The 113,831-nt window shown below is 56.4% G+C and carries 106 protein-coding genes, 2 tRNA genes, 1 pseudogene and 1 riboswitch (1 of these 110 running past the window's edge); of the genes and pseudogenes, 76 read left to right on the forward strand and 33 right to left on the reverse strand.

Annotation, left to right across the window (positions count from 1 at the left end; translation table 11 throughout):
- Positions 1–130 precede the first annotated feature (130 nt).
- Positions 131–427 carry a DUF1653 domain-containing protein gene (locus tag DFR26_RS06580; RefSeq protein WP_425453358.1) on the forward strand — a complete coding sequence of 99 codons (297 nt, stop codon included), beginning with the start codon at positions 131–133 and terminating at the stop codon, positions 425–427.
- 2 nt (positions 428–429) lie between these two features.
- Here DFR26_RS06580 and nadC read toward each other — a convergent pair whose 3' ends face one another.
- A complete protein-coding gene (gene nadC / locus DFR26_RS06585; RefSeq protein WP_116208183.1) occupies positions 430–1,278 on the reverse strand; it encodes a carboxylating nicotinate-nucleotide diphosphorylase in 849 nt (282 codons plus the stop codon).
- Positions 1,279–1,389: 111 nt separating this feature from the next.
- Between nadC and ampD the strand changes: the two genes are divergently transcribed.
- The 5 genes from ampD (at position 1,390) to DFR26_RS06610 (ending at position 7,774) form a co-directional block, all read left to right on the forward strand.
- Positions 1,390–1,968: a 1,6-anhydro-N-acetylmuramyl-L-alanine amidase AmpD gene (gene ampD, locus DFR26_RS06590; protein WP_116208184.1), complete on the forward strand. Its 579-nt coding sequence runs from the start codon at positions 1,390–1,392 to the stop codon at positions 1,966–1,968.
- Entirely contained in the window at positions 1,965–2,768 is an 804-nt protein-coding gene (locus DFR26_RS06595) for a hypothetical protein (protein ID WP_116208185.1), read from the forward strand. The genes ampD and DFR26_RS06595 overlap by 4 nt, the downstream gene beginning before the upstream one ends.
- Positions 2,769–2,773: 5 nt before the next feature.
- Positions 2,774–3,676 carry an ABC transporter substrate-binding protein gene (locus DFR26_RS06600; RefSeq protein ID WP_147300274.1) on the forward strand — a complete coding sequence of 301 codons (903 nt, stop codon included), beginning with the start codon at positions 2,774–2,776 and terminating at the stop codon, positions 3,674–3,676.
- A 98-nt stretch (positions 3,677–3,774) separates the two neighbouring features.
- Positions 3,775–6,435 carry a pyruvate dehydrogenase (acetyl-transferring), homodimeric type gene (gene aceE, locus DFR26_RS06605; protein WP_116208187.1) on the forward strand — a complete coding sequence of 887 codons (2,661 nt, stop codon included), beginning with the start codon at positions 3,775–3,777 and terminating at the stop codon, positions 6,433–6,435.
- A 10-nt stretch (positions 6,436–6,445) separates the two neighbouring features.
- Positions 6,446–7,774 (forward strand): 2-oxo acid dehydrogenase subunit E2, encoded by a 1,329-nt coding sequence (locus DFR26_RS06610; protein WP_116208188.1) that lies wholly within the window; start codon positions 6,446–6,448, stop codon positions 7,772–7,774.
- 66 nt (positions 7,775–7,840) lie between these two features.
- On the opposite strand, the gene DFR26_RS06615 is transcribed toward DFR26_RS06610, so the two are convergent.
- Together DFR26_RS06615 and DFR26_RS06620 are read right to left on the reverse strand one after the other, a co-directional pair.
- Positions 7,841–8,389: a cob(I)yrinic acid a,c-diamide adenosyltransferase gene (locus tag DFR26_RS06615; protein ID WP_116208189.1), complete on the reverse strand. Its 549-nt coding sequence runs from the start codon at positions 8,387–8,389 to the stop codon at positions 7,841–7,843.
- A 29-nt stretch (positions 8,390–8,418) separates the two neighbouring features.
- On the reverse strand, positions 8,419–10,206 hold the full coding sequence (locus tag DFR26_RS06620) for a TonB-dependent receptor plug domain-containing protein (RefSeq protein ID WP_116208190.1): 1,788 nt from the start codon (positions 10,204–10,206) through the stop codon (positions 8,419–8,421).
- A gap of 116 nt (positions 10,207–10,322) precedes the next feature.
- Positions 10,323–10,513, reverse strand: a riboswitch (cobalamin riboswitch).
- 223 nt (positions 10,514–10,736) lie between these two features.
- On the opposite strand from DFR26_RS06620, the gene DFR26_RS06625 reads away from it, so the two are divergent.
- The 7 genes from DFR26_RS06625 (at position 10,737) to DFR26_RS06655 (ending at position 22,233) form a co-directional block, all read left to right on the forward strand.
- Entirely contained in the window at positions 10,737–12,641 is a 1,905-nt protein-coding gene (locus DFR26_RS06625) for a DUF1302 domain-containing protein (RefSeq protein WP_116208191.1), read from the forward strand.
- A 26-nt stretch (positions 12,642–12,667) separates the two neighbouring features.
- Entirely contained in the window at positions 12,668–14,026 is a 1,359-nt protein-coding gene (locus DFR26_RS06630) for a DUF1329 domain-containing protein (RefSeq protein WP_116208192.1), read from the forward strand.
- Positions 14,027–14,092: 66 nt separating this feature from the next.
- On the forward strand, positions 14,093–15,424 hold the full coding sequence (locus DFR26_RS06635; RefSeq protein WP_116208193.1) for a DUF1329 domain-containing protein: 1,332 nt from the start codon (positions 14,093–14,095) through the stop codon (positions 15,422–15,424).
- A 128-nt stretch (positions 15,425–15,552) separates the two neighbouring features.
- Complete coding sequence (locus DFR26_RS06640; protein ID WP_116208194.1) at positions 15,553–17,514, forward strand: DUF1302 domain-containing protein; 1,962 nt, start codon at positions 15,553–15,555, stop codon at positions 17,512–17,514.
- A 25-nt stretch (positions 17,515–17,539) separates the two neighbouring features.
- Positions 17,540–18,892, forward strand: a complete 1,353-nt coding sequence (locus DFR26_RS06645) for a DUF1329 domain-containing protein (RefSeq protein WP_116208195.1) — start codon at positions 17,540–17,542, stop codon at positions 18,890–18,892.
- Between the two features lie 33 nt (positions 18,893–18,925).
- Positions 18,926–19,873 (forward strand): WD40/YVTN/BNR-like repeat-containing protein, encoded by a 948-nt coding sequence (locus DFR26_RS06650; protein WP_116208196.1) that lies wholly within the window; start codon positions 18,926–18,928, stop codon positions 19,871–19,873.
- A gap of 14 nt (positions 19,874–19,887) precedes the next feature.
- Positions 19,888–22,233, forward strand: a complete 2,346-nt coding sequence (locus DFR26_RS06655; protein WP_220375732.1) for an efflux RND transporter permease subunit — start codon at positions 19,888–19,890, stop codon at positions 22,231–22,233.
- Between the two features lie 63 nt (positions 22,234–22,296).
- Here DFR26_RS06655 and DFR26_RS06660 read toward each other — a convergent pair whose 3' ends face one another.
- From DFR26_RS06660 to DFR26_RS06670, 3 genes are all read right to left on the reverse strand, one after another.
- Positions 22,297–23,925: a 3-(methylthio)propionyl-CoA ligase gene (locus DFR26_RS06660; protein WP_116208198.1), complete on the reverse strand. Its 1,629-nt coding sequence runs from the start codon at positions 23,923–23,925 to the stop codon at positions 22,297–22,299.
- Positions 23,926–24,100: 175 nt separating this feature from the next.
- On the reverse strand, positions 24,101–25,363 hold the full coding sequence (locus DFR26_RS06665; RefSeq protein WP_116208199.1) for an OmpP1/FadL family transporter: 1,263 nt from the start codon (positions 25,361–25,363) through the stop codon (positions 24,101–24,103).
- Between the two features lie 183 nt (positions 25,364–25,546).
- Positions 25,547–26,848, reverse strand: a complete 1,302-nt coding sequence (locus DFR26_RS06670; protein ID WP_220375733.1) for an AmpG family muropeptide MFS transporter — start codon at positions 26,846–26,848, stop codon at positions 25,547–25,549.
- 227 nt (positions 26,849–27,075) lie between these two features.
- On the opposite strand from DFR26_RS06670, the gene DFR26_RS06675 reads away from it, so the two are divergent.
- The 3 genes from DFR26_RS06675 to DFR26_RS06685 all read left to right on the forward strand — a co-directional run bounded on the left by DFR26_RS06675 (position 27,076) and on the right by DFR26_RS06685 (position 29,796).
- Entirely contained in the window at positions 27,076–27,363 is a 288-nt protein-coding gene (locus DFR26_RS06675; protein ID WP_116208200.1) for a co-chaperone GroES, read from the forward strand.
- A 31-nt stretch (positions 27,364–27,394) separates the two neighbouring features.
- Positions 27,395–29,038, forward strand: coding sequence for a chaperonin GroEL (groL, locus tag DFR26_RS06680; RefSeq protein WP_116208201.1), 1,644 nt, complete (start codon positions 27,395–27,397; stop codon positions 29,036–29,038).
- A 71-nt stretch (positions 29,039–29,109) separates the two neighbouring features.
- Complete coding sequence (locus DFR26_RS06685; RefSeq protein ID WP_147300275.1) at positions 29,110–29,796, forward strand: hypothetical protein; 687 nt, start codon at positions 29,110–29,112, stop codon at positions 29,794–29,796.
- A gap of 73 nt (positions 29,797–29,869) precedes the next feature.
- Here DFR26_RS06685 and DFR26_RS06690 read toward each other — a convergent pair whose 3' ends face one another.
- The gene (locus DFR26_RS06690; RefSeq protein WP_116208203.1) at positions 29,870–30,589 is read right to left on the reverse strand and encodes a hypothetical protein; all 720 of its coding nucleotides are present in this window, start codon (positions 30,587–30,589) and stop codon (positions 29,870–29,872) included.
- Between the two features lie 164 nt (positions 30,590–30,753).
- Here DFR26_RS06690 and DFR26_RS06695 point away from each other — a divergent pair, with 164 nt between their 5' ends.
- Genes DFR26_RS06695 through DFR26_RS06720 form a run of 6 tightly spaced genes read left to right on the forward strand, consistent with a single transcriptional unit; the run spans position 30,754 to position 36,738 of the window.
- Positions 30,754–32,298, forward strand: coding sequence for a 2-isopropylmalate synthase (locus DFR26_RS06695; protein ID WP_116208204.1), 1,545 nt, complete (start codon positions 30,754–30,756; stop codon positions 32,296–32,298).
- A gap of 2 nt (positions 32,299–32,300) precedes the next feature.
- Positions 32,301–33,038: a hypothetical protein gene (locus tag DFR26_RS06700; RefSeq protein WP_116208205.1), complete on the forward strand. Its 738-nt coding sequence runs from the start codon at positions 32,301–32,303 to the stop codon at positions 33,036–33,038.
- Positions 33,039–33,052: 14 nt separating this feature from the next.
- The gene (gene rimI, locus DFR26_RS06705) at positions 33,053–33,475 is read left to right on the forward strand and encodes a ribosomal protein S18-alanine N-acetyltransferase (protein WP_116208564.1); all 423 of its coding nucleotides are present in this window, start codon (positions 33,053–33,055) and stop codon (positions 33,473–33,475) included.
- A 27-nt stretch (positions 33,476–33,502) separates the two neighbouring features.
- A complete protein-coding gene (locus DFR26_RS06710) occupies positions 33,503–35,092 on the forward strand; it encodes a peptide chain release factor 3 (protein ID WP_116208206.1) in 1,590 nt (529 codons plus the stop codon).
- Positions 35,092–35,871 carry an RsiV family protein gene (locus DFR26_RS06715; protein ID WP_116208207.1) on the forward strand — a complete coding sequence of 260 codons (780 nt, stop codon included), beginning with the start codon at positions 35,092–35,094 and terminating at the stop codon, positions 35,869–35,871. The genes DFR26_RS06710 and DFR26_RS06715 overlap by 1 nt, the downstream gene beginning before the upstream one ends.
- 3 nt (positions 35,872–35,874) lie before the next feature.
- Positions 35,875–36,738 (forward strand): TatD family hydrolase, encoded by an 864-nt coding sequence (locus tag DFR26_RS06720; RefSeq protein ID WP_116208208.1) that lies wholly within the window; start codon positions 35,875–35,877, stop codon positions 36,736–36,738.
- Here DFR26_RS06720 and DFR26_RS06725 read toward each other — a convergent pair.
- From DFR26_RS06725 to DFR26_RS06750, 6 genes are all read right to left on the reverse strand, one after another.
- A complete protein-coding gene (locus DFR26_RS06725; RefSeq protein ID WP_245953036.1) occupies positions 36,695–38,353 on the reverse strand; it encodes an FMN-binding glutamate synthase family protein in 1,659 nt (552 codons plus the stop codon). The genes DFR26_RS06720 and DFR26_RS06725 overlap by 44 nt on opposite strands.
- A 130-nt stretch (positions 38,354–38,483) precedes the next feature.
- Entirely contained in the window at positions 38,484–39,665 is a 1,182-nt protein-coding gene (locus tag DFR26_RS06730; RefSeq protein WP_116208209.1) for an acetyl-CoA C-acyltransferase, read from the reverse strand.
- Between the two features lie 15 nt (positions 39,666–39,680).
- A complete protein-coding gene (locus DFR26_RS11270; protein ID WP_116208210.1) occupies positions 39,681–40,181 on the reverse strand; it encodes a YchJ family protein in 501 nt (166 codons plus the stop codon).
- A 77-nt stretch (positions 40,182–40,258) separates the two neighbouring features.
- Positions 40,259–40,465, reverse strand: coding sequence for a hypothetical protein (locus tag DFR26_RS06740; protein ID WP_116208211.1), 207 nt, complete (start codon positions 40,463–40,465; stop codon positions 40,259–40,261).
- Positions 40,466–40,623: 158 nt separating this feature from the next.
- On the reverse strand, positions 40,624–41,703 hold the full coding sequence (locus tag DFR26_RS06745; protein WP_116208212.1) for a GGDEF domain-containing protein: 1,080 nt from the start codon (positions 41,701–41,703) through the stop codon (positions 40,624–40,626).
- Positions 41,704–41,715: 12 nt separating this feature from the next.
- Positions 41,716–42,525, reverse strand: a complete 810-nt coding sequence (locus tag DFR26_RS06750) for a sulfite exporter TauE/SafE family protein (protein ID WP_116208213.1) — start codon at positions 42,523–42,525, stop codon at positions 41,716–41,718.
- A 107-nt stretch (positions 42,526–42,632) separates the two neighbouring features.
- On the opposite strand from DFR26_RS06750, the gene DFR26_RS06755 reads away from it, so the two are divergent.
- The 4 genes from DFR26_RS06755 (at position 42,633) to DFR26_RS06770 (ending at position 45,717) form a co-directional block, all read left to right on the forward strand.
- The gene (locus DFR26_RS06755) at positions 42,633–43,454 is read left to right on the forward strand and encodes a GNAT family N-acetyltransferase (protein WP_181899009.1); all 822 of its coding nucleotides are present in this window, start codon (positions 42,633–42,635) and stop codon (positions 43,452–43,454) included.
- Between the two features lie 12 nt (positions 43,455–43,466).
- Positions 43,467–44,309 carry a lysophospholipid acyltransferase family protein gene (locus tag DFR26_RS06760; protein ID WP_147300276.1) on the forward strand — a complete coding sequence of 281 codons (843 nt, stop codon included), beginning with the start codon at positions 43,467–43,469 and terminating at the stop codon, positions 44,307–44,309.
- A 42-nt stretch (positions 44,310–44,351) separates the two neighbouring features.
- On the forward strand, positions 44,352–45,575 hold the full coding sequence (locus DFR26_RS06765; RefSeq protein ID WP_116208216.1) for an NADH:flavin oxidoreductase/NADH oxidase family protein: 1,224 nt from the start codon (positions 44,352–44,354) through the stop codon (positions 45,573–45,575).
- A 57-nt stretch (positions 45,576–45,632) separates the two neighbouring features.
- Positions 45,633–45,717, forward strand: a tRNA-Leu gene (locus DFR26_RS06770).
- Between the two features lie 81 nt (positions 45,718–45,798).
- Here the strand turns inward: DFR26_RS06770 and DFR26_RS06775 are convergent.
- The gene (locus tag DFR26_RS06775; RefSeq protein WP_181899010.1) at positions 45,799–46,269 is read right to left on the reverse strand and encodes a DUF1289 domain-containing protein; all 471 of its coding nucleotides are present in this window, start codon (positions 46,267–46,269) and stop codon (positions 45,799–45,801) included.
- A 125-nt stretch (positions 46,270–46,394) separates the two neighbouring features.
- Between DFR26_RS06775 and DFR26_RS06780 the strand changes: the two genes are divergently transcribed.
- The 4 genes from DFR26_RS06780 to DFR26_RS06795 all read left to right on the forward strand — a co-directional run bounded on the left by DFR26_RS06780 (position 46,395) and on the right by DFR26_RS06795 (position 49,534).
- Positions 46,395–46,772, forward strand: a complete 378-nt coding sequence (locus tag DFR26_RS06780; protein WP_147300277.1) for a SirB2 family protein — start codon at positions 46,395–46,397, stop codon at positions 46,770–46,772.
- Between the two features lie 64 nt (positions 46,773–46,836).
- Positions 46,837–47,499 (forward strand): YiaD family glycine zipper/OmpA-like lipoprotein, encoded by a 663-nt coding sequence (locus DFR26_RS06785; protein ID WP_116208219.1) that lies wholly within the window; start codon positions 46,837–46,839, stop codon positions 47,497–47,499.
- A 129-nt stretch (positions 47,500–47,628) separates the two neighbouring features.
- Positions 47,629–48,888 carry a Tol-Pal system beta propeller repeat protein TolB gene (tolB, locus tag DFR26_RS06790; protein WP_181899011.1) on the forward strand — a complete coding sequence of 420 codons (1,260 nt, stop codon included), beginning with the start codon at positions 47,629–47,631 and terminating at the stop codon, positions 48,886–48,888.
- 31 nt (positions 48,889–48,919) lie between these two features.
- A complete protein-coding gene (locus DFR26_RS06795) occupies positions 48,920–49,534 on the forward strand; it encodes an OmpA family protein (protein WP_220375734.1) in 615 nt (204 codons plus the stop codon).
- Here DFR26_RS06795 and can read toward each other — a convergent pair.
- Entirely contained in the window at positions 49,507–50,160 is a 654-nt protein-coding gene (can, locus tag DFR26_RS06800; RefSeq protein WP_116208221.1) for a carbonate dehydratase, read from the reverse strand. The two genes, DFR26_RS06795 and can, sit on opposite strands and share 28 nt — an antisense overlap.
- 103 nt (positions 50,161–50,263) lie before the next feature.
- Between can and DFR26_RS06805 the strand changes: the two genes are divergently transcribed.
- The 15 genes from DFR26_RS06805 to truD all read left to right on the forward strand — a co-directional run bounded on the left by DFR26_RS06805 (position 50,264) and on the right by truD (position 67,332).
- The gene (locus DFR26_RS06805) at positions 50,264–51,625 is read left to right on the forward strand and encodes a deoxyguanosinetriphosphate triphosphohydrolase (RefSeq protein ID WP_245953037.1); all 1,362 of its coding nucleotides are present in this window, start codon (positions 50,264–50,266) and stop codon (positions 51,623–51,625) included.
- An 80-nt stretch (positions 51,626–51,705) separates the two neighbouring features.
- Positions 51,706–52,473 (forward strand): SDR family NAD(P)-dependent oxidoreductase, encoded by a 768-nt coding sequence (locus DFR26_RS06810; protein WP_116208223.1) that lies wholly within the window; start codon positions 51,706–51,708, stop codon positions 52,471–52,473.
- 150 nt (positions 52,474–52,623) lie between these two features.
- Entirely contained in the window at positions 52,624–53,520 is an 897-nt protein-coding gene (gene cysM / locus DFR26_RS06815; protein WP_116208224.1) for a cysteine synthase CysM, read from the forward strand.
- Between the two features lie 3 nt (positions 53,521–53,523).
- Positions 53,524–54,354 (forward strand): 3'-5' exonuclease, encoded by an 831-nt coding sequence (locus DFR26_RS06820; protein ID WP_116208225.1) that lies wholly within the window; start codon positions 53,524–53,526, stop codon positions 54,352–54,354.
- A gap of 46 nt (positions 54,355–54,400) precedes the next feature.
- Complete coding sequence (gene rlmD, locus DFR26_RS06825; protein ID WP_116208226.1) at positions 54,401–55,768, forward strand: 23S rRNA (uracil(1939)-C(5))-methyltransferase RlmD; 1,368 nt, start codon at positions 54,401–54,403, stop codon at positions 55,766–55,768.
- A gap of 71 nt (positions 55,769–55,839) precedes the next feature.
- Positions 55,840–58,113 (forward strand): GTP diphosphokinase, encoded by a 2,274-nt coding sequence (gene relA / locus DFR26_RS06830; protein ID WP_116208227.1) that lies wholly within the window; start codon positions 55,840–55,842, stop codon positions 58,111–58,113.
- Between the two features lie 36 nt (positions 58,114–58,149).
- Positions 58,150–58,995 (forward strand): nucleoside triphosphate pyrophosphohydrolase, encoded by an 846-nt coding sequence (gene mazG / locus DFR26_RS06835; protein WP_116208228.1) that lies wholly within the window; start codon positions 58,150–58,152, stop codon positions 58,993–58,995.
- A 201-nt stretch (positions 58,996–59,196) separates the two neighbouring features.
- Positions 59,197–60,498, forward strand: a complete 1,302-nt coding sequence (locus DFR26_RS06840) for an OprO/OprP family phosphate-selective porin (RefSeq protein ID WP_116208229.1) — start codon at positions 59,197–59,199, stop codon at positions 60,496–60,498.
- 204 nt (positions 60,499–60,702) lie between these two features.
- The gene (locus DFR26_RS06845; protein ID WP_116208230.1) at positions 60,703–62,337 is read left to right on the forward strand and encodes a CTP synthase; all 1,635 of its coding nucleotides are present in this window, start codon (positions 60,703–60,705) and stop codon (positions 62,335–62,337) included.
- A gap of 33 nt (positions 62,338–62,370) precedes the next feature.
- Positions 62,371–63,216, forward strand: coding sequence for a 3-deoxy-8-phosphooctulonate synthase (kdsA, locus tag DFR26_RS06850; RefSeq protein WP_116208231.1), 846 nt, complete (start codon positions 62,371–62,373; stop codon positions 63,214–63,216).
- Between the two features lie 52 nt (positions 63,217–63,268).
- Positions 63,269–64,564, forward strand: coding sequence for a phosphopyruvate hydratase (eno, locus tag DFR26_RS06855; RefSeq protein WP_116208232.1), 1,296 nt, complete (start codon positions 63,269–63,271; stop codon positions 64,562–64,564).
- Positions 64,565–64,567: 3 nt separating this feature from the next.
- Positions 64,568–64,972 carry a cell division protein FtsB gene (gene ftsB, locus DFR26_RS06860; protein ID WP_116208233.1) on the forward strand — a complete coding sequence of 135 codons (405 nt, stop codon included), beginning with the start codon at positions 64,568–64,570 and terminating at the stop codon, positions 64,970–64,972.
- Entirely contained in the window at positions 64,969–65,694 is a 726-nt protein-coding gene (gene ispD, locus DFR26_RS06865; protein ID WP_116208234.1) for a 2-C-methyl-D-erythritol 4-phosphate cytidylyltransferase, read from the forward strand. Before ftsB ends, ispD begins: the two co-directional genes overlap by 4 nt.
- On the forward strand, positions 65,691–66,182 hold the full coding sequence (ispF, locus tag DFR26_RS06870; protein ID WP_116208235.1) for a 2-C-methyl-D-erythritol 2,4-cyclodiphosphate synthase: 492 nt from the start codon (positions 65,691–65,693) through the stop codon (positions 66,180–66,182). The genes ispD and ispF overlap by 4 nt, the downstream gene beginning before the upstream one ends.
- 40 nt (positions 66,183–66,222) lie before the next feature.
- Positions 66,223–67,332, forward strand: coding sequence for a tRNA pseudouridine(13) synthase TruD (gene truD, locus DFR26_RS06875; RefSeq protein WP_116208236.1), 1,110 nt, complete (start codon positions 66,223–66,225; stop codon positions 67,330–67,332).
- A 21-nt stretch (positions 67,333–67,353) separates the two neighbouring features.
- Here truD and DFR26_RS06880 read toward each other — a convergent pair whose 3' ends face one another.
- Both DFR26_RS06880 and DFR26_RS11345 read right to left on the reverse strand, forming a co-directional pair.
- Positions 67,354–67,680, reverse strand: a complete 327-nt coding sequence (locus DFR26_RS06880) for a HigA family addiction module antitoxin (protein ID WP_116208237.1) — start codon at positions 67,678–67,680, stop codon at positions 67,354–67,356.
- A gap of 20 nt (positions 67,681–67,700) precedes the next feature.
- Complete coding sequence (locus DFR26_RS11345) at positions 67,701–67,988, reverse strand: type II toxin-antitoxin system RelE/ParE family toxin (protein WP_116208238.1); 288 nt, start codon at positions 67,986–67,988, stop codon at positions 67,701–67,703.
- Positions 67,989–68,244: 256 nt separating this feature from the next.
- Here DFR26_RS11345 and surE point away from each other — a divergent pair, with 256 nt between their 5' ends.
- The 4 genes from surE to DFR26_RS06905 all read left to right on the forward strand — a co-directional run bounded on the left by surE (position 68,245) and on the right by DFR26_RS06905 (position 72,061).
- Positions 68,245–69,006 (forward strand): 5'/3'-nucleotidase SurE, encoded by a 762-nt coding sequence (gene surE, locus DFR26_RS06890; protein ID WP_116208239.1) that lies wholly within the window; start codon positions 68,245–68,247, stop codon positions 69,004–69,006.
- The gene (locus tag DFR26_RS06895; RefSeq protein ID WP_116208240.1) at positions 69,003–69,671 is read left to right on the forward strand and encodes a protein-L-isoaspartate(D-aspartate) O-methyltransferase; all 669 of its coding nucleotides are present in this window, start codon (positions 69,003–69,005) and stop codon (positions 69,669–69,671) included. Before surE ends, DFR26_RS06895 begins: the two co-directional genes overlap by 4 nt.
- 67 nt (positions 69,672–69,738) lie before the next feature.
- Positions 69,739–70,596, forward strand: a complete 858-nt coding sequence (locus DFR26_RS06900) for a sterol desaturase family protein (protein ID WP_116208241.1) — start codon at positions 69,739–69,741, stop codon at positions 70,594–70,596.
- Between the two features lie 85 nt (positions 70,597–70,681).
- Entirely contained in the window at positions 70,682–72,061 is a 1,380-nt protein-coding gene (locus DFR26_RS06905) for a DUF5666 domain-containing protein (protein WP_147300279.1), read from the forward strand.
- A gap of 564 nt (positions 72,062–72,625) precedes the next feature.
- Here the strand turns inward: DFR26_RS06905 and DFR26_RS06915 are convergent.
- From DFR26_RS06915 to DFR26_RS11275, 6 genes and pseudogenes are all read right to left on the reverse strand, one after another.
- Positions 72,626–73,178 (reverse strand): annotated as a pseudogene (locus tag DFR26_RS06915) (DUF3034 family protein).
- Positions 73,179–73,232: 54 nt separating this feature from the next.
- Entirely contained in the window at positions 73,233–73,409 is a 177-nt protein-coding gene (locus DFR26_RS11145; RefSeq protein WP_220375735.1) for a DUF3034 family protein, read from the reverse strand.
- Positions 73,410–73,529: 120 nt separating this feature from the next.
- Positions 73,530–73,606: transfer RNA gene (locus DFR26_RS06920), tRNA-Arg, on the reverse strand.
- 34 nt (positions 73,607–73,640) lie between these two features.
- Complete coding sequence (locus tag DFR26_RS06925; protein ID WP_116208243.1) at positions 73,641–74,489, reverse strand: sigma-70 family RNA polymerase sigma factor; 849 nt, start codon at positions 74,487–74,489, stop codon at positions 73,641–73,643.
- A 166-nt stretch (positions 74,490–74,655) separates the two neighbouring features.
- Positions 74,656–75,804 (reverse strand): succinyl-diaminopimelate desuccinylase, encoded by a 1,149-nt coding sequence (gene dapE / locus DFR26_RS06930; protein ID WP_116208244.1) that lies wholly within the window; start codon positions 75,802–75,804, stop codon positions 74,656–74,658.
- 80 nt (positions 75,805–75,884) lie between these two features.
- On the reverse strand, positions 75,885–76,010 hold the full coding sequence (locus DFR26_RS11275; protein ID WP_281269884.1) for a hypothetical protein: 126 nt from the start codon (positions 76,008–76,010) through the stop codon (positions 75,885–75,887).
- Here DFR26_RS11275 and DFR26_RS06935 point away from each other — a divergent pair.
- From DFR26_RS06935 to DFR26_RS06955, 5 genes are read left to right on the forward strand one after another with little or no spacing between them, the layout of a single operon-like run.
- Positions 76,003–77,172 (forward strand): branched-chain amino acid ABC transporter substrate-binding protein, encoded by a 1,170-nt coding sequence (locus tag DFR26_RS06935; RefSeq protein ID WP_116208245.1) that lies wholly within the window; start codon positions 76,003–76,005, stop codon positions 77,170–77,172. The genes DFR26_RS11275 and DFR26_RS06935 overlap by 8 nt on opposite strands.
- Before the next feature lie 3 nt (positions 77,173–77,175).
- Entirely contained in the window at positions 77,176–78,105 is a 930-nt protein-coding gene (locus DFR26_RS06940) for a branched-chain amino acid ABC transporter permease (protein WP_116208246.1), read from the forward strand.
- Positions 78,102–79,196: a branched-chain amino acid ABC transporter permease gene (locus tag DFR26_RS06945; protein WP_245953038.1), complete on the forward strand. Its 1,095-nt coding sequence runs from the start codon at positions 78,102–78,104 to the stop codon at positions 79,194–79,196. Before DFR26_RS06940 ends, DFR26_RS06945 begins: the two co-directional genes overlap by 4 nt.
- Positions 79,189–79,959: an ABC transporter ATP-binding protein gene (locus tag DFR26_RS06950; RefSeq protein ID WP_116208247.1), complete on the forward strand. Its 771-nt coding sequence runs from the start codon at positions 79,189–79,191 to the stop codon at positions 79,957–79,959. Before DFR26_RS06945 ends, DFR26_RS06950 begins: the two co-directional genes overlap by 8 nt.
- Positions 79,956–80,663 carry an ABC transporter ATP-binding protein gene (locus DFR26_RS06955; RefSeq protein WP_116208248.1) on the forward strand — a complete coding sequence of 236 codons (708 nt, stop codon included), beginning with the start codon at positions 79,956–79,958 and terminating at the stop codon, positions 80,661–80,663. The genes DFR26_RS06950 and DFR26_RS06955 overlap by 4 nt, the downstream gene beginning before the upstream one ends.
- A 36-nt stretch (positions 80,664–80,699) precedes the next feature.
- Here DFR26_RS06955 and mltF read toward each other — a convergent pair whose 3' ends face one another.
- Positions 80,700–82,169, reverse strand: a complete 1,470-nt coding sequence (gene mltF, locus DFR26_RS06960; protein WP_181899012.1) for a membrane-bound lytic murein transglycosylase MltF — start codon at positions 82,167–82,169, stop codon at positions 80,700–80,702.
- A gap of 221 nt (positions 82,170–82,390) precedes the next feature.
- Here mltF and purL point away from each other — a divergent pair, with 221 nt between their 5' ends.
- From purL to DFR26_RS06975, 3 genes are all read left to right on the forward strand, one after another.
- Positions 82,391–86,275, forward strand: coding sequence for a phosphoribosylformylglycinamidine synthase (purL, locus tag DFR26_RS06965; protein ID WP_116208568.1), 3,885 nt, complete (start codon positions 82,391–82,393; stop codon positions 86,273–86,275).
- Between the two features lie 90 nt (positions 86,276–86,365).
- Positions 86,366–87,373, forward strand: coding sequence for an AraC family transcriptional regulator (locus DFR26_RS06970; protein ID WP_116208250.1), 1,008 nt, complete (start codon positions 86,366–86,368; stop codon positions 87,371–87,373).
- Positions 87,374–87,497: 124 nt separating this feature from the next.
- The gene (locus DFR26_RS06975) at positions 87,498–87,713 is read left to right on the forward strand and encodes a hypothetical protein (RefSeq protein ID WP_116208251.1); all 216 of its coding nucleotides are present in this window, start codon (positions 87,498–87,500) and stop codon (positions 87,711–87,713) included.
- Between the two features lie 86 nt (positions 87,714–87,799).
- Here DFR26_RS06975 and DFR26_RS06980 read toward each other — a convergent pair whose 3' ends face one another.
- The 6 genes from DFR26_RS06980 to DFR26_RS07005 form a co-directional block, all read right to left on the reverse strand.
- Complete coding sequence (locus DFR26_RS06980) at positions 87,800–91,237, reverse strand: DNA methyltransferase (RefSeq protein ID WP_116208252.1); 3,438 nt, start codon at positions 91,235–91,237, stop codon at positions 87,800–87,802.
- A gap of 36 nt (positions 91,238–91,273) precedes the next feature.
- Positions 91,274–91,432: a YqaE/Pmp3 family membrane protein gene (locus tag DFR26_RS06985; protein ID WP_116208253.1), complete on the reverse strand. Its 159-nt coding sequence runs from the start codon at positions 91,430–91,432 to the stop codon at positions 91,274–91,276.
- A 116-nt stretch (positions 91,433–91,548) separates the two neighbouring features.
- The gene (bfr, locus tag DFR26_RS06990) at positions 91,549–92,028 is read right to left on the reverse strand and encodes a bacterioferritin (protein ID WP_116208254.1); all 480 of its coding nucleotides are present in this window, start codon (positions 92,026–92,028) and stop codon (positions 91,549–91,551) included.
- Positions 92,029–92,095: 67 nt separating this feature from the next.
- Positions 92,096–93,301: an acyl-CoA dehydrogenase family protein gene (locus DFR26_RS06995; RefSeq protein ID WP_116208255.1), complete on the reverse strand. Its 1,206-nt coding sequence runs from the start codon at positions 93,299–93,301 to the stop codon at positions 92,096–92,098.
- A 79-nt stretch (positions 93,302–93,380) separates the two neighbouring features.
- Entirely contained in the window at positions 93,381–94,685 is a 1,305-nt protein-coding gene (locus DFR26_RS07000) for an acyl-CoA dehydrogenase family protein (RefSeq protein ID WP_116208256.1), read from the reverse strand.
- Between the two features lie 155 nt (positions 94,686–94,840).
- On the reverse strand, positions 94,841–95,392 hold the full coding sequence (locus DFR26_RS07005; protein WP_116208257.1) for an NUDIX hydrolase: 552 nt from the start codon (positions 95,390–95,392) through the stop codon (positions 94,841–94,843).
- A gap of 55 nt (positions 95,393–95,447) precedes the next feature.
- Between DFR26_RS07005 and DFR26_RS07010 the strand changes: the two genes are divergently transcribed.
- From DFR26_RS07010 to purT, 4 genes are all read left to right on the forward strand, one after another.
- Positions 95,448–96,080 carry a CoA pyrophosphatase gene (locus DFR26_RS07010; RefSeq protein ID WP_116208258.1) on the forward strand — a complete coding sequence of 211 codons (633 nt, stop codon included), beginning with the start codon at positions 95,448–95,450 and terminating at the stop codon, positions 96,078–96,080.
- A complete protein-coding gene (locus tag DFR26_RS07015; protein ID WP_116208259.1) occupies positions 96,077–96,598 on the forward strand; it encodes a gamma carbonic anhydrase family protein in 522 nt (173 codons plus the stop codon). The genes DFR26_RS07010 and DFR26_RS07015 overlap by 4 nt, the downstream gene beginning before the upstream one ends.
- Before the next feature lie 69 nt (positions 96,599–96,667).
- A complete protein-coding gene (locus tag DFR26_RS07020) occupies positions 96,668–96,892 on the forward strand; it encodes a DUF1289 domain-containing protein (RefSeq protein ID WP_116208569.1) in 225 nt (74 codons plus the stop codon).
- Between the two features lie 31 nt (positions 96,893–96,923).
- A complete protein-coding gene (gene purT / locus DFR26_RS07025) occupies positions 96,924–98,120 on the forward strand; it encodes a formate-dependent phosphoribosylglycinamide formyltransferase (protein ID WP_116208260.1) in 1,197 nt (398 codons plus the stop codon).
- 27 nt (positions 98,121–98,147) lie between these two features.
- Here purT and DFR26_RS07030 read toward each other — a convergent pair whose 3' ends face one another.
- Both DFR26_RS07030 and DFR26_RS07035 read right to left on the reverse strand, forming a co-directional pair.
- Positions 98,148–99,017, reverse strand: coding sequence for a transporter associated domain-containing protein (locus DFR26_RS07030; protein ID WP_116208261.1), 870 nt, complete (start codon positions 99,015–99,017; stop codon positions 98,148–98,150).
- 3 nt (positions 99,018–99,020) lie between these two features.
- Positions 99,021–99,833: a cytochrome C assembly family protein gene (locus DFR26_RS07035; protein WP_116208262.1), complete on the reverse strand. Its 813-nt coding sequence runs from the start codon at positions 99,831–99,833 to the stop codon at positions 99,021–99,023.
- Positions 99,834–99,953: 120 nt separating this feature from the next.
- Between DFR26_RS07035 and ffh the strand changes: the two genes are divergently transcribed.
- Genes ffh through DFR26_RS07075 form a run of 8 tightly spaced genes read left to right on the forward strand, consistent with a single transcriptional unit; the run spans position 99,954 to position 108,711 of the window.
- Positions 99,954–101,438 carry a signal recognition particle protein gene (ffh, locus tag DFR26_RS07040; protein ID WP_116208263.1) on the forward strand — a complete coding sequence of 495 codons (1,485 nt, stop codon included), beginning with the start codon at positions 99,954–99,956 and terminating at the stop codon, positions 101,436–101,438.
- A 2-nt stretch (positions 101,439–101,440) separates the two neighbouring features.
- Positions 101,441–102,754, forward strand: coding sequence for an FAD-binding oxidoreductase (locus tag DFR26_RS07045; protein WP_116208264.1), 1,314 nt, complete (start codon positions 101,441–101,443; stop codon positions 102,752–102,754).
- Entirely contained in the window at positions 102,751–103,488 is a 738-nt protein-coding gene (locus DFR26_RS07050; protein WP_116208265.1) for an SDR family oxidoreductase, read from the forward strand. The genes DFR26_RS07045 and DFR26_RS07050 overlap by 4 nt, the downstream gene beginning before the upstream one ends.
- Positions 103,485–104,096: an HAD-IB family hydrolase gene (locus DFR26_RS07055; RefSeq protein WP_116208266.1), complete on the forward strand. Its 612-nt coding sequence runs from the start codon at positions 103,485–103,487 to the stop codon at positions 104,094–104,096. The genes DFR26_RS07050 and DFR26_RS07055 overlap by 4 nt, the downstream gene beginning before the upstream one ends.
- Complete coding sequence (locus tag DFR26_RS07060) at positions 104,086–105,249, forward strand: hypothetical protein (RefSeq protein WP_116208267.1); 1,164 nt, start codon at positions 104,086–104,088, stop codon at positions 105,247–105,249. The genes DFR26_RS07055 and DFR26_RS07060 overlap by 11 nt, the downstream gene beginning before the upstream one ends.
- A gap of 23 nt (positions 105,250–105,272) precedes the next feature.
- Positions 105,273–106,136 carry a decaprenyl-phosphate phosphoribosyltransferase gene (locus tag DFR26_RS07065; RefSeq protein WP_116208268.1) on the forward strand — a complete coding sequence of 288 codons (864 nt, stop codon included), beginning with the start codon at positions 105,273–105,275 and terminating at the stop codon, positions 106,134–106,136.
- Positions 106,136–107,080 (forward strand): lysylphosphatidylglycerol synthase transmembrane domain-containing protein, encoded by a 945-nt coding sequence (locus DFR26_RS07070; RefSeq protein ID WP_181899013.1) that lies wholly within the window; start codon positions 106,136–106,138, stop codon positions 107,078–107,080. The genes DFR26_RS07065 and DFR26_RS07070 overlap by 1 nt, the downstream gene beginning before the upstream one ends.
- Complete coding sequence (locus DFR26_RS07075) at positions 107,077–108,711, forward strand: ArnT family glycosyltransferase (protein WP_116208270.1); 1,635 nt, start codon at positions 107,077–107,079, stop codon at positions 108,709–108,711. Before DFR26_RS07070 ends, DFR26_RS07075 begins: the two co-directional genes overlap by 4 nt.
- On the opposite strand, the gene DFR26_RS07080 is transcribed toward DFR26_RS07075, so the two are convergent.
- Positions 108,661–109,566: a DMT family transporter gene (locus tag DFR26_RS07080; RefSeq protein WP_116208271.1), complete on the reverse strand. Its 906-nt coding sequence runs from the start codon at positions 109,564–109,566 to the stop codon at positions 108,661–108,663. The genes DFR26_RS07075 and DFR26_RS07080 overlap by 51 nt on opposite strands.
- Positions 109,567–109,735: 169 nt before the next feature.
- Here DFR26_RS07080 and rpsP point away from each other — a divergent pair, with 169 nt between their 5' ends.
- From rpsP to DFR26_RS07115, 7 genes are all read left to right on the forward strand, one after another.
- Positions 109,736–109,984, forward strand: a complete 249-nt coding sequence (gene rpsP / locus DFR26_RS07085) for a 30S ribosomal protein S16 (protein WP_116208272.1) — start codon at positions 109,736–109,738, stop codon at positions 109,982–109,984.
- A 3-nt stretch (positions 109,985–109,987) separates the two neighbouring features.
- Complete coding sequence (rimM, locus tag DFR26_RS07090) at positions 109,988–110,518, forward strand: ribosome maturation factor RimM (protein WP_116208273.1); 531 nt, start codon at positions 109,988–109,990, stop codon at positions 110,516–110,518.
- A gap of 20 nt (positions 110,519–110,538) precedes the next feature.
- On the forward strand, positions 110,539–111,282 hold the full coding sequence (gene trmD / locus DFR26_RS07095) for a tRNA (guanosine(37)-N1)-methyltransferase TrmD (RefSeq protein WP_116208274.1): 744 nt from the start codon (positions 110,539–110,541) through the stop codon (positions 111,280–111,282).
- 148 nt (positions 111,283–111,430) lie between these two features.
- On the forward strand, positions 111,431–111,799 hold the full coding sequence (gene rplS, locus DFR26_RS07100) for a 50S ribosomal protein L19 (RefSeq protein WP_116208275.1): 369 nt from the start codon (positions 111,431–111,433) through the stop codon (positions 111,797–111,799).
- 108 nt (positions 111,800–111,907) lie between these two features.
- Positions 111,908–112,828 carry a site-specific tyrosine recombinase XerD gene (gene xerD, locus DFR26_RS07105; protein WP_116208276.1) on the forward strand — a complete coding sequence of 307 codons (921 nt, stop codon included), beginning with the start codon at positions 111,908–111,910 and terminating at the stop codon, positions 112,826–112,828.
- Between the two features lie 96 nt (positions 112,829–112,924).
- Entirely contained in the window at positions 112,925–113,686 is a 762-nt protein-coding gene (locus DFR26_RS07110; protein WP_116208277.1) for a DsbC family protein, read from the forward strand.
- 115 nt (positions 113,687–113,801) lie between these two features.
- Positions 113,802–113,831, forward strand: partial view of a homoserine dehydrogenase gene (locus tag DFR26_RS07115; protein ID WP_116208570.1) — the 5' end (the start) only. 1,296 nt of this gene lie beyond the right edge of the window; 30 of the gene's 1,326 nt are visible here — the first part of the coding sequence; it begins with the start codon at positions 113,802–113,804; its stop codon lies beyond the right edge, outside the window.

The following is a 113,831-nucleotide window of genomic DNA, read 5'->3' on the forward strand; positions in this document are numbered from 1 at the left end:
GCAGTAGCCATGTGAAAGTAGGTCATTGCCAGGCACCTAATGCAACAGCCCTCGTCAGAAATGACGGGGGCTTTTTGCTGTCTGGGGTTTGGAAATTCGATACGAAAACATATTTGGGAGAGAAGGCATCTTGACTGAAGCAGCTATGCCGCGCACCTCGGATACAACACCTCCTGCATTAGCGCGTGGCGTGTACCGGCATTATAAAGGCGCGCATTACCACGTACTGGACTTGGTGCGCCACTCAGAAACCGAGGAGTGGCTGGTGTATTACCGCACCTGTTACGGCGACTGGAGCCGTTGGGTGCGGCCATATGGCATGTTTATTGAGCAGGTTGTTATTGCGGGTGTTGAGCAGCCACGCTTCGATTACGTGGCCGCTGAACTGGCTGAGCTCAATCTTATCGAGCCAGAAAGCTGCCGCTGATGTTAAGCGGTAGCGTCGACAAGGCGCATCGATAAGTCGATGGCGCGGATATCTTTGGTAATGGTGCCCAATGAAATGAAGTCGACACCGGTCTCCGCGATGGCGCGTATGGTGTCGTGATTTACATTGCCTGATGCTTCCAGCGCAATAGCACCCGCAGCGGTCTCCACGGCACGCCGCATATCATCTAGAGAGAAGTTATCGAGCATAATGCGATCGGCTTTAGCAGCAATGGCCTGATTGAGCTCATCGGCATTTTCAACTTCCACCTCAACCAAACGGTCGCTGGCGTATTCACGCGCGGCTGCCACCGCCGCGGCAATCGAGCCGGCCGCCAAAATATGGTTTTCCTTAATCAGAAACGCATCATAGAGCCCGAGGCGATGATTCATCCCGCCACCAACGCGCACCGCGTATTTTTGCGCAATGCGTAAGCCCGGCAGCGTTTTTCGTGTGTCTAATAAGCGCGCCTTCGTGCCCGCCAACAATTGCACGAGCGCATGTGTATGCGTGGCGGTCGCTGAGAGTGTTTGCAGAAAATTCAGCGCGGATCGTTCGGCGGTCAGCAAGCTGCGCGCGCGCCCTGAAATACGCAATAGCTCCGTGCCGGCGGGCACCACTTGGCCTTCTTTGACCTGCCACTCAAGACGCAGCTCGCGATCGACCGAAAGGAAGGTGGCTTCAACCCAAGGCATGCCCGCCATCACCATGTCATCCCGTGTGATGATGCGTGCCTGCGCCTGCTTATCGTGTGGAATTAAAGCAGCAGTCACATCGCCGGTGCCAATATCTTCGACCAGGGCAGACGCCACGTTTGCGGCAAGGGCGGCATCAATCAGTTCAGCTTTCATAATGACTCATTGGCTAGCAAGAAAGGCGTGAGTATAAAGCCACAGGCGCGGATGGTCAGCACTCGCTTGATTGGGTAGTCTTGCTCAATAGCTGAATGCAAAGAGGGCAGCATGAGTCGAACACTAAGCCTGTGTCGCCAGCATTGGCTGCGCGAAGCGCGGCATTGCCCATCGCCATTTTTTAATGCACGACCGCAGGGCGAGGTGTCGCTGACGGTGATTCATAACATTAGCCTGCCGCCCGGACAGTTTGGTGGACCCCATATTGATGCGCTTTTTACTGGTCGGCTAGATGCCAGCGCTCATCCGTACTTTGCTTCGATAGCTGGCCTTGAGGTCTCAGCACATGTGCTAATTCGCCGCGATGGTGAGCTGGTGCAATACGTGGCGTTTGATCAGCGTGCCTGGCATGCCGGCCAGTCGAGCTACCAAGGTCGTGCCAATTGCAATGACTTCGCGATTGGCATCGAAATGGAAGGCTGTGACACACAGGCATTTACCGATTCGCAGTATGATGTGCTGAATGCGTTATTGATCGTGTTGGCTGAGCATTACCCAGCGACGCAACACGCAGTCACCGGCCACAGCGATATCGCCCCCGGGCGTAAGACAGATCCGGGGCCTTATTTTGACTGGTCACGACTCACACAGGCCGAACCAGTAGGGCATTCTCAAGGAGTGAAGACATGACATTATTACTCGCATTGATGGCGGTAGCGGCGTATCACGCCATGCCCGAGCATTGGCGCCATACCTTGGCTTGCCCCGCGACGCGATGGCTGGCCTGGAGCACCACGCTGACGCTATCTGATGCGTTACGCTTGGCGATCGCTGTGTTGCTTCCCATGGTGCTGTTAGTGGTCGGCTTGGCCTTGCTCGATGAGCTCGCCAGTGTCTTTATGTTTCTATTATGCGCGGTGGTCGTTGTGGCTGTTTTTGCTGACAGCGCGGTTGCTCGTGTGGCCACTGATCAGCGCGCCGAATGGACTGAGGCCGAGTGGCCAAGCGACGATGAGCTGCTAGAAAATGCCTTGAGTTTGTCGCGTCAACAGCATCTGCGCCGTCAGTTAAACGAGCTCTTTGCTCCGCTATTTTGGCTGCTGCTAGCCACGCCGGTGGCGGCGCTCGGTTACTACTTGCTGCGTCGTAGCGCGCTTGGTACATCCGATGACGATAATAATTTAGCCTTGAATTGTTTGCGTTTAGCCGATTGGTTGCCGGCGCGTTTACTCGCCATGAGCTTTGCCTTAGCGGGTAATTTTACGGCCACGTGGGGCGTCATCAGCAGCCAATTATTGCGTGCGGAGTCTGTTGCCTATGAGCTCATCGATCACGCCGCCAATGCCGCAGAGCCCATTGCCATTGACCCGTCATTAACGCCAGCGGTTGGTCTCGCCACCGCGATGCATCAGCTCAATAGTCTGCTGCAACGCGCCTTGGTGGTGTGGATGGTCTTTGTGGCGCTGAAAACGCTCTGGCCCGGCATGTGAGGCTGTTGCGGCGAGGCCTGTGGCTTGGGCTGTTAGCGCTGTTGGCACTGCCCGCTTATGCACTGGAGTCCTGGCAGGATGATCAAGGCCAGGCATGGGCAGTGCCTAAGACATTGCCCTCGCGCTGGATCGTTTTGGGGCCACATTTGGTCGACATGGTTCATGAGCTTGGGGCCGCCGAGCGCATTGTTGGCGTGCAAGATGACCATCCCACGCCGGGCCGACACACACGCAGCCTCAGTGGGCATGCCGTGGTGGGCCAGTCTGGCAGCATCAGTGAAGAGCGCGTGCGCGCCCTAGCGCCTGATCTGGTGGTGTTTTGGCCAACAGGTTTATCGCCAGTGCAGCAGCGCCGACTGCGACGTTTGGGTGTGCCGCTCTTGGCTATTGCGCCTGAAACGCTTGAGGCATTGCCCGAGCGTTTGCGCTGGTTAGGCGCCTTGGCGGGTCGAGCGCCGCAGGCCAACGCATTAGCCGATCAAGAGGCGGCGGCCTTGGTGCAGGCGCGTCAACGGTATACGCCTGGCCCCAGACTGCGCGGCTTTTATCAAGTCTGGCAGCAACCACTATTTAGCTTGTCAAAACAGCACCTGGTAAGCCAAGCTATATCGCTATGCGGGGTCGATAGCATTGTGCCGGACGCGACGATTGAGGCGCCGGTCATCAATGTTGAGGCAGTGTTATTGGCGCGTACTGAGATTATCTTGGTGAGTGCGCCCGAGCACGCGCGGGCCACTGCGTTTTGGCGTCGGTTTAGCCGCTTGCCGGCAGCACAAAGCCAGGCCATTGTGGCGGTTGACGATGCCGCCCTAACGCGCCCCGGTTTGTCCTTGTTGCGCGCAATACCTGCGCTTTGCCAAACAGTTATGCCTTGGCGAAACCGACCAAGCGTGCCAGTATCGCCCTGACCGGGCAGTCATCGCATTGCGCTTACCCGCGCTAGCCGAGAGACTGCTCATACTCAGCCCATAAGGCTGTTACCCGCTAAGCCCACAAGGAGGCATGTATGGCGCGGTCCCGTCAGTACGGTGATTCTGATCCTATCGAAACACAAGAATGGTTTGATGCTCTGGCCTCCGTGGCCGACAACGAGTCGCCCGAGCGCGCTCGGCAATTGCTCGAATGGCTGGTTGGCCAAGCCCCGCAATTTGGCATTCAAATTGATCGCTTAAACACCCCTTATTTAAATACCGTGGCACGCGAGAAAGAGCCGCTGATGCCCGGTGACCCCAATCTTGAGTGGCGGCTGCGCTCATTGATTCGCTGGAATGCGCTGGCGATTGTTATGCGCGCCAACCAAAACGATGACGAGCTCGGCGGCCACATTGCCACCTTTGCTTCGTCGGCGACGCTCTATGACGTGGGCTTTAACCATTTTTTCCGCGCCCCCAATAGCGAGCACCTTGGCGATCTGATTTATTACCAAGGCCATTCGGCGCCTGGTATTTATGCGCGTTCATACATGGAAGGCCGCCTAAGCGAAGAGCAGCTCAGCCGTTTCCGTCGTGAAGTCGGCGGTGGCGGTTTGTCGAGCTATCCGCATCCGTGGCTGATGCCCGATTACTGGCAGTTCCCCACGGTGTCGATGGGCTTAGGGCCGATCATGGCGATCTATCAAGCCCACGTGATGAAGTATTTAATCAATCGCGAGCAGTTACCTGACCAAGGCCGCAAGGTTTGGGCGTTTTTAGGCGATGGCGAGATGGATGAGCCCGAGTCCCTTGGCGCCATTGCGCTAGCTGGGCGCGAGAAGCTCGATAACCTGATCTTTGTCATCAACTGCAACTTGCAGCGCCTCGATGGCCCCGTGCGCGGCAATGGCAAAATCATCCAAGAATTAGAGTCGGTGTTTCGTGGTGCGGGCTGGAAGGTCATCAAAGTGGTGTGGGGTAAGAAGTGGGATCCACTACTCGCACGTGATGAATCCGGCGCGTTAAAGCAGCGCATGTTAGAGGCTGTGGACGGCGAATATCAGGCCTTTAAAAACCACGGCGGCGCTTACACTCGCGAGAAGTTTTTCGGCAAATACCCTGAGCTTGCCGAGCTCGTGAAAGACATGAGCGATGACGAAATCGCCCGTCTTGATCGTGGCGGCCACGACCCGTTCAAGGTCTATGCCGCTTATGCCGAAGCGATGGCAGCGAAAGGTCAGCCTGTGGTGATTTTGGCGAAAACCGTGAAAGGTTACGCCACCGGCGCCGGTGAGGCGGCCAATAAAACCCACCAAATGAAGATGCTCGACATCGACTCGCTGAAGATGTTCCGCGACCGTTTCGACATGCCCTTCAGCGATGAGCAACTCGAAGAGCTGCCATTTTTCCGGCCACCAGAAAATAGCCCGGAGATGAAATACCTGCACGAGCGGCGGCAAAAGCTCGGCGGCTATTTGCCGCAGCGTCGTACGGAAAGTGCGTCATTGCCGGTGCCAACGCTGGATCAGCTGAGCACCATCACCACCGGTTCTGAGCGGCCGATTTCCACCACCATGGCCTTGGTGCGCCTGATGGGCGTGCTGCTCAAACAAGAGGGTTTGGGCGAGCGCATTGTGCCTATCGTGCCGGATGAAGCGCGCACCTTTGGTATGGAGGGCATGTTCCGCCAGCTCGGCATTTACTCCAATGTTGGCCAGCTCTATGAGCCCGAAGACAAGTCGCAGCTCACGTATTACCGCGAGGATGTCAAAGGTCAGATCTTGGAGGAGGGCATTAACGAGGCCGGCGCCATGAGCGCGTGGATTGCTTGCGGCACCGCCTACAGCATCCATAATCAGCCGCTAGTGCCGTTTTACTTGTTCTATTCGATGTTTGGTTTCCAGCGCATTGGCGATTTGGCCTGGGCTGCCGGCGACTCGCGCGCGCGCGGTTTCTTGGTCGGCGCGACATCGGGCCGTACCACGCTCAACGGCGAAGGCTTGCAACACGAAGATGGCCATTCGCACGTGCTTGCGGCCACCGTGCCTAACTGCGTGAGCTACGACCCAACCTACAGCTACGAGGTCGCGGTGATCGTGCAAGATGGCTTGCGCCGCATGTTTGGCGAGCAGGAAGATGTTTATTACTACCTGACTACGCTCAACGAAAACTACCCGCACCCGGCCATGCCAGTGGGTTGCGAGGAGGGCATTCGTCGCGGCTTGTATAAATTCCAGTCGGCGAAGCGCGGCAAAGGCCCTGAAGTTCAGCTGATGGGCGGTGGTGCGATCTTGCGCGAAGTCGAAGCAGTTGTGGCCTTGCTCGCAGAGGTAGGCGTGCGCGCTGCGGTGTGGAGCGCCACCAGCTTTACCGAGTTGCGTCGCGAAGGCTTGGATGTGGAGCGCTGGAATGCGCTGCACCCCGATGAAAAACCGCGCACGGCCTGGGTTACTGAGCAACTAGCGGGCAGCAAGGGCCCGATCATTGCTGCTAGCGATTATATGAAAGTGCATGCCGACCAGATTCGTGCCTTTGTACCGGATGGTCGCGCGTATCGTGTGTTGGGCACCGATGGCTTTGGTCGGTCGGACTCGCGCCAGCAGCTGCGCCGGCACTTTGAGGTCGATGCCGTGCAAGTGGCTTATGCCGCGCTCACCGCCTTGCGTGCTAGCGATGATATTTCGCTAGAAGCACTATTGGCGGCTCGCGAGCAATGGGGCATTGACCCCGAGCAAGCCCATTCGGCCACAGCATAAGGAGGGCGCTATGACAAAATCTGTAAAAGTGCCCGACTTAGGGGTTGATGCTGCCGAGGTGATTGAGCTGTTGGTGACGCCTGGTGAGACGGTGAAAAAAGAGCAGCCGATAGCCGTGCTGGAGTCGGATAAAGCCAGCTTGGAGCTGCCGGCGCCAGAAGATGGCGTGCTGACCTCGTGGTCGGTGTCGGTGGGCACGAGCGTGAAAGAGGGCGATGCGCTGTGCGAGATGGACTCGGCGGATGGCGGGTCGAGTGCTGAAAAGCCGGATGCGGCGTCATCGGACAAACCCATGGAGAAAGCACCTCAGGCTGACAACGCCTCAGAAGACGATTCCGAGGCTAATGAGGCCGCTGAAAAATCGCCTCCTGAGACTAAAGCGCCGGCTAAGCAAGAGGCTTTAAAACAGGCTGAGTTCAGCTCAGGCCCCAGCAAAGCCGTGCATGCCGGCCCCGCTGTGCGGCGTTTGGCGCGCGAGTTGGGGGTGGATTTAGCTGCGCTGCCATCGGGTCAAGGGCCCAATGGCCGCCTGCTCAAAGAAGATGTGCATGCCTGGGTGAAGTCGCGCATTAGCCAAGCGCCAGCCAGTAGCGGTGGCCTTAGCATGGGCGAATTGCCACCCGAGCCCGACTACAGCAAATGGGGCGAGATTGAGCTCACGCCGCGCTCGCGCATTCAGCGAAAAACCGCGGAAAACCTTTCGCGTTCTAGTCTGATGGTGCCGCAGGTCACGCAGTTTGATGTGGCTGACATCACCGAGCTGGAGGCCTTTCGCTTAACTCAGCGCGATCGCTTTAAAGCCGATGGCCTTTCGCTGACCATGACCGCGTTGGTGGCAAAAACGGTGGCCTATGTATTGCGCGAAATGCCGCAGTTCAATGCCTCACTGAGCCGCGATGGCGAAAACCTCGTGCTCAAGCAATACGTGAATCTTGGCATTGCGGTAGATACGCCCAATGGTTTGGTGGTGCCGGTGCTGCATAACGCCGATCGCATGAGCCTGCGCGAGATCGCTGAGCAGCTCGGGCGCATGGCTGAGCAAGCGCGCGCGGGCAAGCTGCCGCCAGCGGCTATGCAGGGCGCGAGTTTCACCATTTCATCACTCGGTGGCATTGGTGGCACGGCATTTACGCCACTGGTGAATTGGCCGGAAGTGGGCATTTTGGGCTTATCGCGTGCGGTCAAAGCGCCGGTATGGAATGGCTCTGCGTTTGAGCCACGCCTGCAGCTGCCGCTGTCATTGAGCTATGACCATCGCGTGATTGATGGTGCTGCTGCTGCACGTTTTACCACGCGCTTAGGGGCATTATTGGCGGATATTCGACAGCTCTTGGTGTAATGAGTGTGGCCATAAAAAAACACCGCGGCCGTTTGAGGTCGCGGTGTTTTTATTTGATCAATGACTTCAATCACGCTTACGCCACAACACCTCGCTGCCGCCGTCAGCGCGCGCGAGCTGCCGGGCCAGCACAAAAAAGTAATCCGATAAGCGATTGAGATACATCAGTGCCTGCGGATTCACGGCTTCCACATCGGCCAAACTCAAGGTGCGCCGCTCGGCACGCCGCGACACCGTGCGTGCCACATGCGCCGCCGCCGCTGCTGGCGAACCGCCGGGCAAAATAAAATCCTTCAGTGCCGGCAGGTCGGCATTGATCGCGTCAATAGCGGCCTCTAGACGCTCCACATATGCCGGCGTGACCAGCTCATAGCCAGGGATGCACAGCTCCCCTCCGACATCAAACAGGTCATGCTGAATATGCTCCAGCATGGCCTGTGCTGCGTGGTCTGCCGCGAGACAGGCGCGTAATACGCCGACCTGCGCATTAGTCTCATCGGTGCAACCATAGGCTTCCACGCGCAGGGCATCTTTGCGTACGCGCGTGCCATCGCCAAGACCGGTGCTGCCGTCATCGCCGGTGCGCGTGTAGATTTTCGATAAACGATTGCCCATGGTGCTGCTCCTGAAAAATTAGTGAAGGCTTAGAAGCGATAGTTAGCTGTCACATAACCACTGCGGTCAGCCATACGATAGCCTTTAGCTAACTCGTAGTCTTTGTCGGTAATGTTGTCTAGGCGCAGGCCAAGATTCAGCTGCTTCAAAATTTGCCACTGTGCATAGGCATTAAAAGTGGCAAAGCCATCATTACGTCCGCCAAAGTCATCTGTTTTATTTCGAGAAAGATGTTGAGCGCCAATCGTTACGGTATCGTTAACGGCGTAATTGATGTGTGCATTGAGCTGCAGGCGAGGGCGGCGAAGCAGGGCCGCACCTGTGTTTTCGTCTTTGCTGCGAGCGCGAGTTACACCAACGCTATAGCTCACGCGACCTTGTTTACCGCTAAGGTCCAGTTCGACGCCTTCTAGTGTTACAGATGTCGTGTTGGCAAGTTTAAAGCCTGGGCCAAAATTGATCAGATCCTGCACATCGGTACGATACATGTTTACGCTAACCTTATGGTTAGGTAGATAGCGCCAAATCGCACCAATGTCGTGCTGGCGGCTGGTTTCTGGCCTCAAGTTTGGGTTATTAGAGGCGAAGCTGTCGTCGAAAAGTTCGGCAGCAGTTGGTGCGCGAAAGTTTGTGCCATAGCCGGCGTAAACATCGACTGCAGTTGACACTGCGTAGCCAATACGCACGGCGCCAGTATTTTGCACGCCCCATTGTTCGTGGTTTTCATAGCGCCCGCTTAGACGGTAGCTGATATCGCCCAAGTAATTTTCATTAATGAGGTAGGCGGCATGATCGTTCAGAGAGCGGTTGATGCTTGATGATTGAGTTTTTTCGTAGCTGGCATTTAAGCCGCCGGTTATGGTGCCGAAAACATGTGTTTTGATGGTATGCAGCCAGTCGATACTGTTGCGCAGGGTGTTAATTTTGTTTGTACCAAAACTATTTTGGTTAGATAGAAGGGTTTTGTTATGACCAAAGCTCAAGCTTTGTTTGTAGTCTTTTGATAACTCGGTTTCGTAAGCAAGATTCACAATAGATAAGTTGCCGTCTGTTTCACCATCGTCATATTCAGAGCGCTGCTCTTTAAAAATAGCAGAAGCATCCAAGGAACTTGAGGCGCTCATTTCATGACTCGCAAATAAACGAGCGGTGCGTTGACGGCCACCATCTTTATCTGGTGAGTTGACAAAGAAGTTTGCGGCTTCGAAATTCTCATTGCCGGCGTTAAAACCTTGAGTATCTAGCTGGCCAAATGATGCGCCAAGCTTAGTGCTCTTGCTGTTGTGATTTAGGTTAACGGTGCTTTCTAATGTGCCGTAGCTGCCTGCACGCACGCTAATACTGTTTTGGTTTCCTCGTCGCGTGAATATGTGAATCACACCTCCCATGGCATCTGAGCCGTATTGGCTACTGTAGCCGCCACGGAGTACCTCAACTCGCTCAATGTCGTCAGCGCGGAGTAATGAAAAGTCGAACTGGCCTACGTTGCTATCATTTGCACGCACGCCATCGATTAAAACCAATACTTGCTTAGCGGCGAAGCCACGTAGAAAAACGCCAGTCGCTGTCAGTGAGCCACCATTTGGCGTTATGGCAATACCGTTAGCGTTTTGGAGGATGTCAGCTAGCGTTGCCGCCTGCTGCTGCTCAATATCGGCACGCGTGATGACGGTGGCGGCATCTAGGCGTGCATTTGATTGTTCTAAAGATCGGCTAGCGGTAATGACGACTTCGTCAAGGCTTGGGGTGCTTGCGGCTAAAGCAGGAAATGCTCCGAAGGCAACGATTGGGGCTAAAAATAACGGTAGGTGTTTCATTGTGTGAATGACTCTCGTGCTGTTTGCATCCCCGCAAACAAAACTTGGGAAATGCCAGCACGAAGGTTGCCTGCACCAAGATGGTGCAAGCGAGCTTCGGATAGAGCGCCCACCGCGCTGGCCGTTGTGCAAAAGCCGGTCTCCGGGCTGACTGGCGGGCTGTAAAAGCCACAAGTGCTCGCCTTCCCATCTTGTTAGACAGTGGCGGTTGAGCACCTTAACCAGGGTCACCGTTGCGGGGGCAGCGTTGGGTTTACACCAACTTCCCGTCCGTTCATCGGAACGGACCAGTGCGAACACTGGACACTTTTGCGGCGTATAGTGTGGTCAAGCGTGCAAACTTTGTCCATTGCTTTCATGTGCTGTGGCGGTTTTGTAGCGATAGTGCTGGCCTGTCCAACCAAAGGTGCTACAGATTGCTTACAAAATTGACCGTTCATCGCCAGTCCCGCAGACAGGCGGCATTGACCCGATGCCCCCAAATGGCGCATATCTGACAGCCGTTGGAAATAACAATAACGAGGCCTTACATGAAACACACTGCTCTCCGCCCAAAACGCCTGCCACTCGTGGCAGCGATTGCCGCCATCGGCATGATGGGCTCCATCCCTGCTCATGCTGTTCAATTTGATGTGACTGATGAAGTCACGGGGTCGTTCGACACAACACTGACTTACGGTGCATTGTGGCGTGTGACTGGGCAAGACAAGCGCCTGTTACTTCCTGCCAATGGTGGTGTTCGTAACAGCGGTAACTACGACAACGGCAACGCTAACTATGAGCGCGGTGACTTAGTATCTTCTTTGTTTAAAATGAACAATGATATTGCACTGAATTATAAAAACTTTGATGCATTTTTCCGTGTTTTATCTTTTTACGATCACGCTATTCAAAACAAGGACTTTGATCCTAACAGAGCCGATCAGCGAACCATTCGTAACCGCCTAGGTCACGACTATGAGATTTACGACGCTTATGTTCGTGGTAATTTCGATATTGGTGAGAGAAATTTAGGTGTTCGTGTTGGTAAGCAAGTAATTAGCTGGGGTGAAAGTACATTTATTCCTAACGGTATCAATACACTAAATCCAGTCGATGTGGCAAAGCTACGAGCGCCAGGTTCTGAGCTCAAGGAAGCATTTCTACCCATTGGCATGGCACAAATGACGCTCGATATAACAGACAACCTGAGTGTAGAGCTTGTTAGTCAATATCAGTGGCGTGCTACGCGTATCGAGCCTAATGGCTCATATTTTAGTACTAATGATTTCGCCTCACCTGGTGGTTCAAAAGTTTTAATTGCTTCAGCAGCAGCCAATGAAAATTCTCCTGGATATATTGATATAAATGAAATTAATCCTGCACTAGCTCCTGGCTTATATACCCCATCAAATGGCGGTGGTGTATTTATTCCGCGAGCTTCTGATAAGTCACCAAGTGACAGTGGGCAATATGGGTTTGCAGCTAGACTACTTGTGCCAGAGTTAAATAATACTGAATTTGGTATTTATTTCGCTAATTACCATAGCAGGACACCGCTTATATCTGGAAACATCTCCAATCAAAGTCCTACAGATGAGGCATTACAAGTAGGCAGTATTGTTGCGGCAACGGCTTCTAATCTAATGCCAGTTGATGCGGCAACCGCTACAAACCTTGTTCGAGCGCAAAACTCAAGATATGTAGTTGAGTATCCTGAGGATATTACGATGTATGGTTTGAGCTTTAACACTCTTGCTCCTATGGGCATTGCATTACAAGGTGAATATTCATATCGTCCCAATCAGCCACTTCAGCTTGCTGCTAATAACTTATTAGCAGAGCTTTTAACTTTTGGTGCCCCTCCACTGAATACTGGTATTGATGGTTTAAGCGAAACTGATCCTACAGTTAGAGGCCGTTTTGTTGAGGGCTACAAGCGTGTCAAAGCTCATCAATTCCAAATGACTGCAACACAAACTTTTGGCCCACAGTTAGGTGCATCACAATTAATTGGTGTTGCTGAAGTGGGTTATGCTTATTTAGACCTACCTAGCGGCATTGACTTTAACGGTACTGGTTTAGATTACACAACTAACATTACTAATAAAGGTATTATGACTCGCAACTCTTATGGTTATCGTGCTGTCATGCGAGCTAACTATAATAATGCCTTCCGGTCAGTAAACATTATTCCACGTATTGCCTTTTCTCATGACCTACGCGGTACCAGCCCAACATTTACACAAGGAAATAAGGCGGTGAGCATTGGTATCGGTGCTGAATATTTGAGTAGCTGGCAGGCAGATATCTCATACACAAACTTTTTTGGTGGAGAGCAAATCACGCAAGCAAACTCTGGAAATGCCGCTTTAGTTCAGCCTGTATCTCAATCAACCACTCAAGCCCTTGGCGACCGCGATTTCATCGCCGCCTCTGTTAGCTACTCCTTCTAATCACAAATAAAAGAGAGAAACCTTTTATGAAAAATATGACGAAACATTTATTGGCCGCTGCCATTGCAGCGACCGTGGCCATGCCAGCGTTTGCGGTGGTTAGCGCCGACGAAGCGGCGAAGCTGGGCAAGTCGCTCACGCCCATGGGTGCTGAGCAGGCGGGCAACGCGGCGGGTACCATTCCGGCGTGGACTGGCGGTATCACCTCGCCAGGTGCTGGTTTCAAAACCGGCAACCACTACAAAGACCCGTACAACGACAAGCCGTTGTTCACAATCACGGCGGCAAATGCCGCTGAGTACAAAGACAACCTCAGCGCCGGCCAAATGGCGATGCTGAAAAAGTATCCTGACTGGAAACTGGTGGTCTACCCAACACGCCGTAGCTCATCGTTCCCGAAAGGTCACTACGATGAAACCATGGCCAACGCCACGCGTGCATCGTTGACCGATGGCGGTAACGGCATCAAAGGCACCGACGGTGGTGTGGCTTTCCCAATCCCGAAAAATGGTCTGGAAGTGATCTGGAACCACCTCACACGCTACCGCGGTGAGGCGTATGCCACGAACTGGAGCCAAGCGGCTGTTACGCGTAGCGGTTCCTACACTCCCGTGCGCTTCGAATATGAGTTTGAATTTCACTATGGCAGCTTGACCAAGCCGAAAGCTGAGCGTGAAGACAACAAGCTCTTCAACTTCCTGCAAAAAGTCACCGCGCCTGCACGTTTGGCTGGTGCCATCTTGCTGGTTCACGAATACGCTGACCAAGTCAAAGATCCACGCCGTGCATGGACCTACAACCCCGGTCAGCGCCGTGTGCGTTTGGCGCCAAACGTGGCCTATGACAACCCCGGTACCGCGGCCGATGGCCTGCGTACCAACGATGACTTCCAAATGTTCAACGGCGCAACTGACCGCTACAACTGGAAACTCGTGGGTAAAAAAGAGATCTACATTCCGTATAACTCGTACAAAATCAGCGGCAACGAGCTGAAAATGGAAGATGTACTGAAGCCTGGCCACATCAACCCCGATGCCGCACGTTATGAGCTGCACCGTGTGTGGGTTGTTGAGGCGACACTGAAGCCCGGCACCAGCCACATCTACTCAAAACGTACGTTTTATGTCGACGAAGACTCCTGGATGAACGTGTTGCAAGATTCCTACGATGGCCGCGGCCAACTCTGGAGAACATCCGAGCAGCACAACGTGAACTACGCCGACGTGCCCATGCAGTACCCCACCGTGGAGGTCCACAACGACCTGCAGTCGGGTCGCTACTTGGCCATGAGCCTGCGTAACGACGAGAAAGAAGTGTATGTGCCAATCAAACGCACAGCCGCCGACTTCTCGCCCAATGGCCTACGCCGTGCCGGTGTTCGCTAAGCGCTAATGTGGTGAATGAAGCCAGCCTTCGGGCTGGCTTTTTTTGTCTAAATATTGAGGTTTATCATGCTAATGCCATCGTTTCGTGTGGTTTGCGGGTTGCTATCTTTTGTGTCGATTAGTGTGGTTGCCGCACCCGCCGCGCTCACGCCCATAGGCGCCGAAAGTGGTGCTAATGCCGCCGCAACTATTCCGGCGTGGGCCGGTGGTTTAACGAAGGTCGCAGCGGGTTTCAAAGAGGGCGATCATTACCGCAACCCATTCCCCGACGATAAACCGCTCTACACCGTGACGGCTGCCAATATGGCCAGTCATGCGGCGAATTTGACGGTCGGCCAGCAGGCTTTGTTGAAGAAATATCCGTCATGGAAAATGACGGTATACCCCACGCGTCGCACCGCGGCGTATCCGCAAGCGGTTTATGACGCAACGGCTGAGAATCCCGCGCGCGTGCAATTAGTCGATGGTGGTAACGGCTTTATTGGTACTTCGGTGGGTGTGCCATTTCCGCAGCCCAAAGTGGGTGTGGAGGTGATCTGGAATCACATCACTGCTTATCGTGGTGATAGCTTTACCACCAGCAGTCGACAAGTGGCAGTAACAGCATCGGGCGATTACACGCCGGTGCGTTTCGAGACAGTCTTTGACTTTCATTACAACAACTTGAAGAAAGCGCCAGAAGACCGCGAGCCCAACAAGCTGGTGAACTTTATGCAATCGACCACGGCGCCGGCACGCCTGGCGGGCCAGGCATTGTTGGTGCATGAGTATATCGATCAAACCAAAAATCCGCGCATGGCCTGGACCTATAATCCGGGTCAGCGCCGCGTGCGTTTGGCGCCTAATGTGGCTTATGACAACCCCGGTGCCGCCTCCGATGGCCTGCGCACCAACGATGACTTCGCGTTATTTAACGGTGCCACTGATCGTTATGACTGGCAGCTAGTGGGCAAAAAAGAATTGTTGGTGCCATACAACAGCTATGCGCTCGGCAGCGATGCCTTGAAGATCGACGACATTGTTCGGCCGGGGCACATCAATCCAGACCACGCGCGCTATGAGCTGCACCGCGTGTGGGTGGTGGAGGCGCGTCTGAAAAAGGGCATCAGCCATCTGTACAGCCGCCGCACGTTTTACGTTGATGAAGACTCGTGGAGCATTGTAGTGGCCGACACTTACGATACGCGCAATCAACTCTGGCGTGTGTCTGAGCTGCATACCCTGCAAGCGCCAAATATCCCGGCATTATTGCCCGCGGCTGAGGTGCATCACGACTTGCTGTCGGGGCGTTATTTGGTGTCGGGCTTGATTAACGAAGAGTCGCAAGTGTATCGGCGCGCCAACTACCGCTCGGGTGATTTTTCGCCAAGTGCCTTGCGCCGTGCGGGTACGCGCTAAGCTGCTGGCGCTTCTTTTGCGGAGTGTCTTTTTTGAACAACTGATGTGGCAGCGCTTGTGAGGTACTTATTACATAGGTATAAGTAGGCAAGCGTTGCCCTATTAGAAAAATAAAAAAGGTACTCACCATGACCCATCGGGTGTTAGGTCGGCCACGACCACTTGCTTTAGCTGTCGCACTGTTGTCTAGCTCTTTTATTTTGCCATCTCATGCGGCTCGCTTCGATTTTGCCGAAGGCGAGGGCACGTTTGTTTTCGACACCACCTTGTCTGTTGGTACGCTGATTCGCGCCGAAGATCGTGATCCGCGCATTGTCGGCATCGTTAATGGCGGCACCTCGCGCAGTGTCAACGAAGACAGCGGCAACCTAAATTACGAAAAAGGCGAAGTGGTTTCGACCGTCTTAAAAGCCAGCCACGACATGGATATTTCCTATGGCCGCACAGGTTTATTCGTGCGCTTTGGTTATGCTGCTGACTTGGCCGCGCAAGATAAAGAAGAGCTGCCGCTCTCGGCAAGAAAGCGCTTAGAGTTCGATTCGCAAGTATTTGACTGGTACTTACGCCACAGCTTCGATATTGCTGGTCGTCGCCTTAATGTGCGTGTTGGTAGCCAAGTGGTGAGCTGGGGCGAGGGCGCGTTGATTCAAGGCGGCATCAACACCATTAACCCGATCGATTTGCAGCGCTTGCGTGTGCCGGGCTCTGAGCTAAAAGAGGCGTTTATTCCGGTGCCCATGGTCTGGGCTTCGCAGCAAATCACCGATGACATCACCCTCGAAGCGTTTTATCAGCTGAAATGGGAGCACTTCGAAATCGACCCCATGGGCACCTTCTTTAGTACTACCGATGTATTCAGTAATGGTGGCGAAGAGGCGTTTACTGGGTTTGGTCGTACGCCGGATCGTAACTCGCCGGGATTTTCACCTGAGGATGCACAAGCAGGTGCTGTGCCGCGCGGGCCAGATCGTGACGCTAAAGACAGCGGTCAGTTTGGTGCGGCGCTACGCTGGCTAGTTGGCGATACTGAGCTAGGCTTTTATGGCATGAATTATCATAGCCGCCTGCCATTGGCGAGCACGGTTGCAGGCACGCCTACAAATGCAGCGCTTCCATTTTTGCGGGACGCGAATACAGCTAGTGTATTTGCCGAATATCCGGAAGATATTCAGCTGTTTGGCATTAGCTTCAATACCCCAGGCCCATTTGGTATTGCCTTGAGCGGTGAGTATTCATATCGCCCTAATTTACCCGTACAGATTAGCACTACCGAGTTAACCTTAGCGGCGCTCGGCCTGCCAAACCAAGCAGGAGCCCCCAATAATCCTGATCCGGGCACGGAAATTCGTGGCTATCGCAGTGTAGAGGCGCATCAGTTCCAAATTTTAGCGATTAAAGCCATTCCGAACATATTGGGTGCTACACAAGCTATCGCCTTGTTCGAGGCGGCCGCTTTCTATCAAGACTTGCCTGATGGCATCTTGTTTAATGGTCCGGGTGTATATTTGCCGGGAGCACAAACTGACGGTCAGGTATCTGTCGCGGGTGTCCCTACGACCTTTCAATATCCTAACCCGATTGTGGCAAATGGCTCGGTACAGCCTGAGGGTGAAGGTTATGCAACAAAAGAGTCTTATGGGATTCGTCTCATTGGTCGCCTAGAGTATGCAGATGTTTTTGCTGGTGTGAACTTACTGCCACGGATTGTTTATGCCAGCGACATTAAGGGTGTGAGTCAATTCTTTAATGAGGGTGCCCAGTCAATTTCAGTGGGGGTAAACGCGATTTACAACCAAGTCTGGAGTGCCGACTTCTCATACACCAACTTTTTTGGTGGGCGAGTCCTCAAGGGTACTGATTGCCAGTCTAGCTTGACTGGCACAGTTGGGCCGCTGTCAACAGGTGTGCTGCAAGCTGTTGGCAATGTAGTCAATGGTGTTATTACCCCGCAAACACAAGGTGACTTAGCGTGCGGGGCGCCCGCTGGCCCAACGGCGTTGCCAAATGGTCAATCACGCAACTTCGAAAGCCATACCAACCCCAATATTGACCGTGATTTCTTTGCGGCCAGCTTGAGCTATTCATTCTAAAAACAACAAAAACACGGAGCGTATTATGCGATTTTCACAACTTACTCTCGCCGCCGCCTTGGGCGTGCTGAGTGCCCCAGTTTGGGCAGTCAGCGCCGATGAGGCCGCTAAGCTAGGCACTGAGCTGACACCCATGGGTGCCGAAAAAGCCGGCAATGCTGAAGGTACGATTCCGGCTTGGAATGGTGGCATCAGCAAGGCGCCAGCAGGCTTTGAAGAGGGTGATCATTACCCCAATCCGTTTGCCGATGAGAAGCCAAAGTTCACCATCAGTGCCGCCAATATGGGCCAGTATGCCGCCAACCTCACGGCAGGCCAGCAGGCGCTATTGAAGAAATACCCCACGTGGAAAATGAATGTTTACCCCACGCATCGCACGGCGGCATTCCCGAAGGCGATTTATGATGCATCGAAGGAAAATGCCACGCGCGTGAAGCTTGCCCCAGGTGGCCTAGGCTTCGATGGTACGTCGGTTGGCGTGCCATTCCCCATTCCGAAAACGGGTGTGGAGCCGATTTTGAACCACATCACTGCGTATCGTGGCGATAGTTTTGCGGTGAGCAACCAGCAAGTGGCGGTGACTTCTGGCGGTAGCTATACACCGGTGCGTTTTGAGTACGAATACGACTTCCACTACAACAACCTGCGCAAGTCGGCGGGTGATCGCGAAGAAAACAAGCTCACCAACTTCTTGCAAACTGTGACAGCGCCGGCGCGATTGGCCGGTCAGGTGCTGTTGATTCACGAATACATCAATCAAATCAAAAACCCACGCCAAGCCTGGAGCTACAACCCCGGTCAGCGTCGCGTGCGATTAGCGCCCAATGTGGCTTACGACAATCCCGGTGTGGCAGCAGACGGTTTACGAACCAACGACGATTTCACGCTGTTTAACGGTGCCACTGATCGCTATAACTGGACTCTTGTCGGAAAGAAAGAGATCTATGTGCCGTACAACTCGTATGATTTAGGCAGTAATAAATTGAAGCTGGATGACTTGATTCAGCCGGGCCACATCAATCCTGACCACGCACGTTATGAGTTGCACCGCGTGTGGGTTGTTGAGTCCACGCTAAAAGAGGGCACTAGCCATATTTACAGCCGCCGCACGTTCTACATTGACGAAGACTCTTGGACTATTTTGGCTGTAGATGCTTACGATGGTCGTGGTCAATTATGGCGTGTTGCCGAGCAACATGTCGTTCAAGCATTTGATATTCCCGGCATCAACCCCAGCGCCGAAGTGCACCACGATTTGCAATCGGGTCGCTACTTAGCCATGGGCTTGGTTAACGAGGAGTCCCGTGTGTATCGGCGCATCAAGCGCAATGCCTCGGACTTCTCGCCATCGGGCTTGCGAAACATGGGTACCCGTTAACCCGAAGCGTTTATTGTTAAAGGAAGCGTGATTATGTCGAAAGCCATTCCGGCGTTATTTTTGGTGTTTGTTGCGGCTACCCTGAGCTATGCCTTCTCGCATCGCTCCGGGCCACCACTACCCGCCACCGAAGTGCAACTCACCACCACCATGATGATGTCGGTCGCGGAGGTGGGCGATTTGCGGGTCGGTGTTGGTGAGCGTGGCCGTATTTTTAGACAAACCGCCAATGACACGGCGTGGCAAACGATTAAGTCACCCACCGAAACAACGCTAACCCGCGTGGTGTTTTTCAACGCCTCACGCGGGCTGGCGGTGGGCCATGACTCGATCATTCTGCTGACTGATGACGGTGGGCTGACATGGGCCGTGGTGCACGACGACCCAGACTACGAAACCCCGCTGCTCGATGCGCAGTTCATTGACGCCGATCACGCGTACGCTATTGGTGCTTATGGCCTCTTTATGGAAACCAAAGACGGCGGCAAAACCTGGGCCACGCGTACGATTTTGCCTGAGGGCGGTGACCGTCACCTCAATGCCATGGCGAAGTTGGGCGATGGCAGCTTGGTGATTGTTGGCGAGCTTGGCACGGTTTTGCGGTCGAGTGATGCAGGCGCTACGTGGCAAAAAATTCCGTCACCTTATGACGGCACCCTGTTTGGTGTGCGTGCCGTGGGCGATACCGATGTGGTGGGCTTTGGCATGCGCGGCAAAATTGTTCGCAGTAATGACAGCGGCATGAGCTTTTCAGAAATTGCCAGCCCGGTAACCACGTCGCTGTTTGGCTCGACGTTATCGGCGACTGGCCAGTTATTACTTGTGGGTCAAAGCGGCGAAGTATTAAGTAGCCGTGATGGCGGCTTAACGTTTAGCCAATCAAAAGTCGATGGCAGTCCCATGCTGACTTCGGTGCTTGAAACCGCCTCCGGTGCGCTTGCTTTTGGCGAGCAAGGCACTCATCCCATTCGTATTAACTGATCAGGACGCTATTTATGAGTATGCAAGGCTTTGTGCAGTCGCTGTCTGATCTACTGTTTGGACGGCGTAAATTTTTCCTCGGTTTGTTTGCGGTAATGACCGTATTGCTGGGTATGTCCGCCTCGCAGCTGCGTGTCGATGCCGGCTTTGCGAAGATGATTCCGCTCGAACATCCCTACATGAAAACCTTTACGGAATATCAAAAAACCTTCGGTGGTGCCAACCGCGTATTGATCGCGCTGCGCACCAAAGATGGCAAAGATATTTACAATCCTGAGTTTTTTGATTCCCTGAAAAAGGTCACTGACGAGGTGTTCTTTTTGCCCGGTATTGACCGTGCCACGGTGACCTCGCTGTTTACACCCAATGTGCGTTTTATTGAGGTGGTTGAAGAAGGTTTTGCCGGCGGTAACGTGATTCCGGCGACTTTCCAAGGCACGCCCGAGGACTTAGAAAAGGTCCGTAGCAATGTGCTGAAGTCTGGTCATGTGGGGCGTTTGGTGTCGAACGATTTCCAAGGCGCGATGATTACCTCATCGTTATTGGAGGTTGATCCGACCACGGGTGAGAAGCTCGACTACCAAGTGGTGGCGAAAAAGCTCGAAGATATTCGCAGCAAATACGCCAACGACAATGTGGATATTCACATCATCGGTTTTGCTAAGGCCGTGGGCGACATCGCCCAAGGTGCCGCCGGCGTGCTGGTATTTTTCGTGGTGGCGTTTTTTATCACCGCCTTGCTGCTGCTGTGGTATTCGGGCTCCGCGAAAATTACTGGCCTAGCGCTGATTTGCGCCATTGTGCCGGTGGTGTGGCTGCTCGGTATTTTGCCGCTGATAGGCTTTGGTATCGACCCGCTGTCTATTCTCGTGCCGTTTTTGATTTTCTCTATTGGCGTCAGTCATGCGGTGCAGATGACCAACGCGTGGAAGCTCGAAGTCGTGGGCGGACATACCCCGTTGGAAGCAGCGCAAGCAGCGTTTTCTAAGCTCTTTGTGCCGGGTGCCATGGCGCTGCTGGCTAATGCCGTTGGCTTTATGGTGATTGTCTTTATTGCTATCGACATTGTGCGTGAGCTGGCGATTACGGCCAGCTTAGGTGTGGCGGTAATGATCATCACCAACAAGATGTTGCTGACGATTTTACTGTCGTACTTGAAGCTTTCGCCGAAAGAAACCGCCAAGCTGCAAGGTCAAGGCGGCGAAGTGCGTGGCGAATGGATGTGGTCGCGCATCAAGGTTTTTGCTACACCGAAAGCCGCAACAGCGGTGCTGGTCGTCACCGCAATTTTGATGGGCGGTGCGGCGCTGAAATCGCGTGATATGAAGACCGGCGACTTAGGCAAGGGCATTCCAGAGTTGTGGGATGACTCGGTCTATAACCAAGACATTGCGGCTATTGTTGATAGCTTCTCGATTGGCGTGGATGTGCTGTCGGTGATCGTGAAAAGTAAAGACATTGATGGCGCTTGCACTGATTTCTCGGTGATGGATTCGATCGATCGCTTCGAGAATTACATGCGCAATGTGCATGGCGTGCAAAGCACGATTTCATTGGCGGGCTTGTCGAAAGTGGTGAATGCCGGCTGGAATGAAGGCAATCCGCGCTGGCGCGTACACTCCCGCAACCAGGCCGTGTTAGCGCAATCGGTGACGCCGATCGACACCGGTACGGGCTTGCTCAACACCGACTGCAGCGTCATGCAGGTGCTTATTTTCACCAAGGATCACCAAGGTGAAACACTGACGCACATCATGCAAGAAGTGAAAGATTACACGGCGGCAAACCCGCATCCAAACATCGACTTCCTGTTGGCTAGCGGTAACGTCGGCATCATGGCGGCGACTAACGAAGCCGTGGATGAAGCCGAAGCCATCATGCTGATGCTGCTGTTCGCGGCGATCTCGTTGCTCTGCTATGCCGAGTTCCGCTCGGTGCCCGCGGTGCTCTGTATTGTGGTGCCCTTGGCGATTGTGGCGGTGCTGTGTAACGCGTTGATGGCTACGCTAGGCATCGGTCTGAAGGTGTCTACGCTGCCAGTGGTCGCACTTGGCGTGGGTGTTGGTGTGGACTATGGCATCTACTTGTTTGAGCGCATGAAACACGCCATGGCCGATGGCGATGACCTGCCGAGCGCCTTCCACAAGGCCTTGCAGCAACGTGGTACAGCGGCTATTTTCACCGCTATTACAATGAGTGTGTCGGTGGGTACTTGGGCATTCTCGGCGCTGAAGTTCCAAGCCGATATGGGTATCTTGCTGGCGTTCTTGTTCTTGGTGAACATGCTCGGTGCCATCTTCGTCTTGCCGGCTTTGGCAGCATTTTTGGTCAAAGATAAGCATGCTAAGAAGGCCTCATAAGCCTTAACTGAGACATAAAAAAGCCGGTCTATATGACCGGCTTTTTTTGGCTCAATAGCTAAATTAGATACTAGGCAAGGTATAGCCAGCGAGCTGTTCGCGCAGCTTCACTTTTTGCATTTTGCCGGTGGCACCGAGCGGGATGGCATCAACAAATACTACGTCATCGGGAATTTGGAACTTACTGATTTTGCCGACAAAGAAGGCCAGTAGCTCGGCGCTAGTCAGTGGGCTATCGGGCTTTTTCACCACCGCAAGCATCGGGCGCTCATCCCACTTTGGATGCGGCATGCCGAGGCAGGCGGCCATCACCACGTCATCGTGCGCCATCGCGAGGTTTTCTACGTCGATGGAGCTGATCCATTCGCCGCCAGATTTGATGACGTCTTTGCTGCGGTCGGTGATTAGCAAATAGCCTTCAGGGTTGATGGTCGCGACATCGCCAGTGGGGAACCAGCCATCGATGAGCGGGTCGCCGCCTTCGCTTTTGAAATAGCTTTGGATGATCCACGGGCCGCGCACCAAGAGCTCGCCTTGGGCTTTGCCATCGTGCGGCAGGGCATTGCCTTCGTCGTCGATAATTTTTAAATCCACGCCATAAACTGGGCGGCCTTGCGTGCAGAGAATTTTCAGCTGCTCATCAGGCGAGAGGCTTAAATGGTGTTTGCGTAGTGAGCAAACCGTGCCCAATGGCGACATTTCGGTCATGCCCCAGGCGTGCAGCACAGTGACATCGTAGACATCGCGGAAGCGCTTGATCATCGCTGGCGGGCAAGCTGAGCCGCCCACTACGGTGCGTTTGAGCGTGCTGAAGTGGAGCTTGGCGTCACTCATGTGCGAGAGCAGCATTTGCCACACGGTGGGCACACCGGCGGCAAAGGTGACTTCTTCGGCTTCCAATAAATCGTGGATGGATTTGCCGTCCATTGCCGGGCCGGGGAAGACCAATTTGCAGCCTACCGCAGCGGCTGAGAAGGGAATTCCCCAAGCATTGACGTGGAACATCGGCACGACCGGCAGCACCACATCGCGCGAGGATAAATTCAGGGCGTCGGGCAGGGCACCAGCATAGGCGTGCAGCACGGTGGAGCGATGGCTGTAGAGCACGCCTTTGGGATTGCCGGTGGTGCCGCTGGTGTAGCACAGGCAGGAGGCGTCGTTTTCGTCGAGTGTTGGCCATGTGTAGGTGGCGGGGTGTTTGGCAATCCAGGCTTCATAGCTGTGCAGATTGTTTAAGCCGGTATCTGTTGGCAGCGCGTCGGCATCGCAGAGTGCAATCCATGCTTTCACGCCGGGGCAGTGTGCGGCAATGCCGTTGATGATGGGCAAGAAGGTCATGTCGAAGCAGACGACTTCATCTTCGGCATGATTGACGATGTAGGCAACTTGCTCAGGATGCAGGCGCGGGTTGATGGTGTGCAGCACGCGGCCACTGCCGGAAACGCCGTAATATAGCTCCATGTGGCGGTAGCCATTCCAGGCGAGAGTACCTACACGGCTGCCTTGGGCGATGCTTAGTTCATCGAGACCGTTGGCGATTTGCCTGGCGCGCTGGGCGCATTCGCCGAAATTGCTGCGATGAATATCGCCTTCCACACGGCGGCTGACAATTTCCACCTCAGGATGGTAGCGCTCGGCGAAGTCGATGAGGCTGGCAATAGACAATGGCGAGTGTTGCATTTGGCCTTGCATAAGGGGGCTCCGGGCAGCGTGAACGCGTGCGCTTGTCGTTATTTTTCAATGGCCTTGGAGTATTGCAAGCCGTATTGCCAATGACTAGTGGCCAAACGCTCAGAATGCAAAAAGCCCGACAAGAGTCGGGCTTTTTTAGACCAACGTCTGTCCGAAGGCAGACGACCGCGGTTTTTTAGAACTGTTGCGTGAATTGCACACCGTAAACGCTAGCGCGGTTGCGATAGTCGGCGGAGTAGCCAGGAAGACCGCCACCAGCTGCTTTTCGTACTTCAGCAGTTTGCTCTTGAACATAGCTGTATGACGCATCAATGGTTTGCGTTGGTGTGAGCTTGTAGCCTGCACCTAAGCTGGCAATATAACGATCAGCACTGGGTAAGCGCACACTACGATCAGCTGGGGCAACAGGCGAGTTGTCGTATGCCAAGCCAGCACGCAGCGTTAAATTGTCATCACATGCATGAGTTAAACCAACGGCATAGCCAACACTGTCTTTCCAGTTGAAAGTTTCTGAGCGAGGGCCAAGTGTCGTATTAGCAACAGGTAGGTCTTTTAGTCGGCTCCAGCGTGTCCATGTAGCGCCTGCGTGAAGTGTGTTTGCATCATTTAGTTTGTGGCTAGCACTTACTTCAACACTTTCTGGCAATGTGATACTTGTTGACGCTGAGCCGCTGAGTGCGTTGCCGCCAGTTAATGTACCGCCTGAGGCTTTAATAGAGCCATCGTCAATTTTGTATTTAACTTTTGAGCGATAAACTAAACCAATCTGTGTGTCTGCAGACAGCTTGGCGTGAACACCGGCGTTGTAACCATAGCCAATATCATCGCCTTCAATTTCTACGATACCTGCACCGCCTGGTGTTGTGTCCTGGCTTAAGTAGGCATCAATCTTATTAATGGTTGGCCCGAAACCAACATTCACTTTGTCATTAATTTGATAACTAACTGCCGGCTGAATAGTCATGACTTCAACAGAGCTTTTATCGCCAAGGTGACGACCAGCAAACGTCGCCTCGTTATTGGTTTTCAAGCCATAGCTACCGTAGGCCGCAATACCCCATGCCCAACCGCCTTGATCACCTGAGGTGAAGTAGCCTGAGGGAATAAAGGCATGCGGTACGATATTGCCATCATTTGTGCCAGCTGAGGCAGGGGCACCAAGTGGCGTGAATGTGCCCGGTAGGCCACCATTGGCATTCTTAATCTTAGTCTTAGCATCAATAAACGCAGTTCCAGCAGTAGCCTGCGCATTTTTGAGCTCACCCATGGCAGCGGGGTTGTTGAACACTACCGAGGCATCGATGGCGCTGGAGGCGCGACCGGCGTTGGCGGTGCCCATAGCGGAAATACTTTGTTCGCTGAGCGTGAAACCGCCGGCGAAAGCGCTGCTGGTGCCAGCGGCGGCCACGATGGCCAGAACTAGAGGTTTGATTTTCATAGGAATATCCTTTTATAGCGACCAAGTGATGGACAAACCGAAGCGTAAACCCCGCACAGCATCTAGGCTGTTGTGCGTCGTGCAACATTTTGTAGCACTTTTGTGATGGTACGCCCACAGTCGGCCAGAGCGATGGCCGTTAATCGCGAATTTCCTACCGTTAAAACCGGAGAAACATCGCCCCTACGGTGCCTTATTAATAGTCAACAGAGCTTTTGGCAGTCGCCGCGAGAGCCATAAATACAGCAGCAGGGCTGGCACACCGGCGGCGGTTGAGAAGATAAAAAAGCCCGAATAGCCCATGCCGGTGACCATAAATCCGGACACGCCACCAATCAGCTTGCCCGGCAATGCCACCAGTGAGCTAAACAACGCGTATTGGCTAGCGGTGTATTCGCGACTCACCAGCATCGAGAGCCAAGCCACCGCGACCGAGCCGAGGAAGCCGCCGGAGAGATTTTCACCCCCTATCACCGCGATAAATACCGACAGGTTGCCGGGGAACCACGCCAGCACCACATAAAGCAAATTGCTGACCGCGCCCAGCAAAATCGCTACCAATAGCATGCGATGGGCGCCGTAGCGCACCACCGCCGCGCCGCCTAAAAACGCCCCAGCAATACCCACCCAAACGCCAAATAATTTCGACACGCCGGCAATTTCGGTTTTGCTGAAGCCAACATCCAAATAAAACGGCAGCGCCATGACGCCGAGCATTTGATCCGAGACTTTAAACAGGCCAATAAACAGCAGCAGGCCCCAGCCCAGGGCGCCGGCATAGCGCGAGAAGAAGTCGCGAAATGGGCCAACAATGCTGCTCGCCACAGAGCGCAGCAGGGGTTGATCATCGGCGGCGATGGCACTGGCCTCGACCTCGGGCTCCGGTGACAACAGCGTGACGATAATCGTGAACACCACGATCGCGGCCATGGCCTGATAAATCAACGACCACGGCAGATGGTCGGCCATGAGCAAGGCTGCTGCGCCAGAGATTAGCAGGGCCAAGCGATAGCCCAAGGTGTAGGTGGCGGCCAAGGCGCCTTGCACTGCCGGTGGCGCGATTTCAATGCGATAGGCGTCGACAATGACGTCTTGCGTGGCACCTGCCCAACCGGCAATGACGGTGAGGCCAACAAAGAGCATCAGCCCGCCGCTCGGCGTGAGCAGGCTCATCAGCAATAAGCACACCGCCAATAATGCTTGCGCGAAACTCAGCCAACCGCGGCGGCGACCGAGCCGATGTAGCACTGGTAGTTGCCAGCGATCGACCAGCGGCGCCCAAATAAATTTAAAGGCATAGGCGAGGCTGGCGAGGCTTATTAGGCCGATGCTTTCTAAGGAAACGCCGCTGTCTTTGAGCCACACCGAAAGTGTGCCGCCGACCAATAAAAACGGTAGGCCCGAGGCGAAGCCAAAAAGAAACATGGTGCGTGCGGCCGGCAGGCCAAAGGCGCGAATCAGTGAGGTGTTGCTGGCGTTAGTCATAACGATAGGAGGGTCCGATGGGCGACGAAGACCGTCTTTTAAATAATGTTGGTCAACACTCTAACGGCTCACCCTGTGATCGGCGACGCTTGTCGCACTTTTTTTGCAATTTGCCCTTGAAGCGCCGTTGTCCGCCCCCACCTTTGCATACAAGGCGAGATTCTGGCGCCACAGACTTTTGTCCGCTCATATGAGCATGTATTTCAAGCCCAAAACCTGGAGGTTTTATGAACATTCGTCCTTTGCATGATCGTGTGGTGATTCGCCGCATGGAAGAAGAAACCAAAACCGCTGGCGGCATTTTATTGCCCGGTTCAGCCGCTGAAAAACCCTCGCAGGGCGAAGTCGTCGCGATTGGCAACGGCACCATTAAAGACACTGGCGATGTGCGCCCGCTCGACGTGAAAGTCGGCGACAAAGTGCTGTTTGGTCAGTACGCCGGCAGCACCGTGAAGATCAATGGCGATGAGTTATTGATCATGAAAGAGTCGGAAATTTTTGCCGTATTGGGCTAATTCATTTAACTATTTTTGAGGAGAGTTACTCATGGCTGCTAAAGACGTAAAATTTGGTGATTCCGCCCGTGCTCGCATGATTGCCGGTGTTAATATTTTGGCCGATGCGGTGAAAGTGACCTTGGGGCCAAAAGGCCGCAACGTGGTCATCGATAAGTCCTTCGGTGCGCCGCACATCACCAAAGACGGTGTGTCGGTGGCGAAAGAGATTGAGCTGAAAGATAAATTCGAAAACATGGGCGCGCAGCTCGTGAAAGAAGTGGCCTCGAAAACCGCAGACATTGCTGGCGACGGCACCACCACAGCGACTGTGCTGGCACAAAGCATTCTCAACGAAGGCCTGAAAGCTGTTGCCGCTGGCATGAACCCGATGGACTTGAAGCGCGGCATCGACAAAGCCGTGCGCGCTGCCGTGGCGGAGATCAAAAACATCTCCACGCCGTGCACCGACACCAAAGCCATCGCGCAGGTCGGTTCGATTTCGGCCAACTCCGACACCACCATTGGTGAGCTGATTGCGCAAGCCATGGAGCGCGTGGGTAAAGAAGGCGTGATCACTGTTGAGGAAGGCTCAGGCTTCGAGGACACCTTAGAAGTCGTCGAAGGCATGCAGTTTGATCGCGGCTACATCAGCCCGTATTTCTCCAACAAGCAAGACACCATGACCGCTGAGCTCGACAGCCCATACATTTTGTTGGTCGATAAAAAGATCTCCAACATCCGTGAGCTGATTCCTGTGTTGGAAGCCGTGGCGAAATCCAGTAAGCCATTGTTGCTGATTGCTGAAGATGTCGAAGGCGAAGCGCTGGCCACTTTGGTGGTGAACTCCATGCGCGGCATCGTGAAAGTCTGCGCAGTGAAAGCGCCTGGCTTTGGCGATCGTCGTAAAGCCATGCTGCAAGATATCGCCACGCTGACGGCCGGTACGGTGATTTCTGAAGAGATCGGTCTGAGCTTGGAAAATGCCACACTCAATGACCTGGGCTCGGCTAAGAAGGTCGTGGTCTCGAAAGAAAACACCATCATTATTGATGGCTTAGGTCAGACAGCTGAGATTGATGCACGCGTGAAGCAAATCCGCATGCAAATTGAAGAAGCGACCTCCGATTACGACAAAGAGAAGCTGCAAGAGCGCGTGGCCAAATTGGCTGGCGGTGTGGCAGTGATTAAAGTTGGTGCGGCCACTGAAATCGAAATGAAAGAGAAAAAAGACCGCGTTGATGACGCCCTGCACGCCACGCGTGCGGCGGTGGAAGAAGGCGTGGTGGCTGGCGGTGGTGTGGCTTTGGTGCGCGCTGTGGCGGCATTGGAGTCGCTGCGTGGTGATAACGAAGACCAAAATGCCGGTATCAACATTTTGCGTCGCGCCATGGAAGCGCCATTGCGCCAAATCGTCACCAACGCTGGCGAAGAAGCCTCAGTGGTGCTCAACAAGGTCAAAGAAGGCACAGGTAACTTCGGTTACAACGCCGCCTCGGGCGAGTACAGCGACATGCTCGCCATGGGCATCTTGGATCCAGCCAAAGTGGCTCGTTCGGCGCTGGAAAACGCCGCATCGGTCGCCGCGCTGATGTTGACCACCGAAGCGATGATCACCGATGCGCCAGAAGATAAATCGTCGGCTCCAGCCATGCCCGATATGGGCGGCATGGGTGGTATGGGCGGCATGATGTAAGCATCGCCAAGTTGTGCTAAAAAAGCCCAGCCCTGCTGGGCTTTTTTTGGTCTAGCCATTAGGAAATGATTATGCCCAATCCGCCGTATATCGCCTGCCGTGTCAGTGACACATTGCCCGACGAAATTGCCGTCTTAAATGATCATTTGCAGCGCGGTAGCAAGGCCTCGCAAGCCAAGCTCGCTGGCCGCCTGATTACCGATGCGTCTTGCGACATCATCGATGCGTTTTTTGGCAATATCATTAAGCAAATGCTTGATGACACGGGCGAGGCTGGCTTTCGCGAAGCGCATGACGTGATTGAGGATATCAAAGGCAAGACCCGGCACTACCTTGGCTGGGTCACCGGCTTTTTTAGCAATGAGCGTTTGGCGCCCGTGGTCGCGCATTATCAAACCCTGATTATTCGCATGGACACCGAGGACGGACCGCGCGCGCACTTGTGCTTCGGCATTAGCGAGGGCTTGGCGCGTGACTCGGCAGCATCACTGGCGAGTCTGCGCGACCCGGCTACTACCGATTTGCGCCCTGGCGTGGAGGTGCTGATTCGCGTGATCGATGAGGCCTTGCAGCCGCTCTTGCACATCCCAAAGCAGCGCATGAAATTCAATTTTGTTGTCGATAAAACGCTCAATGGCGTGATCGCCGTGACCATGGCGCTGGCGTATCGGAGCTTTCGCAAGCTCGGCACGCAGTTGCCGCCCGAGCATTTCAGCCGTGTCGCTGATCATTTAGAGCAGTTTTTTCACGCCAAATAAAAACGCCCGCTATAGCGCTTAGCGGGCGTTAAGGCGAGTGCTCTGGCGTTAGCCTCTGTACGTCGCGCCGTGGTTAAGCGGCGCTGGCCATGGCCTGTGTGCGCACCAAGCGTTGCATATGTGCGGCCAAAATAGGCTGATGCTCAGCCGGCAGATGATCGGCAATTTTGCGCAAGCTGCGATACGCCGCGGTTTGCATCAGCGAAATCACGCCGCTCAAGGTTTTATCCACAACAAAATTAAATTTCATCAGCTTTTTCGGCGTGATGAGCAGCTCTTTCATGGCTACATCGATCACCTCAATGAGCACTTCAATGGCCTCGTGCGGGCTACTCGCTTGTGCGGCTTGCAGGTCGGGCAGCAGCGCTTCAACGCGTGCGGCCAACGCGGGCGGGCAGGTAAAGGCGATAAACGGCTGCGCGCCATCGGCGGTGCTGAGCTCATGCATCATGCCGGCATAATGCTCAACGGCAGGGCGGATGCGGTCGTTGCTGAAAAAGCTCGATGCCCAGCCTAAGTAGTGGGTCAGCTTTTCGTTGATTTCGCGTACCATGGCACGGCCACTGCGATAGCTGTGCTCGTTTTCATTGGCAGCGACCAAGGCATTGAAGAGTTCAGTAAATAGCGTGTCGAGCAGCTCGGAGGCGGCGTTTTGCATGAGCTCAGTGGCCATGGCGCCTTGCGGCTCTTTGGTTTTGGCGGCCAAACGCGCTTGCAGGGCGGAGACTTCGGGCGGCAAGCTGGGGTTGGTCGGGTAGGCGATGCAGGGCATGGCCAAAGTAGACAGTGACATAATGAAACCTGTGAAGAGCAAAATTAAGCCGCGCAGACTAGCAATGATTGCTTAGACATTGGTTGAAAATTGACAGATTTTTGGCGAAAAATTAGACATATGAATGTCGGATTTTCGCTCTGTAACGCGCTAATGGCGTGGCCGGACATAACAAGGTAAGTGACATGAGCAAAGATAAATTAGTGATTTTCGACACCACCATGCGAGATGGCGAGCAAAGCCCCGGCGCCTCGATGACACTCGATGAAAAAGTCCGCATCGGCAAAGCCTTGGAGCGCTTGCGGGTGGATGTCATTGAGGCCGGTTTTGCGATTGCCTCGCAGGGCGATTTTGAGTCGGTGCGAGCAGTCGCTGCGGCGGTGAAAGATTCGCGCATTTGCTCACTGTCGCGCGCCCGTGCCGAAGACATTGATCGCGCCGCCGAGGCCTTGAAGCCCGCCAATGCTGGACGCATTCACACGTTTATTGCGACCTCACCGATTCATATGAAATACAAGCTCCGCCAAGCGCCCGATGCCGTGCTCGAAAGCGCCGTGCGGGCGGTGAGGTACGCGCGCAATCTGGTCGAGGATGTGGAGTTCTCCTGCGAAGATGCCGGCCGCTCGGAGATCGATTTTCTCTGTCGCATCATTGAGGCGGCGATCGATGCCGGTGCGCGTACCATTAATATCCCCGACACCGTTGGCTATGCCATTCCTGGGCAATTTGGCGACACCATTGGCCAACTGCTCGCGCGCATCCCCAATGCCGACAAGGCTGTGTTCTCTGTGCATTGCCACAATGACCTCGGCCTTGCCGTGGCCAACTCGCTGTCGGCGGTGATGCAAGGCGCGCGGCAGGTCGAATGCACCATCAATGGCCTCGGTGAGCGTGCTGGCAATGCCGCGCTTGAGGAGATCGTCATGGCGGTGAAAACGCGCCCGGATTTATTTCCGGTGGAAACCACCATTTGGACACCAGAAATCGTCCCGACCTCTCGCTTAGTCTCCGGCATTACCGGCTTTCCGGTGCAGCCCAACAAAGCCATTGTCGGCGCTAATGCCTTCGCGCATGAGTCGGGTATTCATCAAGATGGCGTGCTCAAGCATCGTGAAACTTACGAGATCATGCGTGCTGAGGACGTGGGTTGGGGCGCCAATAAAATGGTGCTCGGCAAGCATTCCGGCCGCGCCGCTTTTCGCGCTCGCCTCGACGAACTGGGTATTCCTGTCGGTAGCGACAACTCACTGAACCAGCTCTTTGTGCGCTTTAAGGAGTTGGCCGATAAAAAGCATGAAATTTTCGATGAAGATATTCATGCCTTAGTTAGCGATGCCCAGCCCAATGCCGTGGAAGTCTTTAAGCTCGCCAGCCTCGAGGTAACCTCGAAAACCGGCACCAAACCGGAAGCACGTTTAACACTCAGCGTTGATGGTGCCGAGAAAGCCGTGACCGCCACCGGATCAGGCCCGGTCGATGCGACGTTTCGAGCCATTGAGGCGGTGGCAAATTCAGGCACCACGCTGGAGCTGTATTCGGTCAATGCCATCACTAGCGGTACCGATTCGCAAGGCGAGGTCACTGTGCGGCTGAGTCAGGCGGGGCGCATTATCAATGGCCATGGCGCCGATACCGACATTGTCATTGCCAGCGCCAAGGCCTATTTAAATGCGCTGAATTTGCTGCGTGGCGGCGTCTCACGCGCACATCCGCAGGGCGAGGCGATCTAAGCATGCAACAGGCTTTGGCTGAGCCGCGTCGGCGCGCGTACTTGCAGGCCTTGGGTCTGGATTTGCTGTGGTCACGCGAGGTGTTGCCGGGTGCGGCGGCCTCGGAGCCGTGGCAAGCGCCGGTCAATGAGCCGGCTGCTGTGGTCTCGCCAAGCGCTGCTGTGGCACATGTGCCGTCACCCATCACCACGTCAACTGCCGAGCCGGTCGCGTTGCCCGATGCGGCTCGTGCTGCCCGCGAGGCCCTGCGGACCAGTGCGCCAGCCACTGCTTCGGCAACCGTATTTGCTCAGCGTGTGCCAGAGCCAGCGGCTGTTGATACGTCGCCAATGGCTCATGCCGCGCCCACGACGGCGCGCTTTAGTCTGACCTTAATCGCGCTCAATGCCACTGAGCTGGCGCTCGTGGATCTCGATAATATGCCAGCGCTTGAGGGCGCCGAGGCACAGCTGTGGCAAGCCATTTGCCGAGCCTACGGCTGGCAGGCGCAGGCCAATCACGCGGCACAATTTCATTGGCCAATTCCCGGCTTGGCGGCAACCACCACGGCCGCTCGCGAGGCGCTAGCGGGCTGGTTAGCGACGCAGTGCCCTGAGTCTAAAACGCACGTTGTGTTTGGTGAGGCGCTGAGCCAGTTCGTCTCGTTACCGCATCAATGCTTCCCGAGCTTGTCGACGTTATTGGCTGAGCCGATGCGCAAAAAAGCCCTGATGGTGACGCTCGCTGAGACACGGGGGTGATTTCATTTCGCACAATGACACCTGCCGATTTGCCGGCCGTGTTGGCGATTGAGCAGCACTCGCATCCCAGCCCGTGGCCGCTTCGTGGCCTTGAGGAATCTTTAGCGGCGCATCGCAGCGTGGTTATGTTAGATGCTCAGATGACTGTACTGGGCTTTGCTTTTGTGCAAAAAATTCTCGATGAAGCCCACCTGTTAGACATTGCCATCGAGCCGACGCGGCGCGGCAAAGGCTATGGCCGCCAGCTTATGCAACATCTGCTCAGCGAGGCCATGCCCGCCGATATTGCGCACTGGTTTCTTGAGGTGCGGGCATCAAACAGCGCGGCCATTGCGCTCTACAGTTCACTCGGTTTTAATGAAATGGGCCTGCGTCGCAACTACTATCGCGATGCGCAGGGCAGTGAGGATGCGGTGCTGATGGCGTATACTGTGTAGCTGAATTTTTCGAGCGAACACACGCCCATGAGCTTCACCGAACAACTTGCCGCCGAGGTCGCCTCGCGCCGCACATTTGCCATTATCTCTCACCCCGATGCCGGCAAAACCACCATCACCGAAAAGCTGCTGCTTTGGGGTAAGGCCATTCAGGTGGCTGGCACCGTGAAGTCGCGCAAATCCGACCGCCATGCGGCATCAGATTGGATGGCCATGGAGCAGCAGCGCGGCATTTCCATCACGACCTCGGTCATGCAGTTTCCCTACCGCGATGCCACCATCAATCTGCTCGACACGCCCGGTCACGAAGACTTCTCTGAAGACACCTATCGCACGCTGACCGCTGTGGATTCGGCGCTGATGGTCATCGATGGCGCTAAAGGTGTGGAAGATCGCACCATCAAACTGATGGAAGTCTGCCGCCTGCGCGACACGCCGATTGTCTCGTTTGTCAACAAGCTCGACCGCGAGATTCGCGACCCCATTGAGCTGCTCGATGAGATCGAGTCGGTGCTCGGCATTGAGTGTGCGCCGATTACGTGGCCCATTGGTGCCGGTCGTGATTTCAAGGGCGTCTACCATTTAGTGGAAGACCGTTTTTATCTCTTTAGCCAAGGTCATGGCCACGAAATTATCCCTGATCGCTGTATTGATGGCCTGAATAATCCCGAGGCTGATGCCATCCTTGGTGATCAGGCCGCTGAGCTGCGCGACATGCTCGAATTAGTGCAGGGTGCCAGCCACAGTTTTGACTTAGCGCTGTTTCGCGCAGGCAAACAAACGCCGGTATTTTTTGGCACGGCGCTGGGTAATTTTGGTGTCAATCATGTGCTCTCGGGCTTTGTCGATTGGGCGCCAACGCCATTGGCGCGACAAGCTGCGCAACGCGTGGTTGAGCCGACTGAGCCGGGCTTTTCGGGCTTTGTGTTTAAGATTCAGGCCAATATGGACCCTAAGCATCGCGACCGCATTGCGTTTTTGCGCATCTGCTCGGGGCGTTATCAAAAGGGCGTGAAGATGCAGCATGTGCGCCTTGGCAAAGAAGTGCGCGTAGCCGATGCATTAACCTTTTTAGCAGGCGAGCGTGCGCATCTGGAAGAGGCCTGGCCGGGTGATATTATCGGCCTACACAACCACGGCACCATTCAAATTGGTGACACTTTTACCGAGAACGAAACCCTGCAATTTTTAGGGATTCCGCACTTTGCACCGGAGATGTTTCGCCGCGTGCGCCTGCGCGATCCGTTAAAAAGTAAGCAGCTGCAAAAGGGCTTGAAGGAGTTATCGGAAGAGGGCGCAACACAAGTCTTTATGCCGCAAATCAATAACGATTTGATCTTGGGCGCAGTGGGCGTGCTGCAGTTTGATGTGGTGGCCTTTCGCCTGAAGGAGGAATACAAAGTGGAGTGTGTCTACGAGCCGGTCAACGTGGCCACCGTGCGTTGGATTCAATGTGCCGATGAGCGCAAACTCAATGAGTTTAAGAAGAAAGCGCACGATCAACTCTCGCTCGATGGCGGTGGGCATTTGACCTATTTGGCCCCCTCGCGCGTGAACTTACAGATCATGCAAGAGCGCTATCCCGATATTATTTTTTCGCCAACCCGAGAGCACTGATGACACGTTTGCTTTTGCCGATTGCATTATTGCTGAGCCTAGTGGGCTGCGAACGTAGCCCAGAGCCTGCCGCCCCCGCGATCGATGTTGTCACGCCACCAGCGCCGCCGCCCGCCACCACGGCAGCGCCTGCTGAGCTACAAGCGCGCGCGATTCGTTTCACCTTAAAAGACACCACCGGCTGTGATGATCGTTGCGCGCGCTTTGAGGCGGACTGGCTGGAGTTTCCGCAGCAGCCTGCGCTGAACCGCTTAGTGCTCGATCATGTCAGCGCTCCCGAGGCTGACTCCACCAAGTCGGCGCTTACCCGTCAGGGCCGTGAGTTTTTACGCGATGCCATGGAGGCGCAAGAGCCTTGGGAGCAGATTTTTAAGGTCAATATGATCCCCGGTTTGGGCGATGTGTCGGTGATCGAAGTTGTCGCCTACAGCTACACCGGCGGCGCGCACGGCATGACCACTATCAGCACCTTGAATTTTGATCGGGCGACCAATCAAGTGCTGAGCTTGAGCGATATTATTCAGCCCGAGCGCGAATCTCAATTTTGGCAAATCGCTCGCCGCGCGCATGAGCAATGGATTAATGCACAGGACGATCCCGCCAGTTTCGATGGCTGGCCATTTGTTCCCACATCGACTTTTTTGCTCACGCCCGACGCCCTGCAGCTGCAATACGACCCGTATGCCATTGGGCCGTACTCCATGGGCTCGCCGCTGATTAGCATTGCTTACGAGCGCCTGCAGGATGTGCTGCGCCGTGAGTACCTGCTCGAGCGCTAAACCATGCAGTGGCCGCTACTCGATAGCCACTGTCATCTCGACGCGCTAGCGTTTGACGGCGACCGCGAGCAGGTCATGCTTGCCGCGTTGAGCCAGGGTGTGCAGGGCATTGTGGTGCCGGGCACGCATGCGCATTCATGGCCGACGTTATTGGCGCAGTGTCGCTCGGCCAGCGCCCTGCACTTGTGGCCTGCCTGCGGCTTGCATCCGCTATTTATTGCTGAACATACCGACGCTGATCTCGATACATTAGCGATGCATTTGCGTGATGACTCTGAGCTGGTGGCGGTGGGCGAGATTGGCTTGGACCGCTATGAGGCGGCGCTGATCACGCCGGCGTTGTGGCGTAAGCAACAGCAGTTTTTTGAGCAGCAACTGGTGCTAGCTCAGCAGCATGACAAGCCAGTGATCATTCATGCGCGTCGTGCACATGCGGAGATTATGCGCTGCATTCAGCGTGTGGGATTTCGGCGGGGTGGTGTGGTGCACGCGTTTTCAGGAAGCCTTGAGGAAGCACGGCGTTATATTGCTCATGGCTTTGTGCTCGGGCTGGGTGGCGCGCTGACCTATCCACAAGCGCGCCGTTTGCGGGAGATTGCCACGCGGATCGACCTGACGCATTTGCTCATAGAGACGGATGCGCCGGACATGGTGCCGTGGTCATATCGTGATCATCATGCCGATGGCCGCGTGCGCCAAGTCGGCGAGCGAGTGCGTAATAGCCCGGCGTATTTGCCCGCGGTTTTTGAGACGTTCTGCCAGTTACGGCCCGAGTCGCCCGAGGTATTAGCGCGCGCGTTTTGGGCTAATACCCAGCGCACCTTTAATCTACCGCTGGCACCGTTTTCTTCACCTCAGCGGGCGTGATGACCGGATCAAAACTCTCCGCCTGTGACATCTTCCAAAACAGTTGATAGACCCGGTGCTGCGGGCAATGTTGCAGCAGCTCGCCGGGCTGCAAATACGGCACCAACGCGGAGACGAGCGCGACTTCATTGACCGATACACGCCGAACAATATGGTGCGGCCGCAGCTGATTGGGGTGCGTTAAGCCCGCGGCGCCGGCAATTTCGCCGAGGGCCTTGAGCGTGTTGTGATGAAAATAGTACACGCGATTACCTTTGTCTTCGGGGTCGAGCGCGCGTTGGCGCAACCAGCTTTGCGTGGCCACGCCGGTCGGGCAGCGGCCGGTATGACAGGTTTTTGCCATCAGGCAGCCAAGCGCAAACATAAATCCACGCCCCGAGTTGCACCAGTCGGCGCCGAGCGCCAAGGTTCGAGCAATATCAAAGCCTGAGATGATTTTCCCAGCGGCCCCGAGCTTCACGCGATCACGCAGGCCTAAGCCCACCAAGGTGTTGTGAGCAAGCACCAAGCCCTCATGCATGGGCGTGCCGAGGTGGTCAGTAAACTCGGCTGGGGCTGCCGCCGTGCCGCCCTCCGCGCCATCAATGACAATATAGTCCGGCGTAATATTGGTCTTGATCATGGCCTTGCAAATGGCAAAAAATTCCCATGGGTGGCCAATGCAGAGCTTGATGCCCACCGGCTTGCCCCCCGATAACAGACGCAGCTGCGCAATAAACGCCATCAGCTCGATGGGTGTGCTAAAAGCCGAATGGCTCGATGGCGAGACGCAATCCACGCCCACCGGCACGCCGCGCGCCTCGGCAATCTCGGGTGTCACTTTCGCCGCCGGCAAGATGCCGCCATGCCCAGGTTTGGCGCCTTGGCTGAGCTTGATCTCGATCATTTTCACTTGCGGTGAGGTGGCGCCTTCAATGAAGCGCTCGGCGCTAAAGCTGCCATCGTCATGGCGGCAGCCAAAATAGCCACTGCCAATTTCCCAGATCAAGTCGCCGCCGGGCTCGCGGTGATAGCGGCTGATCGAACCCTCGCCGGTGTCGTGGGCAAAGTTGCCGAGCTTGGCGCCTTTATTGAGCGCCAAAATGGCATTGGCGGAGAGCGAGCCATAGCTCATGGCCGAGATATTGTAGAGCGATAGCGAATAGGGTTTGGCGCATTGGCCCTCACCGATCATGACGCGGAAGTCAGTGTCTTTGATGTGCTTGGTGTGAATGGAGTGATTGATCCATTCGTAATCGTCGCCATAGACGTTGGCGAGTGTGCCGTAAGCGCGTTTATCCACGACATTTTTGGCGCGCTGATAGACCAAGTTGCGCTGCGCCCGGGAAAATGGAATTTCCTCGGTATCGGACTCTAAAAAGTACTGACGAATCTCCGGCCGTATAGATTCAAATAAGAAACGAAAATGCGCCAAAATCGGGTAATTTCGGCGAATAGCCTGCTTTTTCTGCACAAAATCGAGTGTGCCGAGTAGCGTCAAACCACCCAACACCAATAGCGGTGTGGTGCCGATGAGCGGGTAGAGCCAAAACAGCAGCAGCGAGGCGACAAAACCTAAGCCACTGAGCAGCCAAGCCAAATAGCGAAATGGCATGATGGCGCGAAGAAAGTGCATATTGGCATCCTGCAAAGCGAGATCTTTCTACGCTAGCAGAAAAAAGCGCGAAGACTTGTACCGATTAGGTACCCGTCTTCGCGCTTAGTCGGAAATCAGCGCCGAGATGCCCGGCGCTTGATCTCACACCTTAGATAATCTCTAAAGCCATGGCCGTAGCTTCACCGCCACCGATGCACAGACCTGCCACACCACGGGTCTTGCCGTGTTGCTTGAGCGCGTGAATCAAGGTCAGGATGATGCGTGAGCCGGTCGAGCCCACGGGATGGCCAAGGGCGCAGGCGCCGCCGTAGACATTGACCTTTTCATGCGGCAGGTTGTGTTTGATCATCGCCGCCATGGTCACCATGGCAAAGGCTTCGTTGATCTCATACAAGTCCACCGAGTCGGCAGTCCAGCCGGTTTTCGCAAATAGCGTGGTCAGCGCGCCCACGGGGGCAATGGTGAATTCGCTAGGGTCTTGCGATTGCGTGGCATGACCGACAATGCGCGCTAATGGCTTAAGGCCTAATTCGGCGGCCTTGCTGGCCTTCATCAGTACCAAGGCCGAGGCGCCGTCGGAGATCGACGAGGCGTTGGCGGCGGTGATGGTGCCATCTTTGGCAAACGCGGCTTTTAGCGTGGGAATTTTCTCAGGCTTGGCATTGCCGGGCTGCTCATCGGTGTCGACTAAGACTTCGCCTTTGCGAGTTTTCACCGGCACTGGCACGATTTCGGCTTTGAAGTCGCCATTGGCAATGGCCGCATTGGCACGACGCAGCGATTCCACGGCGAAGTCATCCATGGCCTCACGCGTTAAGCCCAGCGTGGTCGCCATGTCTTGCGCAAAGGAGCCCATTAAGCGGCCGCTGCGGGCATCTTCGAGACCATCTAAAAACATGTGGTCCATGACTTGACCATGGCCCATGCGGTAGCCGCCACGCGCTTTCGGCAGGATGTATGGCGCGTTGCTCATCGATTCCATGCCGCCTGACACCATGATCTCGTTAGTGCCCGCAGCAATCGCGTCGTGCGCCATCATGGTGGCTTTCATGCCTGAGCCGCAGAGTTTATTGATGGTGGTGGCACCGGCGGCAGCAGGGATGCCGGCATTGAGTGCGGCTTGGCGTGCCGGGCCTTGCTTCAGGCCAGCAGGCAGCACACAGCCCATGATGACTTCTTGCACTTGGTCGGCGGCCACACCGGCACGGCTCAAGGCTTCACGAATGGCAATGGCGCCGAGGTCGGTCGCAATCACGCTGCCTAGGCTGCCTTGAAAACCGCCCATGGGCGTGCGCGCACCATTAACAATAACAATAGGATCGTGGCTCATCTGTGTCTCCAAGGTTTAAGCGCCGTGGCACTTCTTAAATTTTTTGCCACTGCCGCAATGGCAGGGGTCGTTTCGGCCAACTTTCAGTTCATTGACCACGGGTTTGGGCTTTTCCGAGGGCCCACTGTGCAGCACTTCGCCATCGCGAAATTGCCAGCCGGCATCAGTCTGTACAAAGCCTGAGACTTCGTGATGATGATGCTTCACGCCGCCGACTTGGTAATGTGCTTTGAATTCTACCAGACCCTTACGATCTTGGTCGCCGCCAGCTTCCACTTGCACGATCTCAAGACCCTGCCAGTCGGCACCTTCAGCCCAGGCGCGCATGGCATCGATGTCGCTATCGGCGCGGCCATCGGGGTGCGTGGAGGCCATGATGAAATCGATATTGTGCTGGGTATAGGCGGTGTAGCGCGCCCGCATCATGGCTTCAGCGCTAGGAGCGGGCGTTGTGCCCGCAATAATGGGGGCGCAGCATTGATCAAGTGCTACTGAGGAACCGCAAGGGCAAGACATGAGTTTCTCCAAAATTCAGGCATAAAAAAAGGGGTGCATAATGCACCCCTTTTTCATGAGGCGTGAGCCTCACCGCATTACTGAGCGGCCGCTTCTTCAGCTGGTGCTTCTTCAGCAACTGGAGCTGCTTCTTCGGCCATTGCTTCAGCTTCTTCAACCACTGGTGCAGCAGCTTCTTCAACAGCTGGCGCTTCCATTGGTGCAGCTTCTTCTTTCTTAGCGCAACCAGCGATAGCTAGTGTGGCGGCAACGGCGGCTAAAATAGCAACTTTTTTGATTTGCATGATCAGATCTCTCAGGTTTGAACAACGAATTCGAGCGCTCTCGACCTATCAGGCTGTTGCGGCAGCGGTTGATGGCTTAAAGCCCGCGCATCATAGCACCGCGCAAACGCCTTTGCATCTAGCGTTCTGCGGAATTTTTAAGCTTTTTTGCAGAATAATTAACGCAGTGTATCGGGGTCTGTATAGGCCGCCCCTTGCTGCGCTTGGCCACGTAAACGCGCACGTTCTAGCGCCTCTTGCATGGCGTTGAGCATGGGATCAAGAGCCAGCGGCAGTGTGGGCAGCCACGTTGCGCTGATGTGCAATTGGGCCGCCGTCATCTGCGTGGCAATGGCTTCATCAAATGCCCGTTGCAAGCGCAGCGCCACGGCATCGGCTTGGGCGTGTGGGCAGTCGAGCAAGACAAAGACAAAATGCAATGCGTCGTAGCGCACCAAAATGTCACTGCCACGCAGTTGCGTTTGCGCGACATCGGCCATGGCTCGCGCCAGCGTTTGTGTTGCTTGCTTGCGCTGATCGGGCGTGCTGGCGGCTGACGTTGGATCAATCACGGCATAGAGCAACGACACCGGCATATTTTGCCGATGCGCTAATGGCCACAGCAAACGCGCCACGGCATACAGCGAGGTGCGTGTGGCGAGGCCAGTGTCGGGGTCGTTATGCGGTGCTAAATCGGCGAGCTCGCCGAGAGCCACGGTGTGTTGGCGGAACACTAAAATTAAGCCGATGAGTATGCTGGCGATGCTCGCGCTGGCCAGCAGTGGCAAGTAGCTCATTAGCGGCATGAAATAGCTGCGTAGCAGCAGTGTGGCTGTGGCCAGCAGCACCATGAGTAAGGTCAGGCGCAGCAAGGTGTCGCGGCGATGGCGCAAGCTGGCCAGTCCAAAAAATAAGCCCACGAGCAAGAGTGTTGGGGTGCTAGGCAGGGGGTCAAACCAGAGCGCCGGCATCAGCAGCAAGACATCCGTGGTGCTCATGCAGGCGCTCAGCGCGGGAGAGCTGCCGCGGCGCTCTTCGATCAAACCAAAAATAGCGTGCAGCAGCGCATAGGCCGATGGCACCACGATAAAAGCCCCTTGCGGTGCCGGCAAGGAGGCCGCCACGCTGTAGGCATAAATAGCTAATAACAGCGCCAAGCCGAAGCGCAATGCTTGTTGTTCGGGGGAGCAATAGACGCGGCTATTGAGAGCGGGGTCGTGGCGACCAATCAGCGCATGTGTGGCAATGGGTTGGGTCATAAAAGCCTAAAATTAATGAATACCAAAGAGAAATTGCACCCCAACAGCCAGCAAGAGTATGCCAAATAAGCGTTTGAGTTGCGCGGCGGGTAGGCGTTGCGCGGCATGGGCGCCAAGGCTGGCGAAGATCAAGCTGGTGATGCTCAAGCCGATGAGCGCGGGCCAATAAATATAGCCACTGCTGCCAGCAGGCAGGCCGGGCTCAGACCATCCGGCGACTAAAAAGCCGAGGCTGCCAGCGAGCGCGATGGGAAAGCCGCCGGCCGCCGCCGAGCCCACGGCGCGCTGCATGCGCAGGCCATGATGCACCAAAAAGGGCACGGTCAAGCTGCCACCACCAATGCCAAAAATCGCCGATGCTGTGCCAATCACGCTGCCCGCGCCGATCAGTCCCGCACGCCCCGGCAGCGGCCGATCGTGAGCCTGCGCTTTACGCCCGCGCAACAGATGCTGACCCGTCCACAAGGCAAACACGGCAATGATGATTTGCAGCGCCCGCGCCGGCAGCGCATGGGCAATCTGCGCGCCCAGCCACGAGCCGAGCATCAGGCCAATCGAGAGCTTGGCCATCAGTGGCCAATCAACATTGCCGTGCTGATGATGCGTGCGCACCGAGCTGATGGAGGTCAGCAAAATCGACGCCAGTGATGTACCCACGGCCATGTGCGTGGAAACATCACTGCTAATGCCTTGCAGATGAAAACTCCAGAGCAGCGCCGGCACAATAATCATGCCGCCACCGATGCCTAAGAGTCCGGCGAGAAAGCCTGAAAATACGCCGGTGGCGGCGTAGAGCGCGAGGGCGCTGAACGAGATATCCATGCAAATTCCTACGGCGAGCTGTCACGAAATTGTCATTGTTTTGTCATCTGGGCGACACCGTGATTAATGACACTGCGTGCATGAAAACGACCTTAAAGAGCCGACCCATGAATGCCCGCCGCCCAGCTGATTTGCAACCCATGTCACTGTTGCGCCACTTCAACGTTAAGCCGTTTAAGAAAGCCAAAGCGCACAAACAATCAGCACCGGAAGTTACCCGGCAGAAGCCTATCCTAGAAGCTTGCTTCGCCGATACCCCCGAGGCACTAGGCGCGGCGCAAACTCTACGCGCTGAGGTCTTTGGCCAAGAATATGGCGTCGCCTTTGATGGTCTCGACAATGACCATTACGACCTGTTTTGCCGCCACATCACGGTGTTTGACCGAGCCAATAACCGCTTGGTGGCCACCACACGCATACTCAGCCAAGAGCAGGCACGACTCGCGGGTGGCTTTTATTCAGCCAATGAGTTCGATGTCTCGGCGCTAGAGCATCTGCCCGGGCGTATCTTGGAAATTGGCCGCACCTGCGTGCACCCCGATTATCGCTCGGGTGGCGCGATTACCGTGCTTTGGTCATTCCTGGCCGATTACCTGATGCGCGAGGGTTTTAGCTATCTCATCGGCTGCGCCAGCATCAGCCTCGCCGATGGCGGCACGACCTTAGCTAGCGTGATGCCGACCTTGCGCGAAAAGCATTTCGTTGCCAATGAGTTACGCGTTAGCCCGACCCGTGAAATTGTGCTGTCTAGCGCGGCGGCCGGTAGTGTCACTGTGCCGCCATTGCTGAAAGCGTATTTGCGCATGGGCTGCCAAATTGGCGGCGAGGCTTGCTGGGACCCTGAGTTCAACTGTGCCGACGTATTCATATTATTAGATGTACAAGCGATGGCAGGGCGGTATGCTCAACGGTTCTTAAAGACCGCCTAAATGTAGGATGCCGTGAGCCGAACGCCCCGAAGTAAACGCGAGCACCCCGCCGTGATGCAAAACCCCGACCTCTCGCTGCGTCTGATTTGGCGCTTACTGCGCATAGGCGCACACCTGATCTCAGGCTGCCTCACCGCCTTGCTCACCGGCATGTTTTTTATGCGCCCGAAAGCTTGGCATCGCCCCATTGTGCGGTGGTGGCTCAGCGGCCTAGCTTCGCGCTTAAACCTTGAGGTCAGCGTGCAGGGCGCACCCGTAGACGGCGTGAGTCTATGGGTCAGCAACCATGTCTCGTGGATGGACATTCCCGTGCTCGGCGGCATCTCGCCGGTGGATTTTTTGTCGAAAGCCGAGGTTGCTAAATGGCCATTGATTGGCCGCCTCGCGCAGGCCTCGGGCACGTTGTTTATTCAGCGCGGCTCGGGCGATGTGGTGCGCGTGCAACAGACCATGAAGTCGGCCTTAAACGCTCACCGCAGCGTGCTGTTTTTTCCGGAGGCCACCACCACCGATGGCCATCGCGTGCAGCGCTTTTTCCCGCAGCTGTTTGCCGTAGCCAGCGACACCGATTGCCGCGTGCAGCCGGTGATTATTTGCTATCGCCAAGGCCAGCAGCTACACCCACTGGCGCCGTTTATTGGCGATGATGACCTCGTGCCGCATCTGCTCAATGTGCTGGCGGGCGAGCGCATCCGTGTCGATGTGAAATTCTTGCCAGTGCAAGCCGTGGCGGGCCGCGATGCGCGTGCGCTGTCATTAGCCTGTGAGATGGCCATGGCTGAGGCGCTGATTGCTTTGCATGGCGACGCCGACATTCCCAGCCGTGTTGGTTTGCCGGCCGTTCGCAGCGCCTAATACATCGGTCTATACTCGGGCTCAAATTTTCGGAGCCCGATCATGTCTTTAGCGCAAACTCTCACGCTGCCCAACGGCGCCATCCTGCCCAATCGCCTAGCGAAGTCGGCACTCAGCGAGGCCATGGGCACCATGGACAACCGCGTCACGCCGGCCTTGGTGCGCTTGTATCAGCGTTGGTCAGCCGGTGGTACTGGCTTGCTGATGACGGGCAATGTGATGGTTGATCGTCGTTATTTGGGCGAGCCCGGCAATGTGGTCATTGAAGACGAGCGTGACCTGCCGCTGCTGCAGCAATGGGCGAGTGCGGGGCGCGAGTTTGGCACGGCCATTTGGGTGCAGCTTAACCATCCGGGCAAGCAATCGCCGAAGGGTTTAAATCGCGAAAACATCTCGCCCTCGGCGATTCCGTTTAAGAAAGAGATGCAGTCGTTTTTTGCCACCCCGCGTGCGATGACTGAGGCCGAGATTCTCGACACCATTTCGCGCTTTGCTACGGCCGCCGGCATTGCCAAAAAAGCCGGTTTTGCCGGTGTGCAAATCCATGGCGCGCATGGTTATTTAGTCAGCCAGTTTTTATCCCCACGCCACAATATTCGTGAGGATGGTTGGGGCGGTACGCCAGAGAAGCGCCGGCGCTTTGTGTTGGAGCTGTATGCCGCCATGCGTGCGGCGGTCGGTGCGGATTTCCCGATTGGCATCAAGCTCAATTCAGCGGACTTTCAGCGCGGCGGCTTTACTGAGGATGAGTCGCTGGCGACCATCCAGGCCTTGGCCGATGCCGGCATCGACTTGATCGAAATTTCTGGCGGCACTTATGAAGCGCCGGCCATGACGGGCGCTAAAGCCTCGACCATGGCGCGTGAGGCCTACTTCCTAAGCTTTGCCGAGACCGTGCGCAAACACATCAGCACACCGCTGATGGTCACCGGCGGCTTCCGCACACTAGAAGCCATGAACTCGGCGCTGGCCTCGGGTGCGCTCGATGTCATTGGCCTCGGTCGGCCCTTGGCTATTGAGCCCGATGCCGCCAATCGCTTACTCGCCGGCCAAGAGACTTTGCACCGCGTGAAGCCCATTACCACCGGCATTGGCATGGTCGATCGCATGGCGATTATGGAGGTGTCGTGGTATACGCGGCAGCTGCATCGCATGGGTAAAGGCAAGGCCACCAAGCCCAATGAATCGGCGCTCTGGTCGTTTGCTGCGACCGTGGTGGCGAATATTCGTGGCACCGCGAAAACACGCAAGCTGCGCGCCTCGTAATTTTTTGCTCGGCGCGCGTGGCAGCGGCAGTTTCGCTCTGCTATGATGCGCGCCACTGCGCCAGTGGTGAAATTGGTATACACGCCAGATTTAGGTTCTGGTGCCGCAAGGCGTGGAGGTTCAAGTCCTCTCTGGCGCACCATCTACATTACTTTGCCAATAAGCAAAGTGCGAAAAGCCCGCCTTGTGCGGGCTTTTTTGGCTTAGATTATTAGCAAATGCTTTAGGCATCTTGCTGAGCCTCAAACTGCAGCGCGCGCAGCAAATCCCGCTCGTAATAAGCACTGGCCAAGGTGTGCAGCTCGCTATTCATCAGCTCTTTGAGCTCGTAAATGCTCAGCGCGGAAGTATCGAGGCGGCGCACGCCAAAGGGCTTCAGGTCAGTGAGTTGCCGAGCGGCATTTTTTAGCAGTATTTGCAGCCACGTCCAGGCGCTGGCATCGAGGCGATAGCTTAGGCGCATGTGGTCGAGTTGCTGGCGCAGCAGGGCCGGGTCGGTGAGCTCAAAGTAGCGCGGCATAATTTGCGCCAACAGGCCATCGAGGCGTAGCCAAATCAGGCGCTTTTCGGCGGCGGAGTAGCGATTCCAGTCAATGACTTCGGGCAGGTAGCGCCGGCAACCGCGGCATACCGTGTCGCCGTAGGTGGTGGAGCAGATGCCCACGCAGGGCGTGGGGACGGTCTCAAATGGCATTGCTAAAGCCCATGCAAAATTCGCTAAGGCGCAAACCATAGCAAAAAATTGCGCGCCTTGGGCTTGTACATAGCGAGCGACTCTGCCACAAAGAGGCCTATCGTTTGACGGCCTGAGGATTATTCGTGAATACCTATTTAATGTTTAAGCATCCGCACTTGCTTACCGCTGTTTTGCTGGCGCTGGTGTATCTGTGGCGCGGTTTTTATTTGCTCACCAATCAACCCGAACGGCCCGCCAAGCTGCTGCGTATAGCCCCGCATATTCTGGCCACGATCATGATTGTTACCGGTTTTGGCATGGTCTTTCAGGTCGGCGCCATGCCTGGTTGGGCGCTGCTGAAGCTGGTGTTGCTGATTGGTTTTGTGATGTGCGGCGCGGTGGCGTTTCAGCGTGCACGCGGCACAGCTCGCGGCAAGATGGCGTTTTTGCTTGGCCTGTTATTGCTGCTGGCCTTGTTTGGTTTGGCCTTCTCGAAACCGTCGATGGGCGTTTTCGGTTAAAGTTAGTCTCGTCAACCTAACGTCAGTTTAGTCGTTAGGTGCTTATTATTTTAGGAGCTTCATTATGCGCTTATTGATCGCTGCATTAGCCGCTGGTGCCGCCACACTCGCAGGCTGTACCACCAATCCATACACCGGCGAACGCCAAGTCGCCAAAGGCACCTATGGTGCAGCGATTGGCGCGGCCATTGGTTGCGGCATTGCGACTGCCACCACAAAACACGGCAAGCGCAACGAGCGTTGCTTGCAGGGCGCCGCCATTGGTGGCGCGACCGGCGGTGGTGTCGGCGTCTATATGGACGTGCAAGAAAAGAAATTGCGCGATCGTCTAGCCGGCGTTGGCGTGGGTGTTCAGCGCGATAAAAACACCGGCATCATCACCTTGGTTATGCCCGGCAACATCACCTTTGCCACCGCGCAAACCAGCGTGCGTGCAGACTTCTATCCGGTGCTTGATGCCGTGGCTGATGTGCTGAACGAGTACGATGAGACATCGATTACCGTGAGTGGCCACACCGATAACGTGGGTCGTGCTGACTACAACCAAAACCTCTCGCAACAACGCGCTAGTTCAGTGGCGGGTTATTTGGTTAATAAAGGCGTTGCCGGTAACCGCGTATCGGCAATTGGTTATGGCATGAATCAGCCCGTTGCTAGCAATGCTAATGAGTCGGGTCGCTCGCAAAACCGTCGTGTGGAAATCGTCATCAATCCACCGCGTGGTTAATGCATCGGATGTGAAAAAGCGCGCCTTCGGGCGCGTTTTTTTTGCCATTTTTGCGTACTTAGTCGGCACGTTGTCATCAGGCGGGCTACAGTGGCGTTAATGCAGTTTAGCGGTTTTTTCAGGTGGCCTATGCGCTGGCGAATAGTATCGATGCTCGTGTTGCTGGCATGCAGTGCCTCAGCCTCCGCCGCACTCACGGTGCATATTCAGCAGCTTTTAGAGCGGCGTATCGCTATTGGCGTGGCTGATTTTTCCGGGCCAATGGCGGGCGAGGCCTTGGGCGATATTATTCGTCAAGACTTGACGCATGGCCCCGGCTTACGCGTTGCTGAGCAGCCAGTTCGCGCTTGGCAGCCGGGTGTTATTGCCTATAGCGAGGCGAGCGCGCAAGAGCCCATCGCGCAATATATTGTGCAGGGTTTTGTTCAGCAGCTGGCGCCGCAGCGCTTTCATTTTAGCTATGCCGTGGTCGAGCCGGCCACGCAGCAGGTGATCTTCAGTGGCCAGTTAAAGGCAGGCAATGGTCGCTGGCGGGCGGTGGCGCATCATATGAGTGATGCTATTTACGAAAAGCTCGTGGGCGTCGCTGGTGTGGCGTCGCGGCATATTATCTATGTGCAAACACAGGGCGAGCGCCATCAGCTCATGATCGCCGATAGCGACGGGGCCGGCGCACGTGTACTGCTGGATTCGGCCAGTCCAATTTTGTCGCCGAGCTGGTCGCCCGATGGTCAACGTGTGGCCTATGTCAGCTTCGAAGATGGCCAATCAGCTATTTATAGCCAGGATTTACGCAGCGGTGAGCGCACCCGCCTAACGGCCCTCACGGGCACCAGCGCTGCGCCGAGTTGGTCGCCCGATGGTCAGCGCATCGCCATGGCGCTCTCCGCCGCCGGTAACACCGATATATATGTTTATCGACTCAGTGATGGTGATCTTCAGCGTGTTACTGAGCATGCTGCCATCGACACCGAGCCGCGCTGGCGAGCCGATGGCCAGTCCTTGATGTTTACTTCAGATCGCAGTGGCAGCGCGCAGATTTATAGTCTTGACTTAAATGCAGGCAGCACCCAGCGTGTCAGCTTTGCTGGGCGTTTCAATGCGCATGTTGCGATAGATCCGAGCCAAGGCGCACTGGCGACCGTGCATGATAGCGGCGATGGTCGTTATCGCGTGGCGCTGTTTGAATCGCAACGTGCGCCGTGGCTGCTGAGTGATGCGGCTTTGGCGAGCGCGCCAGAGTTTGCGCCCAACGGCATGTTGCTCAGCTACACCGAGTCGAGCGCCAGTGGTGAGCGCATTGCCTTTGTCTCGCGCGATGGCAAACAGCGCTGGCATTGGCCGGCACGCGCGGGCTCACAACGCGATGCCATTTGGTCACCGTACTAACCCCTTTCGACCCACCGCAGGAGTTTTATTGATGTCTTTATCTTTTCACCGAGCGCTACCCAAGCGCCACCTGATGGCATTGCTCAGCGCCAGCGTACTGACGGTTTCGCTGTCGGGCTGCTCATTATTTCGCAGTGAGCCACCGCCACCGCCCATGGCGCCTGACATGAGCTCCGATACGTTGCCCGAGGCGGTGACGGTGCAGTCTGTGGATGCCAGCTTGGCCAGTATCGCGCGTTGCTCACCCGCGCAGTTGCAGGCCTTACTCAATGCGCAAAGCCCAGAGATGGCGCAGCTTTTACGTCAGAGCGTGTATTATTTTGGCACTGATGCCAGTGAGTTATCACCCGATGCATTAGCCAGCCTCAATGCGCTCGCGGGTGTGTTGCAGTCGGCGCAAGGCGTGAGTGTGCAGCTGGCTGGGCACACCGATGAGCGTGGCACGCACGATTACAACTTGGCGCTCGGCGAGCGTCGCGGCAATGCCGTGGCGAGCTATTTGCAGGCCCAAGGTGCCTCAGCCACGCAGCTCGATGTGGTGAGCTTCGGCAAAGAAAAGCCGGTGGCGGAAGGCAGCACTGAGGCGGCTTGGCAGCAAAATCGCCGTGTCGAAGTGGCTTATTCGGCCTGCGATATGACGCCCTGAGCGGTTAGCTGAGCTTTCGCAAATGACGGGGTGGGCTGCGAGGCACTGCAGTGCACCCCAAGATCGCGCAAAATACCATCGCCAATATTGAAAATCAGGCCATGCACAGAGACGTCTTGGCCCCGCGCCCAGGCATTTTGCAAGATGGTGGTGTTGGCGATATTGGCGACTTGTTCGACTACATTGAGCTCGCAGAGCAAGTCAAATTGTGTGTCGTAGTTGAGCCCGGCAAAACGATGGGCATGGTAGCGATGAATATCTTTGATGTGCTGCAGCCAGTTATCAATGAGACCAAACTGCTGGTTATCGAGCGCGGCCTTAACGCCACCACAACCATAGTGGCCAGTGATCAAGACATGACGCACTTTCAAGACTTCCACCGCGTATTGCAGCACCGATAAACAGTTCATGTCGGTATGAATGACGAGGTTGGCGACGTTGCGATGGACAAACACTTCGCCGGGCAGCAGGCCCATAATTTCATTGGCCGGTACACGGCTATCGGCACAGCCTATCCAGAGTAATTGTGGTGTTTGTTGCTGGGCGAGCTTTTCGAAAAAGTCCGGCTCTTTGGCTTTAATGGCATCGGCCCAACGCACATTGTTTTTAAATAAAGCATCTAGCATCACTACATCCTCTCATCGCATCGCGCGATTATGCCACGGCTTAGACTGGTCTTTGTCGCGGCTTTTGTCGATGATGGCATAGACCGACGGAAAGGATAGGTAGATGACATCTCCCCGCATGAATTGGCCGCAACTGCTCTCGGCGCAGCGCTTTAAAGTTAAACGTGAGCAGATTATTGCTGCCCCAGCGGCGGCCACCGATCAAGGTCTCGCGGGCTTGCGCTCGGAGTTTCACATTGACCATGACCGCGTGGTGTTCTCCACAGCATTTCGCCGCTTAGGCCGCAAAACGCAGGTGCATCCGCTCGCGCAACACGACCACACGCACAATCGCCTCACGCACAGTGTCGAGGTCGCCAGTGTCGGCCGCAGCTTGGGCAATCGCGTGGGGGCGAGTCTGCAGGCCAGCCATCATGAATTGCCCAATGGTTTCACGCCCTTTGATATTGGCGGCATTGTGCAAGTGGCTTGTTTGGCCCACGACATGGGCAACCCACCCTTTGGCCATACCGGCGAATACGCTTTGCGCGACTGGTTTCGCGAGCCAGCCCGCGCGGAGCTGTTGGCGCCGCTGGCGAGTGCCGAATACCGCGACATCATCACCTACGAGGGTAATGCCCAAGGCCTGCGCCTGGCCTGCTCGCAGGAGATGTATCGCAACGAGGGCGGTATGCGCCTGAGTGCCGCGACTATTGGCGCCTTGGTGAAATACCCGTGGACCGCACAGTGCTATCCCGAGCGCGGCAAGTTCAATGTTTATCAGGCCGAGCTGCCTTACTACCGTGCCGTGGCTGAGGCGCTGGGCTTGCTGCAGCGTAGCGAGGAGCAGTGGGCGCGCCATCCGCTATCGTATTTGATGGAGGCCGCCGATGATATTTGCTATGCCATTGTCGATTTGGAGGATGCTGTGGAGATCGGCATCCTCGATTTGCATGAGCTTGAGAGCTTGCTCGGTCCCATTGTGCACCCGGATAAACAATGGCAGATCCGTGACCCACGCCAATATGCGGCGGCCTTGCGCGGCACCATGGTCGGGCGTTGTGTGGGTGATTTGGCCGATACCTTCATGCGCCATCACGAAGCGCTGTTGCGCGGCGAGTTGCCTGGCAAAGACTTGATTGCCATGGCCAGCCCGACCATTCGCGATGCACTGCTGGCGGCCAAACAGCTGGCGCAAGATAAGGTCTATGGTCATCGCAGCAAAGTCGTCACCGAGGTCGCGGCCTACCCGTGTTTGGGCAGCCTGCTCGACACGCTGGTGCCGGCCGTGCATGCCTTTTGTGTGCAGGGGGCGGCGTCGCTGAGCCCGCGCCATCGCACGCAATTAGCGCTGCTCGACACGCCACTGACACCGGGTATGTCGCTGTATCAGGGCTATTTGCGTGTGTTTGATTTTGTCGGCGGCATGACCGACAACCATGCTGCCCGCTTGGCGCGCGAGATCTCCGGTCAGGGCTTGATTTAAGGCGCGAGCACCTTTGTCTGATGAGAGCGCGGTGCTATGCTCGCCCGGCGATGACTGATCAGTCTTACTTAGGAGCTGTTATGCAATTAGAACATAGTGTGGCCATCATTACGGGCGGTGCCTCGGGTTTGGGCTTTGCTACCGCACAGGCCTATATCGCCAAAGGCGCGCGCGTGGCTTTATTTGATTTGAACGAAGAGGCCGGCAAAGCCGCTGCCGCGGAGCTCGGTGCCAATGCGCATTTTTGCCGCGTCAACGTCGCCGATGAGTCGTCTGTACAAGCCGGCATCGATGAAGTCTTGGCCGCTTGGGGCGCGGTGCACATTGCCGTGAACTGTGCCGGCATCGGTAGCGCCATGCGCACTGTCGGTAAAAATGGCCCGCACTCGCTCGATGTCTTCAATAAAGTCATCGCGGTGAATTTGGTCGGTACTTTCAACGTCACACGCTTGGCCGCCGTGGCCATGGCGAAAAACGCTGGCAATGACGACAACGAGCGCGGCGTGATCATCAATACCGCCTCGGTTGCCGCCTTTGATGGCCAAATCGGTCAAGTTGCTTATTCGGCGTCGAAAGGTGCGGTGGTCGGCATGACGCTGCCCTTGGCGCGTGATTTGGCCAGCATCGGTGTGCGTGTGAATACCATCGCGCCGGGCATTTTCAATACGCCATTGCTTAATGCCGCACCCGATGCGGTGAAGCTGCCCTTGATTGAAATGACACAGTTTCCCAAACGCTTAGGCCATCCGGCCGAGTACGGCATGCTTGCCGTGCAGCTGGTCGAAAACGCCTTTATGAATGGCGAGACCATTCGTATCGATGGCGCGATTCGCATGGCGCCGCGCTAATGGCGTACTGGTGCAGCAGCATCTAGCGGCTTAGGGCATTCGAGCGATTAGGCTTACAGCCATTGCCGCTTCAGCCCCGATAAAGCCCGCGCTATGTCCTAGCGCGGGCTTTATCTCTACAATTAGGCCACTTTTTCGCTGAGTGTCGCCATGAACTATCCCACCATTGCCGATTGTGTTGGCAATACGCCCTTGGTTCGCCTGCAGCGCTTGCCCGGCAGCACCAGCAATACCATCTTGGTGAAGCTCGAAGGCAATAATCCGGCGGGTTCGGTAAAAGACCGCCCGGCGTTATCGATGATTGTTGAGGCCGAGCGCCGTGGCGCTATCCATCCGGGCGATACGCTGATTGAGGCCACCTCGGGCAATACCGGCATTGCGCTAGCCATGGCGGCAGCCATCATGGGTTATAAAATGCGCCTGATTATGCCGGCGAACCAGAGCCAAGAGCGCCGCGATGCCATGGCCGCCTACGGTGCCGAGCTGATTTCGGTGAGCGCCGAGGAGGGCATGGAGGGTGCGCGCGATTTGGCCATGCGCCTGCAAGCGCAGGGCGAGGGTGTGGTGCTCAATCAGTTTGGCAATGATGATAATCCGCTGGCGCACTACCGTGGCACGGGTCCAGAAATTTGGCAGCAAACGCAAGGCCAGGTCACGCATTTCATCAGCTCAATGGGCACTACCGGCACCATCATGGGCGTGTCGCGTTACTTAAAAGAGCAAAATCCCGAGGTGCAAATCGTTGGTCTGCAGCCGGTCGAGGGCGCCTCGATTCCTGGCATTCGGCGTTGGCCTGAGGCTTATTTGCCGACGATTTTTCAGCGCGATCGTGTTGATGTGGTGATTGATACGCCGCAGCAAGCGGCGGAGGACACCATGCGACGTTTGGCGCGTGAAGAAGGCATTTTTTGCGGCGTGTCATCGGGTGGTTCGGTGTGGGCGGCGCTGGAGCTATCGAGGCAAGTCGAAAACGCCGTCATTGTTGCCATTGTCTGTGATCGTGGCGACCGCTATTTATCCACCGGCGTGTTTAGCGCGGAAGCTTAAGTCATGAATACCCTCGTGTTTGATATTGAAACCGTGCCCGATATTGCTGGCGGACGGCGCTTATATGGCCTCGATGGCCTCGATGATGCCGCTGCTGGCGAGGCGCTGTTTAAGCTGCGTCGGCAAGAGACCGGCGGCTCGGATTTTATTCGCCACTCGTTGCAGCGCGTGGTGTGTATTTCCATCGTGTTGCGTTCGCGCGATGGCGTGAAAGTTTGGTCATTGGGCGATGAAAACGCCAGTGAGGCCGAGCTCATTACGCGCTTCTACCAAGGCTTGGAGCGCTTCAATCCGACCTTGGTGTCGTGGAATGGCAGTGGCTTTGATTTGCCGGTATTGCATTATCGTGCGCTGCTGCACGGCATTTCGGCGCCGCTGTATTGGGATCAAGGCGAGATCAATCGCGAGGCCAAATTTAATAACTACCTCGGCCGTTTTCATGCCCGCCATACCGATGTCATGGATGTCTTAGCCGGCTATCAAGCGCGTGCTGTACAGCCGCTCGATCAAGTCGCCACGCTCTTGGGCTTTCCCGGCAAAATGGGCATGGATGGCGGCCAAGTCTGGCCGACATTTCTCGCCGGCGGCCTCGATAAAATCCGTCAGTATTGCGAAACCGATGTGCTCAATACCTATCTGGTCTGGTTGCGCTTTCAGCAGATGCGCGGCCAGCTCGATGCCGCGCAATTGACCACGGAGCTGAGCATGGTCGAGGCCACGTTGAGCGCCAGCGAGCAGCCGCATCTGCATGAGTTTTTAGCGCAATGGCAAGCCGCCAGTGCTGCCATGCCGGCGACCGATCCACCGCTCAACGCGCCGATCATCTCCCTTTAAATGTCTGCCGCGCCGGCACCCACGCCGACGCGCAATCGAGTCTGTTATGTCGCGTAAACGAGATAAATTAAACGCCTTGGCGCCCGAGATGCTCACCGTCACCAAGCTCGGCCACGATGGCCGCGGCATTGCCCATCGCGCCGATGGCAAGCTGGTGTTTGTCGATGGTGCCTTGCCCGGCGAAGACGTGCTGGTCAAGCTCGGCAATCTGCACAAAAAGTACGACGAGGGCCGCGCCATTGAGGTGCTCAATGCCTCGCCCGATCGCGTGGCGGCGCCATGTGTGCATTTTGGCGTCTGTGGCGGCTGCTCCTTGCAGCATATGTCGCGCCAAGCCCAACTTGACCTAAAGCAGTCGGTGCTCGCCGAGCAGCTCAAGCATTTTGGTGGCATTGAGCCGCTGGAGTGGCTGCCGCCGCTGGTTAGCGAGAGCAACTCGTATCGGCGTAAAGCGCGCATGGGCGTGCGCTATGTCATCAAAAAAGAAAAGCTCTTGGTGGGTTTTCGTGAGCGCCAAGCCAGCTTTTTGGCTGAGCTCGACAGCTGCGTGGTCATGGATCCGCGCTTAGGCCTGAGCATCACGGCCTTTCGTGAGCTGATTAATGGCCTAGCCGCGCGCGATCACATCCCGCAGATTGAAGTCGCTGCGGGCGACGAGCTCGATGGCGTGGCGCCAGTCGCGCTGGTGTTTCGCCACATGATCGACCTGAGCGATAGCGATCGCCAAGCGCTCATCGATTTTTGTGCGGAGCGCGGCTGGCAGTGCTATTTGCAGCCCGGCAATTACGATACCGTGCACAAGGTCTGGCCTGTCGATGGCCCTGATCGTCTGGCCTATGAGCTGCCGTTTCCAGCCGCCAATGGCGCGGATTTACGCCTGGCGTTTCACCCCAATGACTTCACGCAAGTCAATGCCGACATTAACCGGCAAATGCTGCCATTGGCATTGGAATTGCTTGAGACTTCTGCAGAGCATCGCGTGCTGGACTTGTTTTGTGGTCTGGGCAATTTCACCTTGCCATTGGCTACAAAAGCACGCGAGGTCGTCGGTGTGGAGGGGTCGGAGGCGATGGTGCGACGCGGGCAAGAAAATGCCACGGCCAACGGCCTCAGCAATGTCTCATTTTATAGTCATGATCTGACCAAAGACATTGCCAGCCAGCCGTGGGCGGCGCTGGGCTTTGACCGTGTCTTGATTGACCCGCCGCGCAGTGGCGCGTTGGAGATTTTGCCGCACATTGTCAGCTTAAAGCCGCAGCGTGTCGTCTATGTGTCATGCAATCCAGCGACACTGGCGCGCGATGCCGGCGAATTAGCGAAAGCCGGCTATGTGCTGCTGAAAGCCGGCATCATGGATATGTTCACGCACACCACGCATGTCGAGTCGATTGCGGTGTTTGAAAAGCGCGCTTAAGCGCCCCATAACAAGGCAACGCGTCGGTTTTCGCACGGTTTTATTGCAACGCCAATACAGAGAGCGCAGTGATGGTTAAAGTACGCGCCGATTATCCGACCCACGGCGATGGTTCGGTGGATTTTGAGACCTGGCTTGATCGCGTCGAGGATTATGTCGAGTTGCATGATCGTGCCGAATTGCTGCGCGCTTGTCATCGGGCCGAACAGCTCGACCGCGAGGCGGTGGCGCGTCATAACGTTTGGTCGGCGCGAACCTCGAGCTTTCTGACCGGCTTGGCCATGGCCGACATCCTCGCCGAACTAAACCTTGACCAAGAGTCGCTGATGGCGGCGATACTCTATCGCGGCGTGCGCGAGGGCAAAATAGAGCTGGTGCAAGTCGGCAAAGAGTTTGGCCCCGACATTGCCGACCTCATCGATGGCGTGATGCGCATGGCGGCGATTAGCCGGCTCATCAACCCAGATCCGCGCCACAATAATAGCGAGGCGCAGCAGCTCGATAACGTGCGCAAAATGCTCATTGCCATGATTGACGATGTGCGTGTGCCGCTGATCAAGCTTGCCGAACGTACCTTTGCTATTCGCGAATTAAAAGATGCCAGCGATGAGCGTAAGCGCCGGGTGGCACGCGAAATTTTCGACATCTACGCGCCGCTGGCACATCGACTCGGCATTGGCCATGTGAAGTGGGAGCTGGAGGATTTATCGTTTCGATACCTTGAGCCCGAGGCCTACAAGCAGATTGCGCAGCTACTCGATGAGAAGCGTCTCGACCGCGACGGCTATATTGCGCAAGTCATCAGCACGGTGCGTGAGCACCTAGAGCGCATGGGCATGGGGCCGATTGAGGTCAGTGGCCGCGCCAAACACATCTACTCGATCTGGCGCAAAATGCAGCGCAAAGGCTTAGGCTTTCATGAGCTCTTTGATGTCCGTGCCATCCGCATTTTATTGCCCGATGTGCGCGACTGTTACGCGGCATTGGGGGTGGTGCACTCGCTGTGGAAGCATATTCCGAGAGAGTTCGATGACTATATTGCTACGCCCAAAGAGAATGGCTATCGCTCGCTACACACGGCGGTGATCGGGCCGGCCGGCAAGCCTATTGAGGTGCAAATTCGTACCTTCGATATGCACGAGGAGGCCGAGCTGGGCGTCTGCGCGCATTGGACCTATAAAGAAGGCAAGGCCTCACGTACCGATGCTCGCTATGAAAACAAGATTGCGTGGTTGCGCCAAGTGCTTGAATGGCAAGATGATATTGGTGATCAGCGCATAGAGGAGCTGGCCGAGCAAATCAATCAGGCCATCCATGACGAACGCATTTATGTGTTTACCCGCGATGGCCAGGTGGTGGACCTGCAAGCCGGTGCCACGCCCTTGGATTTTGCCTATCACATCCACACTGAAGTGGGTCATGGTTGCCGCGGTGCCAAGGTCAATGGTCGCATTGTGCCGCTGACCTACAAGCTACAGACCGGCGAGCAGGTCGACATCATGACCCATCGCGGCGGCCAACCTAGCCGTGATTGGATGAATCCGGCGCAGGGTTTTTTGGCCTCTAGCCGCTCAATAACTAAAGTGCGGACCTGGTTTAAGCAGCAAGCCCGCGATGGCAATGTGCATGAGGGTCGTGGGCTGCTTGAGCGCGAACTCTCGCGACTGGGCATTGGCATGCCAAAAGGCACACTGGAGCGCCTGGCGCCGCGCTTTAATCTGCGTAGCGCCGAGGATGTGCTGGCGGCCTTGGGTGCTGGCGATTTGGCCTTGGCGCGCATCACTCATGCGCTCAGCGATGAGCAATCGGTGGCGCAACAAGAGCTGGCCTTGCCCGAGATTCCCGTGCACGCGCCGCGCAGTGATGGTTCTGGCGCCGGCATCATGATTGAGGGTGTGGGCAATTTGCTCAGCCATGTGGCGGGCTGTTGCAAGCCGGTGCCCGGCGAGCCCATCGTTGGTTTTATTACGCAAGGTCGTGGCGTCAGCATTCACGCGCGTGGCTGCGCTGACTATGAGCGTCTCGCGCAAGAGGATCCGGCGCGCACCCTCGATGTGCAATGGCAGGTCGGCGAGCAAGCCGCCTATCCGGTCGATATCATAGTGCGCGCCTGGGATCGCACCGGTCTTTTGCGCGATGTCACCGCCGTGCTGGCCAATGAGCAGGTGAACGTGACTGGCGTGCAAACGCAGTCGGATAAGCACGATGCCACCGCGACGTTGCGCCTGACCATGGAAGTACCCAGCCTGGCCAAGCTCTCGCGCGTGCTGTCGCGCATTGAGCAGTTGGCGATGGTCATTGAGGCGCGGCGCTTAACCGAGCATCGCTTGCCGACTGAGCGCTGAGTCAGCGATTCACGCTACCCAAAGAGAGTCTTTACTATGTCCGTGCCAGCATCGACTACCCCTGAGCAGGCGCTGACCGAGCTGCTTGCTATCATGGCGCGGCTTCGTGACCCAGTGCAGGGCTGTGCGTGGGATCTTGCGCAAGACATGCAGTCGTTGGCGCCCTACACCATCGAGGAGGCCTACGAGGTGGTGGAGGCCATTGCGCAGGGTGACGCGCAGGCGCAGTGCGAAGAGCTTGGCGATTTGTTGCTGCAAATTGTCTTTCAGGCGCAGCTGGCGAGTGAGCAAGGTGGCTTTCGTTTTGCCGATGTCGCCGCTGCCATCAGCGCCAAATTGATTCGCCGCCACCCGCATATTTTTCGTGATGGCCGCTTGGATTTGCCGCGTATCGAGCTCACGCCCGAGCAAGTCAGCGCGCAATGGGACGAGATTAAGGCCGTGGAAAAAGCCATAAGCGCGGCGCAAGGGAAAGTAGCGACTCCGGCTTTCCTCGATAAGGTCGGCGCCGGCCACAGCCCCTTACGCCGAGCTGAAAAATTGCAAGCGCGCGCAGGCGAGGTCGGTTACGACTGGCAGGATCCCCGCCCGGTGTTGGCCAAGTTGCGCGAGGAGCTCGATGAATTTGAGCAGGCCCTCGACCACGGCTTAGGCCAAGACGCCTTGCAAGATGAGCTCGGTGATATTTTATTTTGTACCACCAATTTAGCCCGCCAAGTCGGCGTCGATAGCGAGCAGGCGCTGCTCGGCGGCATCGCCAAGTTTCGTCGGCGCTTTGGCTATATTGAGCAGGCATTAGGTAAGCGCGGTGAGTCGCTGAGTGATGCGTCATTGGCAGAGATGGAAGCCTTGTGGCAGGGCGCCAAGCGTGAGGGCATGTAGCCGCTGAGGTCATGAGGCGTGCATCAAAAAATAGTGCGTGGGGTGGTCAACCATCTGAAACGTCACGAAACTGTCATAAATCCTTCTGTGAAATGTCATATTAAATCGCCATAGTCGCGTCAACCCAAAAGCGGGCACCGAATGTGTCCTGGGTCGGCTGCCAAGCGGCCTTATCCACTTAGCTGATATGCAGAGGTAATAATGAAACATGCAATCAAGATGACCGCGCTGGCTGTATTTGCCGCTTCGTTTGGCGTGAGCGCCATGGCCGCCGACAAGGCCTCGACCACGGGTGGTTTTAAAATCAAATCCGAAGATGGCAACTTTGAAGCCAAAATCGGCGGTCGTATTCATGTTGATGGCAACTTCTACATTGACGAAGATGACATTGCTGCTAGCGGTAAAGATAAATCAAACTCACAATTCTTCCTTCGTCGCGCACGTCTATCACTTTCAGGTCGTGCCTATGATTGGAAATATAAGTTCGAAAATGATTTCGGCTCTTCTTCGGAGCAAGCGACTTCAACTTCTACAACAACTGTTTGCTCAGTTTCTGCCGGCGCAGCAGCTACAGTGTCATGCCCCGCTGGTTCGGTTCCAGTTACTGTCCTGAGATCTGCTTCAACTCCTAACAACTCAGGTATTCGTGAAATGTGGATCGGCCGCAAGGTCTTGGGCGGTATGAACCTTCGTTTAGGTCAGGCTAAGCCATATCGGGGTTTAGAAGAGTTGACTAGCTCAAACGAGCTTTTGTTTATGGAGCGACCATTCACAACTGCGTCGGGTATATACGGTAACCAGTTTGTGACTGGTGCCTTCCTAGACGGAAATGGTGAAGGTTATGGTTACGGCTTTTCGGCCTATACTCCTCGTGCATTTAGCGACTCTGAAACACAAGGCCTTGGAGTCAACGCTCGTGGTTTTGTTACACCCGTTCGCAGTAACGGCAATTTAGTACACATTGGTTTGTCTGCTTCTAAAGACAATTTCGAAACGTCAACTACTGGTGTTCGGGTCCGTATTGTTGGTCGTGAAAACGGTCTTCGTGAGCGTATCAGCAATTTCAGTGCCAATGAACAAACAACCGTTGCTTTAGAAATGGCTGGTCGCTTTGGCGGAACTTACCTTTCGGGCGAGTACACCAAGGCTAAATTTGAGAACACCAACAACTCCGTTAAAGAAGATGTCGATGCTTTAACTGTTCAGGCTAGCTTTTTCTTAACCCAGCACACTAAACCTTACGACTTCAAAAAAGGTGTTTTCAAGTCACCTAAAGTTAATGGGGAAGACGGTGCTATTGAGTTAAAAGCTCGCTACGATATGATTGAAAACAAAGATAACGCATTAAGCCAAAAAGGCATGTATTACGCTGTTGGTGTGAACTACTATGCAACGCCAAGCACGCGCTTCATGCTTGAGTATGTTGATGGTACCTTTGAGAGCGGTTCTGCAGCAGATAAAGAAACATCAGCAGTCACTGGCCGCGTTCAATACAACTTCTAAGTTTCAAGCATGCTGATATAAAAAAGGCCCTTCGGGGCCTTTTTTTATGAACTAAATTATGTGCCAAGGATATACGCCGCCGACATCGGCACGATAAGCATGCGCAGACCCTCCCCGCCATGGAGCGTGCGTGGTAACATCCTTTCCCGTCTTTGTACCGACTTTGTGCGGTGCGCTCATGCTCACGAAACGCTTGGAATGCTCATGACCAAATTTATATTCGTCACCGGCGGGGTGGTGTCTTCCTTAGGCAAGGGCATTTCCGCTGCCTCCTTGGCGGCGATCTTGGAAGCGCGCGGTTTTGCCGTGACCATGATCAAGATGGATCCCTATATCAACGTCGATCCTGGCACCATGAGCCCGTTCCAGCATGGCGAGGTATTTGTTACCAGCGATGGCGCTGAGACCGATCTCGACTTGGGCTATTACGAACGCTTTTTGCGCCGTGGTCGCATGACCAAGAAAAATAACTTCACCTCCGGTCGTGTGTATCTCGACGTGCTCACCAAAGAGCGCCGCGGTGACTACCTCGGTGGCACCGTACAAGTCATTCCGCATATCACCGACGCCATTAAGCAACGTGTGCGTGATGGTGCGCGCGACCACGACATTGCCATTGTGGAAATTGGTGGTACGGCCGGCGACATCGAGTCGCAACCGTTTATGGAGGCTGTGCGGCAATTGCGCATTGAGCTGGGCTATCAGGGCTCGCTGCTCATGCACCTAACGTTGGTGCCTTATATTGCCTCGGCCGGCGAGCTGAAAACCAAGCCCACGCAGCATTCGGTCAAAGAGTTGCGCTCCATCGGCCTGCAGCCAGATATCCTCATTTGCCGCTCCGAGCACGATGTGCCGGCCGATTCACGCCGCAAAATTTCGCTGTTTACCAACGTCGAAGAGCGCGCGGTGATCATCGCTAAAGATGCGAAAAGTATTTACCAGATTCCGCGCCGCTTTAACGAGCAAGGCCTCGATGACTTTGTTGTGGAGCGCCTAGGCCTGAGTGCACCGACTGCCGATTTGAGTGACTGGGATGCTGTGGTTGATGGCCTGATGAATCCTGAGCGCGAAGTTTGCGTGGCCATGGTCGGCAAATACGTTGAGCTCATTGATGCCTATAAGTCGATCAACGAAGCGCTCTTGCACGCCGGTATTCAAAACAAATCGCGCGTGCAAATTCGCTACATCGATGCCGAGGCCATTGAGCAAAAAGGCCTGAGTCTGCTCGATGGTGTCGATGCAATCTTGGTGCCCGGCGGTTTCGGCGACCGCGGCACCGAGGGCAAAATCGCCACCGTGCGCCATGCCCGCGAAAACAAGATTCCCTACCTCGGCATTTGCCTTGGCATGCAGGTTGCGGTCATCGAGTATGCGCGTCATAAAGCCGGCCTTGCCGATGCCAACTCCAGCGAGTTAAAGCCCGGCTGCGAGCACCCAGTCATTGGTTTAATCACCGAATGGCAGACCGAGACGGGCGCCATTGAGCGCCGCGATGCCAGCTCTGACCTAGGCGGCACCATGCGTCTGGGCGCGCAGCAGTGCCATCTGCTGCCGGGCACGCTTGCGCACACGGTCTATGGCGCCGCGGAAATCACTGAGCGCCATCGCCACCGTTATGAGGTCAACAACACCTATGTGCCGCAACTCGAAGCCGCGGGCTTGCGCATTTCTGGCTTAAGCGCCGATAAATCTTTGGTGGAGGTGGTCGAGATTCCGGATCATCCGTGGTTTGTGGCCTGCCAATTCCACCCCGAGTTCACCAGCTCCCCGCGCGATGGCCACCCGCTATTCAGCGGATTTATTGCCGCCGCACTGCAACACGCCGGTGCGCAGGGTTAAGCTTGCTAGCTAGATCATTTACAGGACTGAGCGATGACTGAGAAAACGATTTCCTTGGGCGCTATTGAGATGGCTAACAGCAAACCCTTCGTGCTCTTTGGTGGCATGAATGTGCTTGAGTCACGCGATCTGGCCATGCAAATTTGCGAGCACTACGTGACCGTGACGCAAAAGCTCGGCATCCCCTATGTGTTCAAGGCCTCGTTTGATAAAGCCAACCGCTCGAGCGTGAGCTCCTATCGTGGTCCCGGCCTCGAAGAGGGCCTGCGCATTTTTGAAGAGATCAAAAAGACCTTCAATGTGCCCATCATTACCGATGTCCATGAGCCCGCGCAGTGTAAGCCCGTGGCAGAAGTAGCCGATATTATTCAGCTGCCTGCGTTTTTGTCGCGGCAAACCGATTTAGTGGTGGCCATGGCCGAGACCAAGGCGCTGATTAACATCAAAAAGGCGCAGTTTTTAGCGCCCAAAGAGATGGGCCACATCCTCGCCAAATTTGAAGAAGCCGGCAATGATCAGCTGATTCTTTGCGAGCGCGGCTCGAGCTTTGGCTACAACAACCTCGTGGTTGATATGCTCGGTTTCGGCATCATGAAGCAGTTTGACTACCCGGTATTTTTCGATGTCACCCATGCGCTGCAAATGCCCGGTGGCCTGTCGAATGCTGCCGGTGGTCGTCGCGCGCAAGTCACTGAGCTGGCGCTGGCGGGCATGAGCCAGAAGCTTGCTGGACTGTTTTTAGAGGCGCATCCGGATCCTGAAAAAGCCAAATGTGACGGTCCCTGTGCCTTGCGTTTGTCGCAGCTCGAACCGTTCTTGGCGCAAGTCAAAGCCGTCGATGAGTTGGTGAAAAGCTTCCCTGTTCTCGACACTCATTAATTCATCAGGCTTGCCGTAAATGGCAGGCCCCATAGCCCTTGGAGAGCCACACATGGCGATTATTGTAGATATTCGCGGTCGCGAAATTATGGACTCGCGCGGCAACCCCACCGTCGAAGCCGACGTTATTTTAGACAATGGCATGGTCGGTCGCGCCACTGCACCCAGCGGCGCCTCGACTGGTTCGCGTGAAGCGCTTGAACTGCGCGATGGCGATAAGTCGCGCTATCTCGGCAAAGGCGTGCTCAAGGCCGTGGCCAATATCAACGGCCCGATTCGCGAGTTATTGGTTGGCAAAAGTGTTTTCGGCCAATCTGAACTTGACCATGACATGATCGCGCTCGATGCCACCGAGACCAAATCATCGCTCGGTGCCAATGCGATTTTGGCGGTGTCACTGGCCATTGCTAAAGCTGCCGCGCAAGCGAAAGGCCAGCCGCTCTATGCCTATATTGCTGGCCTGCGCAAAAACACCCAGTTCACCATGCCGGTGCCGATGATGAACATCATCAATGGCGGCGAGCACGCCGATAACACCGTTGATATTCAAGAGTTTATGATTGAGCCGGTGGGCTTCACCAGCTTCGCCGAAGCACTGCGCTGCGGCGCGGAAATTTTCCATGCCCTCAAAGGTGTGTTGAAAAAGCGCGGCTTAAACACTGCCGTGGGCGATGAGGGCGGCTTTGCGCCGAACTTGAGCAGCAACGAGGAAGCGCTGAAAGTCATCGTCGAGGCCATTGGCATCGCGGGCTATAAAGCCGGCGAAAATGTCATGTTGGCGCTCGATTGTGCGGCTTCGGAGTTCTATCACGATGGCAACTACGTACTCGAAGGCGAGGGCAATAAATCGTTTACCTCGGCGGAGTTTGTCGACTATTTGGCCGGCCTGTGCGATCGCTATCCCATCATCTCGATTGAAGATGGTCTCGACGAGTCGGATTGGGCGGGCTGGAAAATCCTCACCGAGAAGCTCGGCCACCGCGTGCAGCTAGTTGGCGATGACTTGTTTGTCACCAACCCGGCCATTTTGCAAAAAGGCATCGACCAAGGCGTGGGCAACTCGATTCTCATCAAGTTCAACCAAATCGGCTCGCTGACTGAGACGCTCGATGCAATTTATCTCGCCAAAGCCAACGGCTACACCACGGTGATTTCACATCGCTCGGGCGAAACCGAAGATGCCACCATCGCCGATTTGGCCGTGGCCACCGGCGCCGGCCAGATCAAAACCGGCTCATTGTGCCGCTCTGATCGCGTCGCGAAATACAACCAGTTACTGCGAATTGAGCAGGAGCTCGACTACAGCGCACCGTATCGCGGTAAAGCCGAGTTCAAGGGTTTAGCGTAAGCCATGATTGCCACCACCAGTCTCAGCCGCTCGTTGCTATGGCTGGCCGTGGCTATTTTTGCCGTATTGCAGTTGAGCTTGTGGTTCGGTGAGGGCGGGATTTTCGATGTACATCGCCTAAAATCCGCCGTTGCTGAACAACAAGCCGAGAATTTGCGTTTGCGCCAGCGCAACGATGTGCTCGAGGCTGAAGTCAACGACCTCAAGACCGGTTATGCCGCGATTGAAGAGCGGGCACGGCTGGATTTAGGCATGATCAAAGACGACGAAACGTTCTATTTGGTGACCGGTAAAGCGCTGTCAGGTTCGGTGACGGCGCAAATGCCTTCCACGCCGATTACTGTTCATGGCCAACTTGCCACGCCTGCTTCTGCGCCAGCTGCCACGCCATCTGAGCAGACGCCATGAGCGCCTGCTTTGCGGTGCTGCCCGCTGCGGGTAGCGGCTCGCGCTTTGGTGCTCAGCACGCCAAGCAATACGCATTGCTCGATGGACAAACCGTGATGGCGCACACTGTGCAGCGACTGCTCAGTGTGCCTGAGATCACCGATATTGCTGTCGTGTTGGCGGCGCATGATCAGCTCGCCGAGCGTGTCATTGCCGGCCTGCCGGTTTGTCGCGTGATTGGCGGTGCTGAGCGCATGGATTCGGTGTTGGCCGGCCTGCTGGCGCTGACCGATGCGCATGATGATGATTGGGTATTGGTGCACGACATTGCTCGGCCGTTGGTGCGGCCCGATGACATTCGCCGATTGCTTACAGCCTGTGCCGACGACCCGGTTGGCGGACTACTGGCGCATGCCGTGCGCGATACCATCAAGCGGACTCAGCCGGTGGCGCAGGGGCAGGTCGCTGACTCGCGATGCGTGGCGCAGACCATCCCGCGTGATGAACTTATGCACGCCCTGACGCCTCAGCTGTTTCGCTACGGCCTGCTGCGTGATGCCTTGCTCGCCGCGCGTGCCGATGGCGTGGTGGTCACCGATGAAGCCGCCGCCATGGAGCGCCTTGGGCACTCACCGCGCCTGGTCACGGGTGCGCGCGATAACCTAAAAATCACCTATGCCGATGACCTCGCGCTCGCCGAGTTTTATCTGGCGCAGCAGCGCGCGCAAGGAGTTTGCCCATGAGTTCTCAGTTGCGCCCGCGCATTGGTCACGGTATCGATGTGCATCGGTTTGGCCCCGGCAGTGCAGTTGCGCTGGCCGGTGTCCGCATCGCACACACGCACGGCCTGATGGCCCACTCCGATGGTGATGTGGCTCTGCATGCGCTCGCCGATGCGCTGCTGGGCGCGCTGGCTTTGGGCGATATCGGCAAGCATTTTCCCGATACCGATGCCGCCTTTGCTGGGGCGGATAGCCGCGAGTTATTGCGCCGCGTGCTCGCGCTCATTCATGCGCGCGGCTATGTGGTGGGTAATGCCGACCTCACCATTATGGCCGAGCAGCCGAAGTTGCGACCGCATATCGATGCCATGCGCGCCGTGGTGGCCGCCGATTTGCAGGTGGCGATTGACGCGGTGAGCGTGAAGGCGACGACAACCGAGGAGCTCGGGTTTGTTGGCCGGCGCGAAGGCATCGAGGCGCATGCCGTGGTGATGCTGTGGCCGGCATGAGCGCGGCGAGTTCGTGAACACATCGGAGCTATCAAGCGAGATGGCCACGCGCCCGGTGCCGCTGCGTGGCGAATGCCCCTCGCCGTGGGGTGAGCCCTTGGCGCGCGCCCAATTAAAAGCCACCGCTGAAGACTTTTTAGTCACCGAAGTCATGGGTTTTGAACCCAGCGGCGAGGGTGAGCACCTGTGGTTGTGGGTGGAAAAGTGCGGCCTCAACACCGATGCCGTGGCCGCCGATATTGCCCAGCGTTTAGCACTGCCGCGCCATGCCGTGAGCTACTCGGGCATGAAAGATCGCCATGCCCGCACCCAGCAATGGTTTAGCGTGCATTGGCCCGCTGGTGCCGGTACGGCTCATGCTGGCGTATGGTCATTTGATGGCTGGCTGCCGGAGGCGGCCGCTGGTTATTGTGTGCTCAAACAGGCGCGTAGTAATCGTAAGCTCCGCCGCGGCGCGCATGCCGCGAATCACTTTGTCATCACCCTGCGCAATCTGGCGTTGCTCGGCAGCCGCGTTGCGCTCGATGAGCGGCTGGCGACCATCGCCGCGCACGGCGTGCCCAACTATATCGGCGAGCAACGCTTTGGTCATGGCGGCCGCAACATCGACCAAGGCTTAGCGCTGCTTGCCGATCGTCGTGCTGGCCGGCGTCGGCGCCGTGATCAGCGCGAGAGTATTTGGTTGTCGGCGCTACGTTCGGCGCTATTTAATCGGGTGCTGGCCGCGCGCGTGCGCGATGGTAGCTGGGCATCGTGCCGTACAGGTGATGTGCTGCAGCTCGATGGCCGCGGCAGTTTTTTTATCCCTACCGATGACGACGCGACTTGGCCCGAGCGCCTTCAGCAGGGCCTAGTGCATGCCACCGGCCCCTTGCCGGGCGCCGGTGAGCTGGCAGTGACCGAGGCTGTGGAGGCATTGGAGACTGAGGTGCTTGCACCCTGGCAATCCGTGATCGATGATCTGGCGCTGATCGGCGTGCCAGCCCAACGCCGCGCGCTGCGTTTGTGTGCCCCTGATTTATCCGCGCAATGGCTCAATGAGCAGACCTTGCGCCTGAGTTTTAGCTTGCCCTGCGGTGCATTTGCCACCGCATTATTGGCATCGAGTATTGCCCTTGAGGAGAGTCCGCATGCGCTTTTTGCTGAGTAAGCTAGTGTGGCGGCACGTTCGTTAGGCCATCGCGCCAGTGTTTGCCACCGAGTGCTGAATACGGCGTACGTTTTTTGCTTCTTGCTCGTAGGCGCTATGACGTACATCCCAAAGTTCGACCGCGTGCTGAATGTTTAGCCAGAACTCTGGGGTGTTACCCAGTGCGGCAGACAGCTTAATGGCTGCTGGCGCCGTCAGCGTGCCTTTATCATGCACAATTCGGCTTAGCGTGTTTCGATGTACGCCCATCGCCTCGGCTAGCGCGCTAATTTCTATACCCATCGGCTCCAGAAATTCGCTGACCAGCATTTGACCCACAGTGACTGGGCGACGTGTTGTATTTCTCATGGCTATCATCTCCTCTTGTCCTAGTATGTGTGCGGATCTAGGTAGGTGTCTTGGGCGACACCGTCTTCCCAGCGAAAAATCAGTCGATACTGTTTATTGACCCGGATAGAGCACCATTCAGACAAACTGCCTTGTAGGTGTTCAAAGCGATTACCGGGTGGCACCCTCAGGTCTGACTCATGGATCGCTGCATCTAAAATCTGAAGTTTTCTAAATAAAGCGCTTTCGATGTTGCTGGGTATCTTTTTGTGACTCTGGTCGTCTTCATAAAAGGCTTCTAGCCAAAGATCTCTAAACTCAATCGCCATATATTTGGTATCGCTTTTTTTTCATTCTATGCACTACGCTGTTGTGCGTCAAACGGAGTTGCTCTCGTGTCGCCGCTGTGAGGCAAGGTGTTTTGGTAGAGTTTCGTGTCTTGAGGCGCATGTAGGCTGGTGAGCAGTTATAATTGAACCTTGAGCTTCTGTTCGGTAGCAGCAATATCAAAAGCGGGTACTTAAGCGGGTATATGAATATGTCTTATAATTTAATAATTAACAAAAACAATGGGATGGCTTAAATATGCGCTTTTTGCTGAGTAATGACGATGGCGTGTTGGCCCCCGGCCTGCAGGCCATGGCCGATGCCTTAGCGAGCCTCGGCGAGGTCACAGTGGTCGCGCCCGATGGCGAGCGTAGCGCGTTTTCCAGCGCTCTCACGCTCGATCGACCCTTGCGCCCGCAGCGTCTGGCCAACGGTTTTATTGCCCTCAATGGCACGCCCGCCGACTGCATTCATATCGCGCTCAATGGCTTACTCGATTTCGAGCCTGACTTGATTGTCTCGGGCATCAATGCTGGCGCGAACTTGGGCGACGATGTGCTCTATTCGGGTACCGTGGCGGCCGCGTTGGAGGGGCGCTTCTTGGGCCATCCGGCCATGGCCGTGTCGTTGGCGAAACCCAAAATAGAGATACGCGGCATCGATGATTATCGTGCGGCAGCAGCTTATGCGGCCCAGCTCATTGCGAAATGGCCAGGCTTAGGTCTGCCACCGCGCTCACTGCTCAATGTCAATGTGCCCGGCGGCGAGCCCAGTGAGCACACCGGTTTTGCGGTTACGCGCTTGGGTCATCGCGCGCGCAGCCAAGATGTCATGAAGCTTGAAGACCCACGCGGCAATAGCGTGTATTGGATTGGCGCGCTCGGTGACCCGCTCGATAACGCGCCTGGCACCGATTTTTATGCGGTCTCCGAGGGTGCGGTGAGCATCACGCCGCTCGATCCCGACATGACTCATCGCGCCGCCATGACCACCTTAACATCGTGGATTAAGCAATTATGAGTGGCACGTTTGACCTCACCGGCTCCGGATTTACCTCGGCGCGCACGCGCGACCGCCTCATGGCTCGATTGATGACGCAGGGCATTAGCGATCCGCATGTGCTCGATGTGATGCGCCAAACTCCGCGCCATGTTTTCGTCGATGAGGCGCTCGCGCATCGTGCCTATGAAGATACGGCGCTGCCGATTGGCCACAGCCAAACGCTATCGCAGCCTTATATTGTCGCGCGCATGAGCGAAATTTTATTGGCCGCTGGGGCTCGCCAAAAAGTCTTGGAAATCGGTACCGGCTCAGGCTATCAGACCGCTGTGTTGGCGCAGTTGGTGGGCACGGTGCATTCCATTGAGCGCATCAAAGCTTTGCAAGATAAGGCCCGCGAGCGCCTGAAAGCCATGGGGCTCAATAATGTCCGGCTGCGCCACGCCGACGGCATGCAAGGCTGGCCGGGTGAGGGCGAGTACGACGGCATCATCGGCACGGCAGCGGCTTTGGGCGTGCCGCCGGCGTTGATTGATTTGCTGGCGATAGGCGGGCGCATGGTGTTGCCGGTGGGCGCCGGTCAGCGACAGTCCTTGGTGCTGGTGTGCAAAACCGCTGATGGTGTTAGCCAAGAAATTATTGAGCCGGTGCATTTTGTGCCGATGCTCGGTGGTGTAGTTGGCTAATCGGCATTTCTGGTGTATTCCGTGAGTGGGGCATAACACATTCCAATAGCGCCCCTGAGGGTGGCGTATGCAACAGCAGCAGGTGCAAGGCTTAGCGATTATTGCGTTGTTTGGTGGCTTTGCCGCCGTGGAGCTGTTGCGCCGGCGATTTTTTAGCCCGCATGCCACGCGCGAAGACAATCGCCTCGATCTAGTCATGGGTTTGTTACTGCCGCTGTTTATCGTGCCGGCGATTATTCTGTTGTGCAATTTACTGGGCCAATGGCTATTTCCCGATGCCCAAAACCAGCTCGCCGACTGGCCGATATGGCTGATGATCGTGGCGCTTTTGCTCTCCGATGACCTCACGCAATACTGGTGGCATCGCCTATCGCACACCTCATGGATGTGGCCGTTTCACCGCGCGCATCATGCCGCCGCCTATATGGGCGTGCGCGTGGTGTATCGCAATAACTTCTTCTATTACCTATTTATGCCGGGATTATGGGCCAGCGGTATTTGGCTCTACTTGGGCTTCGGCTGGGTCTACGTGAGCTATGCCATCGTGAAAATGGCGGTGATTATTGGCGCGCATTCGGAGGCGCGCTGGGATGAGAAGCTCTATGCCATTCCGGCGCTACGCCCGCTGATGTGGCTGCTGGAGCGCACCATCAGCACGCCGGCCACGCATTTTGCTCATCATGCGCTGTCGCAAAAAGACGGCATTGGCCATTACACCGGCAACTACGGCAACCTACTTTTTTTCTGGGATGTGCTGTTTGGTACCGCGCACATCACACGCCAATACCCACCGGCGTTTGGCCTGCCCGACGACATTCGCCACGGCAGCGAAAAATGGCAAGTGCAGGTTTTTTATCCACTGTTGAAGTCCTCGCGCGCGGAGACTGTGCTCAGCGGCACGCCAGTGCCACCGCCAGAGGCTTAATAGATGAACAAAATGTCATGGTGTGTCCATGCGCTGGTTGATGAGTGATCGATAAGGTAACTCTGTATTCAAACAGGAGTTCACCATGAAACACAGTAAATCTCTCATGGCCATCACGGCCTTGGCCACTGCACTAGCTGCGTGCGGCGGTGGCGGCGGTTCATCGTCATCCGGCACAGCATCCACGAGCGCTAGGTCTGAAGGCGTTATTTCTGGATTCGGCTCGGTTATTGTCGATGGTGAAAGCTATGGCACCACCGCAGCTGCCTACCTAGACGAATTTAATCAAGCCGTTGCGCGCAATGCACTGCGCATTGGTATGTCGGTCAGTGTCGATGGTCGTCGTAACGATGACGGAACTGGCGAAGCGAGCCGCGTGGAAGTGCGCCGACTATTGCGCGGCCCCATCACGGATTTGTCATCAGGCACGTTCAAGGTGCTAGGCCAGCCAGTCACCTTAAGCAGCGCCGCATTGACCTCACAAACTTTAGCCAATGGTCAGCTAGTTGAGATTTATGGCTTGCCCAGCAGCGATGGCATTTCGGCCAGTCGCGTCGATGTTGTCAACACGCTTAGCAGCTACAGCACCTACGGTCGGATCACCGCAGTCGATGCGACTGCTGTGACAATGGGCGGCCTAATGATCAAATTGCCGATCAATTCACCAGCCATTGCGGTCGGTGATTGGATTTATGCCAAATGTGCGCCAGCCAGTCAGGCGTGCTTGGATGGCTCAGCTTTGAACGCCACCCAAGTGCGCTTGGCGAATTTGCGTGATCGCATCGACAGTGCCCAGCGCGTGAAAATTAAGGGTGTGATTGACTCCGCCAGCTTGCCAAATGAACTGGTGATTCAAGGCTTAGCTATTGATATCAGTCGCGCGACCTTGGGTGAGTCTGATGGCGATGAGTCCAACCAAAATGGCTTTGCTTGGCAGCCGAAAGTAGGTGACTTTGTTGAAGTGAAAGGCAGTTACCAAAATGGTCGCTTTGTTGCTTCCCGTGTTGAGCAAGAAGGCTATCGTGAGGTAAGCAATTTGCGTACCGCGGGTGTACGTTACAGCACGGAGCTATACGGTGTTGTCTCTGCTGCTACTAATTGCCCGAGCGCTGCCGATTATCAAGTGCAATCGGTGTGTGTCGATGATCAAGCGCCATCGGCCAATCCCGCTATTGGTAGCTATGTGGAAGTGAAGGGTAACATGCAGGCCGATAACCTGTTGCGTGCCAATAAAGTCGAGGCCAAGCGCGTCAGCGATGGCACCCATAGCAGCTATGAGGAAAAAGGCACTGTTTCGTCGCTAAACACAGTCGATAAAACCTTTACGCTAAACAACAGCGTACTGGTCAATTACGCCTCAGCTCGTGTGCAAGGCGATCTGACTAATGGCGTGTTTGTCGAAGTTAAAGGCAGCTACCAAAATGGCCAATTAGTTGCCACGAAAGTGGAACGTGAAAACGACTAAGGCTGTCACTAAACCCATTATCGGCGCCTGCTATCGGCGTAGTTGATTGAGCCAGCACCACAGCATGGCCGAGCAATTGTTTGCTGGCCTTGCCGTGGTGCAGTCTTCATATTGGTATTAGCGGACCGTTATGTTATCGCGATGCGTTGGTGCAAGCAGTGCCAGAATGTCTGTTTGCATAGCAAATGGCGTCTTAGCTGCGTTCAGGCTATCGACCAATACTTCGACTAGCGCATTAAAGTGAGCCTTTGTAATTGTCATGCCAGCATGTGATGACTTCATATCGCGTCCGGAGTTCTGGCAAGGGCCGCCGGGTGCCTAGCAAACCTGTTCGGTTAATAAGCCCGCCAAGCGATCAGCATTGGTGTGTTTAAATTGCTCATCGATGCATTGATCTTGTTTTAGACGCGCGACAAAGTCGTCCATGACTGTGCGAATTGCTTCTTTGCCGCCAATCTGGCTGTAGAGCGTCTCGGATTCTTCGGCGCTAGCTGCGATGGGATTGATTGCTAGACCAGTGGTTAATAATGCTGCAAAAAATATATTTTTTCATGAAAGTTTTCTTCAGAAAGCAAGTTGGGCAGAGACGTAAAAACCGGTTTGATCGCGACCCTCAGTGGTTGCCGGCATGATACGGCCAAAGTCCACATAAGCTGCCGTGACGGATAGATTTTTGCTTGGCGCCAAGCGATAAAATATCTTTCCAACTATCCGCCGCTAGCCCATTACCATTGGCAGTGGGTAGTCGAAGACTGTCCGGCATATGTCGGTACTCAACGCCGACAGCAAGATCGCTGCGAATGAGCTTGGCAACTGAGAACTCTGGCATCAGTTCATAATCGTCGTTGGCATTTCCGCCAAAGCCGAGAAAGCCATTTTGGTTAGCTTTGGTGCCACGCACAGTGGCGTTTACTAGTAGACTGGGCTTTAAGAAGAGCTTGGTGGCGGACACATAGAGGTCTGTGTCGCTTTGTTTTGCGCCAACAATGGTTTGCTTTAAATCAAGCCCTTGCGGCCCAATCAGTGTTCGCCCAGTTATCCCGGTATCGAGGGTTTGATGCGCCAATGAAAGCTCGACGCGTTCGTGCCAGCCAACCATGACACTGGCCGTTTCAATACGATAGTCCTCGGTGTGTCCGTATGATAAATTTGCAGCGAAACCTAGCTCTTTCTAGGTCGCTTGCGTGCCAATCATGGCCCAAGGCGTAATGCCACCCACTGCGGCGCCCTCGGCACTACTAATGCCGTCAGTCAGCACCAGTTTGCCCATGCTGGCAAACGCTGATGGCGTGAAGTCCGCCGATAGACCGACGAGTCCGAGTGCTATGGCTTGACAGTGCTTTTTCATAAATCGCCTATCTTAGTGAGAAGTCTTATTCGCTAAGGTAGTGATTGAGCAACGTGTTGAGATCTGCCATTCGGCATTCTGAGTTATCGGTCATCTGGCTGATATCTGCGAGGTCTAAAATGGTGCCCCAGAGACGATTCGAACGTCCGACCTGCCCCTTAGGAGGGGGCTGCTCTATCCAGCTGAGCTACTGAGGCGTGGGGGTTAGTTTAGCTGATACCCCACGTAAGATCAGCCGCCGAGATCATTTAAGCAGTCTTTGTCGAGCGCTTCATCGGCCATCCAGACACGTACTTTTTCGAGGGCATCGAGTTGGATTTGACGGACACGCTCGCGGGTTACGCCAATTTCTGCGGCGATGCATTCGAGTGTTTCAAATCGATACCCATTGAGCGCAAAGCGTCGAAAGATGATGTGTTGCTCGCGTGGGGCTAGGCGGCCAATAAATCGCAGTATTGCCGCCTGCAGGTCGTCTTTCAGCGAGCGCTGCTCGGGGCTGTCTTGATCGCCGTCTGCAAGCTCGGTTGTGTGCGGATCATCACCAATGACGACAACGCTGCTGGCTGAGTCTTGCCAGGGCAAGAGCTCGCGTACTTCATCGGGGCTACGTCCGATTTGTTCTGCTACCTCCGTGGGTTTTGCATCGCGGCCATAGCGCTGGCGTAGCTCGCGTTTAGCGCGCAAGCATTGATTTAGGCGCTTGCCCATGTGAATCGGCAGGCGCACCACGCGCGCTTGATCCATGATGCCGCGCTCAATGTATTGGCGAATCCACCACACGGCATAGGTTGAGAAGCGAAAGCCCAAGCCGGCGTCAAACTTGGCTACCGCGCGAATGAGGCCAATATTGCCCTCTTCAATCAGGTCCTCAAGCGCCATGCTGCTGCGTTGATACTGCTTGGCGATGCGCAATACCAAGCGCAAGTTGCAGACGATCATGCGGTCACGCGCACAGTCATCACCGCCTTGCGCCGCATCACATAAGCGTTGCTCTTCATCGGCGGTGAGCAGTGGGTAGTTACGTACCTCATTGAGGTAGTAGTGAATAACACTTTGATCGGGGTATGACTGAGGGTGCATGTGGCATTCCTTGCGATGGTACGGCCATCTAGGCCAGCAAGAAAAATTAAGCAAAAGCGCTATCTAAATGCCAGATAGTTCACGCGAATTGGCGATGAGCGGCAGTTGCAGGGGATGAGTAACCAGACCCAACAGCTGTCATATTAATGTTGGTTTTTCGCAGGCGTTATTTCGCCAATAAGCGCTGCAAAATGCCCTCATAGAGATCGGTGAGCGTGTCGAGATCGGCGGCACTCACGCATTCATTGACCTGATGAATGGTGCGGTTGATCGGCCCCAACTCCAGCACTTGCGCGCCGGTGGGGGCAATAAAGCGGCCATCGGATGTGCCGCCTGTGGTGAGCAGTGCCGGCGTGCGGCCGGTGTGCGCGGAGATGCTCGCCACGGCGGCATCGACCAAGGCGCCGGCAGCGGTGAGAAATGGCTGGCCGCTCAAGCGCCACGCCAGCTCATAGCGCAGGCCATGTTTGTTGAGGATGGCCTCGGTGCGCTCGCGCAACACGGTCTCAGTCAGCTCGGTGGAGAAGCGAAAGTTAAACACCACCTCGACTTGGCCGGGGATGACGTTATTGGCACCGGTGCCGGCGTTGATATTGGAAATTTGAAAGCTGGTGGCGGGGAAAAATTCATTGCCTTCATCCCAGCGTTCGGCAGCGAGTTCGGCAAGCGCCGGTGCCACGCGATGAATGGGGTTGTCGGCTAAATGTGGGTAGGCCACATGGCCTTGTTTGCCGAGTACGCTGAGCACGCCGCCGAGCGAGCCGCGACGGCCGTTTTTGATGACATCGCCAATGGCGTCGGTGCTCGACGGCTCGCCGACCAAGCACCAGGTGATTTTTTCGCCGCGCGCTTCCAGCGTCTCCACCACGCGCACGGTGCCATCGACGGCGATGCCTTCTTCGTCGCTGGTGATCAAAAATGCGATGCTGCCCTGATGGTCCGGATGCGCGGCGACAAAGCGTTCGCAGGCCACCACCATGGCCGCCAACGAGCCTTTCATGTCGGCCGCGCCACGGCCCGTGAGCACGCCATCATTGATGCGTGGTTCAAAGGGCGGCACCGCCCATTGTTCGGGCGGGCCGGGTGGCACCACATCGGTGTGGCCGGCAAAAGCAAACACCGGAGAGCAAGTGCCGCGTCGCGCCCAGAAATTATCGACCTCGCCAAAGCGCAGGCGCTCCACGACAAAACCGATGGCCTCTAGCCGGGCAATCATCAGGTCTTGGCAGTCGGCATCGAACGGAGTCACCGAGGGCTCGCGGATAAGCGCGAGGGTGAGTTCGAGTGTGGGCGATAGCGGGTTGGCGGCGGTCATCAAATTCTCATCTTAACGGTTTGGATTTATGGGCATTTCGCGGCACACTGTGCGCACAAAAACCACAACATTGCCGCAGTTTAGCGATCTTGCTGCAGCGCGTCATGCCAACAATGCCCCGACAGGGCGCTGGCGGGCTGTTCAGCGAGGCCTATCGCGGCAATAATTACGCCTTTGGCCAACGAGCCCGCATTGCCTATGAACATCTCCTCTCGTGTATCCGTCGCCTTTGCGCTGAGCTGCGCGGCTGTCTTAACGGCTTGTAGCCCGAAGCCCGCCACGCCCAGCACCACGCCCGATGGCAAGCGCATTATCGTCATTGGTCATGCCGCGCCGCTGACCGGCACGCAGGCGCATATTGGCAAAGACAACGAAAATGGCGTGCGCTTGGCCATTGCCGACCTCAACGCCAAAGGCTTTAAAATCGGCGATGCGCCAGTGCATTTCGAACTCGACTCGCAAGATGACCAAGCCGACCCGCGCATGGCCACCACCGTGGCGCAAAAGTTTGTCGATGATGGCGTGCAAGCGGTCATTGGTCATTTGAACTCGGGCACCACCATGCCGGCCTCACGCGTTTACAACAGCGCTGGCATTGTTGAGATTTCACCCTCAGCGACCACGCCGCGCTACACCCAGCAGGGCTTCAAAAACGCCTTCCGCGTGATGGCCAATGACATTCAGCAAGGTCGCGTGCTCGGCGAGTTTGCTGTCGACGACTTAGGCGCTAAGCAAATTGCCATCATTGATGACCGCACGGCCTATGGCCAAGGTCTGGCCGATGAGTTCGAGAAAGCCGCCAAGGCCGCCGGCGGCAAGATCATTGTGCGCGAATACACCAGCGACAAGGCCTCCGACTTCACGGCTATTTTGACGAAAATCAAAGGCGAAAAACCCGACCTGCTGTTTTTCGGCGGCATGGATGGTCAGGGCGCGCCCATGGCCAAGCAGATGCAAGCGTTGGGTTTAAAAACGCAGCTACTCGGCGGCGATGGCATCCACACCGCCGAGTTTATGAAGCTCGCCGCGCAAGCCGCCGATGGCGTGGTGGCCTCGCTGCCGGGACGACCTTTGGAGACGCTGGCAAACGGCCCAGCGTTTAAGCAGCGCTTTGAGACGCAGTACGGCAAGATCCAGCTTTACGCGCCGTATTCCTATGACGCCATGATGATCCTCGCGCAGGCCATGCAGCGTGCCGGCAGCACAGAGCCGGCGAAGGTCCAGCAAGAGTTGGCGAAAACCGACTACAACGGCGTCACCTCGCGCATTCGTTTCGATGCCAAAGGCGACCTCGCGCAAGGCGCCATCACTGTCTATCGCGCGCAAGACGGGCAGTGGCAGGTGCTGAAAACCATCGAGTCGCAATAAGCTATGGATGTATTGCCTCAGCAGCTGCTCAATGGCCTGATTTTAGGCAGTATTTATGCGCTGATCGCGCTCGGCTACACCCTCGTCTACGGCATTTTGGGACTGATCAATTTCGCCCATGGCGAGGTCGTGATGATCGGCGCCATGGTCACTATCAGTGCCTTGAGCTGGCTGCTCGGCATGCACTTGCCGCTATCGCCAGTCATGTTGGTGGCGTTTAGTTTGCTCATGGCCATTCCGGTATGCGCCTTGCTGGGCATGGGTATTGAGCGTTTTGCCTACCGCCCGTTGCGTGGCGCGCCGCGTTTGGCGCCGCTGATCACCGCCATCGGTGTGTCCATCGTGCTGCAAAATGTCGCCATGATGATCTGGGGCCGCCAATACATTCCGTTTCCCGCGATCCTGCCTAGCGAACCCATCCACATCGGTTCGGCGACATTTTTGCCGGTGCAGGGCGTCATCATTGTGCTGTCAGCGGTGCTGATGGGCGCGCTCTTACTCCTCGTGCATCGCACCAAACTTGGCCGTGCCATGCGCGCCGCCGCACAATCACCCTCGGTCGCGCGGCTGATGGGCGTCTCCGTTGATCGCGTTGTCGCCAGCGCCTTTGTCATCGGCTCGGTATTAGCGGCGGTCGCCGGGGTCATGGTTAGCGCCAATTATGGCCAAGCGCATGCCTATATGGGCTTTATGCTAGGCCTCAAAGCCTTCTCAGCGGCCGTGCTTGGCGGCATTGGCAACCTCGCTGGCGCCGTCGTTGGCGGGCTGTTATTAGGCATTATTGAGAGTCTGGGCGCTGGCTATATTGGCGACCTAACCGGCGGCTTTTTGGGCAGCCAATACCAAGATGTCTTTGCCTTTTTGGTGCTGATTATCGTCTTGGTCTTTCGGCCCTCCGGGCTGCTCGGCGAACGCTCGGCAGATCGCCCATGAGCGGGGTTAAGCCGCGTGGCTTGAGCCGACTCTCACCGGCCATCATGGCACTGGCCACTGGTCGCGCGCGCTGGCTTTTGCTGGCTTTGCTCGTTAGCGCGCCATTTTGGACTGGCGCGCTGCTGGGGTCGTATTGGGTGCGCATCCTCGACTATTGCTTGCTCTACGCGATCTTGGCACTTGGGCTCAATATCGTCGTGGGGTATGCCGGCCTGCTCGATCTCGGTTTTATCGCGTTTTATGCCGTGGGCGCCTATGTGTTTGCGCTGCTGGCCTCGCCGCATTGGGATTTGCACTGGACGCCTTGGCTGGTATTGCCCTTGGCGGCGGCGGTGGCGGCGTTTGTCGGCGCCATGCTCGGCGCACCGACTTTGCGCCTGCGCGGTGACTATTTGGCGATTGTGACCTTAGGCTTTGGCGAAATTGTCCGGCTCTTTATGAACAACCTCGACCGGCCAATCAACATCACCAATGGCCCGCAAGGCATTAGCGGCATTGACCCCTTGAGTATTGGCAGTTGGCGTTTCGATCAAGGTTTGGAGCTTGGCGTCGTCAATTTGGTCAGTGCGCAGCTGTATTTTTATGTGCTGCTGGTGTTGGTGGTGGCTGCGGTGGTGGCGTGTCGGCGTTTGGAAAATTCGCGCATTGGGCGAGCTTGGGTGGCCATTCGTGAGGATGAAGTGGCGGCTACGGCCATGGGCATTAACACGCGCAATATGAAGCTCTTGGCGTTTGCCATGGGCGCGAGTTTCGGTGGCATCGGTGGCGGGCTATTTGCCTCGTTTCAGGGCTTTGTTAGCCCTGAGAGCTTCACGCTGATGGAGTCGGTGATGGTGCTCTGCATGGTCGTGCTCGGTGGCATGGGGCATATCCCCGGCGTGCTGCTCGGCGCATTTTTGCTGACTATTACGCCGGAGATTTTGCGCGAGGTCATCAGCCCGTTGCAGCAGGCGGCGTTTGGGCATCAAGTCGTGGATCCGGAAAATTTGCGCATGTTGCTGTTTGGTCTGTCGATGATTTTGGTCATGCTCTACCGTCCGGGTGGGCTCTGGCCATCAGCGCGCCGAGCCAAGGAGCTGGAGCATGACTGAGCTTTTGCAGCTGCGGGGTATTAGCAAGCGCTTTGGCGGTGTGCAGGCACTCAAGGGCATGGATTTGTGTATCCCGGAGGGCACGATTTATGGCGTGATTGGCCCCAACGGTGCCGGTAAAACCACGCTGTTTAACATCATCACCGGCATGTATCACGCCGATACCGGCTCGCGCTTATTAGCCGGTGAGCCGCTACCGCTGACACTCAAGCCCTATGCCATTGTTGAGCGTGGTATTGCGCGGACTTTTCAAAATATTCGCCTGTTTCATTTCATGAGTGCGCTGGAAAATATCATGGTTGGCTGTCACCGCCACGCGCGCGCTGGGCTGTTTGCCACGCTGCTCAATACCCGCGCCGCCCGTGCCGAGGAAGCCAGCATTCGCGCCCGTGCCTATGAATTGCTCGACTATGTGGGCCTGCCGCGCAGCGCCGCCTTGCGTCTGGCCAATGAGCTGTCTTATGGCGATCAGCGGCGCTTAGAAATTGCCCGTGCGCTGGCGACGCGGCCACGGCTATTAGCGCTCGATGAGCCTGCTGCTGGCATGAACCCTACCGAGACCGAGGCGCTGCGGTCTTTGCTCACACGTATTCGCAACGATGGCATCACCGTGGTGCTCATTGAGCATGATGTGAAGCTGATGATGAGTCTGTGCGACCGCCTAGCGGTACTCGATTTTGGGGAGCTGATCGCCGAGGGCGAGCCCGCGGCTATTCGTCAAGATCCGCGTGTCATCCAAGCGTATTTAGGCGGTGAGGCATGAGCCTGCTCAGCGTGCGCGATCTCACGGTGCATTACGGCGGCATTGAAGCGGTGCGTGGCATCAGCCTTGATGTGCAGGCCGGCGAGCTGGTCTCGCTGATCGGTGCCAATGGTGCTGGCAAAACCTCGACCATGGGCGCGCTTGGCGGCCTCTTAAAAGCCGGTGGCAGCCTGACGTACGACGGCGTGAATCTGGCACGCCTGCCGGCGCATGAGCGCGTTGGTCGCGGGCTGGCCTTGGTGCCGGAGGGGCGGGGCATCTTCGCCAAGCTCACGGTCCTAGAAAACTTACAAATGGGTGCCTACTGCCGCAATGATCGCGGCCAAATAGCACGCGATTTAGCCGATCAGCTTGCGCAGTTTCCGCGCCTAGCGGAGCGTCGTGGTCAGTTGGCCGGTACGCTGTCGGGTGGTGAGCAGCAAATGTTGGCGATAGCGCGCGCGCTGATGAGCCGGCCGAAATTGCTATTGCTCGATGAGCCCTCGATGGGCTTAGCACCGATCTTAGTTGAGCAAATATTCACGCTGATTCAGCGCATTGCCAGTGAAGGTGTGGCGGTGCTGTTGGTTGAGCAAAATGCTCGGCAGGCACTGGAGATCGCGCAGCGTGCCTATGTCATGGAGTCGGGGCTAATCACGCTCAGTGGCGAGGCGAAAGCGCTTGCTGCCGACCCGCGGGTGCGGGCGGCGTATTTGGGGCATTGAGCGGAGGCGCTCTGGGTGGTGCTTGAGTGACTCTAACTACTGCGCAGTAGAATTACTGATGTCAAAATCGAGCGTAGCCACTTGGGTTTTGTCGAGTCTGACCTGAGTATTCAGCGCGATGGCATCGTAGTAGCGGCGCACCTGTTGCACATAATGCAGGCCTTGGCCGACATCGGGTACGGCGCGCCCTTGGCGACGATTATCGGCGGCGAGTTGGCGTAAATTTCGTGACACATCGAGCCAGCTATTGGCATCGCCACCATTGCGCTCGGTAAGTTTACGTGCGCGCAAGATGTGCGCCGGCCCCATATTGTAGGAGGCGAGCGCCATCCATGTGCGGTCTGGCTCGGCGATACTATCGGGCATGCGATCATGGATGTATTTGAAATAAGCGCTGCCACCGCGAATACTTTGGCCGGCATGCTCGCGGTTTTTCACCCCCATCATTGAGGCCGTGCCTTGCGTGAGCATCATCAGGCCGCGCACGCCGGTGGGCGATACGGCATTGGGATTCCATTTTGACTCTTGATACGCGATGGCCGCCAGTAAGCGCCAGTCAACATCGGTGGTGTTGCTCTCGCGTTCAAATAGCGATTGGTAGCGCGGCAGACGGTTGGCAATATCGCGGCTGAAATGCTTCGCGCCATAGCTGTCAAAGACGTTACCGTTGCTATAAAACTCGGCGAGGCGTTGCAGCGTGCCGTCGGCCTGTTTGCGCGCCAAAAAGTCTTGCGCGGCTTGATACAGGCTGTGATCGGCCGATTTCATAAAGACCCATGAAACCGCATCGGTACGTTCTAGAGATAAGCTATCGCGCAGGGTTGGGAAGAGTGGCCGAAACGCATCGAATTCGCGCGAGTTCATGGCCACAAAATCCACGCGGCCTTCGTCGAGCAAGCCTAATAAATCGAGGCTTTTACCCTGACGAATCTCAATAATTTTGACGTTATCAACCTCGCGCACAGAGTCTTTTAAGTGCTGCGCCTCGGTGCTGCCAGCCACCACTCCGACCACTTTGCCAGCTAAATCTTGGATATCTTTAGGCCGCCGTTGGCCGCTGCGTTGCACGAGCTGCTGTTGGACCTCAAGGACGGGATTGCTGACGCGCAAACGCTCAAGGCGTGGGTCTTCAGCGGTGATGCCGGTGAGCGCCAGTTGCGCCTGATTGCGACGAATGGCTTGCAGCACGCGATGCGGTGAGGCGACCGGGTCAACAACCAGCTTCACGCCCAGCTCATTGGCAAATTGTTGTGCAAGCTCAAACTGCAAGCCGTGCGTATGGCCATCTTGCTGAAAGAAAGTGCTTGGGCTGGTTACGCCAACCAAGTGCAATTCGCCACTGCTACGCACCACATCGAGTGCATTTTGCAGCGGCTGCAGCGCCAATGTGCTGACCGCCAGTGTGCCCGCAACGGCCACTTTCACGTGCTGTCTGTTAATGCGTTTAAGCATTTTTAGGGCTTGGCGATGCGGGCTAAGACGCTTGGGTGGGCGCTTTATGGCCATGTGGCACCTCGTCATTTCTTCGCTTTGTTGGCCTAAGTCTAGGCTTCGCGAGTATTAGCGTCCAATGTCATCCGATGAACATCGCTAGATTGTCAGACAGCTCAGCGGAGAGACCAGTCCTAACAGGCTGCGCTAAAATGATCATCAGCCATCCGTCGGCGGCTGTTTTTCGCTACACTATGCACCACCTATTTTTCCTGTCTGGCACGCGAGATCTCCCTATGCTGCTTCTGCCTGGCGCTTCAGCGCTCACCGCCTTCCGTCAACAGCGTTTGTTGCAGACTCTGCGCGCCATGCAGCCGAGTATTTCTGCGGTTTCCGCGCGCTATTTACACATTGCCGATACCGCCTTAAGCACGGCGCCTGAGGCCCTGCAGGCCCTCCTGCATTATGGCGATGACTACGCTGGCGATGAGCAGGGCCGTGTGGCCGTGGTGGTGCCGCGTCCGGGCACGATTTCGCCGTGGTCGTCGAAAGCCACCGACATTGCGCACAACACCGGCCTCAATGAAGTGCGCCGCATCGAGCGTGCCACCGTGTATTGGCTGGCCGGCGCTGAGGCCTTGAGTGACGACGATTGGCAGCAAGTCACCGCTTTGCTGCACGACCGCATGACCGAAGCCGTGCTGGAGTCACCGACCGATACCGCCGTCTTGTTTCGCCAAGAAGCCCCGCGTGAGTTAGCGGCGATCGATATTTTAAGCGGTGGTCGTGAAGCCCTCGTCGAGGCCAACCAACGCCAGGGCTTCGCGCTCAGCGACGACGAGGTCGATTACCTCGTCGATAATTTCACGCGCCTCGGCCGCAATCCGCACGACATCGAGCTGATGATGTTTGCGCAAGCCAACTCCGAGCATTGCCGCCATAAAATTTTCAATGCCAGCTGGGTGATCGATGGCAAGCCGGCCTCGCACTCGCTATTTGGCATGATCAAAAACACCTATGCCAACCACAGCGTCGATATTTTATCGGCCTATCACGACAATGCCGCGGTGATTGCCGGCAGCGAGGCTGAGCGTTTTTATCGCCTCGGTGGCGGCCCGGCTTATGGCTTTAATCACGAGCCCGTGCACATCCTCATGAAGGTGGAAACGCATAATCACCCGACCGCGATTGCGCCATTTGCCGGTGCCGCAACGGGCTCTGGCGGTGAAATTCGCGATGAAGGCGCGACGGGTCGTGGCGGCAAACCGAAGGCTGGCCTCACCGGCTTTACGGTATCTAACTTAAATATCCCGGGCTTTGTGCAGCCGTGGGAGATGCCCTACGGCAAGCCCGATCGCATTGTTACCGCGCGCGAGATCATGCTGCAAGGCCCGCTCGGCGGCGCCGCGTTTAATAACGAATTTGGTCGTCCGGCACTTTGCGGCTATTTCCGCAGCTTCGAATTGCGCGTCAATGGCGTCAATGGCTCCGAAGTCGTGGGCTATCACAAGCCCATCATGATTGCTGGCGGCTACGGCAATATCCGCGCTGACCATGTGCAGAAAAATCCGATTGAGCCCGGCGATCTGCTAATTGTGCTCGGCGGGCCAGCCTTGCTCATTGGTCTTGGTGGTGGCGCGGCGTCGTCGATGGCCAGCGGTGCCAGCGCCGAGCGCCTTGATTTTGCCTCGGTGCAGCGCGACAACCCGGAAATGGAGCGCCGCGCGCAGGAGGTCATTGATGCCTGCTGGAGCTTGGGTGAAGCCAACCCCATTGTCTCGGTGCACGATGTTGGCGCGGGCGGTCTGTCCAATGCCATGCCGGAATTGGTCAATGACCATGAGCTCGGTGCTACGCTCAACCTGCGTGCCATCCCCAGTCTGGAGCCGGGCATGGCGCCGGTGGAAATTTGGTGCAATGAGGCGCAGGAGCGCTATGTATTGGCCATTCGCCCGAGCAGCTTAGGCCTGTTTACTGAGCTCTGTGAGCGCGAGCGCGCCTTGTTTGCTGTGCTCGGCGAAGCCCAAGAAGTGCGACATTTACGCGTCGAAGACCCGCATTTTGGCAATGCCCCGGTGGATATGCCGATGTCGGTATTGCTCGGCAAAACGCCAAAAATGCAACGCAGCTTTGCGCGCCAAGCGCTCACCCAAACCGCGCTGAACCTGCGTGATGTCACGGTGCTGGAAGCGGCTAAGCGCGTGCTGCAGTTACCTGCGGTAGCGTCTAAACAGTTCCTTATCACCATTGGTGACCGCTCCATTACGGGCCTTGTGGCGCGCGAGCAAATGGTCGGCCCATGGCAAGTGCCTGTCGCCGATGTCGCTGTCACCGCCACCGGCTTCAATGCCTATACCGGCGAGGCCATGGCCATGGGTGAACGCACACCCGTGGCCGTGCTCAATGCCGCCGCCTCAGCGCGTTTGGCGGTGGGCGAGACCATCACCAATATGGCGGCTTCACGCATCGCCAAGCTCTCCGATATTAAGCTGTCGGCAAACTGGATGGCCGCTGCTGGCGCCGGCAAAGAAGATGAAAATCTCTATGACGCCGTCTACGCGGTCGGCATGGAGCTGTGTCCAGCGCTGAATTTAACCATTCCGGTGGGCAAAGATTCGATGTCTATGCGCACGGTCTGGCACGATGGCGACGAGGCGAAAGCCGTGACCTCGCCGCTGTCGTTGGTGGTCACCGGTTTTGCGCCGGTCACCGATATCCGCGCCACACTCACGCCCGAATTGCGTCGCGACATCGATGATAGCGTGCTGATGCTCATCGATCTTGGCCGTGGCCATAACCGCCTCGGCGGCTCAGCATTAGCGCAGGTCTATGGCCAAATCGGCACCACGCCGGCCGATGTCGATGACCCGCAGCTCTTGCAAGCTTTCTTCGATGGCATTCAAGCGCTCAACACCGCAGGTACCTTGCTGGCCTATCACGACCGTAGCGACGGCGGGCTCTGGGCCACGCTTGCGGAGATGAGCTTCGCTGCCCGCGTTGGCGTCAGTGTTGCGCTCGATGCCATCGCCGATAGCGAGGCCGACGTACTCGCGGCGCTGTTTAGCGAAGAGTTAGGCGCTGTTGTGCAAGTGCGCGCGGCTGATGTCGCGGCGGTGAAAGCGGCCTTTGCCGATACGCCGCTCGCCGGTCATGTGCATGCCATTGGCGAGCTCAATGCCCGCGAAGAATTACGCGTGTCGCTGAACGGCGAGCCGTGCCTGAGCCTGCCGCGCGCGCAAGCCCAGCAGCTCTGGGCCGAGACCAGCTATCGCATGCAAGCCCTGCGTGATAACGCTGATTGCGCCGACGAAGAGTTTCAGGCGCTGGCCGAGCCGGCCCCCGGCTTAATGGCCACGTTAAGCTTCGACATCAACGACGACATTGCCGCGCCGTTTATTGCCCGTGGCGTGCGTCCGCGCGTGGCGATCTTGCGCGAGCAGGGCGTCAATGGTCAGGTGGAAATGGCCGCCGCCTTTCATCGCGCCGGCTTCAACGCCATCGATGTGCACATGAGCGATCTCATCAGCCGTCGTGTCTCGCTGACAGACTTCGTGGGCCTCGTGGCTTGTGGCGGCTTCTCCTACGGCGATGTGCTCGGCGCTGGTGGTGGTTGGGCAAAATCCATCCTCTTCACCAACCATGTGCGCGATGACTTCGCGGCGTTTTTCGCACGCCCCGACACCTTCAGCTTAGGCGTGTGCAACGGTTGCCAAATGCTCTCGCAATTACAAGCGCTGATCCCCGGTGCTGAGCTGTGGCCGACCTTTGCCCGCAACCGCAGCGAAGTTTTTGAGGCGCGTACCTGCTTGGTGGAGGTGCCGAAGTCGCCGTCGTTATTTTTGGCCGAAATGGCCGGCTCCATCATGCCCATCGCGGTGGCGCATGGCGAAGGCCGCGCGCATCACGACGCCAGCATCTTGGCCGCGCTCGGCGACAGTGACTTGGTCGCGCTCGGCTGGGTCGATGGCCATGGCCGCCGCACCCAGCAATACCCATTGAACCCGAATGGCTCGCCGCAGGGCATCGCCGGCGTGACCAGCCGCGATGGCCGCGCCACCATCATGATGCCGCACCCCGAGCGCGTGTTCCGCACCGTGCAGCACAGCTGGCATCCGCGCGAATGGCAAGAAGACGGCCCGTGGATGCGCATGTTCCGCAATGCTCGGCGCTTTGTCGGATAGCCCGCGCGCCGGCGCTTGTGAGCTGCGTTGCGCCGGCGAATGCGAGTAGACTCAGGCCCATGATCTATGTGCAGACAGTGAGCCTAAGTAATGACTGAGCGTACGGACGCGCCGATTTTGTTGCGCTTGGCTTATCAGGCCATGCTCAAAGCCGGCCTGCCAGTGGAGGCGATTTTGGCGCAGGCCAAAGTGTCGCCGAACTGGCTCGATGTCGAGTCGCCGGAGCGCACGCCATTTGCCGGTCAAACCATGTTTTGGCGCGCGCTTGAGGAGGTCACAGGCGACCCGCACATCGGCCTGCATATTGGTGAAAACCTGCCGGTCTATCGCGGTCAGGTGCTCGAATACTTAATTTCATCGAGCCCGACGTTTGGCGAAGGCCTGCAGCGCGCCTTGGCCTATCAGCGTCTGCTCAGCGATGCCATTACCTCGCGCTTAGTCATCGATGGCGAGCACTGCTATCTCGCCGATCTCGCCGATGCCACCGGCATGCGGCATTTTGCCGAAGCCCTGGTGATGGGCGTGATTCGCTTTTTTGGCTCGCTCACCGATGGCCATTTCCAGCCGCTCGCCGTGCATTTCACCCATGTCGAAGGCGCGCCACCCGCCGAATACGTGCGCGTCTATGGCTGCCCGGTGACGCTCGGCTGCACGGAAAACCGTATTTATTTCGATGCTCGCGTGCTCGATCATCAGGTCTGGCATGCCGAACCGAGCTTGCTGCGTTTGCACGAAAAAATGGCCAATGAAAAACTCGCTGAGCTGGAGCGCTTGGACTTAGTCGAGGCCGCCAAGCGCGCCATCGGCGAGATGCTGGAATCGGGCGAGACCACGCTGGAGGCGGTGGCGCAGCGCATCGGCATGCCGGCACGGCGCCTGCGCACCGAGCTCGAAGAGGCGGGCACAAGTTTTAATCATGTGCTCGCGGATTATCGCTCGCGGTTGGCGCGGCGCTTATTGGCGCGTACCGATGAGAGCATTGAACAGATTGTCTACCTCACCGGCTTTGCTGAGCCGAGTACGTTTTATCGGGCGTTTAAGCGCTGGACAAATGAAACGCCGATTGAATATCGCAAGCGTAAGCAGGCGGCTGGGTAAGTCATACGCGATCACGGGCGGGGGCATATAGAGGCTGCGCTACGGCGTTCGCCTATTCGCGCCGACCTCTATATGCCCCCGCCCATGATCGCTGCACCTGCACGACCCAACCAGAGAGAAAATTATGACCCGCAGTGTGGAATGGAAAATCGAGCAGCGCGAAGACGGTGGTTTTTATTTATTTGAACGCGAGGAAGGCGGCTCGATGTGGGAAAGCGTGCGTCGTCGTGGCTTATTTGGTAATCGCAACAAAGCGCAGTTTCAAGCCACGCTCAGTGATTATGAAAAGAAGCTGGCGAATTCCGGCGTCATTATCATTGCGGAGCAATGGCCGGTTTAATTGGCCGTGGCGAGTGGGGCCTAAGGCGGCTGTGCTACGGCGTTCGCCTATTCGCACCGCCACCTTAGGCCCCACCCGCCACAGCGTTAGGCGGCGAGTCGGTAATGGCCTTGGTGGTGCTCGACCATACCGAGCTCTTCTAACGCTTCTAGTACGGCAATGACCGATGATGTGGGTGAGCGTTTGAAATGAGCGGCAATAGTTTCGGGGCGTTGAGCACCAACACTGAGCGCTTGGCGAACGGCAGCGACTTGCTCGCGCATCTGTTTTGGCCAGGCACTTTTAGCGCTGGGTTTGCTCGCTGCCACGGTCTCGCTGTCTAGCTCGGTCAAACTTGCTTCGGTTTGCTGCGGCGCGGTGCTGGCACTGGGGTTTTGGTAGTCCGGGCGCAACCAACGAACCAGCCCTTGTGCTTCTTCGGCGGCGCGCTGGCTGTTGAGCTCGACTAGGCGCATGAGCAGGGTTTCTTCGGCTTGCGCCTGTGCTTCCGATTTGATCAATAGCGGCGTGGTGGCTCCCGGCAAGCCGACGAGCACCTTGGCCAAATCATCCCAGCCATAAGCGGCGAATACCGCGCGATCTAGGTCGTCGTGCAACTCGCGCAGCACCGACACCAAGCCTTGCTCGTGGATGACTTTGTCTTTGGCCGTGAGCGCCTCGCCAGCGCGTAATTTTTCCAGCACATTGTAGATGCCAGTGAGCGTGAGCTCGGCGTGCGCGGCTTGTTGTTGCTTGCGATGCGCATCGATGTGTTCGGCGAGCCGTCGAATTTCAGCTTGCTGCTCGGCGCTGGCATCGGGGAAGGGATAAGTCTCGAAGCAGACGGATTTGTTGTAGCGCGGTCTATCCTCAAGCGTCCCGCCAGCAGCCAATGCCCAAGCGACATGTGTACGGCTGGAGAGCACGCCTAAAAAGTACGCATCCTTAATTGCGATCGCAATCAGCATATGGTCTGGCAAAATCGCGGTATCTAAAAACTGAAAATGCCTGTGCTTACTTGTTTCAACCGTCGCAATAAAACGAGGCAGGCTCAGGCAGGCCGCTCGTAGATTTTTTCGTGCTTCCGCGAAAATCCACCAGTCACGCTTTATTTTTGCACGATTATTTTGATCACGATCCGGCTTTACATTGTCCAGGATCCATTGGTAGGCATCTGGAAAACGAAGTCGGACGTTATCAACGTCTAAGCCATAAAAATCAATAACCATTGAGACACGTGGTGTTTGTGCTAAGTCACGACCATTACGATATGCGCGAATATGATTTTGAAGATCAGGCACTACACCTAAACCAAGACTGCTCGCTTCTTCTGGCGTCACAATAAACCCCGCACCAGCAAGCATTACACCATTTGAAGAGATTGCGTTGTTTGCTTGCAGCTTTTGTGAGCTCGCTACATCTGCACCAATGTTTAAGTCTGCAAAAATCTTGCCCTGCCTTTCTTGCAAGGAAACATCGACTTCCTCTAAATCTGTTCTTGCTTCTGCCCACGAGCTTAGCTGGCGACCAGCAACCTCACCACCTGCACCAACCGTCATTGCAATTCGTACGGCGGCACCATCAGTTGAATCTACCCAAGGGTGGTCGGGAATTGCGAACACCAGTGACAGTGGAATTTTAGCGCTGAGCTGAGCCTCAATTACTCGCCTATTAAACGTCTGCTTAATGCTATTAGTCGTGATGAATCCAAAGCGTTGTATTTCGCCTTGGCGAGTTTTTTCAGCAGAAATATGCCACCAGTGCATAACAAAATCGGCAGACTCCGGCAGCTCAGACCATGTTTGCCGCAAGGCATCAACGTAGCCCTCGCCAAGTGCTCGGCGCATGGCTTTATCGCCAATAAACGGTGGATTGCCAACAATATAATCGGCACGCGGCCATTCGGCTTTGCGTGGCTTGGTGTAGCGATATTGCGGTTGTTGCGCGCTTTCATCGGGGATGAGCTCGCCGGTAATCGGGCTGGTCTTCATGCTGCTGCCATCCCAGCGCGTAATGGGTTTGCCGTGTTCGTCGGTGATCAGCTCCATGGCGTCGTAGGCGATGAGCGCGTCGCGGTTTTCGATGTTTTTGAAATCGCGCAAGACCGGCTCGGGTGGGTTCACGGAGCCGTGGGTACGGAAGTGCCATTGCAGATAGCCTATCCACAGCACGATTTCGGCGATGCGCGCGGCGCGTGGGTTGATTTCGATGCCGAGAAATTGGTGCGGATCGACGGTCACGCCTTCGAGCTCGAGCAGGCCTTGCGATTCGCCGAGGTCATGCAGCAGGTTGAGCACTTCACCTTCGAGACGTTTCATGTGTTCGAGGGTGACGTAGAGAAAGTTGCCGCTGCCGCAAGCGGGATCGAGCACTCGGACATCGCAAAGGTGGCGATGAAAGGCGCGGATTTCGGCGACGGCTTCTTTGCGTTTGCCTTGGCCATCGTAAGTGAGGGCGGCGACTTGCACTTCTTTCCATTCGCCGCGTAAGGGCTCAATGACTGTGGGCAACACGAGGCGTTCGACATAGGCGCGCGGTGTGTAATGCGCACCGAGTTTGTGGCGCTCTTTGGCATCTAGGGCGCGTTCGAGCAAGGTGCCAAAAATGGCGGGCTCGACATAGCGCCAATCGGCTTCGGCAGCTTTTAGCAGTAGCGCCATTTGCTCACGATTGAGCGCAATGGCGCTATGGTCGGCAAAAAGGCCGCCGTTAAATTTCAGTAACGTGCTTTCTAAAATCGGCGAAAAGCCACCGCTATTCATGGTTTGCCAGAGGTGCTCCAGCATTGGTGCAAAGGTCTCGGGCTTGGTTTTTAGGCGTTGCAATAGCTCGGTAAACCCACGCTCGGGCAGCAGGCCAACATCTTCAGCAAACATGGTAAAGAGTGCGCGCATGAGAAAGCCGGCAACATGTTGAGGGTCATTGCCATCGAGTTCGAGTGAGCGGGCGAGTTTTGCTAGCTGATTGGCAATGTCGCGCGTGACTTTGGCAGAAAGCCGCGCGGGATCAAGATTTAGGGGCTGCTGCCAAACTGCCTTCAGGCGCTCGCGAATCTCTGGGTTGCGCAAGTCTTCCAGGCGAATGCGGTGATTGCGCGAGTCTGGATAGGGTGTGTAGGTCGCGCCGGATCGGCTGAACTCGGCGTAGAGCTCGATGTTGCGACCGACATCCACGACCACAATAAAGGGTGGGCGACCATCGTCGGTGGGCAGTGCGCGTATGTATTGATCAGCTTGGTTGTGCGCGCGCAGCATGGCTTTATCCCAGCCATGACTATCGAGGGTTTTGCCCGTTTGCTTGGCTTCTAGGACAAAGCAGCCGCGCTTGTAGAGATCAATAAAGCCGTTATTCGCACTGCCATCGGGCTGCTTGATGACCACACGGCGCTCAAACACATAGGCGTTATCGCGGGTGTCATCGCAAGCCGGTTCCGGCAGTGGCAGCTCCAGCAGCGCGCACAGCTCGGTTAAAAACAGCTGATAATTGGCTCGTTCACTGCCACCGGCAAATTGCCAGCGCGCTACAAATGCCTCAACGTGATCCATCACTTTTGCTTTCCTTTGTTTAAAGGTACTAGGCCATTAGCGCATATTGAGCCACAGTGCATGGATCGAGCCGGGCAGCACAAACAGCAGGCACAACAGGATATTTAGCAATAGCTGCAGGCCAAAGCCTTCTTTGATAAACACGGCAATGGGTGGCAGAAAAATCGCCAGCAAAATAATGATCAATTTACTCATCATGCACTCCGACGTGAAGAACAGGGGGGCGCTGAGTGGGGGGAGTTAGGACGGCGCGAATAGGCGAACGCCGTAGCGCAGTCCTAACTCCCCCCACTCAGTGGCCATCACCATTATTAACTATCAGCACCTTCCATCTGCGTCTGCAGATAGTTCTGAATACCGACTTTTTCAATCAGACCGAGCTGCGTTTCCAACCAGTCCACATGCTCTTCTTCGGCATCGAGAATGTGCTGAAACAAATCGCGGCTGCCGTAGTCGCTGACGCTCTCACAATAGGCAATGGCCTCGCGCAAATCCGGAATGGCCTTGTGCTCAAGCGCCAAATCCGACTTCAGCATTTCCTCGGTATTCTCACCGATCATCAGTTTGCCGAGGTCTTGCAGGTTCGGCAGGCCTTCTAAAAATAAGATGCGCTTGATCAGTAAGTCCGCGTGCTTCATCTCGTCGATGGACTCGTGATACTCATGCGCGCCGAGCTTCTTCAGGCCCCAGTCGTCATACATGCGGGCATGCAAAAAATACTGGTTAATGGCCACCAGCTCATTGGCCAGTGTTTTATTCAAATGCGCAATGACGGTTTTGTCGCCTTTCATCGCTGGCGCTCCTTAGCTTACGAATGGATGCCCAGAGTGTCGCCGCTGGGCATCCGTGTCGCAAGCCTTACTTGAGTTGTGCCGAGCTTTTGCCAAGCACACGACGCGCAATAATGAGCTGCTGAATCTGTTGCGTGCCTTCGAAAATATCGAGAATTTTCGAGTCGCGTGACCATTTCTCCAGCAGTTCATCTTCGCCATAACCGAGCGAGGCAGCGAGCTCCACGCATTTCAGCGTGACCTCATTGGCCACGCGTCCAGCCTTGGCTTTGCAAATCGACGCCTCTTTCGAGTTCGGCTTTTTGTTATCGGCCATCCAGGCGGCTTTCAGCGTGAGCAAGCGCGCGGCCTCCCATTCGGCCTCCAGCCGGTAGAGCGTGGCTTCGGCGTGCGTGCTGTTGAGCGGCAGCGTGGCGTAGTTCGGGTCGATGTGTTCGGCGAGCAGTGTCTTCATGCGCTCAATGGCCGCCGCGGCGACCCCGACAGCCATGGCAGCGACCAAGGGGCGGGTGTTGTCGAAGGTTTCCATGACGCCGGCAAAGCCTTTTTGCAGGTCAATTTCCGGCGTGCCGAGGAGGTTGGCGGCCGGTACGCGGCAGTCGGTAAAGTTAATCGCTGCGGTGTCGGAGGCCTTGATGCCGAGCTTGTGTTCGAGGCGTGTGACTTCCATGCCCGGTGTGCCGTGTTCGACCACAAACGACTTAATGGCGGCTTTGCCGAGTGACTTATCGAGCGTGGCCCAGACCACCACGCACTCGGCGCGGGCGCCAGCGGTGACGTAGATTTTCTCGCCATTGAGGATGTAGTCATCGCCATCTTTCACCGCCGTGGTGCGAATGGCGGCGGAGTCGGAGCCGCAGCTTGGCTCGGTGATGGCCATGGCCGCCCATTTACCTTTGAAGCGCGCCAGCTGTTCATCGTTGGCTACCGCCGCAATGGCGGCATTGCCCAAGCCTTGGCGTGGAATCGACAGCAGCAGGCCAACATCGCCACGGCAAAGCTCCATGGCGCCGAGGGCGGCGGAGAGATTGCCGCCATTGCGCACGCCCGTGGTGTCGCCGGTGCTTGGTCGTTTACTGGCGCTGGTGGCGCCGGTGGCTTCATCGGAACCTTCATTCATGCCATCGAGCAAGGAGGCGAGCAGGTCGAGCTCTTTCGGATAAGCGTGTTCGGCGCGGTCGTATTTGCGCGAAATGGGCCGGTAGAAATTGTCAGCGACTTGCTTGGCCTGCTCGATGAGCATGGCAAATTTTTTCGGGGTTTCAAGATTCATGGCGTGTCTCCAATACAGGGGTACTTAGCGCGCGACGGGGTCAAAGTCGTCACGTTGCCGGTGTACAACGGGGGCGTGTTTATAAATGCAGACCGCCGTGGGCAATCGCAATAAACCGCAAATCGCGATACCAGCGCTCCACCGGATGCTCCTTGGTAAAGCCGTGGCCGCCGAGTAGCTGCACGCCATTGGTGCCGATTTGCATGGCCTTTTCCGCACACAGCAGCCGTGCTAAATACACCTCGCGATGAAACGGCTTGCCGGCCTCGGCCAAGGCCGCCGCGCGCCAGGTCATGATGCGCATGGCATCGACCTCAATGGCCATGTCGGCGACCATAAACGCCACGCCTTGGCGATGCGAAATCGGTTCGCCAAAGGCCTCGCGCTCATTCACATAGGGCACCACGTAGTCCATCACCGCCTGTGCGGTACCGGTGGCGAGCGCGCACCAGGCCAAGTAGCCGTGGTCGAGAAAGCCCTGATAATCCAACTCACCTTCGCCGAGCAGTGCGTCAAGCGGCAGTGCCACGTCATCGAGGCGCAGTTTCACGGTCTCGGCGGCTTTCAGGCCCATGGCGGGGTCATCTGCAAAGCGTAAGCCATCGCTGCCGGCGGGCACGATGAACACCTGCGGCTGACCATCGAGCATGGCGGCAATGAGCAATAGCTCGGCACTGGCACCACCCATAACCACGGATTTTTCGCCATTCAAGACAAAGCCTGAGCCCTCGCGGCGCGCCGTGGTGGCCAATTGCAGCGGGTTAAACAGCACTGTGGGTTCGTTCACGGCAATGCTCGCCAGCGGCGGCGAGTCGTCGGCAAAGGCCGGCAAATACAGCGCTTGTTGGCGCTCGCTGCCCCAGCGTGTGATGGCATTGGCCACCGACATGGGCGCTAGCAAAGCCGCTGCCAAGGACAAATCGCCATGCGCCAGATCTTCAGCGGCTAAGACTTGCGTGACCACGGTGGACTCGCTGGCGACACCGCCCAAGGCTTCAGGCACGGCATAGAGCGCTAAGCCAAGCGCTTGCGCCTCAGCGCGTAAGTCCGCCGGACAGGTCGCGGCGGCGTCGGCATCGTGCGCGCGTGGGCGCAGGCTATCGCTGGCAAAGCGCTGCAATGAGTCGCGCATCATCTGCTGCTCATCGCTCAGGCTTAAGTCAAACAGGCCGGCGCTGCTGGCGGGCTTGAGGCGCTGCTGGCCTTGGCCATTGGTGGGTTTAAATAGGCGCGCGCTGGCGCTGGCCAATTGAAAGCCGGCCTTGCTGCCGCGATAGAGCAGGGCTTCTACCGGCTTGCGCAGCTTGAGTGTGTCGGCCAGTGAGGATTGGGCGAAGCGGCTAAGGGCAGAGATGCCTAGGCCTTGGATGTCTGAGGCGTTCATTCGAGCTCCTGTGCAAGATAGGGCGGTACGCGCCGATCATGCACAGAAAACGCGCCAATGGGTTGGCTTAGATGACCGATGAGTCTGTCATTTCAGCGGCAGGCCGGCACCTTGGCTGAACGCGGCGGTTTTTTGCGGTGAGGCTTCACGGTAGTTTAGGGCTGAATGCGCTTTTGCGGTGGCCGCAGATCATCGATATGCAAGGGGTATTCGCCGCGCTTGCGGTCTTCAAAATAGTATTTCAGCGTGCGTTTGACTGACGGAAACGCCAGCTCATCCCAGGGGATGTCTTCTTCTTTAAATAATCGGCACTCCAGCGACTCCACGCCAATGCCGAATTTGCCATCGACCAAATGCGCACGATGCAGCATATAAACTTGGTTGATGTAGGGAATATTGAACATGGCATAGAGCGTTAGGTCGCGCACGTTGGCTTCGGCCTCCTCCCAGGTTTCGCGGGCAGCGCCCTCGGCGACGGTTTCACCATTTTCCATAAAGCCTGCGGGCACCGTCCAGTAGCCGTGGCGCGGCTCAATGGCGCGGCGGCAGAGCAAGACTTCATCGCCCCAAATGGGCAGGCAGCCGGCAATGATATTGGGGTTTTGGTAGTGCGTGGTGTGGCAGGCGTCGCAAATATAGCGCGGGCGGGTGTCGCCCTCGGGGATGCGCTGTGTTACTTCACTGCCACAATTACTGCAAAATTTCATAACAAAGCTCCCGTAAACGCGTTCCAGTATACCTGAGGGTGTGTATGATTCAGGCATGACGACATTGCCAATTATTGAAACACTCAAGCAGCGCCTCACGCCATTTGACAGCCGCGTACGCGCCGATGCAGCGGTGCTGATTGGTCTCAGCCTGACGCCGGAGCCGAGTATTTTGCTCACGCAACGGGCGCTGCACATGAACTCGCACGCCGGCGAAGTGGCTTTTCCTGGCGGCAAGCGCGATGCCGATGATCTCACGCTAGCCATCACCGCCTTGCGTGAGAGTGAGGAGGAAGTGGCACTGCCACCCTCGACGGTGGAGGTGGTTGGCGCCATGAAACCCTCACGCGCGAAAAGCGGCATTTTGGTGATGCCCATCATTGGCGTGATTCACGGCGAGCCCGAGCTGGTAGGCAATCCGGAAGAGATCGACAGTGTGTTTCGCGTGCCGCTGCAGTTTTTTTTCGACAATAAAGCCACGCGTGATCACCGCATTAATTTTCGCGGTATGGACTTAGTCGTGCCGTGTTTTCGCTATAAGCACTACATTATTTGGGGCCTCACCGCGCACATGCTGGTGCAGTTTATGCGCGAGGCGTTTGACCATCACATTGATTATCCGTGGCCGCCAATTTTACCCGGCATCTTGGTGCCGAAAGCCGCCACGGCAACCGGAGATGACGCATGAAATACCAATTGGGCGAGCGCCGCGTAGAAGCCGATGGCGAGCATTGGGTGGCCGATAACGCCACGGTCATCGGCTCGGTGCGTTTGTGTGAGCGCAGCAGCGTGTGGTTCAACGCCGTGGTGCGTGGCGATTGCGACCAAATCACCATTGGCGAAAATTCCAATGTGCAAGATGGCGCGGTACTGCACACCGACTATGGTTTTCCTCTAACGATCGGCAGCAATGTCACCGTGGGCCATCAGGCTATGCTGCACGGCTGCCAGATTGGCGATGGCTCGCTGGTGGGCATTGGTGCGGTGATTTTAAATGGCGCCAAAGTCGGCAAAGGCTGTGTGATTGGCGCCAATGCCTTGATCGGCGAGGGCAAGGAAATTCCGGATTATTCACTGGTGGTGGGCTCGCCTGGGCGCGTGATGCGCGAAGTGCCGGAGCCGCAACGGCAGATGCTCTTGCTCAGTGCGCAGCATTACGTCGAGAATGCGCGGCGCTTTCGTGATGAGCTCAAAGCCCAAGACTGAACGGTTTTCGTCCAATTGAATTGATCAGCGAACATGGCACATTGGCGACTTTATTTACGTGAGGTCGCTATGCCATCTCCTGCTAAATCGCTGTCTCCCTGTGTGGGTCTGTGTAAACTTAATGCCGACGATGTCTGCTTAGGCTGCCAGCGCAGCATGGCGGAAATTCGCAGCTGGGGCTTGTTGACACTGAGCCAGCAACGCAAAATCCTGACACGAATTTACACGCAGCGTCGTGCCGAGCGCCAAACCAGTGCTGTGGCGCAACGCAGCACGGCCCATCACCCCGATTAGCCACCATTGAGTGGCCCCGCAGGAGTTACTCATGACCACACGCCAAGCCATCGCCCTCGGTACGCCATTCTCCGCGAGCGCCACGCGCGTCATGCTCTTGGGCGCTGGCGAGTTGGGACGCGAAGTGGTCATGGCGCTGAAAGGTTTGGGTTGCGAGGTCATTGCCGTTGATCGTTATGCCAATGCGCCGGCCATGCAGGTCGCCGACCGTTCACACGTGGTCTCGATGCTTGATGGTGCGGCGCTTCGGCGCATTATTGAGCAGGAAAAACCGGCGCTGATCGTGCCCGAGATTGAGGCCATCGCCACCGATGAGCTGGTGGCGCTGGAGCATGAGGGCTGGTGTGTGGTGCCGACCGCACGCGCGGCGCAGCTGACCATGAACCGTGAGGGTATTCGTCGCTTGGCGGCCGAGACGCTGGGCTTGGCGACCTCGCCTTATGTCTTTGTCGATAATTTTGCTGATTTTTGCGCCGCCGTTGACACAGTCGGCATGCCCTGTGTGGTGAAGCCGATTATGTCATCGTCGGGCAAGGGTCAGAGCGTGGTGAAAACGCAGGCCGACCGACAGACCTCGTGGGACTACGCGCAATCGGGTGGGCGCGCCGGTGCTGGTCGGGTGATTGTTGAGGGCTTTATTGATTTTGATTATGAAATCACGCTGCTAACGGTGCGTCATGCCGGTGGTACGTCATTTTGTGCGCCCATTGGGCATTTGCAGGAAGCCGGTGATTACCGCGAATCGTGGCAGCCGCAAGCGATGTCGGCGAAGGCGTTGGCCGAGGCTGAACGCATCGCCGAGGCGGTGTCGGGCGAGCTCGGTGGCTGGGGATTATTTGGCATGGAGTTTTTTGTCAAAGGCGATGCCGTGTGGTTTAGCGAGGTGTCGCCACGCCCACACGACACCGGCTTGGTGACCTTAATGTCGCAAAATCTCTCGGAGTTTAGCCTGCATGCGCGCGCGATTTTAGGCCTGCCCATTCCGCTGATTCGCCAAATGGGGCCATCGGCATCGTGTGTGTTGTTAGTCAGTGGTCATTCCACGCAAATGCGTTTTGATGGTGTTGCCCAGGCCTTGGCCGAGCCCGACACCGACTTGCGTTTATTTGCCAAGCCCGAGGTCGCCGGTCAGCGCCGTTTGGGCGTGGCGTTGGCGCAGGCGGAGAGCATTGACGCAGCGCGTGCGAAGGCGCGCGCGGTGATTGCGAAGATTAGCGTGACGCTTTAGGGGCGCTGCGCATTGGCACATGATGGCCTAGCTAGCGGCCTGCCAAATGCTGGCGCTACGAATCAAATGTCCGCGCAACTCGCGCACCTCAATGAAATAGTCTGCGATCCGCAAACACACGGGCGCATCGGGAATCGCCTCGAGCCTATCGAGCAATAAGCCATTGAGCGTGCGCGGGCCTTCCACCGGCAATGCCCATCCGAGCGTGCGGTTAATGGCACGTAAACTTGCGGCACCATCGATGAGGCGAGCGCCATCAGCAGTGGCACTGATGTCGGGGTGGCGATCCACGGCGCGTGTGGTGAACTCACCGACTAGCTCCTCCAAAATCGCCTCCAGCGTGACGATGCCTTGCACATCGCCATACTCATCAACCACCAAGCCTAAACGGCGTCGCTGTTTTTGAAATTCTAAGAGTTGTGTTGGTAAGGGCGTGCGTTCGGGGAGGAAATACGGACTGCGTACGAACTGCATAATCGCCGCTTTGTTCAGATCCGCGTGGCCTAAAAAGCGCGTGGTATTGCGCACATGCAAAATGCCCACGGTCTGGTTTAGGTCGCCATGAAACACCGGCAAGCGCGTGTGCATGGTGCTTTTCAGGGTCTGCAAAATGTCTTCATCGCTGCCATCGAGGTCGATGCCGCTGACCGCTTGGCGCGGAATCATGATGTCGTTGACGGTGCTGTGGTCGAGGTCGAGTAAGCCTTGCAAAAGGCGCTGATGCAGCGGTGGCAAGAGCAGGCGGCCGACTAACTTACTCAAACTTAAGCGTGCGGAGGGGCGTTTGCCGATGGTCTTCGCGAGCCACGCCAGCCAGTGCGGATGGCTGCGCCAGCCCACCCCAAGCAGCAGCAGTATAAATACCAGCAGCACCAGCAGGGCCTGCCACAGCACCATGGTTTAGCTCGCCGCCGGCGTGAGCAGCAGCTCAAGCACAAATTTCGAGCCAACAAAGCCGAGCAGCAGTAGGGCAAAACCAATCAGCGTAAAGCGCACGGCGGTGCGCCCGCGCCAGCCGCGCCAATGCCGACCAGCTAAAAGTCCTACAAATACCAGCCAAGCCATCAGCGTGAAAATGGTTTTGTGCGCCACGTGTTGCGCGAACAGGTCATCGAGCACAAAAAAGCCGGAGCCGATGGCCAAACTGAGCAAGATAAAACCGACAGCAATGAGCTCAAAGAGCATGCTTTCCATGGTCTGCAAGGCTGGCAATGCCAGCAGCAAACCGCGTTGATGGCGGCGTAGTGCGCGCTCTTGCCAATGCACTAGCACGGCTTGCAAGGCGGCGATGCTAAGCAGGCTATAGGCTAGCAGCGACAGCAAGATATGCCCTTCAATGGCCGGCGTTAGGGTGAGCGCCGTGGTGTGGGGATCATGGCCGACCACGCCTAAGCTCAGCTCAAACGCCGCTAAGGGCATGGCGATCAAGTAAATGCCCTGCACTGGGCGATACACATTCACCAACAGCGCCAGCAGCGCCAGCAACCAGCCGTGCATTAAGGCGATATTAAATAGGCCAAAGCGCAGGCCATTGGGGCCAATGATGGCCTCGTGTAAGACCATGATATGCAGCAATAACGCCACACTAATCAGCGCCAATAGCGGTCCGCGCGCCGGCACACGACGCTGCGCCACGGCGCGCGCAACACGGCCAGCGGCGATGAGATAGCAAGCGATAGCCACTAAGGCAAGCAGTGCGGGTAGGGCATCCATGACAAACGGCGACCAAACAATCGATAAATGGAGTGTGGCATAAGCCAGAGTCCGTGCGCCAGTCGCGCAGGCAGCCTATAATCGCCGACACACGCGAAAACAGCCGCCACAGGATAGCTCATGTTTGACAACCTAACCGACCGCCTCAGTCAGAGCCTGCGCGCCATCAGCGGTAGCGCACGCCTCAACGAAGACAATATTAAAGATACGCTGCGCGAAGTCCGCATGGCCTTGCTTGAGGCTGATGTCGCGCTGCCGGTGGTGAAGGACTTTGTTGAGCGCATCAAGGCATCAGCGTTAGGCCAAGAGGTATTAACGCAGCTACAGCCCGGTCAGGCCTTCGTGAAAATTGTTCACGAAGAGTTAGTCGCCACGCTTGGTGAGGCCAACACTGGTTTAAATTTAAACTGCGCGCCGCCGGCGATTATTCTCATGGCCGGCCTGCAAGGTGCGGGTAAAACCACCACGGTGGCCAAGCTCGCGCGTTATTTAAAGCAGCAGAAAAAGACGGTGATGGTGGTTTCGGCCGACGTCTATCGCCCCGCGGCCATTGCTCAGTTAGAGACCCTCGCGCGCGATGTTGATGTGCTATTTCACCCCTCGACGGTAGACCAAGATCCGGTTGCCATTGCCAACGGCGCCATCGACGCCGCCAAGCGTCAATTTGCCGATGTGTTGCTGGTCGACACCGCCGGTCGCTTGGCCATTGATGAAGCCATGATGGCGGAGATTCGCCGCCTGCACGCGGCCATCAAGCCGATCGAGACGCTGTTTGTTGTTGACGCGATGACCGGCCAAGACGCCGCCAACACCGCGAAAGCCTTCAATGACGCCTTGCCATTAACCGGCGTGGTGCTGGCGAAAGCCGATGGCGATGCCCGTGGTGGCGCGGCGCTGTCGGTGCGCGCGATTACCGGCAAGCCGATTCGTTTTATGGGCATGGGCGAGAAGACCGATGCGCTGGAGCTATTTCATCCCGACCGTGTGGCGCAGCGCATTTTGGGCATGGGCGATGTGCTCTCGCTGGTTGAGCAGGTCGAGGCCAAAATAGACAAAGACAAGGCCGAGAAACTCGCGAAAAAGCTGCAAAAAGGCAAAGGCTTTGACCTGCAAGACATGCTCGAACAATTCCAACAAATGCGTAATCTCGGCGGCATGGGCGGCCTGCTCGACAAGCTGCCCGGCATGAATGCGGCGGCCATGCAGCAGGCCATGGCCGGTGGTGCGCCAGAAAAGCAGATGAAGCAAATGGAAGCGATTATTCAGTCGATGACCTTTGGTGAGCGGCAAAAGCCTGATCTCATTAATGGCTCGCGCAAACGCCGTATTGCCAATGGCTCGGGCACGACCATTCAAGAGGTCAATCGCGTGCTCAAGCAGCACACGCAAATGGCGAAAATGATGAAAAAATTCGCCAACCCCAGCGGCATGATGAAAATGCTCAAGGGCATGCAGGGCAAGCTACCACCGGGCATGATGGACGATATGCCGGGCATGGGCGGCGGTGCGGCGAAAGGCGGCGGGCAGGGTGCGTTGCCACCCGGATTTCCCGGCGGCGGCCTGCCCGGTTTAGGCGGCCCCGGCCTGCCGTTTAAGAAGCGCTAATCATGCGTACAAAAACTGCCGCGTTGAGCGGCTGGGGTCGTTACCCAGAAGTCGATGCCAACCTCGCGCGCCCCGAGCAATACCGTGAGCTCGCGGCGTGGGCGCAACAAGCCTCCATCGCGCGCGGCATGGGCCGTGCTTACGGCGATGCCGCCATCAGTGCGCGTGGCACCACCGTGCTCACCGAGCGCCTCGATCGTTTCTTAGGCTTCGATGCCGACACCGGCGTGTTACGTGCCGAAGCCGGCGTCACGCTCGATGCCATCTTGCACGCGGTGATGGCCAAAGGCTGGTTTTTGCCGGTCACGCCGGGTACACGCTACGTCACGCTCGGCGGTGCGATTGCCGCCGATGTGCACGGTAAAAATCATCACCACGTGGGCAGCTTTGCCAGCTGTGTGCGCGCCGTTGAGCTGTTTACCGCGAGCGGGCCAATGACCTGCTTGCCGGGCACGCCAGCCTTCAACGCCACGCTCGGCGGCATGGGCATGACCGGGCTCATTGGCGAGGTGGAAATTCAGCTCAAGCGCATTCCCTCCAGTGACATGCTGGTGCAGCATGTGCCAGCGGCCAACCTGCGCGAATCCATCGCCTTAATGCACGCTGCCGAGCACGACGACGAGTACACGGTGTCGTGGATCGACTGTTTGGCACGGGGGTCTAAACTTGGCCGCTCGGTGTTTATGCGCGGTCATCATACCGATGGCGCGCTCAGCGCTGGCCCGCGCGAGGCGAAAATCGGCTTACCGCTGAATGTGCCGAGCGTGGCGCTTAATCGCTATACCGTGGGCGCATTCAATGCCTTTTACTACCGCTGGGAAGGCCGCAAAACCAAGCCGTTTCGCTGCGGCATTGAGCCCTTTTTCTACCCGCTCGATGGCATCAAGCAATGGCATCGCCTCTATGGCAAACCCGGCTTCGTGCAATACCAATTTGTTGTGGCCAATGAGGCTGCTGAAGCCTGTATTGGCGATGTACTAAAAGCTGTCTCGTCAGCTGGCAATGCCAGCTTTTTAGCGGTGCTCAAGCGCTTTGGCGCGGCCTCCGATGGCCTCTTGTCATTCCCCATACCGGGCATGACCTTAGCGCTGGATTTACCCCTGCGCGCTGGCACATTGGCCTTGCTCGATCGGCTCGATGCCATCGTGCTCGCCCATGCCGGCCGCGTGTATTTAGCCAAAGATGCGCGCCTCAGCGCCGCGAGTGTGCAGGCCATGTATCCGCGCCTGAGTGAGTGGCAGGCGATTCGCCGTGAACTCGACCCCGATGGCCTGTTTGTCTCCAGCCTCGGTCAGCGTTTGGAGATGGCGCCATGACGCAAATTTTAATCGTCGGCGCTACCTCGGCCATCGCCCGCGGTTGCGCCTTTGCCTGGGCCAAGCAAGGCCAACGCTTGGTGCTCGCCGGTCGCGACATGGCCGAGCTCGAACGCATCAGCCGTGATATTCGCCTGCGTTTTGCCAGCCATGTGCAAGTTGCCGCGCTCGATCTCGATGATGCCGATCAGCTCAGCGCGCGCTGGGATGACTTGGAAACCGCACATGGCCACATGGACGGCGTGCTGATGGCGGCCGGCTGGATGCCCGACGACAGCGATGCCATGCGCCGCGACACGCCGGCATTGCAGGTGCTCGCGCGTAACTTCACTGGCCCCGTGGCATTGCTCAATGCCGCCGCCGATGCCTTCGCGGCGCGCAAACACGGGTTTATTGTTGGCATCGGCTCGGTTGCTGGCGACCGGGGCCGGCAAAGCAACTATGTGTATGGCGCCGCCAAAGGTGGCTTTAGCATTTATTTAGCCGGCCTGCGCAACCGCTTGTTTGCCGACGGTGTGTCGGTACTGACCGTGAAGCCGGGCTTTGTTGATACGCGGATGACTTGGGGCTTACCCGGCTTGTTTTTGGTCGCCGACCCCATGGTGCTCGGCGAGCAGATTGTCTCGGCGCAGGCGGCTGGCAAAAACACGGTGTATCTGCCATCGTTTTGGCGATTGATTATGCTGATCATTCAGCATGTGCCGGAGTTCGTCTTTAAGCGATTGAAATTATGACGGTTATTGTTAAGCAACCGACCATCGTGGCGTTTGATTTTGATGGCACGCTAACGCGCGGCGAGTCATTTTTTCGTTGGCTGTGGTTTGTTACGCCGTGGTGGAAATTTATTGGCTATTTTTTGCGCTGCCTACCGGTGCTGCTCGCCTATGTCACGCGCTTAATGAGCAACGACCGGGCGAAAGCTCGTGTCATTAGGATTTTTTTGCGCGGGCGCATGCGTCATCCGCTTGAGGTACGTTCGCGCGATTTTGCCACGCAGCAGATCGCCAAAACCCTTCGCCCCGAAGCCATGGCGCGTCTGCGCCATCATCAAAAGCAGGGGCATCATTGCGTGTTGGTGAGCGCGACTTTGGCCTTGTATTTGCGGCCATGGGCTGAGCTGCACGGCTTTGAAGCGGTGTTGGCCACCGAGCTCGGTGCTGATGCAGACGGCCGTCTCAGCGGCCAAATGGCCACACCAAACTGCTATGGACCTGAGAAGGCGGTGCGCCTGAAAGCGCATTTTGGCGTAGATCGTATTTTTGCCGCGTATGGCGATAGCCGCGGCGATCAAGAGATGTTGGCAATGGCCGAGCATGGGTTCTTAAAATTCAATGGCTTATGAAATCAAAAACTCTAATATATTGAGAAATAGTAGGCTGCCATATTTTTTTATCATTGCTATATTTATATCTCTGTTTTTATTGGTCTATTTTTTAAACATCAACGAAAGCCAACTAAGTAATTTTCGCTTTACTCAATACTTGTTTAACTATCAGAGCGGATTTAATAAAAGGGGGTTTGTTGGTGAGGTGCTTTTCCAGTTTGGATTTGTTATAAATTATGAAAATGTTCAGATATTTGCCAACTATTGCATGGCAGTTCTCTCTATAGTTTTTTTTGCTGTAATCTATTATCCCTTTAAAGATGATATTAGAAGTTTTGGTGCCTGCATTTTCGTTTTTTTGGCGTTTTTCGGTTCATTTTCAATGCAGCACTTTTGGAGTGATATAGGTCGCTTTGACCATTTGCAACTAATAATTGCAATTTCTTTACTATTACTTTTGAGCTTTAGCGTAAATATTTTTTCTAAAATCATTGTAGTGGCTTCTGTTGTTATTATTATATTAATTCATGAGGGTGGACTGTTCATGTATGCTCCACTGGTATTGTCTTTTTGGCTTTACAAAAGTGAAGAGCCAAAAGAAAAGTTATTTATTGTGCTACTTTTTTCGTGTTTGGTTTTTTTGGGATATATAATAAGTACAGAGGCAATTTACTATGATATGAGCTTTTATGAGCACGTGCTTTCTTTAGAGTCTAAATATGGAGGTAGGGTTAGCGAGTTGGCTGTGAGTATTTTGCATAATGGTAGCATTAGAGATAATTTTCTTCTAACCGTTAGAAATGGATTTTCTTCTGAAAGGCTTTATGAGAGCATTAAGGTGGCATTGTTTGTCAGTCCCCTAATGTTAGTATTTTTTAGAATTATTCGAGCGGATGTAAAAAATAAAAATGTTCGATTAAAGCATGTCTTCATATTATCAGCCTTTTCGCCATTATTAATTTATCCCATAGGCTATGACCATTTTAGGTGGTGGTCTATTTCTTTAACAAATCTTTTTGTTGCAACCTCTTTTGTGGCTGCAAATGATGAAAAATTTAAGATTCTTTTAATTTATTATTTTAATAAAAGTAAAATTACACTTGCTTCACTAATTGCTTGTTCTGTAGCATTCGGCGGTATGGGTGTTACTAATGCATTTCAAAGATTCTAAATTTAAATATATAGCTTTTTTACATGAATAAAATAATCAAACTCATGCGCCCACATCAGTGGGTCAAAAATGGCTTCGTACTCACCGGTCTAGTTTTCGGTCACGGCTGGGATGTGCCCGAGCAAGTGCAGGCGGTGTTGCTGGCGTTTATTGCCTTCTGCTTGGCCTCGAGCTGCGTGTATGTATTCAATGACCTCGCCGATGCCGAGCGCGATCGCCAGCACCCCACCAAGCGCTTGCGGCCTATTGCCGCGGGCGCGGTCAGCCCACGCCAAGCTTTACTGCTGGCAGGCGTGCTGGCCGCCCTGGCGTTGAGCATTGCCTGGTCGGCGAATCCGCCGGTAGCGGGCTATATTGCGGCGTATTTAGTGCTCAATCTCATTTACACGCACAAGCTCAAGCGTGTCGTGCTGCTCGATATTTTCTGCATTTCAGCGGGCTTTATGTTGCGCATTTTGGCCGGCACCGACGGCGTTGATATCCCGCCATCAAACTGGCTATTGTTTTGCGGCCTGTGGACCACGCTATTTTTGGGCTTCATCAAGCGGCGCGCCGAAATGCTTGCGCTCAATGACACCGCGGGCGGCCATCGCCGTGTGCTTGAGCATTATTCGGCAGGCTTACTCGATCAGCTCATTAGCATCACCTGCATGGGCATGATCTTCAGCTATAGCCTCTACACCATGGATGTCGATGTGCGCCGCATTCACAACACCGACCAGCTGATTTTCACCGTGCCCTTTGTCATTTATGCCTGCTTTCGCTACCTGTATTTGCTGCACCGCGAGGCCGGCGGCGGCGACCCGTCGCGCGAATTAATTCGTGATCCGCACATCTTAGGTGCTGGCTTGGGCTGGCTTATTATGACCTTATGGTTGGTGGCCTGATGACCTTAAGTTCTCGCCAATTGCGACTGCTGATGCTCTCGGTTGGCATCGGTGCGGCGGCGTATTTGGTGTTTGCGTTGTGGTCGGGCTGGCGCGAAGTGCTTGCCGCCATGGCGCATATTGGCTGGCAGGCCTTGGTCTTGGCGCTGCTCCTCTCCTTGGTCAATTATGGTCTGCGCGCCGAGCGCTGGCGGCTCTATATCGCCAGCAATGATCACAGCATTTCTCGCCTAGATAACCTGCGCATCTACCTCGCCGGTTTCGCGCTGACCACCACACCCGGCAAGGCCGGCGAGCTGATTCGTGGCGTCTTTCTCAAGCCCTATGGCGTGACCTTCCACCACACAGCGGCGATGTTTTTCAGCGAGCGTGTCGCCGACTTAATCGCGGTATTGATCATTACCGCCGCGGGGTTGGCGCAGCTGCATCAGGGCGAAATTTATTATGTGGTGTTGGTGTTAGCCTTGCTGATTGGGCTGATGGTGTTGCGTACCACGTGGCCCGAGCGGCTCTTGCGGCACTATGGCGGTGAGCGCCAAGGCGTGCAGTGGCTGGCCAATGTGGCGGCCAGTAGTCGCGCCTTTTGGCGCGGCCGTTTGCTCTGGCAGGTGCAAGGTTTAAGCGTCGTGGCATGGCTGGCAGAGGGCCTTGGCGCATGGCTGGTGCTGCGCACGCTGATGCCTGACATGGCCTTTGAGATTGCGCTGTTTATTTATGGATTTTCCATGCTCATTGGCGCGCTGAGTTTTATGCCGGGTGGTTTGGGCGGTACTGAGGCGACGATGACCGGGCTCTTAGTGTTACAAGGCCTGAGCTTGCCGGAAGCGGTGGCGGCGACAGTGATCATTCGCCTCGCCACGCTGTGGTTTGCTGTGCTGCTTGGCCTGTTGGCGGTGTTGCGCCTGCCCAATCAAGCGTCTCATGCTAACGAATCGCACCAATGAATAACGCCGTGAATACAAACGCCAAGCGTGGCCCCATGGCGCGCGCCCTGAGCCTGCAGGCGGCCTGGATCTACGCCGTTGTGGTGGCGATCAAAGTTGCCATCGCCTATGGCCTGCCAATGACCGGCGACGAAGCCTATTTCGTGCTCTGGGGGCAGCACCTCGACTATGGTTATTACGACCATCCGCCGATGGCCGGCTGGCTTATGGCCATGCAGCTGTTGGTTAGCGACCATGCACTCTGGCTGCGGCTGCCGGGCCTGCTCACTGAGCTGATCATCGCGGCGGCGCTTTACGCCCTGTTGCGCCCGCATGACCCGGTGAAAGCCCGCTGGTTAGCGCTGCTGTTTACGCTCAGTCCATTAAGCCTGATCAATGTCTTTACGCTCACCGACACCGGCTGCATTTTATTTGCCGCGCTGGCCTTTGTGGCGGCAGCGCAGGGGCTTATTACGCAGCAACGGCGCTGGGCGGCGTTGGCCGGTGTGTGTTTGGGCTTGGCGTTTTTATCAAAATACTTTGCGGTGTTTTTAGGCCTCGGCTTTGTGGCGTTTTACGCGCTGGCGGGCCGCCGCTTTTGGCAGCATGGCGTGCTGCTGGTGCTGGTGGCCATCCCCTTTGGGCTGGTCAACCTGTATTGGAATTACACGCATTGCTGGTCCAACCTGCTGTTTAATCTGGTCAATCGCACGGCCGACAGCAACCTTGGTTGGCAAAGTTTGGCGACTTATTTAGCCATGATGGCCTATGTGATTTTGCCGCCGATCTGGTGGGCATTGGTGGCGGCGCAGCGCCAACGCAGCAGCCTCACGCCGGCCCTGCAAGCGGTGCTGAAACTCGCCGCGACATTGGCGTGGACGGCGGGTCTCGGCTTCCTTTGGGTAAGTCTCAGTAAAAGCATCGGCCTGCACTGGGTGCTGTGGTTCTACCCCATGGTCTTGGTGCTGCTCTGGCCATTGCCGGTGGCGCGCTTTATACGGCTCTCGGCACTGCTGAGCTGGATCAGTGTGGCGCATGTACTGCTGTTGCTGGCCATTATTTATGCGCCGCTGTCGGCCTGGAAGCATCAGCCACGCGTACAATGGTATGTGCTCGCCATGACCGAGGCGCCGGCGATTTTGCAGCAGGCCCGAGCCGAGGCCGAGGCCTTGCAAGCCGGTGCGTGGCAGCCAGTGTGGGAGGCCGAAGCGGCGCGGCAGAGTTTAGGTGTGGATGCGTTAGTGCCCGAACCGACGGAGACGCCACGCGCGCTGGCGACGTTGAGTTACTCATCGGCCTCGGTACTGGCCTATCAGGCACGCGAGCCCGTGATGGTCATGGGCGAGGGGGCCAAATATGCTCGCTTTGATGACAGCTTGACCGATTTTCGGGCGTTGGCGGGCAAGCCCGTGCTGCTGCTCTTGAAAAAGCCCAATGAGCAACCTCACGCCGAGCAATGGTTCACCAGCGCGCGACGCTTCACGGTGAATTATCGCGGCCACGCCTTTCATTTTCTCGCTGGCGAAGGCTTTCGCTACGAGACCTATTTTGAGCAGGTGCTAATGCCCATTCGTGCGCGTTTTTACCAATTTCCGAGCTGGCTACCGCGCGGCGAGTGTGCCTTTACGTCGCGTTATTTTGCGCCAGAATAGCGGGCTATCGAGGCACATCAGGGTGGCTAAAAAGATAATGACAATGCCCGCGACCGCCAAGGTCTCGGGCAGCTCATCCCACAATAGCCACGCCCACAAGCCAGCAAAGACGATGGCCAAATACGCTGCTGGGCCAATGCGCCCCGCCGGCGCTAAGCTATAGGCGCGCGACATGGCGAGCTGACTAAAGGTCGCCAACACGCCGGCGCCCAACACCCACGCGTATTCGTGCAGGCTCAGGGCGCGCCACGCCCAGAGCATCGGGATGGCCGAGATGCACACCGAAATTAAGCTGAAATACAGCACGATGCGCGTGGTCGGTTCGCTGCCCGAGAGCGCGCGGACGGTGACAAACGCCATGGCCGCGAGCAGGCTAGCACTCATGCCGACCACCGAGATAAAGCCCATGCCGGCGAGATCAGGCCGGCAGATCATCAGCACGCCGACCATGCCGAGACCGGCCGCAAACATCATGCGCGCGGTAATTTGCTCTTTTAAAAACAGCCAAGCAATGAGCGGAATAAATACCGGCGAGGAGTAGGTAAAGACCATCGCGCTGGCGAGCGGCAACTCCGCGATGGCGTAGAAAAAGCCATACATGGCGGCTAAACCCACCACGCTGCGCCACAAATGTTTATGAAATACCTGGGTTTTCAGCAGCGCGGTGCCATGTATTGCTAGCAGCGGCAGCAGCATCAATGAGCCGGTGAGATTTCGGAAAAATACGATGGTTTCGTTGTTGACCGTGTGCGATGCCTGGCGAATAAACACGCCCATGGTGGCGAATAAAAACGCCGACAGCGTGAGTAAGGCGAGGCCGCGCCAAATCGACTGCGGTGGGGCTTCATAACGCATAGCGCAGCAACCATAAATAAAGGCGCGCAGGGTAGAAGATTCAGCGCCGCGCCGGACTAGCAAAGCCCCGCGTTTTCTCGTATTATCCGCGCCCATCTGTACATGGCCGATTTCCGTGGCGCCATGAACAGCACGACTTACCACGGAAACCCAATACAGGTATTGAGCAATGGTCACTATTCGTCTCGCCCGCGGTGGCGCTAAAAAACGTCCTTTCTATTCCATCGTGGTTGCCGACAGCCGCAACGCGCGTGATGGCCGCTACCTGGAGCGTGTGGGTTTCTTCAACCCAGTAGCCCGTGGCCAAGCTGAGCGCGTGCGCTTGGATTTAGAGCGCGTGGCGTACTGGATCAGCAACGGCGCACAGGCATCTGACCGCGTGGCATTCCTGATCAAGGAAGCGCAGAAGGCTGCTTAAGGCATGGTTCCCGATCGCGAGTCCCTGATTCAGGTCGGGCATGTTCATACAGCTTATGGCATCAAGGGGTGGGTGTGGGTGATGTCCCGCACCGACCCTATTGCCAATATTTTTAGCTACGGCCCGTGGTATTTGGACCGTGGTGGTGTGTTGACTGAGGTGGATGTGCTGAGTAGCCGTCCGCAAGCCAAAGGCTTGGTCGCCCACTTGGCGCATTGCCCCGATCGCAATGCTGCCGACGCTCTATTTGGTGCGGGTATTTGGGTGCCGAAAGCCGCCTTACCGACCTTAGAAGACGATGAGTATTACTGGTCTGAGCTCATCGATATGACGGTGGTCACTGAGCAAGATGTCTTGCTTGGCCGCATTCACGCCATGATGGAAACCGGCGCCAACGATGTCATTGTGGTGCGTGCCTGTGAGGGCAGCCTCGATGATCAAGAGCGTTTGCTGCCGTGGTTGCCGGGTCGCGTGGTGCGCTTTGTAGATCGCAACCAGCGCCGTGTGCGAGTGGATTGGGATCCGACGTTTTAAGACCGATTCGGGAGAGCGCCATGTGGGTAGGCGTGGTGAGCTTATTTCCGGAGATGTTTCGGGCCATTAGTGAGTGCGGCGTAACAGCGCGCGCTGTGGCGACTGGTAAGTTGACGCTGGCGTTTTGGAACCCGCGTGATTTTACCGAAGATAACTACCGCCGTGTCGACGAGCGCCCCTTTGGTGGCGGCCCCGGCATGGTCATGCAGATTCAGCCCTTGCGCCGTGCCATTACGGCCGCGCGCGAGGCTGCTGCCGCGCATGGCGTGGCGGCACCGGTGATTTATTTATCACCGCAGGGCCAGCGCTTAGCGCAGCCCGATGTGCAGCGCTTGAGCGCTGAGCATGGCCAGCAGGGCCTGATTTTGCTCTGCGGCCGTTATGAAGGCATCGATGAGCGCTTGCTGGCGCGCGATGTCGACGCCGAGTGGTCTATCGGCGACTATGTGTTATCCGGTGGAGAATTGCCGGCGATGGTATTGGTGGATGCCTTAGCGCGCTTATTGCCCGGCGTGCTCAACACCGAGGCCTCTGCCATTGAAGATTCATTTACCGATGGCTTGCTTGATTGCCCGCACTACACCCGACCTGAGGTGTACGACGGCGACACAGTGCCAGCGGTATTGCTCAGCGGCGATCATGCGGCGATTAAGCGTTGGCGCTTGCAGCAAAGCCTCAAACGCACACGCGAGCGCCGGCCTGACTTACTCGTTGGGCGTGCGCTGAGCAAACAAGAACGACAGCTGCTAGATGACATCGAATAGATCTCGCTAGTGGTGTTGAGGGGGTCGAATGCGCCTTAGCCTCTGGACCCAGAGCGATGCCCGCCGAGCAGCACGAGCTGCTGGCCAAGGCATCACAATTGCAATCACACGCGTTAATAGCCTCTGTGATTGAACGTGGAGAAGATCGATGAGCGGTAAGCATCCTTTAGTACAAGCTGTTGAAAACAGCCAGCTGAAACAAGACATCCCCAAGTTCGCTCCCGGCGACACAGTGGTTGTGCAAGTGAAAGTGAAAGAGGGCGAGCGTGAGCGTCTCCAGGCCTATGAAGGCGTGGTGATTGCCATCAAAAATCGCGGCCTGAACTCAGCATTCACCGTGCGCAAAATTTCCAATGGCATTGGTGTTGAGCGTGTTTTCCAAACACATTCGCCCATTGTTGCGGGTATCGAAGTGAAGCGTCGTGGTGCGGTTCGTCGCGCCAAGCTGTACTACCTCCGCGATCGTTCGGGCAAGTCCGCACGTATCAAAGAGAAGTTGGCACCGCGCAAGAAGTAAGTGCTTGCCAGTGTCAGAAAAAGGCCCCCTCGGGGCCTTTTTTTTGCCTAGGCATTTGTGCTTTTGGCGGCATACACTCGACGGTTGTGACGCATTGAAAAGGCCATTATGCACCTCACCGACACTGCTGCCTTGCGCGAGATACCTGCCGCCTCAGATGCGGTGTTGACGGCGTTTCGTCATCAGCTTGCTGCCGAGGGCCTCAGCCAACACACGCGCCGAGCCTACGTGAGCGATGCGGCGGCACTGGCGCAATGGGCCACGCCGCGCGCGCTGGCAGCGCTGACCACTGATGACCTAGCGGCGTATTTGGCCAGCCCCACGGTCATGCAAAAATCACCGCGTTCGATTGCGCGCTTGCAGTCGGCCCTGCGTCATTGCTGGCAGGGCATGTTGCGTAGTGGCGCTGTCAGCAGCGATGCCACTGTGGGGCTCGATACGCCGCGCATTGGCCGCGCATTACCGAAAGACCTATCTGAGGCCGATGTCGATGCCTTGCTGGCTGCACCGGATATCAGCACCGCATTGGGGCTGCGCGATAAAGCCATGCTAGAGCTGCTGTATGCCTGTGGCTTGCGCGTGAGCGAGTTGGTGGGCCTGTCGGTTTCGGCGCTCAATCTAGCTGCTGGCTACTTGCGCGTGCGCGGCAAAGGCAACAAAGAGCGGCTGGTGCCCATGGGTGAAAATGCCGTGCTGTGGCTGCAGCGTTACATGACGACGGCGCGCGCTGAGTTGACGCAGGATGTGAGCGTGCCAGCGGTGTTTTTGACCGCGCGCGGCCGAGGCATGACGCGAGAAAACTTTTGGCATTTAATTAAGCGTTATGCCTTGCAGGCCGGCATCAATGCCTCGGTGTCGCCACACACCTTGCGCCACGCCTTTGCCACACATTTGCTCAATCACGGCGCCGACTTGCGCGTGATTCAATTGCTATTGGGCCATAGCGATTTATCGACTACACAAATCTACACGCATGTGGCGCGCGAGCGCTTGCAACAATTGCACGCGACACATCATCCGCGAGGCTGACGGCTAGCGGCGTTTCTCGTATGCTTGGCGATCTGTCGTCAACGCCATGGCCACCAAAAGGGTTATGCACATCAGTTATTATTGAGGGTTAGCAACATGCACGCACGAACAAAAAAATGGGGCATTAGCGCGGTGATTGCGGCTCTTGTCGGGGCCAGTGCACTTTGGGTTCATGCGGATAGCTCGGTGGAGTCCGACATTCGTCAGCGCCTGCAAACCGCTGCGCCGCAAAGTAAAGTGGTGTCTGTGCGCGCCTCTGAAATGCCTGGCGTGTATGCGGTGGAGCTTGAGGGCGGTGTGGTTTACGCGAGCGCCGATGGCCAATATTTGCTGCAAGGCGACTTGCTGCAGATTAAAGGCAAAGAGATTGTGAACTTGACCGATAAAGCCAATGCCGATCGTCGCATTGCCTTGCTGAAAGGAATCAATAAGCGCGATGAAATCATTTTCCCAGCCAAAGGCAAAGCGAAAGCCGTGCTCACCGTGTTTACTGATGTCGATTGCGGCTATTGCCGTAAATTGCACGAAGAAGTGCCGGCGATGAATGCCAAGGGCATTGAGATACGGTATTTGGCGTATCCGCGTGATTTACCTCGTGCCGGTGCTAATGCCGGTACGGGTGCGCGCATGACGGAGATTTGGTGTAACGCTGACCGGGCAAAAGCCATGACCTTGGCTAAACAAGGCAAGCCAGTGCCTGCAGGCAAGGCCGATTGCAAAGCGCCTATAAGCGAGCAGTTTGCCCTGGGCCGGCAAATGGGCGTGACTGGCACGCCAGCGATTTTCAATGCCAAGGGCGAGCAGCTCGGCGGCTACATTAGCGCCGATCGTGCCGCGAGCTTATTAGGCATTAACTGAGTCAGACGTTCGACAATTTACAGCGGCGCGCTATACTATGCGCCTTTATTTTTAGGGCTTGATACGCGCGTGCGCTCGTCTCAGGCCCTCTTGTTATGACGTGGGTGGTACTGTCTTGAAAGCCAGCAATGCAGCAGTAAACAAG

The organism is Paraperlucidibaca baekdonensis, from assembly GCF_003387535.1.
GTDB lineage: Bacteria > Pseudomonadota > Gammaproteobacteria > Pseudomonadales > Moraxellaceae > Perlucidibaca > Perlucidibaca baekdonensis.

Bases quoted from the DNA above. Each gene is read 5' to 3' on its own strand.
- DFR26_RS07060 (WP_116208267.1), top strand. From the start codon at position 104,086: ATGGCTTATGAAATCAAAAACTCTAATATATTGAGAAATAGTAGGCTG.
- dapE (WP_116208244.1), bottom strand. From the start codon at position 75,804: ATGACCGCCGCCAACCCGCTATCGCCCACACTCGAACTCACCCTCGCG.
- DFR26_RS06970 (WP_116208250.1), top strand. From the start codon at position 86,366: ATGACTGAGCGTACGGACGCGCCGATTTTGTTGCGCTTGGCTTATCAG.
- DFR26_RS06755 (WP_181899009.1), top strand. From the start codon at position 42,633: ATGAATGCCCGCCGCCCAGCTGATTTGCAACCCATGTCACTGTTGCGC.
- DFR26_RS06845 (WP_116208230.1), top strand. From the start codon at position 60,703: ATGACCAAATTTATATTCGTCACCGGCGGGGTGGTGTCTTCCTTAGGC.
- cysM (WP_116208224.1), top strand. From the start codon at position 52,624: ATGAACTATCCCACCATTGCCGATTGTGTTGGCAATACGCCCTTGGTT.
- DFR26_RS06610 (WP_116208188.1), top strand. From the start codon at position 6,446: ATGACAAAATCTGTAAAAGTGCCCGACTTAGGGGTTGATGCTGCCGAG.
- DFR26_RS06805 (WP_245953037.1), top strand. From the start codon at position 50,264: ATGACATCTCCCCGCATGAATTGGCCGCAACTGCTCTCGGCGCAGCGC.
- DFR26_RS06950 (WP_116208247.1), top strand. From the start codon at position 79,189: ATGACTGAGCTTTTGCAGCTGCGGGGTATTAGCAAGCGCTTTGGCGGT.
- DFR26_RS07035 (WP_116208262.1), bottom strand. From the start codon at position 99,833: ATGGATGCCCTACCCGCACTGCTTGCCTTAGTGGCTATCGCTTGCTAT.
- ispD (WP_116208234.1), top strand. From the start codon at position 64,969: ATGAGCGCCTGCTTTGCGGTGCTGCCCGCTGCGGGTAGCGGCTCGCGC.
- relA (WP_116208227.1), top strand. From the start codon at position 55,840: ATGGTTAAAGTACGCGCCGATTATCCGACCCACGGCGATGGTTCGGTG.
- groL (WP_116208201.1), top strand. From the start codon at position 27,395: ATGGCTGCTAAAGACGTAAAATTTGGTGATTCCGCCCGTGCTCGCATG.
- DFR26_RS06975 (WP_116208251.1), top strand. From the start codon at position 87,498: ATGACCCGCAGTGTGGAATGGAAAATCGAGCAGCGCGAAGACGGTGGT.
- DFR26_RS06745 (WP_116208212.1), bottom strand. From the start codon at position 41,703: ATGACCCAACCCATTGCCACACATGCGCTGATTGGTCGCCACGACCCC.
- rplS (WP_116208275.1), top strand. From the start codon at position 111,431: ATGAGCGGTAAGCATCCTTTAGTACAAGCTGTTGAAAACAGCCAGCTG.
- purL (WP_116208568.1), top strand. From the start codon at position 82,391: ATGCTGCTTCTGCCTGGCGCTTCAGCGCTCACCGCCTTCCGTCAACAG.
- DFR26_RS07010 (WP_116208258.1), top strand. From the start codon at position 95,448: ATGACGACATTGCCAATTATTGAAACACTCAAGCAGCGCCTCACGCCA.
- DFR26_RS07080 (WP_116208271.1), bottom strand. From the start codon at position 109,566: ATGCGTTATGAAGCCCCACCGCAGTCGATTTGGCGCGGCCTCGCCTTA.
- DFR26_RS06995 (WP_116208255.1), bottom strand. From the start codon at position 93,301: ATGAATCTTGAAACCCCGAAAAAATTTGCCATGCTCATCGAGCAGGCC.
- DFR26_RS06670 (WP_220375733.1), bottom strand. From the start codon at position 26,848: ATGACTAACGCCAGCAACACCTCACTGATTCGCGCCTTTGGCCTGCCG.
- DFR26_RS07110 (WP_116208277.1), top strand. From the start codon at position 112,925: ATGCACGCACGAACAAAAAAATGGGGCATTAGCGCGGTGATTGCGGCT.
- DFR26_RS06690 (WP_116208203.1), bottom strand. From the start codon at position 30,589: ATGTCACTGTCTACTTTGGCCATGCCCTGCATCGCCTACCCGACCAAC.
- ispF (WP_116208235.1), top strand. From the start codon at position 65,691: ATGAGTTCTCAGTTGCGCCCGCGCATTGGTCACGGTATCGATGTGCAT.
- ampD (WP_116208184.1), top strand. From the start codon at position 1,390: ATGAGTCGAACACTAAGCCTGTGTCGCCAGCATTGGCTGCGCGAAGCG.
- bfr (WP_116208254.1), bottom strand. From the start codon at position 92,028: ATGAAAGGCGACAAAACCGTCATTGCGCATTTGAATAAAACACTGGCC.
- xerD (WP_116208276.1), top strand. From the start codon at position 111,908: ATGCACCTCACCGACACTGCTGCCTTGCGCGAGATACCTGCCGCCTCA.
- DFR26_RS06980 (WP_116208252.1), bottom strand. From the start codon at position 91,237: ATGGATCACGTTGAGGCATTTGTAGCGCGCTGGCAATTTGCCGGTGGC.
- DFR26_RS11275 (WP_281269884.1), bottom strand. From the start codon at position 76,010: ATGTTCATAGGCAATGCGGGCTCGTTGGCCAAAGGCGTAATTATTGCC.
- DFR26_RS07015 (WP_116208259.1), top strand. From the start codon at position 96,077: ATGAAATACCAATTGGGCGAGCGCCGCGTAGAAGCCGATGGCGAGCAT.
- aceE (WP_116208187.1), top strand. From the start codon at position 3,775: ATGGCGCGGTCCCGTCAGTACGGTGATTCTGATCCTATCGAAACACAA.
- DFR26_RS06655 (WP_220375732.1), top strand. From the start codon at position 19,888: ATGAGTATGCAAGGCTTTGTGCAGTCGCTGTCTGATCTACTGTTTGGA.
- DFR26_RS06935 (WP_116208245.1), top strand. From the start codon at position 76,003: ATGAACATCTCCTCTCGTGTATCCGTCGCCTTTGCGCTGAGCTGCGCG.
- DFR26_RS07005 (WP_116208257.1), bottom strand. From the start codon at position 95,392: ATGAAATTTTGCAGTAATTGTGGCAGTGAAGTAACACAGCGCATCCCC.
- DFR26_RS06640 (WP_116208194.1), top strand. From the start codon at position 15,553: ATGACCCATCGGGTGTTAGGTCGGCCACGACCACTTGCTTTAGCTGTC.
- DFR26_RS06765 (WP_116208216.1), top strand. From the start codon at position 44,352: ATGTCTTTAGCGCAAACTCTCACGCTGCCCAACGGCGCCATCCTGCCC.
- DFR26_RS06715 (WP_116208207.1), top strand. From the start codon at position 35,092: ATGACACGTTTGCTTTTGCCGATTGCATTATTGCTGAGCCTAGTGGGC.
- DFR26_RS07030 (WP_116208261.1), bottom strand. From the start codon at position 99,017: ATGGTGCTGTGGCAGGCCCTGCTGGTGCTGCTGGTATTTATACTGCTG.
- DFR26_RS06840 (WP_116208229.1), top strand. From the start codon at position 59,197: ATGAAACATGCAATCAAGATGACCGCGCTGGCTGTATTTGCCGCTTCG.
- mltF (WP_181899012.1), bottom strand. From the start codon at position 82,169: ATGGCCATAAAGCGCCCACCCAAGCGTCTTAGCCCGCATCGCCAAGCC.
- DFR26_RS06695 (WP_116208204.1), top strand. From the start codon at position 30,754: ATGAGCAAAGATAAATTAGTGATTTTCGACACCACCATGCGAGATGGC.
- DFR26_RS11145 (WP_220375735.1), bottom strand. From the start codon at position 73,409: ATGAAAAAGCACTGTCAAGCCATAGCACTCGGACTCGTCGGTCTATCG.
- rimM (WP_116208273.1), top strand. From the start codon at position 109,988: ATGGTTCCCGATCGCGAGTCCCTGATTCAGGTCGGGCATGTTCATACA.
- DFR26_RS06940 (WP_116208246.1), top strand. From the start codon at position 77,176: ATGGATGTATTGCCTCAGCAGCTGCTCAATGGCCTGATTTTAGGCAGT.
- DFR26_RS06820 (WP_116208225.1), top strand. From the start codon at position 53,524: ATGAATACCCTCGTGTTTGATATTGAAACCGTGCCCGATATTGCTGGC.
- rpsP (WP_116208272.1), top strand. From the start codon at position 109,736: ATGGTCACTATTCGTCTCGCCCGCGGTGGCGCTAAAAAACGTCCTTTC.
- tolB (WP_181899011.1), top strand. From the start codon at position 47,629: ATGCGCTGGCGAATAGTATCGATGCTCGTGTTGCTGGCATGCAGTGCC.
- nadC (WP_116208183.1), bottom strand. From the start codon at position 1,278: ATGAAAGCTGAACTGATTGATGCCGCCCTTGCCGCAAACGTGGCGTCT.
- trmD (WP_116208274.1), top strand. From the start codon at position 110,539: ATGTGGGTAGGCGTGGTGAGCTTATTTCCGGAGATGTTTCGGGCCATT.
- DFR26_RS06620 (WP_116208190.1), bottom strand. From the start codon at position 10,206: ATGAAACACCTACCGTTATTTTTAGCCCCAATCGTTGCCTTCGGAGCA.
- DFR26_RS06595 (WP_116208185.1), top strand. From the start codon at position 1,965: ATGACATTATTACTCGCATTGATGGCGGTAGCGGCGTATCACGCCATG.
- DFR26_RS06725 (WP_245953036.1), bottom strand. From the start codon at position 38,353: ATGCACTTTCTTCGCGCCATCATGCCATTTCGCTATTTGGCTTGGCTG.
- DFR26_RS06665 (WP_116208199.1), bottom strand. From the start codon at position 25,363: ATGAAAATCAAACCTCTAGTTCTGGCCATCGTGGCCGCCGCTGGCACC.
- ftsB (WP_116208233.1), top strand. From the start codon at position 64,568: ATGATTGCCACCACCAGTCTCAGCCGCTCGTTGCTATGGCTGGCCGTG.
- can (WP_116208221.1), bottom strand. From the start codon at position 50,160: ATGCTAGATGCTTTATTTAAAAACAATGTGCGTTGGGCCGATGCCATT.
- DFR26_RS06895 (WP_116208240.1), top strand. From the start codon at position 69,003: ATGAGTGGCACGTTTGACCTCACCGGCTCCGGATTTACCTCGGCGCGC.
- DFR26_RS06685 (WP_147300275.1), top strand. From the start codon at position 29,110: ATGCCCAATCCGCCGTATATCGCCTGCCGTGTCAGTGACACATTGCCC.
- DFR26_RS11345 (WP_116208238.1), bottom strand. From the start codon at position 67,988: ATGGCGATTGAGTTTAGAGATCTTTGGCTAGAAGCCTTTTATGAAGAC.
- DFR26_RS06635 (WP_116208193.1), top strand. From the start codon at position 14,093: ATGCTAATGCCATCGTTTCGTGTGGTTTGCGGGTTGCTATCTTTTGTG.
- rlmD (WP_116208226.1), top strand. From the start codon at position 54,401: ATGTCGCGTAAACGAGATAAATTAAACGCCTTGGCGCCCGAGATGCTC.
- DFR26_RS06720 (WP_116208208.1), top strand. From the start codon at position 35,875: ATGCAGTGGCCGCTACTCGATAGCCACTGTCATCTCGACGCGCTAGCG.
- DFR26_RS07070 (WP_181899013.1), top strand. From the start codon at position 106,136: ATGACCTTAAGTTCTCGCCAATTGCGACTGCTGATGCTCTCGGTTGGC.
- DFR26_RS06905 (WP_147300279.1), top strand. From the start codon at position 70,682: ATGAAACACAGTAAATCTCTCATGGCCATCACGGCCTTGGCCACTGCA.
- DFR26_RS07055 (WP_116208266.1), top strand. From the start codon at position 103,485: ATGACGGTTATTGTTAAGCAACCGACCATCGTGGCGTTTGATTTTGAT.
- DFR26_RS06925 (WP_116208243.1), bottom strand. From the start codon at position 74,489: ATGCACCCTCAGTCATACCCCGATCAAAGTGTTATTCACTACTACCTC.
- DFR26_RS06955 (WP_116208248.1), top strand. From the start codon at position 79,956: ATGAGCCTGCTCAGCGTGCGCGATCTCACGGTGCATTACGGCGGCATT.
- DFR26_RS07000 (WP_116208256.1), bottom strand. From the start codon at position 94,685: ATGAACGCCTCAGACATCCAAGGCCTAGGCATCTCTGCCCTTAGCCGC.
- DFR26_RS06785 (WP_116208219.1), top strand. From the start codon at position 46,837: ATGCGCTTATTGATCGCTGCATTAGCCGCTGGTGCCGCCACACTCGCA.
- DFR26_RS06945 (WP_245953038.1), top strand. From the start codon at position 78,102: ATGAGCGGGGTTAAGCCGCGTGGCTTGAGCCGACTCTCACCGGCCATC.
- DFR26_RS06985 (WP_116208253.1), bottom strand. From the start codon at position 91,432: ATGAGTAAATTGATCATTATTTTGCTGGCGATTTTTCTGCCACCCATT.
- DFR26_RS07065 (WP_116208268.1), top strand. From the start codon at position 105,273: ATGAATAAAATAATCAAACTCATGCGCCCACATCAGTGGGTCAAAAAT.
- DFR26_RS06625 (WP_116208191.1), top strand. From the start codon at position 10,737: ATGAAACACACTGCTCTCCGCCCAAAACGCCTGCCACTCGTGGCAGCG.
- ffh (WP_116208263.1), top strand. From the start codon at position 99,954: ATGTTTGACAACCTAACCGACCGCCTCAGTCAGAGCCTGCGCGCCATC.
- DFR26_RS06775 (WP_181899010.1), bottom strand. From the start codon at position 46,269: ATGCCATTTGAGACCGTCCCCACGCCCTGCGTGGGCATCTGCTCCACC.
- DFR26_RS06615 (WP_116208189.1), bottom strand. From the start codon at position 8,389: ATGGGCAATCGTTTATCGAAAATCTACACGCGCACCGGCGATGACGGC.
- DFR26_RS06750 (WP_116208213.1), bottom strand. From the start codon at position 42,525: ATGGATATCTCGTTCAGCGCCCTCGCGCTCTACGCCGCCACCGGCGTA.
- DFR26_RS06650 (WP_116208196.1), top strand. From the start codon at position 18,926: ATGTCGAAAGCCATTCCGGCGTTATTTTTGGTGTTTGTTGCGGCTACC.
- eno (WP_116208232.1), top strand. From the start codon at position 63,269: ATGGCGATTATTGTAGATATTCGCGGTCGCGAAATTATGGACTCGCGC.
- DFR26_RS06900 (WP_116208241.1), top strand. From the start codon at position 69,739: ATGCAACAGCAGCAGGTGCAAGGCTTAGCGATTATTGCGTTGTTTGGT.
- DFR26_RS06795 (WP_220375734.1), top strand. From the start codon at position 48,920: ATGTCTTTATCTTTTCACCGAGCGCTACCCAAGCGCCACCTGATGGCA.
- DFR26_RS06710 (WP_116208206.1), top strand. From the start codon at position 33,503: ATGAGCTTCACCGAACAACTTGCCGCCGAGGTCGCCTCGCGCCGCACA.
- rimI (WP_116208564.1), top strand. From the start codon at position 33,053: ATGACACCTGCCGATTTGCCGGCCGTGTTGGCGATTGAGCAGCACTCG.
- mazG (WP_116208228.1), top strand. From the start codon at position 58,150: ATGTCCGTGCCAGCATCGACTACCCCTGAGCAGGCGCTGACCGAGCTG.
- DFR26_RS07075 (WP_116208270.1), top strand. From the start codon at position 107,077: ATGAATAACGCCGTGAATACAAACGCCAAGCGTGGCCCCATGGCGCGC.
- DFR26_RS06675 (WP_116208200.1), top strand. From the start codon at position 27,076: ATGAACATTCGTCCTTTGCATGATCGTGTGGTGATTCGCCGCATGGAA.
- DFR26_RS06880 (WP_116208237.1), bottom strand. From the start codon at position 67,680: ATGAGAAATACAACACGTCGCCCAGTCACTGTGGGTCAAATGCTGGTC.
- truD (WP_116208236.1), top strand. From the start codon at position 66,223: ATGGCCACGCGCCCGGTGCCGCTGCGTGGCGAATGCCCCTCGCCGTGG.
- DFR26_RS06810 (WP_116208223.1), top strand. From the start codon at position 51,706: ATGCAATTAGAACATAGTGTGGCCATCATTACGGGCGGTGCCTCGGGT.
- DFR26_RS06740 (WP_116208211.1), bottom strand. From the start codon at position 40,465: ATGCAAATCAAAAAAGTTGCTATTTTAGCCGCCGTTGCCGCCACACTA.
- DFR26_RS07020 (WP_116208569.1), top strand. From the start codon at position 96,668: ATGCCATCTCCTGCTAAATCGCTGTCTCCCTGTGTGGGTCTGTGTAAA.
- surE (WP_116208239.1), top strand. From the start codon at position 68,245: ATGCGCTTTTTGCTGAGTAATGACGATGGCGTGTTGGCCCCCGGCCTG.
- DFR26_RS06630 (WP_116208192.1), top strand. From the start codon at position 12,668: ATGAAAAATATGACGAAACATTTATTGGCCGCTGCCATTGCAGCGACC.
- DFR26_RS06730 (WP_116208209.1), bottom strand. From the start codon at position 39,665: ATGAGCCACGATCCTATTGTTATTGTTAATGGTGCGCGCACGCCCATG.
- DFR26_RS06700 (WP_116208205.1), top strand. From the start codon at position 32,301: ATGCAACAGGCTTTGGCTGAGCCGCGTCGGCGCGCGTACTTGCAGGCC.
- DFR26_RS07045 (WP_116208264.1), top strand. From the start codon at position 101,441: ATGCGTACAAAAACTGCCGCGTTGAGCGGCTGGGGTCGTTACCCAGAA.
- DFR26_RS06660 (WP_116208198.1), bottom strand. From the start codon at position 23,925: ATGCAAGGCCAAATGCAACACTCGCCATTGTCTATTGCCAGCCTCATC.
- DFR26_RS11270 (WP_116208210.1), bottom strand. From the start codon at position 40,181: ATGTCTTGCCCTTGCGGTTCCTCAGTAGCACTTGATCAATGCTGCGCC.
- kdsA (WP_116208231.1), top strand. From the start codon at position 62,371: ATGACTGAGAAAACGATTTCCTTGGGCGCTATTGAGATGGCTAACAGC.
- DFR26_RS06645 (WP_116208195.1), top strand. From the start codon at position 17,540: ATGCGATTTTCACAACTTACTCTCGCCGCCGCCTTGGGCGTGCTGAGT.
- purT (WP_116208260.1), top strand. From the start codon at position 96,924: ATGACCACACGCCAAGCCATCGCCCTCGGTACGCCATTCTCCGCGAGC.
- DFR26_RS07050 (WP_116208265.1), top strand. From the start codon at position 102,751: ATGACGCAAATTTTAATCGTCGGCGCTACCTCGGCCATCGCCCGCGGT.